The sequence below is a fragment of the Pontibacter chitinilyticus genome (assembly GCF_039748935.1).
In the GTDB taxonomy this organism is placed as follows: Bacteria; Bacteroidota; Bacteroidia; order Cytophagales; family Hymenobacteraceae; genus Pontibacter; species Pontibacter chitinilyticus.
The window spans coordinates 458,111-573,453 of the sequence record NZ_JBDIZJ010000002.1 but is presented as its reverse complement, the minus strand read 5'-3'; the positions used below and the strand labels follow the sequence as shown (position 1 = coordinate 573,453).

Genomic DNA, 115,343 nt, shown 5'->3' with positions numbered 1-115,343 from the left:
GCTCCTTCAGGTCGGCCTCGGTAGCCTTTTCCGTGATGAATTTAAAGTCGTCCAGGGCCACGATGTAAGCATCGATCCACGACTGCAGGTGCCGCTGGATATCCTCAAAGAGCTCTTTGCTGCCCAGCTTTGTCACGTCGGTCTGGCGGCCGTACAGGTACTGTAACAAGGGCCGTACAATCACTCTTCTGATCGTCAGCCATTCCTTGATCAGCTTTTTCTCGTGCCTTTTCAGCCTTCGGTCCTGCAGTTTATTCCTTTCGGGATGCCGGACGTAGAAGTAGGCATCCGTCAGAAAGTTCTCTCGCTTTTCATGAGACAGGATCAGCCCAATGAACTGAGCAGAAAACGGGACAATTGTTTTTTTGAAAAATGCAGTAGCCTTGCCCGCAAACGACAACTCCTGATCTGGCTGTGTCGTTTCCGAAGCATTCAAGGCGGTAGTTTCTCTCAGTAGCAGCTCTCTTTCCATACCGACATACGTTTACAAATTGCCTGATGCGTTACAGCCTGTCAATGGGCGATTGCGCCCACTGGTTCCTCCACCGATTTGTAGGCATTGTTGTAGCCTTCCACCAGCCCCTCCACGTCGTTCAGCCACACGTCCAGCACAGAGCCCACGGCCACGGGTTGTATGAGCGTGGTGTTCAGCAGCTGGATGTCCGTCAGCAGCCGGTAGCCGTAAGACGCGCAGTTGTCGTAAATAGTAAAGCGGTTGGCGTTGGTAGAAGTAACTGATTTTTTCAGCACAAGAATGTCGTAGGCCGCAGGAATAAACTCTTCTGGTTTCTCGTATTGGGTGGGAATGCCGATCTCGTTCCGGATTAGCTGGATGAGGCAGATCGTAATATATACCGTCGCGATGCCGGTGTAAGTATTGATCATGTTGCGGCCATACTCCATCGCTTCAAAGTGCTGGTTCATTTCGATGATGGTATCGCGGATAGATGTTTGCGTGGCCACCGACGAGCGGCCGTTGTTGCCGGCGCTCTGGATGGCCACCGCCAGCTGCTTGGCCTTGTAAAACTCCAGCATATAGCCAATCAGCTTATTAAAAGACTTCATAAAGCCCTCGTTCTTCTCCGTCACAATGTTCATGTTGTTCTCGATCGTGACGCCCAACACCCGCTGGTAGGAGCAGATCCGGTCGCGCAGGTTGGAGGACAGGCCCTGCCGGTACAGGAGACAGACGCCTTCCATCAGGCTGCTGTATTTGTTCACAAAAACATCGTTGGTGCCATTCCAGCCTATCTTCGACGAAATGGGGTACTTGCCGGTATAGTTGTAGTCGTCCATGAGCGCGCCCAGTATCTTAAAGATGCCCATCCGCTCATAATAGTATAGCCAGATGAGCGTGCCGACGGTGAGGGATTTGAGGTCGAGCTTAAAGAAGTCGGCCGGCAGGTTGCTGCTTGCCTGGTCCGGCGGGTTCTGCAGCCGGATGTAGTGGAACATGGGCCGCTGCAGATAACCGGCCCCCTCAAAACCGAGGTTCACCTGACAGGCGTTTAGGGTGGGCTGTCCGCCATTTTCGCCGTCAGAGGCACGTTCGATCACGGCCGGCACGCACTCCCTGCTAAGGGCCAGGCAAAAGTTTTTGTTATAGTAGTTTGGTATCGCTACGCCATGGTCCCCGTTGATGTAGTCGCTGTCTAAGCTGACGACGCTGGCCAACAGGTTGTTGTACTGAAGCTCCAGCGGCAGCGGCAGGTGGTACCATTTAAAGTGGTTGATGTCGGCCTTTTTTTCAAAGTCCGGGTCTCCTGCCGCAATGGTCGCATCGCCATTCACGAAAATTTGGTTTGATGCCATGGTAATGGGGTTTAACGGTTGGGTCTTTCTTTTCTTAGCCACTTTTATACTTTGTATTGTTTCAGGCCTGTCAGCCACCTATCCATCAGCTCATCAATTTCAGCCTGCCGGATTGTTCTCTCTTCACGCATCAGCCGAAACACCGCCAACTGAAATCCGATAGACTGTTTTTTGAACGCGGGGGAGTTCACGGCTTCTACAGAAGCCATCTTCTTCAGGAGGGCGGGTGCTAGCGTATCCAGTTCAAAGAGCGCCGTTAAGGGTTTATGGTTGAGCTTTTTGAACGTTGTCTGCAGCAGCGCATTGGCAATGACCGGGATAAGCGCCCGTGCCTCTTGTATCACTTTCCGGGTGGTGTCGTCCAGCTTGTCGAGCGGGTAAAGGGCGATCCATTCTTTTTCCCAATCGCTCCAATCGCCATTGCCCCACAGCCTGCGGCAGCACGCGATCGAGATCAGGAAGCGCAGGTATGACGGCGGGTGCGGCTGTATGGTGGAGATACTGAACATCTGGGGGTAAGGCAGAATGAGCACATCGCGGATGCTGCAGGTTTGAGCCATACCCGCCAGGCAAAAGGCCCAAAAGTCGGGCACCACCTCCTTCGACCAGTTGGCGTACAGTTTGCAGAGCAGGGGCGAGCCGCCCGCTTTTTTGGCAGACAGGTAAAACACCTGCTGCCACAGCGCCACCATGTTCAGCTTTACCAGCGCCTGATGGCCTACCTCATGGAAGATAGAGATCAGGTTATACTTCTCGCTGATGCGGCTGTAAGGAATGGCGATGAACGGGATCGGGTTGGGGGTGTGCCGGATGATGGGTACGCTTTCCCGAAGGGTGGAAGCGCCAAAGCCACGCTCGCAGTATACCAGCGGGTTGGCGGTAATGTCTGCCACATCTCCGCGGTGCAGGGCATAGGCCGCAATCATATCGCAGCCTTGCAGTTTCGGACCTATCTCGTTGCTCAGGCGCTGAGTCAGTATATCCATGTACGTGTCATAAAACTCGTAGGCGGTAGTGAGCTCCACCTCCAGCTCTCCCAGGTAATTGATCAGGAGTTGGCGAACCTGAATGTTGTTTCTTTCTGAATAGTACTTGTCAGCGTAGATCCGCAGCTTTTGCCTGATCCTGTTCGAAACCGAACTCAGCTGCGACTCCAGTACTTCCCACTGCGCAGCAGAAATGTCCTGCCGGGGCTGTAGCGACAGCATTTTTCGTAAGTTGGTGAGTAGGCGGGCGCGCGTCCGTAGCGAATCGATCTTTAATAAGATGGAAGAATTCTGCTTGTCTGCCGCTGTAAGAATGGCTTCCACGTTCGTGTTGTTAACAAAGCTGAAAAGGCTCCTGTTTATACTCGTTTATAAGTGATGGTGACGATTTTATACATGCCGTTCTTCATGTCCTCCACCTTTCTGTTCACTTTTCGATACCGGTGCCTGCTGGAGCCAAGCCGCACGGTGCGTTGGGCTTTCTTAAAGGAGTTTCTGGCAATATCGTTCAGCTGGGCCTTGGCGCCCGCTATGTTTGTGGGGAAGTTTGTTCGGCTGATCTCATCGGCAAAGTTCGTGTAGGCTTCTCTGGCAAGGGCCACTGTGTCGCGGGCCGCCTGTCTTGCCGCATCGTCGGTCTCTCTGTTCGACATTAGGGCGCCCAGGGCCACGCCGGCCCCCGGTATTACCGCGTTCAGCGCCTGCGGGCCAAACTTCATCACCAGCGTTTTCAGCAGCCCCCGCGGGTCCCGGGTTATCTGCCGGATGGCGTTTGTCAGCGTGCCACCACCGGGTATGGCCCTAAGGGCCAACTTGGCTACAGGCGCCAGCTTTCGTCCCCAGCGCTTCAGGCTATTCCAGAAATAGTCCCGCTGCACCTCGTGCATCACCTGGTTGAAGTCGTTTTCAAACTCATACTCGTTTTCGTAGCTGTGCGAAAAGATCTCGTACAGGCGGCGCTCAAAGTTTCCTTCCGTGGTGTTTTCAAACTCCTGCTCCGACCCAAAGGCGGGCTCGCCATCAGCCTCAAACTCCGACAGGTAGTCTGCCTCGGTCTCCGGCCCAAAGCCGTCTCCATACTCCTCGTCGTTTCCCAGTGCGTCCTCCAGTTCATAGCTGTCGCCATTCTCTCCTAACTCCTCGTCGCCTAACTCAAATTCATCGGAGGCTGTTATTGCCTCGTCCTCAAATTCAAACTCCCGTTCAAACTCGCTCGTGTCGCTGTTTAGGAAATCCTGCATAGTTTTATAGGTTAAAAGCTTAAGAATAGTGCTGTAACAGCAGTTCTCCGCCTTACTGTTGATCAAAATGTATACATGAAGTGTCTTCGCCAGGAGCGGTAGCAAGGGTGCTGCTAAGGATGGATCAACGGGGAAGTGTTGGTCCAAAGCTGGAATGAAAGGTAAAGAGAAAGGTATAAGCGGTAAAGAAGCGGTATAGGCAGTAAATCAACGGTATACTTTGGCTTAGATAAAAAGAGAAACGTATGACGTAACGATGAAGTAAGCCTGGCACGCATTCGGGCCAAGGCAAAGCTGCAACAGGGAAGGAGGAAATTAAATGGGCTCAGGTGCTAGCCCTTGTCTTGTTTGGTTGGAACAGCAGTATTGATATGGTATTATACTTCTTTTGAATTGTTTTGTTTTATAATTAATGTATAAAATACCTTACCCTCAACAGTTAGAATAAAGCGGCAGTACAGGAAGATAAATTTAACATCCTGCGGGAGTTCCTGAACATAAATTCGTCTGCAAGTATAAACCTTGCCTTTCAACGGCAAAGTTTATGTCTTCACAAGAAAATTGAAGTCGTTTCAGGTCATCTCTGCTTTCACAGAAACCCTCCAGGTACTCTGGTTTAAAAAGTAGATTCTATCCATACCTTGCGGGCAACGCCCACGCCCACGAAGTTGCCTTGGCCCCCACCTCTCATCAGAATGGCTACGTTTTGGCCCTGTTGTAACTCGCTTAAACTCATAGACTGCCCGTCAGCGCCAACGATCTGAGTGGTAGGTTCCACAAGCACATACGCCCGCTCATAGCGGGATTCTGATGAAGGGAAGCCATTAACCTCCAGCATGACCTGGCCTTTGTCATACCGGCTCGTGACAATACTGCCTCTTATGTCTACCCGCTGGGGCGCCAGGCGTCTGTTGTCTTCTATGTTCGTACCAACTGGTGCATTGCTGGTTTGGCAGCCGGAAATCCCCAGAATTATTAAGAGGCAAAAGGCTGTCAGGAAATGCTGTATATGCTTCGTTATCATCTGCCTGTACTTTAAGGTGTCTTTTTATAACGAAGACAGATCAATGTGAGATGTGCGTATTGGCTTAATTTTAAAACGCCTGAATCATAAAGCATAGCGGCGCCTGCTGCGCTATTTACTTGTTTTAGACGCAGTTACTGGCTAATTGATAGATTTTTATTTGCAGGAAGCTTTATAGATAAAACTATTTATTAAATATATACAAGAAAATCAAAATGGCTGATGTACATTTGCGCGGCTAAAAGTTGAGAAGTTTCCTTTAGAAACTAATCGGACCAGGAAAGGCCCCTCTGACCAGGGGTCTTTTTTGCGTTTATACCTTTTCTATTAGCCTGATAGAGAGCGGCAGAAGTGCTGCAGGATGGCTCGCGCCTACGGGTACAGAAGTATAGGGCATCGGCAACTCCCCTATTGCGGCTCATGCGTAGTGGCGGGCAGGGCAAAAGCAACATACGTATCGCCGGACGGGCTACCGAGTTTGCCGCCGCCACAGGCAATGACCACATACTGGCGGCCGGCAAAGGTATAAGTAGCCGGCGTAGCATAGCCGGGTACGGGTAAACTGGCTTGCCATACTTCTTTGCCAGTTTTTTTATCGAAAGCCCGGATCTTAGCATCTTTTGTCGCGGCAATAAATACCAGCCCGCCTTTTGTTACCAGCGGACCGCCATAGTTCTCGGTGCCGGTGGGTGGAATGCCTCTTTTCGTTAACTCCAGGTACTCTCCCAGCGGCACTTTCCATAGTAGTTTGCCGCTATTCAGGTCTACTGCGTTAAGAGTGCCCCAAGGCGGTTTTATACCCGGGTAACCGTCTTTGTCTAAGAATTTATTGTAGCCGGTCATCGTATAAGGAACATCATCCTGGAGCTTTCTGACTTTTGGGGTATTGCCAGCAGTAGCCGGTTCCTTTGCATTGCTCGCTTCAGAACCGCCGGGTTTCTTGCTGGCCAGTGTTGTTTTTTCTTCGGGCGTATGCAGCAGAAAGGCCAGCAAAGCATCTTTCTCGTCTGCCGGTATTTGCTTGAACGACGGCATCATGTTGCGGCCATTTGCTATAATGTTACGCACCTGCGCGCTCGTATACTTGTTCCCGATGTTTACCAGCGAAGGGTAAGAAGAGCCATTGCCTTTCAGGTCCGGGCCGTGGCAGGCGATGCAGTAGCTGTTGTACACCACCTTGCCTGCACTCTGCAAGGTAGGCTCAGCTGTATTTTCTTTTGGCACGTCAATCATAGTTAAGGCCCAGGGTACTTCGCTGCTGTTCACATACAGGATGTTCGATTCCAGGTCCACAGCGGCGCCACCCCATTCGCCGCCGCCGTCAAAGCCCGGGAAGATCCAGCCTCCGGCTTTACTTGGCGGCGCAAACATGGTCCGGTACTTTATCTTTTTATACTTTGCCAGCATGTCGCGGTGGGTTTCAGGGGAGATATCCGTTACATCTTCGGGGCCGAACTTCTGGCGTGCAAACGGCTCGGGCAGTGTCGGAATAGGTTGGGTTGGCCAGGTCTTTTCTCCGGCTAAGTCGGAGGTTGGTACCGGCACTTCCTTTATCGGGAAAATAGGCTTGCCGTTGGTGCGGTCCAGCAAAAACACATACCCGTGTTTGGTGATCTGCGCAATAGCATCTATTTTCCTGCCGTCATGCTCTATAGTTAGCAGGTTCGGGTTAGCGGGCAGGTCACGGTCCCACAAGTCATGGTGCACCACCTGGTAATGCCAGATATAGCGCCCGGTGGCAGCATCTAAAGCCACAATGGAGTTGGCAAACAGGTTCTGCCCTTTTCTTACACCGCCATAAAAGTCGGGCGATGCGGAGCCTGTGGGAATGTATACAATGCCCCTTTTTTCATCCAAGGCCATACCTGCCCAGTTGTTGGCAGCGCCAATCCGTTGCCAGGCTTGCGGGTCTTCCCAGGTGTTGTAGCCCCGCTCACCCGGATGCGGAATAGTATGGAAGATCCACCGGCGCTCACCGGTGCGTACATCAAACGCCCGGACATGGCCCGGCAGCGCATCGGGACCTTCGGACAGGCGCATGCCCCAGATAAGCAGGTCTTTGTAAATAATGCCTGGCGTAGTGCCGGCCACGTAAGCATTCTCGGTATTTTCCTGGTCTAAGTTCTGCCGCAGGTCAATAAACCCGTGCTGCCCGAAAGTGGGTATACTTTTCCCGGTTTGAGCATTGATGGCATATAAGCGGTTGCCTACACTATAGAAAATGCGTTTATCAGTGCCAGCCTCATTTTGCCAGTACGTGACGCCCCGGTTCACATTAAAGGCCGCAAACGCATCTTTTTCCTGGCTGGCCTGTGCAAAAGGGTTAAACAGCCACTTCTGCTGCCCGGTGGCTGCATCTAGCGCAAATAGCTTGAGCTGCGGTGACGTACCATACAAGATGCCATCCAGCATAATGGGGTTGCATTGCAGCTGTGAGTGGTTCTCCGGATCTTTATCGTTGGTGCTATACGTCCAGGCCACCTGCAACTGTGGCACATTTTGAGGCGTGATCTGCTCGTTGGAAGAGTAGCGGTTCCCGTCTTTTGCTCCGGCATACGTGCTCCAGTCGCTATACTTCTCCAGGTTTGGTTCCTTCGAAGCGGTATTGCCCGAGCATGCTCCAACCAGCAGGCCAGTAAGCAGCCACAAGATCCATTTTGATTCCTTCATTAATCCCTCGTTTTGCTCCGGCGCAGCAGCTACGGCCGGTCGTATTCTGAATACTAAGGATAAAATATAGCTAAAAGATCACAGGAAACAAACAGGAACCAGCAGTGCCACCGGGTGTCTCCAACAAGAGACTAAGAACGGAGCCATACTTATGCTGCGAGACAAAGGCAATGAATAGAATTGCTGAATTGAAAGGGCCACGCGTGCAGCAGCAAGCATGTGAAGCGGGGTTTGCCGCATGCACTCTTCTAGAAAGTATACTCCTGATAATAAATAGCGCAGGAAAAGCTGCGGTTTTGTATCTTTAAAAGGAAATGCCGGAATACTGCAGTTGGGGTAATATGCTTCTGCAAGTATAAAGTGCCTTGTTTTGCTAAACGCTCATACAGAGGCTGCGCTACAACATACAGAATCGCTTTCCTTGAGAGCGGTTTGCACCAAAGCTTTAGAGCCACCTTTAAGACAACTATAAAACTATACAGCTTTCATACATGATAAAAAGGAAACTCCGTTTTGCATCCCGTCGGCAACCGGTTCGGGAGGTAAAACTCGTACTGCTGGCACTGTTTACCCTGTTGTGCGCCAATGTAGTTGCTCAAACGAAAATCACGATTCCCATAGAATCTAAAAGCAATGCGCTGGTGCTGCAGGTGGGGGAAGACAAGCGGGTAGGCATCATTTATTTCGGCACAAAGCTGAAAAGCGAGGCGGAGTATCAGCTTATTCCGGGCATGTATAAACGGGGAGACGATTATTCCGGGGTGCTGAATGCGGCTTATACTTCGGCCGGTTCCCGCAACCTGGTAGAGCCCGCCATTCAGGTAACGCATGGTGATGGCAACAACTCGCTGGCCCTGCACTATATCAGCCACAAGGTGCAGCAGGAAAGTGATGACGTTTCGATAACCAGCATTTTGCTGAAAGACCCGGTATACAACTTTGAAGTGACGCTATACTATAAAGTATACCGCGATGAGAACGTGGTGGAGCAGTGGTCAGTTATCCGGAATAACGAGAAAGACAATGTTATTTTGCACAAGTATGCGTCGGCCAATCTATACATGTCGGCCGACGATTACTGGCTGGGCCATTACCACGGCGACTGGGCCAGAGAGATGCAGCCCGAAGAAGATCGCCTGACAGCCGGTATCAAAGTGCTTGATTCTAAGCTGGGTACCCGCGCCAACCTGTACCAGCCGCCTACCTTTATGGTTTCGTTTGATAAGCCTGCTACCGAGGAAGAGGGTAAGGTGTTGTATGGCTCGCTGGAGTGGACCGGCAATTTTAAGTTCGACCTGGAAGTGGATCCGCTTCACAACCTGCGGGTAATTGCCGGCATCAACCCATATGCGTCTGACTATACTTTGGCGCCTGCGCAGGAGTTTAAAACGCCCGCCTTCGTGTATACTTTTTCAAATAAAGGAAAGGGCGAAGCCAGCCGCAACATGCACACCTGGGCCCGCAAGTATAAGATACTGAATGGCACCGGCTCGCGCCTGACGCTGCTCAACAACTGGGAAGCCACTTTTTTTGATTTTAACGAGCCCAAACTGACAGCGCTGATCAAAGATGCCAGCAAGCTGGGCGTCGATATGTTTTTGCTGGACGATGGCTGGTTTGCCAACAAATACCCCCGCAACAGCGATAAGGCCGGCCTGGGCGATTGGCAGGAGAACGTGAAAAAGCTGCCGCATGGCATCGGCTACCTGGTAAAACAGGCGGAGAAAAATGGCGTGAAGTTCGGCATCTGGGTAGAGCCCGAAATGGTGAACCCCAAGAGCGAGCTGTATGAGCAACATCCCGGCTGGGTTATCCGGCAGCCCAACCGCCCCGAGCACCTGTACCGCAACCAACTGGTGCTGGACCTGAGCAACCCGGCCGTGCAGGACCATGTGTTTGGCGTGCTGGACAAAATCATGACTGAGAACCCGGGCGTCGCTTTCTTTAAATGGGATTGTAACGCCGTAATCTATAATGCTAATTCTGCTTACCTTTCCAATCAGTCGCACCTGTACGTGGAGTATGTGCGGGGCTTTTACAAAGTGCTGGAGCGGTTCCGGGCCAAGTACCCCAACCTGCCCATGATGCTCTGCTCCGGCGGCGGCGGCCGGGTAGACTATGGCGCCCTGCAATATTTTACCGAGTTCTGGCTGAGCGACAATACCGACCCGCTGGAGCGGATATTCATTCAGTGGGAATATTCTTACTTCTTCCCCGCCATCGCCCACGACAACCACGTGACGGATTGGGGCAAGCAGCCGCTTAAGTTCCGGACAGATGTGGCCATGATGGGTAAAATGGGATTTGATATTGTGGTGAGCAAACTGGGCAAAGAGGATCTGAAGTTCGCACAGGATGCTGTCGCCACGTATGAGTCGTTCCAGGATGTGGTATGGCACGGCGACCTGTACCGGCTCGTAAACCCGCAGCAGAACGATTTTGCATCGCTGATGTATGTGGATGCGGCCAAAAGCAAAGCCATCATGTTCAATTACCTGGTCAGCAACCGCTTTGGTGACGGCAGCCGCTCGCCAGTGAAGCTGAACGGCTTAGACCCTGCGAAGCAGTACCACGTGAAAGAACTGAACCTCTACCCGGGCACTACATCGCCGATAACTGGAACGGCTGCATACTCCGGAAATTACCTGATGACAATTGGCTTTAACCCGCAGGTAAGTGCCTGGCGCACCAGCGTGATCTTAGAGATTACAGAAGCAAAGTAGCGGGAGTATTTTCCCACTCCTTTGCTTCTGTGTAAAGCCAAACTGCCGCAGACCAGCTTGTGCCGGAAAGAACGTGTAAATGCCGTAGTATAGCAGGCGCTTAAAATCTTCTGAAAGCGCTGTTCTTTAAGGTATAAATGTTATCTTAACAGCTCTTGAAGAAGGTTTTCTGCCGATTTAGTAGCGGCTTGCCTGTACTTACCCTGAGCAGGCAAGCCGCTACTAACGAGCAAGGGAAGCCTTTGCCAACCCCTTTACGCTTAGAAATAAAAGTTATACTATGCAACGCTACACGTTTCCTTTCCTTTTGTGCCTGTTCCTTTTTGCTTTCAAGGTCTCAGCACAGAAAAAAGAACTGCCTTATACAAGCATCTCTCTCCAGAACCTGAATGTCTTTAAACCAGCAGGCAGCAACTGGAAAATTGTGGGCGATGTGTTCTACGACCTCAGGAAAGCAGGCGAAGGGAAAACAAAGCCGGGCACAGGAGTACTGGTAAACGAGCCCTCCGCAAAAAGCCAGGAGAACCTCTTTACCACCATGGAACATGGCGACATTGAGCTGGACCTGGATTTTATGCTGGATAAAGGCGCTAACTCGGGTATCTTCCTGCAAGGGCGCTACGAAGTGCAGCTCCTCGACAGCTGGGGTGTGCAGAATCCGACATCAGCAGATGGTGGCGCTATTGCCGCACGCTGGGACGATACCAAACCGGAAGGTCAGAAAAGTTACGAAGGCCATGCCCCGGCACAAAACGTGAGCAAAGCCCCGGGCTTGTGGCAGCACCTGAATATTGTATTCCGGGCTCCACGCTTTAACGCGAAAGGGGAAAAGGTTGCCGATGCCCGGTTCGTAAAAGTAATGCAGAATGGCGTTACGATCCAGGAAAATATAGGCGTAACCGGGCCGACACGCGGGGCAGCCTTTCAGGATGAAAAGCCCTTGGGTCCGCTGATGCTGGAAGGAAGCCACGCGCCCGTTGCTTTCCGCAACATCAGGTATAAAGCCTTTGGAACAGAGCCCGTCACCTTAACTGATATGACGTTGCGCTCCTACGAAGGAAAGTTTAACAAGGTATCCGAATTTGATGCTCTTGCGCCTGCCACCGAAATGAAAGTTGATGTACTGGAGCACCTCGCCCCGGGAGATAAGAACAACTTTGCAGGCAAAATAGCGGGCACGCTGCATGTGCCCCGCACAGGCGACTACCTGTTTAACCTGGCGCTCAAATGGATTCCGCTGGATACGAAGCCTGATAGCCCGAATGGCGGCGGAGAACTTGCGATCGGCGATCAGCAGGTGTTCCGCTTCGATGGGAAAACCGTAGGCAGTGGCGCGGCTATGGTGCACCTGGAAGCAGGCGATCACCCGCTGGTGCTCTCCTACTATAAGACCTACAGCCACTGGTACGCGCCAAGCAATGATATCACCCTGTCAGTGGAGGGGCCGGGCGTGCCTTTCACGCTGCTGAATGCGCCACTTCGTGCAGCCGATCCAGTCGGGGCGATCAAAGTGCTGGCAGAGAATGGCCCCGTCATGCAGCGGAGCTTTATCGAGCACCAGGGCGACAAGAAGACGCATGTTATTTCGGTGGGAGAACCTGGCAATGCCAACTATACCCTCGACCTGCGCACAGGAGACTTTCTGCAAATATGGCGGGGCAACTTTCTGGAAACAACGCCGATGTGGCATGAGCGCGGCGAAAGCCAGCTGGCTGTTCCGCTGGGCAGTGTGATTGAATTTCCCGGAAAGCCTTCGCTCACATTCTTGTCAGATAAAAATGCCGCCTGGCCCGACTCTAATGCCAGCTACAATTATGTGGGCTATGATGTCGATAAAGCCGGCCGGCCTACCTTTAAGTATACCATCGGGGGCGCCAGCGTACGCGAAGCCCTTGCCCCGGAAGAAGGCGGCAAAAAGCTGGTCCATACTTTTATAGTGATGCCGGGGCAGGAAAAAGGCGCAATCTGGTGCCGGGTAGCCGAAGGAGATGAGATCACCGCCTTACCTAACGGCCTGTATGCCATCAACGACAAGCAATACCTGATCGAACTGCCAAAGAAAGCAAAACCTGTCATCCGGCGCACTGCCCGGCATACGCAGGAGTTGCTGCTGCCTGTCAATGCAAAAGGGAAAGACGAAGCGGCAGTGGTAACATATTCTATTGTTTGGTAAGCGCAAAAGAGAGCAGAACATCCTCATGAAAACGAGTAACAGCATATATCCTATAGCGAAGGCCGCACTTCTTGTTGCCGGCCTGTTGATCGGAAGCAGTTCGCCGGTATGGGCGCAGGCTAAAACACCCAGCACAGGGAGCAAGCAGCCTGCCCCTCCGCCAAAAGGGTTGGAGAAGGTGGAAGCAACGCCGGAGAAAGAAGATGATTACTACAAGCTTATTTCGTTGCCCATACCTGAGGGAGTTGTGCTGGAAGTAGGCGGCATGGCTACGTTGCCCGACGGCAGCCTGGCTATCTGCACCCGCCGGGGCGAAGTATGGATCGTTTCTAATCCGAACATTTCCGGCAACGAGCAGCCAACGTATAAGCGCTTTGCTTACGGGCTGCACGAGCCCTTGGGGCTTGCCTACAAAGATGGCGACATCTACGTAACACAGCGTAGCGAAGTAACGCGCCTGCACGATGCAGATGGCGACGGACAAGCTGACACTTACGATAAAATATACTCCTGGCCTTTATCGGGCAATTACCACGAGTACTCATACGGGCCTTTGTTTTTGCCTAACGGCAACATGCTGGTAACCCTGAACCTGGGCTGGAGCAATAGTTTAGGCCATGGCGTAAGCCTGGCACCCTGGCGGGGCTGGATGCTGGAGATTACGCCGGATGGAAAAATGACGCCGGTCGCTGCCGGCATGCGTTCACCTTCGGGCTTTGGTATGAATGCGGCCGGGGATGTTTTCTACACCGAAAACCAGGGCGACTGGGTAGGATCGGGCCGTATTACGCACGTAGAAAAAGGCGATTTTGTAGGAAATGCAGAAGGGCTGCGCTGGTCTGGTTTGCCGGGCTCTCCTGTTGCGTTGAAGCCGCAAGACGTGCCGAATACAGGCGAACCGCTCTACGAGGTAACCAAGCGGGTGTCTGCCTTAAAAGCGCCGGCTGTGTGGCTGCCGCACGGCATACTTGGCATTTCTACCACGGGTATACTGCTGAATGATACAAAGGGGAAGTTTGGCCCGTTTGAAAACCAACTCTTTGTCGGAGACCAGGGGCAAAGCAAGGTAACGCGCGTGGACTTTGAAAAAGTGAAAGGCGAATACCAGGGCGTCGTGTTTCCGTTCCGCGAAGGCTTTTCATCGGGTATTCTGCGCCTGGTGTGGGGCAGCGACGGCTCCATGTTCAGTGGTATGACGAGCCGCGGATGGTCTTCCACTGGGAAAGACCTCTACGGCCTGCAGCGCTTGGTATGGACAGGCAGAATGCCTTTCGAAATGAAAACAGTGCATGCCATGCCTGATGGATTTGAAATAACGTTTACCAAACCCGTCGATCGTAAACTGGCCGCCGATCCTGCCTCGTACAAAATAACAGGCTTCAACTATAAGTATCATGCTACCTATGGCAGCCCCGTTATCAACAGCGAAAGTTGCCCGGTACGCGGCGTGGTGGTATCAGAGGATGGTTTAAAAGCCCGGCTGGTGGTTGATGGCCTGCGACAAGGCTACATCCATGAGATCAATACAGAAGGCGTACGGGGAGAAGACGGAAAGCTGTTGCTGCACGATGTCGCTTACTATACACTCAACAACATTCCGGACGGAGAAAAGCTGGCTATTGCCAAGGCACCACCGGCCCACAACCATGCTGCTATGGCAATGGCTGCGGCCAAGCCTGCCGCTAAACCACCTAAAGCCAAAGCTGTTGTTGCCAAGAAAGCAGCTGCCAACTCAACCGCCAAGCGCGTGACAGAACAACCCGCCTCCTGGACAAAAGGGGCCGATTTCACCATCAACATGAGTACCAAGCCGGGGCTTAAGTTTGAGCCGAACCAGTTTCAGGTAAAGGCCGGCAGCACGGTAAAAGTAGTGTTCCGCAACAACGACGACATGCTGCATAACTTCGTAGTCGTGATGCCGGGAACGGCCATAGAGGTGGGAGAACTGGCGATGAAACTTGGGCTGGAAGGCCAGGAGAAGAACTATATTCCTCAAACAGATAAATTGCTATACCATACCAACCTGCTGCAGCCAAACACCTCGGAAGCGATCTACTTTACTGCTCCCGAAAAGCCCGGTACTTATACCTATGAGTGTTCGGTGCCCGGCCACTTTTATACGATGCAGGGCCTGATGAAAGTAGTTAAGTAAGCAACAGAGAGCGCTAACCGAAGAAACAACTGAAGCGCAGCAGCACCGGGCTCCGCCTCAAAGTTGCTTGTACAAAGACAGCGTGTAGCAAGAGGTGCAGGAGGGCTAAAAATGCGCAGTTTCAGTTCAGAATCGTTTAGAGTGATTCGGATTGGATTGCAGGTTTGCCTCTTCAAATTCGACTAAAAGCTTTGTTAGTAGCTTTAATTCTTTGGCTGCTGCTGAGCCTGGCGCTGCATTTTGTAGCTGCTCTAAGCGGGAAGCGATAAAATCGTAGCGCTCCTGTGTTGTGATAGACGTGTACTCCTCCTTCTTCATCAGACTAAGAACTGGTAACACTTTGTCTACGAAGAAACGGGTATGTTTTTTATACTTAATTTATACTTGGTTTATACTTAATTTAACTTTTCCTAAGCACCAAGTTGCTGCTGTCGGGCTAACAGTTGGGAGAAGCCAGCCACAGTTATACTTTCGGAAGCTCAATATAGAAGGTAGTGCCTACGTTTACCTCGCTTTCAAACCAGATGCTCCCTTTGTGCCATTCTACAATAGTTTTGATAATGGACATGCCAAGCCCCGTAGTTGTTTCCCCGTTTAGGCCCGGCCTGCGGGCATTCGTAAACTTATCGAACAGGGTGGCATAGAACTTCTTCGGTATTCCCACGCCGTTGTCTTCTACCTTTATCAGCACGGTTTCCTTTTTATCTTCCAGGCTTACGGTAATGATGCCGCCTTCGGGAGTAAATTTGATGGCGTTTGAAATAAGGTTATTGACCGCCTGCATCAGCTTCACATCATCAAACTTCATGTAGATCTCTTTCCGGGAAGGAAGGAAATAGAACGTCTTGGCGATCTTTCTTCCCGATAGCTGATACTGCTCCATGATCTCGGCAAACCTGGCGACAATGTTTGCTCTCCGTTTGATCAGGTCCACCCCTGTTGTCTCCAGAAATTCATGGTTGGTAAAATCCTGGATCAGCGAAACACCATGTGCGCTGGTCCTCCCGATCAGTTCAATAAACTCATCAAGTTCGTGGCTGCCGTAAGGCTTTGCTTGCTGGGCCAACGCTCCGGACAGGCTCTGGATCATGGCCAACGGGCCGGCTAAGTCGTGCGCCAGAATGTGCAGCACAGAATCTTTTTTATTTGCAAATTTCTTCAGGTAGTCGTTGTATTCCTTAGAGGCTGTAATATCTTCCGTATACCCTATAATACGCTTTTCGCCGGGTGCTTTGCCCAACAGAAAGTGCGTCAGGCATACCCACCGTTCGCCCTGGTCAGGCAAGGTTATGCGAAACTCTATTTCGTAGCTATCTTCCCCATCCAGTAGCTTCTGATAGGTTTCTATTACGTACTGCCGGTCTTCCGCATGGATCATCTTGAGTAAAGATGAGGCGTTGACAGTGCCTCCTTCAGTCATCTTGAGTGCCTGCTTAAAAGCGGTATTCAGAAAGGTGAACTGATTGGAGCTGACTTCATAAATGAAGATAGCTTGTTTAATATGATTGGCTAAAAACGTGAGGCTGGTAGCCTCGGTGCTGGTGTGGTGCATGGTGCTGGGTATAAAGGAGGGGCTCACCTCAATTGAGGCGCTGCTTTATTAGAAGCGCTGCTATACTAAAGGTAAAGAATTAAAAGCGGATTAAGTTCATCTTTGCTGTTTCTTACGTTCCGGCACATTTCCGGGTGAGCTGGCAGGCCCCGATCTGCGCGCAGCCGGCTCTCTGTTCAGCTGCCTACAGGCAGCTGGTGGCAAGCAACTTCTGACGCAATACAGCGCCGCCGCCTGCTAAAGCGGACAAATATTTACGGGTACAGGCGCCGGGCTATTATACAACCTTCTCTTTACATCCGTACCTTTGGAGGCGGAAGCACGCACGCCAGTAATTGTACCCGCTGCCAAGCTACGAGCATTACGCGCATACTTAAGTATAACTAAATTGCCATGAAGCCGATTTCCTTCTCCTCTAACCTGTTCCTTTCCCTGCTGCTGTTAGGCGCCTGCCAGGCGCAGAAGCCCACAACGGGCACGGCAGCTACACAGTCAGCCATCCAAGCACCGGCGGCTCCGCTCTGGCAGTCAGAAGCCTATGCCGTGTACCCCGACAGCGTGGTGCAGGGGCCATACATTGCGAAAGTGCTGTCGCCCACCGAGATGGTGTCTAACTATAAAAGCCCGGCCAACGAGTTTCTGAGTCCCAAGCTAACCTTCAAGTTCAGCATCAACGGCAAAGACAATGAAATGATCTCCGGCAAAGACCACCAGTTTAGCTGCCTGGCCAACGGCGGCACCTGCGAGGCACCGCTGATCACCTTCGGGCAGCAACATGTAGATACGACCGCTATTCCGGCAAATACCTACCTGGCCCCTAATACCAACCTGAAGCTGCAGCTGGACATGCGCCCGGTGCTGGATGCCTTTAAAAAGCAGGGCTACTATACCGCCTTCAACGGCGACAAGATCTATAAAGAAGATTTTAAAGGCGTGTTTGTTGCCGGCGGCACCGACCCGATGATCTGGGATTTTGATAACCTGGCGAACCACAAAGAGCTGGAACTGAAAGACCCGGACGGCGACGGCATCTACGAAACCACGCTGGTGCTGAATGCGCCTAAGGAAGAGAAACTGACAGCCAACCGCTGGCAGCTAAGCAAAGACATTTCGGCTTTTCCGCAATACACCTCTCCCTATCCTGTGGCGGATGCGCTCTACAACATGTCGCTGGAGGAGATGATCCGGGCCGTGGAGCCCGACAGCACCTTCCGCACCGGCAAAGAGTGGGCGGGGGTATGGACACGCGACATCAGCTACAGCATTATTCTGTCGATGGCCACGTTGCAGCCGCAGGTAGCTAAGTATAGCCTTTTGCGCAAAGTGCAGGACGGCCATATCATACAGGATACCGGCACAGGCGGCGCTTACCCGGTTTCTACAGATCGCATTGTTTGGGCCACGGCTGCCTGGGAGCTCTACAAAGTAACCGGCGACCGGGACTGGCTGCAGCAGGCGTACGAGATCATCAAAAACTCGGAAGAGGCAGACATCAAAAATGCCTATGACAACACAACCGGCCTGGTGCGCGGCGAATCCTCCTTTTTGGACTGGCGCGAGCAAACGTACCCGGAGTGGATGCAGCCGGTAGATATCTATGCCTCCGAAAACCTGGGCACCAATGCTGTGCATTACAACGCCAACAAGATACTGGCGCAAATGGCCGGGCTGCTGCACGATAACCAGGCGGCTGCCAGGTATAACCAGCTGGCAGAAACTATCCGCAAAGGTATAAATGAGCACCTCTGGATGGCCGATAAAGGCTATTACGGGCAGTACCTGTACGGGCGGAACTTCAAAATACTTTCGCCGAAAGCAGAGGCACTGGGCGAGGCATTAAGCGTGCTTTTTGACGTGGCCGATGCAGGCAGGCAAGCTACCATTGTGGCCAATATGCCTGTTACGCCATTCGGCATCCCATCTATTTACCCGCAGATTCCGGGCATACCGCCTTACCACAACAACGCAGTATGGCCCTTTGTGCAGTCGTACTGGACGCTGGCAGCAGCCAAGGCCGGCAACGAAGCAGCCGTGATGCAAAGCATCAGCGCCATTTACCGCCCCTCAGCCCTGTGGTTAACGAATAAAGAGAACTTTGTGGCAGCCAATGGCGACTATGCCGGCACGCAGATCAACTCCAGCAACATGCTGTGGAGCCTTTCGGGCAATCTGGGCTTGGTCTACAAAGTGCTCTTCGGGATGAATTTCGAAGCCAGCGACCTCGTGTTCAAACCCTTTGTGCCGAAAGCACTGGCTGGTCCGCGCAAGCTCACCAACTTTACCTATAGGGGCGCTGTGCTGGACATAGAGATGAATGGCTACGGCAACGAGATCAAAACCATTACGATGGACGGCAACACGCTGGCTAATGCCCAGGTGCCGGCATCATTGAACGGAAAGCATAGCATTAAGATTGGGCTGGCTAATAATGCCATTACCGGAGATCAGGTGAACAGGAAAGAAGTGCTTTTCGCGCCTGCGGCCCCTGCTGTTGCATACGCAGCCGGTACTCTGTCGTGGAAGCCGGTAGAGAATGCCGTAACCTATAGGGTGCTCCGAAACGGGCAGCAACTGCTGACAACGGAAAACACAGACACGCAACTGCCTGCCACCAGTACCTATGCCGCCTACCAGGTGATTGCCGTGGATAACCAGGGGCTGGAATCGTTTGCCAACGAGCCTGTAGTGGTGCCGGGCAAAGTACAACAAGTATACGAGTTGGAGAAAGCGACAGCGACAGCGACAGGCAAAGCAAACCTGCCCTACAAAGGCTACTCCGGCAAAGGGTTTGTGGAGATCAGCAAAGAAAAAAATACCCGCCTGACGATGAAAGTAACGGTGCCTGAAGCCGGCCGCTATGCCATTGATTTCCGCTATGCCAACGGAAACGGCCCGATTAACACCAGTAACAAGTGTGCCATCCGCTCGCTGAAGAGCGGCAACACCTTTCTGGGAGCGATCGTGCTGCCGCAGCGTGGTGATGGCGAATGGTCGGACTGGGGCTTTACGAATGCGGTGCAGGTAAGGCTGGAGAAGGGTACCACGGAGTTCACGCTTTCGCTGGAGCCGGCCAATGCCAACATGAACGGCGAGGTAAACCAGGCTATGCTCGACTACCTCCGGGTAACCAAGCTGGATTAAATAAAATGCTGTAGCAGAGAAGCCAAGTTTCTCTGCCGTTCGAACCAAAAGCCAGGGCCTGAGGCAGTATTCCCTCAGACCCTGGCTTTTGGTTTGAACGGCTAGCCTTAAAAGGAGAGCATACCTTGCTTTCGGTTGCAAAGGGCTTTGCTCCCGCTTTTATTTATATTTTCTTTTAAACATATAGTATAAGTTGTATAATTACAGGTGCTAAAGTTTTCAGATCATCCATTCTCCACTGCGCCTGCATGAAGCAAACCTTACCCGCCTTTATACTTGTATTTCTCTTTCTGATAGTGCCGGCGGCAACGCTTTCGGCGCAAAATTGTACAACGGCACCTGAAGCACCTAATGTTATCAGCGGCGCTTCTGCTCCGTGCTCAGGAGCGGCTGTCACTTACCAGGTAGATGCCGTAAGCGGTGCCACCTCCTACACCTGGCAGACAACAAACGACTGGTCGGTTATAGCAGGGCAGGGAACAACAACTGTTACTATACAGGCCGGCAGCAATGCGGCGGAACTCTCCGTGCTGGCAGAAAACGCCTGCGGCGCGTCCGCAGCGATGCGCCTGCAGGTGCAACCCGCCACCCGGCCGGAAAGCCCGGGCGCTATGGTTGCCAGTACAGAACTGGCCTGCACCGGCAGCACCATCACCCTTACTGTACCGGCAGTGAGCAGTGCCAGTATGTATACATGGCACGTGCCACAAGACTGGATGATCCGGAGCGGACAGGGTACTACTTCCATCACAGCTATTGTGGGCTCAACTGGCGGCGTGGAGGTATATGCCACCAATGCCTGCGGTGCTTACCCCTACAATTACAGATACTTCACAACCGCCTCCTCTGTCTTTACTAACACCATTACTGGGGTCGGGAGCGTTTGTGAAGGAGACCATCCGGGCACATTAACCGGATCGACGCCCACCTGTACGGGCGATTATACTTACCAGTGGGAAAGCAGTACGGATGGGACCAACTTCATAAGTATAGCCAATGCCACCAGCCGGGATTGCGCTCCCGGTAAGTTGTATATAGCCTCATGGTTCAGGAGGCGCGTAACACCAGGGGCTACCGGAACATCAGCGGCATACAGTAATGTGCTAAAAGTTACAATTAACCCCCGTGTGGTGGCTCCCCGCATTGACAATGTTACCATCAGTGCAGGCGCTCAGGCTACTCTTCGTGTCCTGGATCCGATTCCAAACATCACTTATTACTGGTACAATGCGCAGGGTGAGCCGCTGGGTAAAGGAACAACCCTGGTTACAAGCGCTCTCTTGGCTGATACAGACTTATATGTAGCGTATATAGCGGTTGGAGAGCAATGTGAAAGCTACCGCAGCAAAGTAACCGTTACCGTACAGCAGCCGAGTGTACCGCGCGTTGCAGAAGATGTAACTGTTTGTGCCGGCACAGCGGCTACCTTAACGATAACGCAACCCTATGCGGCGCTCACCTACAACTGGTACGCTGCAGCAACGGGCGGTACACCGCTAACCACAGGAACGACCTACACAACGCCACTCCTCACCTCTGGCAAAACATACTATGTGCAAGTAGGTGGCGGCGCAAGTACGGAATCCCGGAGTCCGGTTACAGTAACGGTTATACCCAGCCTTGCCAACAATACTATCTCCGGAAACCAGCAGGTTTGCGCCGGCACAGTCCCGGCAGCACTCACCGGCGTTGCGCCAACAGGCGGTAACGGAACCTATACCTATCAGTGGCAAAGCAGCACAAATGGAACCAGCTTTTCTCCAGCTGCCGGCACTAACAACCTGCAGAACTATACACCAAGCTTATTGGCAGCTACAACTTGGTTCCGGCGGGTAGTGGTATCGGCTGCAGCCTGCAACGAAAGTATAAGCAACACTATCAGCGTGCTGGTAAGTCCTGCTATTATCAACAACACCATTCGTGGCAACCAAACCTTGTGCGCCGATACGGCTCCTGCTCAGCTTACCGGATCGGTGCCTGCCGGAGGAGACGGCAGTTATGTATACCAGTGGGAGTATAGTGCAGATGGTGTACAGTTTGCCCCGGTGCAGGGAGCGAATACCCAAAGCTTTACGCCGGATCATGCAGGGGCAAATGCCTGGTACAGGCGGCAAGTAGTTTCAGGCACTTGTGCCGTAAGTATAAGCGATACCGTGAAAATAACACTTGCCACTCCCGAAGCGCCTCAGGTAGCAGAAGCCGGTTCTGCCTGTGCCGGGGAGACGATCACGCTCCGGGTGCTGCAGCCCGATCCCGCCCTGACGTACAAGTGGTACAGAAGTTTAGGAGAAGCTTCCATTGCCGAAGGCGCCACGGTGGCCGTTACCGTGTTGCAGGCGGACACCCTGTACTCGGTGCAGGCTATCAGGGGTGCCTGTAAAAGTTATTATGGCCACACCTGGATCACGGTTATGCCCCAGCCCAACAAGCCTGTCATTATGCAGCAGGAAGCAGTATTAACAGCTGATGTGGCAGGCGCCAGGTATGAGTGGCTGAAAGACGGGCAGCTGCTTTCCGATACTGCCGTTTCGCAATCAGTTACCATTACCGCTGCAGGGCAATACAAAGTGCGGGTGCAAAGCAAGGCAGGCTGCTACTCTGATTATTCAGAACCTTTGCAGGCAACATTCGCCCCGACCGGTATCACCGAAGAGGCAGCCAAGGCAGGTATCACCATGGTGCCAAATCCTACTTCCGGCCGCATTGTGCTTTATGCCCGGCAGCCGCTGAAGCAGGTAAAGATCTCGGTGCAGAACCTGGTAGGCAAAGACGTATACCGGCACCGGCAGGCGGGGCTTACAACGCAGCAGGAACTGGACCTGTCGCACCTGCCAAACGGGTTATACCTGCTGCGCATTCAGGCAGATGGCGTGCAGGCGGTGCAAAAGCTGTTGCTGGCGCACTAAGCTAATGTATAACTAGCAAGTAAAGGCCCTGTAACCTCTGTTATAGGGCCTTTTTTATCCTATACTAAGCGGCTGAGTTAATGCAATTTATAAGCGTGCGAATCGTTTACTACTTACCCGTTGTTAAAAAAGACAGTTGCTTTGTAACCTTTTAAAGGATTTAGCAATAGAGGTATTGGGTTGTTTTGCGCTAACCGTTAGCCTACACTGCACCTCTAGCCCAAATTTACGCACAGAAGCTGGCTGCTTTTCTGGCTTCAGCAGCGGGTAAACCTTAATAGAACATAGTTGTAGTATACTTAGCCGTTAAGCCTATAGTCCACCCTTAACTCAAACCCAATGCGTCTTTTTTTACCAAGGCATTTATTTCTTTCCCTATTTGCCCTGCTTCTTCTCCTTGTCGGTCCGGTGTGGGCGCAAAACTGCCCTGCCACCATTACGGCGCAGGGGCGTACCGTACTGTGCCAGGGAGAAACCACTACTCTGCAAGCGAATACCGGAGCGAACCTGACGTACCAGTGGCTGCGCGACGGCAATGAGATCAGCGGTGCTACCGGCGAAACACTGCAGGTAAGCGAACCGGGTACCTACCAGGTGCGCGTGTCAGGTTCCGATTGCCAGACAGTTACTTCCGGCGAGCGGGTGATTACGGTAAATGCACAACCGAATCCTTTTGGCTTTATCGTTACGCCAGCAGCCACTGCCACGAACCCGGTCTGCTCCGGCGACCAGCTCACCTTTGCTGTCAATGCCCCTCAGCCCGATATCGTTTATACCTGGCTGTTCGGAGATGGCAGCACGGCCAAAGGTGCCGAAGTAAATCATACTTACACAGCCATCGGTACAGATGCTGCAACATTCAAGCTTAAAGTATTTGCTACCAACACAACAGGCTGCCAGTCAGATACCGTGCGCCGGGATATGGTCATCAACCGCTTACCAGAGGTGGATTTTACGGAGGCGCAAAATTTCCAGGTGTGCTTGTCTGATACGGTGGAAGATAATGAGATCGAGGTTTTCGCAAGTATAACTAACGCCACTGTAGAGCCTTACCTGTCGGATATTCGCACCTATACCGTAGACTGGGGCAATGGCGATGCGCCGCAGCAGTATACTGCCGCCGATTTCCCCATCGCGAACCCCACAGCTTACGACTCTGTCAAAACATACCCGATCACCATCACGGCCACGGCAGGCAATGGCTGTACCATTACCTACAGCCAGTCGTTCAATGTCAACAAAAAGCCCAAAGCCAACTTCTCCGTTGATAGAAAACGGGCCGAGGAAAACCAGATGCCTCCGTGCGTACCTGTTATTGTTACGCCATCCGATAGTTCTTCCGGCGGCGGCTTGTCCTATGCCTGGTCGGTGCAGCCAGACCAGGGCTATACGTTAGACTCGGGCACGCTTACATCGGCTGATCCTGTTTTCAGGTTCACCGAGTCCGGCGTTTATACCCTGCAGTTGGTAGTGGAGAATGGTTGCGGCTCCGATACGACGTCGCAAGGCATTGTAGTAGGCTGGCCGCAGGTGCAGGTGCCCACCGATGTTACCTCCTGTGGCCCCACAACGATCGACTACAGTAGCAGTGCTACAGGTGGGTTAAGTGGCGGCGGCGGTTTGTTTGTAGATAAAAACCTGGGCGAGCAGGTAACGGTCACAATCAAAATAACGGGCCCTACCAGCACAACACGCACTTTCAATTCTGATACCTTCGATTTTAAGTATGATTTCAGCAAGCCGGGTACCTATACGGTTTCGGTTGAGGCGGTAAATGAGTGCGGCAGCTCCAATGCTATTTACCAGGGGCAGCCTGCGCCGGTGCAGCAGGTAGTGGTGCTGCAACAACCCGCTAAGCCAACCATACAGGCGCCGGGCAGAGCGTGCGTGGGCGATACCGTGCGGCTTGCGCCTACCGGGCCGGGCCCGATCTATGCCTGGTTCGATACCGATCTGCCGGCTGCCATTCCTATTTCCACGGGTGCGTCATTCACCACGCCGCCACTTACAGCCGACATTACCTACTATGTGGCTGCCATTGATACGGCAAATGGCGTTACCTGTATCGGCCCTAAAACCGCTGTGCCGCTAACAGTAGTACCGACGGTAACTGACAATGCAATTCAGGGCGAGCAAACCCGCAGCGTGTGCAAAGGAGAAACGCCTCCGGCCCTGACAGGCAGCACGCCATCCGGGGGCGATACCAGCGTGCCTTACAGCTATACCTGGGAGATAAGCACCACTGGTCCTGATGCCGGTTTTGCTGCGGCACCAGGCGTGAACAACACCGTTAACTATACTCCTACGGCACCGGTAACCGGCAATGCGTGGTTCCGAAGGCTCGTATTCTCCGGCAGTTGCACCGCCGACACCAGCAACGTGGTAGCCATCATCGCTGTTGACCCGGTAACGGCCAGTGCCAATACCATTGGCCCGGCTCAGGAGATCTGCGCCGGCGACACGCCAGCGCCGCTGATCGGTTCCCGCCCTACAGGTGGTGGGGGGGCGCCGTACGTGTACCTGTGGGAGGTTAGCACGCAAGGCCCGAACACCGGCTTTGTGAGTGCGCCCGGCACCAACAGCCAGGAAAACTATACCATACCGGCAGGCGCTCTAACACAGCAGGAGAATTGGTTCCGGCGGGCTGTCACCTCAGGTGGCTGTACAGCCTACTCTGAACCGGTAAAGATTACCCTCTTCCCGGCTATCGATAATAATACTGTTGCCGGAGACCAACAGGTTTGCACCGGCACTGCCCCGGCAGCGCTCACCGGCTCTGCACCAACAGGCGGCAACGGCAATTATATATACCAATGGCAAAGCAGCACCGCAGGGCCAGGCAGCGGCTTCGCGCCTGCCGCCGGTACTAACTCCGGGCAGAGCTATACGCCTGGCAATATCACCCAGACTACGTATTACCGGCGGGTGGTAAATGCCGGCGACTGTTCTGGCGACACCAGCGCTGTGGTTACGATCAGGGTTAATGCAGGCGTGCTAAACAACAGCATTACGGCCAGCCAGCCGGCAGCATGCTATAACCAAACCTCTATCGTGTTCAGTGGCAGCACCCCGACAGGCGGCACCGGTACTTATACTTACCTGTGGGAGAGCAGCACCAGCGGACCGGATGTTGGCTTTAACCCGGCCCCGGGCACGAACAACGGGCTGAACTATACAACACCTACCCTGACGCAGAAAACATGGTTCCGGCGCACGGTCAGCTCGCAGGGATGCTCCACCTCCTCCGAAGCGATTGCCATTACCGTTACCCCGCTGCCAGCAGATCCTGTGCTCACCGTAGCGGCCGCCACTGCCTGTCCCAACAGTTCGGCTACCTTGGAAGTAGCTAACCCGGGAAGCAACACCTACGAGTGGTACACTGTTCCGACAGGCGGCTCTCCTGTGTTTGTAGGGCCATCATTTACCACACCGGTTTTGCAGCAGTCCACCACCTATTATGTGCAAGCGGTAAATGATAACGGCTGTACCAGTGCCGCGCGGGTAGAAGTGCCGGTCACCATTGTGGCACCGGAGGCAAATGCAGGCGATGATGTGACTATCATCCAACGCCGAACGGTAGAATTGCGCGCTTCGGGAGGTGTAACTTATCACTGGGAGCCGGCAGTTGGCCTGAGCGACCCGAATGTGGCTAACCCGATCGCTAGTCCCGAGGTGACGACGACCTATACTGTAACCGTTACTTCGGCTGAAGGATGCGAGGCGACGGATGAGGTAACTGTGACTGTGATTCCGGCTATTACGGTGCCGAACGCCTTCTCTCCTAACCACGACGGCGTGAACGAGCTTTGGGAGATTCAGAACATACAGAATTATCCTGATGCGCGGGTAGAGGTGTTTAACCGCTGGGGCAATCTGATCTTTACCTCTAACGGCTATGGCACGCCATGGGATGGCACTTACAAAGGGCAGGACCTGCCTGTAGCCACTTACTATTACATGATATACCTGAACAAGTCTGAGAAGCCGATTTCAGGCAACGTGACCATTATCCGATAATGCACATGAAGAAGCCACTCCTTATACTCTTTGCCCTGATGGCTGTTGCAGTGCAGGCAATGGCGCAGCAGCGCCCGCAGTACAGCCAGTACATGCTCAACAATTACCTGCTGAACCCGGCTGTGACAGGTATAGAAGATTATGCTGATATACGCATCAGCAACCGCCGGCAGTGGGTGGGGTTAGACGGCGCGCCCGTTACGTACTACATTTCAGCACATACGCCGCTTAACAAAGGAGCCTCTGGTACCAAGTACCATGGAGGCATCGCGCATCATGGCGTGGGCATCGCTTTGCATACCGATAAAACAGGGCCCCTGCGCCGCACCGGCCTGACGGGCTCCTACGCTTACCATATGCCGGTTACCCGCAGTATAAACGTGGGTGCGGGCGCAGCGGTAGGCCTGGTGCGTAATTCTATCAATGAGAGCGAGCTGGAATTTACAAATCCCAATGATCCGCTGCTGGGCAGCGGCAACCTGCACAACAACCAACTGGACCTGAACCTGGGGCTCTGGATCTATTCCAGGAACTTCTCGGTAGGGATAGCTGGTGCGCAGCTGCTGGAGGCTGCCGGCACCTTCCGTACGCCTGAGGAGAACAAGGCAGCCTTGGGCCTGCAGCGCCATTACTTTTTAACAGGCAGTTACCGCCTCAAGCCCAGTGCGCAGCTGGATCTTATTCCCTCTGTAATGGTCAAACTCGCCAGCCCCAGCCCCGCTTCCATCGACGTAAGCCTTCGTGCCATTTACGATAACCGTTTTTGGGTAGGCGGCTCTTACCGGAATAAGGATGCGCTGGTAGCGATGGTGGGCGTATACATTAGCCCGCTGCTGGATGTATCTTATTCCTACGATGCGACACTCTCTGATTTAAACCAGGTAAGCTCCGGCACCCACGAAGTGGTGCTTGGCTTTAAGCTGCGTAACAGAAGAGGAGTTCTTTGCCCGCAGTGGGTCTGGTAGACTTAACTGGCCCCTCCTACATAAAAAAGACCGCTGCACCTGGTGCAGCGGTCTTTTTTATGTAGGCTTTTTCACACCTATAACTATATAGTATATCATTGTTTATTAGCATAGTTACAATTTCCTAACCTGCGTTTAAACGGTAATTTATTAGTTAGATGAAACTATATCTGATGATTATATATAATTACTTAAATATATAAGTAGTGTTTACAAATGAAATTATTTAAACTTTTCGGTAAATTTTGCATTGTACTATATTTTAGTAAAATTTAGATACAAAAGCAGCTAACAATCTAAAACAAAGAGATAGATATTTTTTTGTGTGATTATTTAGGCATAATATTGTGTCACAATTGTAAGGCCTGGCAAAGGTCGTGTACAGAACTAATTGATTTTGTACAAAGTAGCAAATGAGAGAGGCGCCACAGCTTTAAGAGGAAAGAGTTTATAGTACATAATTTTACCACTGTTCTTTAATGAGAAGCTTTTTAGGAAAAGTCATACTTATAGTAGTATGCTTTTACACCATATCTCTTATGGCTTCTGCTAAACGGGTTGTCAAACCTGCCGCTGCTGTGGCAGGCTTGACAACCTTATCTGCTTCCGTAAAAACAACGGCGGCTGTACGTTCTTCCCTGGCTGTTAAGGTACCGGATGCCTATGCTGATCTGAAAGTGACGATCAAGAAGAGCCCGGGCAGTATAGATACGGATACTTACCGGCTGGGCGAAGATATCACCTATACTATAACTGTTGAGAATTTAGGCCCCCGGGATGAAACAGGCGTGTACGTGAATGTTTCTGTACCAGGTGCGCTAAAGTCTGCGAGCCAGCCAACGGCCGTGCTGCTGGCCATTCCTGCCCTGGGAGTAAGCACTGGTACCTGGGCAGCAGGCAGCCTGGCAAGCGGAGGTAAAAAAACGCTGACAGTCGTGACAACCGTACAGGAGGCGAGCAATGCTTCTGCCGCTGTAAAAGTAGCGGGTAATGGTACGGATAACAACCAGACCAACAACATGGATAGCATGTTCTTCTGCATTGTGCCGGATGCACCGGGAGAGATCTTTGGGCCTGCTATCGTTTGCCTCCACAAATCATATACTTATAGCATCAACAAAGTACCCGGCGCCTCTTTCTACGACTGGAACTTTCCATCGGACTGGGTAGTAGAGATCGACCCGAACAACCAGGAGGTAGCGGTGGTGAAAGATGCCGGCGCCTCCGGCAAGATTACGGTTGCGGTAGGCAACACCTGCGGCAAAGGGGCTGAAAAGGTATTTGAAGTTACGTCTGTTTTCGGCAAGCCTTCCATCACGTCGCCCATCCAGGGCAAGCAGTATCCCTGCCCGAATATCACCACCACATACCAGATTGATCCGGTTGCCGGAGCTACCAGCTATACCTGGACCGTGCCGGCAGGCTGGAGCATACAGGGAGCTGCCAATGGCACAAGTATAACGGTAGTGGTGGGTACCGGCAGCGGCTCTGTAACTGTAACGGCCGTAAACCCCTGTGGCGAAGGAACATCAACCACGCTGGCGGTAACGCCGCAGGCAACCGCGCCGACAAAACCTGCTATTATCGGAGAAACCAATGTATGCCAGGGCTCCAGTGGCAATATTTATAGTATAGCAGCCATTCCGGGCGTTACCTATACCTGGACTGTGCCGCAAGACTGGAAGATAACAAACGGCGATGGCACCAACCGCATAACGGTTACTTCCGGTACGCTGGAGGGAGAGATCCAGGTGGTAGTCAGCAACGACTGTAACCTGAGCGCTACTGCTGCCATAGCTGTGAAACTGGTTCCTTCGCCGCCGCCTACACCCAAAGACATCTCCGGCCTGGCCGTTGTTTGTGCTAACCAGAAAAACCTTGTTTATTCCATTGCGCCGGTACCGGGGGCCAGCTCCTACCGCTGGACTGCTGCCGGCTGGACTATTGTGGCTGGACAGGGAACTACCAGCATCACGATCAACGCCGGGAGCTCAGGCACTGTTATTTCGGTGGTAGCCATTAACGCCTGCGGTGTAACCAGTGCTGTGCAACTAACCACAGTGGTTACGAATGCCGTGCCAGGCAAGCCGGGCGCAATCACGGGCAGCACGATTCCTTGTATCGGCAAAACGTATATCTTCAGCATCGAGGCGTTAAGCGATGCTGCCAATTATACCTGGAGCGTGCCGGCAGGCTGGACGATCACTGCCGGGCAGGGCACAACCAGCATTACTGTGACAGCAGGTAGCACAGCTGGAAACGTTAGCGTGCTGGCCACCAACGGTTGCGGCGACGGAAGTGCCAATAACTTGCCTGTGAAGCCAACTTCAGAAGGCCCTACAGGGTTAAAGGCCATCGAGGGCGCTGCTGATGTATGTGCAGGCGCTACGGTTACTTACCAGGTAGATGCCACTGCAAATGCCAATGCCTATACGTGGGAGGTGCCGCAGGGCTGGACGATTGTAGCCGGGCAAAATACAACGCAGTTACAGGTAAAAGCAGGCGCTGCGGGTGGCGAGATCAGTATAATTGCTAAAAACGATTGTGGGGCAGTAACATTGAAAAAGGCTGTGACCGTATCTGCTTCGGTGCCTGCCAAACCGGGCAACATTTCCGGCGAAACCAGCGCGTGCAGCGGCACGACCCTTACTTATACCATACCGCCCGTAAGCGGCGCAACAACTTATACCTGGTATGTTCCTGCCGGCTGGAGTATCGTATCGAACCAGGGAACGAGTCTGACAGTAAAAGCCGGCAGCACGGCCGGACAGATACGGGTAGAAGGCGTAAACGGCTGCGGTGCCAGCGGCGCAAAAGCAACGCTGGCGGTCGCCGCCTTACCGGGTCCGCCGGCAGTGCCAGGCAGCATCAGGCAATCGGCCGGTTCTTTCTGCCATGATACACCCGGCATTGTCTTCAGCATCGATCCGGTGCCTGGTGCCAGCACGTATACCTGGGCCGTACCGCAGGGGTGGAGCATCACCGCCGGGCAGGGTACCACCAGCATCACCGTAACAACAGGTACAGTAGCCGGCGAGGTAACAGTGTATGGCAGTAATAGCTGCGGCCAGGGCGAGCGCAAAGCCACTTCAGTGGCACCACAAAAGCTGCCTGTTGCCCCTGAGATAAATATGGGTGCTGCAGATCCTTGCATTGGCGGCAACAGCGTATACAGCGTTACAGCACAACCTGATGTAAACAGCTATACCTGGCAGGTGCCCGCCGGCTGGACGATTGTATCGGGGCAGGGCAGCACAAGTATAACGGTTACAACCACAGCTGCAGCAGGCAGTGTTAAGGTAAGCGCCATATCCGCTTGCGGAGAGGGCATCACAACCGAACTGGCCGTGAAGCCGGTAGCAGGCGTACCGGCAACAACAGGCGTGATCCGGGGCCCGGCAAGTGCCTGTGCCGGGCGATCACTCACCTATACTGTAGATGCTACAGCTCATGCCAGCACCTATACCTGGGCCGTACCGCAAGGCTGGACCATTACGGCCGGCCAAGGCACCACATCAGTGACAGTGACGGCTGGTAACCAGAACGGAGAGATCATGGTAGCGGCCGGCAATGGCTGCGGCACTGGTGTAAGTGCCACCCTACCGGTAACGGTGCAGCCACTGGCGCAACTCGGCCCTATCAGCGACAAGAGTACGGCGTGTGTCGGCCTTGCCTACGAAGTGGCGCCTGTAGCAGGGGCTACACAGTATATCTGGAGCGTACCGGATGGCTGGCACATCACGTCCGGGCAGGGCACCACGCAAGTAACTGTAGCAGCCAGCGACCAGACGAATGGCAGCATCTCGGTAGTAGTGGATAACGGCACCTGCCAGAGCGAGCCGGTTTCGCTAACTCCTGACAAGCAACTGCTCACAAATGAAGTCTTTTTTCCGAATGTATTCTCTCCGAACGGCGATGGCAACAACGATACCTGGGCGATCCGCAACCTGGAGAGCTACCCCGACAATGAGGTGTCCGTGCTCAACCGCTGGGGCAACGAAGTATACAGAAGCAAAGCTTACCGGAACGACTGGGGTGGCGGCAATCTGAGCGAGGGCACTTACTATTATGTAGCCCACATTAAAGGTTGCGACGGGGTGCAAAGAGTTTACAAAGGTTATGTGACGATTGTAAGGTGATGAGAAAGCAGGCGATACTTTTCAGGAACTTACTGCTGCTACTGGGCGCCATGTGGGCCCATGCCGCAGCAGCACAACAGGCACCACAATATTCACAGTACATTTTTAATGAGCTGGTCATCAACCCTGCCTATGCGGGCAGTAAGGAGATCCTTAACATTAACGCAACCTATCGCAGCCAATGGACGGGGTTGGAGGGAGCACCTACCACGCAAAGTATAAGTGTGGATGGGCCAACCAGCAACCGGCGCCTGGGGTGGGGTGCCCACATCAGCAACGATGTGCTGGGTGCGCAACGGCAAACAGGAGTTTATGCCGATGTGTCGGTGCGCCTGTCTACCAGCCGGTACTCCAAGCTGGCGCTGGGCCTGTCGGCAGGGGCAACGCAGGATGTGCTGGATGGCACCAAATTGCAGTCGGGTAGCAACCTGCCTGATGTGGCTGTGCCGGAGGGAGTGGAGATGCGCATTCTGCCCGATGCCCGGATCGGCCTATTCTTTAACACCGAACGCTTTTACACCGGTTTTACTGCTGCCAGCCTGATTCCTTATAAGAGTGACAACCTGCTGGTGGCGGCGCCACGGCGTCATTATTTTGTGTCAGCGGGCTACATGTTTGATTTGAGCCGCACCATGCGCCTGAAGCCCAGCATCCTGCTGAAAGAAGATTTCGCCAGCCCCACCAGCATCGACCTAAATACGTTCCTGCTCCTCAACGAGCATTTCTGGGTGGGAGCCTCTTACCGCACGGCCGCGCCCATGTTCACCAACATCGAGATGAAGCAACTCGACAAACGCAATGCAGTTGCTGCAATGGTACAGGTATATGCTACGCAGCGGCTACGGATAGGCTACTCGTATGATATCAGCCTTTCTCAATTTAACAAGTATGGCAGCCACGAGGTGTCGGTGGGCTATTCTTTCTACAAAAAGCATCACGGCCGCATCCTCACCCCCCGAAACTTATAATGACTTATTACCTGTAACATGAAATTACGGCTTACCCTTGCTTTGTTGCTGCTCCTTGGTGCACTTGGACTGCCTGCCGCCCTTCAGGCACAGGACATGAAGCAAGCGGACAGATACTTTAACAATTTTGAGTTTACCAAAGCCCTGGAGGCTTACAAGAATATATTAGAGAACGGAGAGCCTGACGTAACGGTGGTGCAGCGCATTGCCGACAGCTACCGCATCATGAATAACAGCCAGGAGGCGGAATTCTGGTATGCGCAGGCGTCCAGCTTTCCTGCTTCCGACCCCTCTAACTTATACTTGTATGCGGAGTCGGCAAAGCGGAACGGCAACTATGAGAAAGCCCGGCAGCTGTTTCAGGAGTATGGGCGCAGGGTGCCGGCACAGGCCGCGCTGGCGCTGCGCATGGCCGCTTCCTGCGACACGGCGCTCGTGTGGATGAAAGAGGCCAAACCGTATGCCATCACCAAGATCAGCAGCCTCAGCTCTGACGGAGCAGATTTCAGCCCTTCAAAAGTAAAGGACGGCCTGCTGTTTGCCTCCGACAGGCTGAGCACCGATAAAAAGCAGGAAGCCGAGCGCTACGGCTGGTTTGGCAACGGCTACGTACAGCTATACCTGGCCAAAACGCTGACCGATAGTACCTGGGCGCCGCCCGTTCCCCTGCCGTCTTCCATCAACACCGCATACCACAACGGGCCAGGCGTACTGCTGGAGCAAGATCAAACGCTATACTTTACCCGCACGCAGGTAGTAAAGCGCAACAGCACCAAATCTAACCCCGACCCGACCAGCTGGTTTAAAGGCAGCGAAAACGGTACCCATACTAACCGACTGGGTATTTATACCGCCGAGCGCAAGGGCGACAAGTGGGAAAACGTGAAGCCATTCAAGTATAACAACACGGCAGAGTTTTCTATCGGCCATCCGGCGCTCACGCCCGACGGGCAGGTGTTATACTTTGTATCCGATATGCCGGGCGGCCTGGGCGAAACAGACATTTACTATTGCGAGCGCCAGAAAGACGGCAGTTGGGGCAAGCCCGTAAATGCCGGCAATGTGATCAATACCAGCGGCCGCGAAAGCTTCCCAAGTATAGGCGAGGACAGTGTGTTATACTTTTCCTCAGACGGGCACCTGGGTATGGGCGGGCTCGATATCTTTAAAGCTGTTGGCAAGCACAAAGCCTGGACCAGTGTGGAGAACCTGAAGTATCCGCTTAACACCTCCAACGATGATTTTGGTGTGCAGATGAACAGCAACGGCAAAAGTGGCCTGCTCTCTTCAGGCCGTATGGCGCACAACGGCTTTGATGATATCTTCTCGTTTAAAGAAGTGAAAGTGCCCTGCACCCTCACCGGCCGTACGGTGGAGCGCCTGGCACAGGCAGGTACGGTAAAGCGCAGGGAAGTGCCGGTAGAGCACGTGCTGCTGCAACTGTTTGAAGAGGGCGGAGCAAAGCCTATAGAAGTATACTCGGATAAGAACGGCAGCTTTACTTTTGTGGTGCGGGCCTCTACCAAGTATACCATCAAAGGCACCAAGCCCAAGTACCTGACACAAACGCTGGCTGTGATGCCTGACTGCCGCTTCAACACCGATTCGGTAAAAGTGGAGATGGTCTTTAACCGCGACACGCCTGAAAAGCCCATCGTGCTGGACAACATTTACTACGACGTAGACAAAGCCAACATTAAACCCGCAGCAGCCAAAGAACTGGACAACCTGGTGCAACTGCTGCAGGACAACCCGGGTATTCGCATCGAGCTAAGCTCCCACACCGACAGCCGCATGAGCAACCGCTATAACGAGATGCTGTCGCAGTTGCGGGCGCAGGCAGCCGTGGACTATATCGTGTCAAGGGGAGTGGACAGGGGCAGGCTAACGGCCAAAGGCTACGGCGAAACCAAGCTCCTGAACCGCTGCAAAGATGGGGTGAACTGCTCGGAAGAAGAGCATCAGGAAAATCGCCGCACAGAATTCAAAATCCTGCGCTAGCTGGTATACTATGTATTTGGGGGGCCGATGTAAGCACCAGCCAAAGTAGCAGGGTATAGTACATTAAGTATGGGGGAGAAATCTTTTAAAGGAAGTTGTCCTCTTGGAAGGATCTTGTGGGCAAGCCGCAACAGCTTGATCTCCTTTCAACCAAGTTTCTTTCAGAATGACAAGGCCTTTTTATACTTCAGTTTAAATGTGTTCTATACTTAACAGGCACTCTTGGGCAATAATCCTTTGCGCTGTACGATAACAAACCTTGAGCTATACTTTATACTTCAAACAGGCCCAAACAAAAAGCGCAGCACCTGCTATGGTGCTGCGCTTTTTGTTTGGCTTTTGATAACTTTTAGGCCTCTTTTACAAGACCGGATAAACCTTCTTCTTTGAGCAGGTCGTTGAATGCCTCAGCTTGCTGGCGGTTTTCGAAACGGCCGGCGCGGATGCGCATCACTTTTCTGCCGTTTACCTGCTCTTCTTTCAGTTCTACGGGCAGGTCTTTGTCGAACATTTTCAGGCGCTGGCTCAGTTGTTGGGCGTTGCGGGAGTTGGTATAGGTGCCCGTCTGGATGGTATAGAAGCCTGCATTGGCTGGGTTATAATCGCCGGGCAGTTCCAGCACTTCTACTTTCACATTACCAACGCCCTGGCTCCGCATTTCAATTTTACGGGCCGCTGCCTCCGATACGTCAATGATCCGATCGCCTACAAAAGGGCCGCGGTCGTTGATGCGCACGATAACAGATTCGTTGTTGGCGAGGTTGGTTACTTTTACCTTTGTGCCAAAAGGTAAAGTCTTATGAGCGGCTGTCATTTTATTCTTGTTATAGCGTTCGCCGCTGCTGGTTTTTTTGCCGTGGTATTGGCTGCCATACCAGGAGGCATGCCCCTGCTGGACATCTGGTGTTTGTGCGAAAGTTGGTTGATTAAAACCAAAAAATAGGAAAGTGGTTACTAAAAAAAGGTAGCACGTTCTATTAATTAACATACGGTTAATAGTTGGTGAAGCCGCAAAGTTAAATAATTTTTTTGAAACGAGGCCTTATACGCGCAAATCGTGCAAAGGGTGTAGGGGGATATGGGGCAGAAGCGTGCCGCTGCTATAAGTCAGCATTTCAAAAATAGCTCATTTGCAAAGTGTAGGAGCCTGTTTTAAGCGGCTGCCAAGTATAAGATATAGGGTATAAAAGATGTTGAAAAAATTACAGCCGGTGCCTGGCAAGGCGGGCAATTTTAAACGGATCGGCGCTAAATATTATGAAAAAGTGTGTGGGCCTTTGCTCTTGTAAACACCCACACGTATAAGCAGAGGCTAAGGCAAAAACCATGGATTTTGGAAAGCTCTCAGATATCAGTCGCGTAGACTTTACGCTGCCCCCTGATCACCCCGATACGCTGCCGCTACTGCGCCAAGCCGGGCGCTACTTAAAGCCGCGGGTGTATGTCGGGTTGCCCGTGTGGGTGAACAAAGCCTGGGTTGGCGACTACTACCCGGCTAAAATGCCGGAAAAGGATGCGTTGTTGTGGTATAGCAAACAGTTTAATACCATTGAGCTCAACAGCACGCACTATCATATTCCCAGCCCTGTTACCATCGACCGCTGGCGACAGGCGGTGCCCGTAGGCTTTCGCTTCTGCCCTAAATTCCCGCAACTCATCAGCCACGAGGCCGCCCTGCGCAGCACGCAAGGTATAACAGCGGCTTTCTGTGAAGCTATTGCCGGGCTGGAGGAAAAGCTGGGAGATTCCTTTTTGCAGTTGCCGCCCTACTTCGCCCCACAACAGCTGCCCGATCTGGAGCACTTCCTAAAGTTCATCCCTGAAAGTATACCGCTCACCATAGAACTGCGCCACCCGGACTGGTACGAGAACAGGATGGCTGGTTTAAAGCTGTATGAGGTGCTGGAGAAGTATAAGGCAGGAACGGTGCTGACTGATGTAGCCGGTCGCCGCGACGTGTTGCACATGCGGCTCACCACGCCCTCGGCCATGGTCCGTTTTGTGGGCAATGGCCTGCACCCCACTGACTATACCCGCATTGATGCATGGGTAGAGCGCCTGCAGGGATGGTTCGAAAACGGCCTGCAGCAGTTATACTTCTTTGTGCACGAGCCCGATAATACCAAAGCCCCGGAGCTGGCCACCTACTTCATTAACCAACTCAACAAAGTATGCGGCTTCGATCTGAAGCCTCCGAAGAAGTTTATACACCCGGTGCAGGGAGAGCTGTTTTAGACTGGTGCGGCACTACTCATGCAGCAGCGTGACATACATGCCGATGCTCATATTCCGGCGCTTTTCCAGGAGGCAGCAGCAGACGCTCTGTAGAAAGTGATCTGACTTTTCGGCATGCGGGCAAAGGTCATCAGCGAGTTGTTGTTCAGTTTGTTTGCCTCGTTGACCCAATCCAGCACCACGGCAAAGTCTTGGTTCAGCAGAATGTTATACTTCTCCAAAGGCACCTTTATCCAACCTGTATAGTGCGGCGGAATATTTACTACAATCTCCTTCTGAAGCAGCTTTTTATGCGGCAACTTGCCTTTAAGAGAATAGATGTGCAGCCGCACGGTTACTGACAAGTTGCCGGAGCCGTGTAGCCCAAAGTTAAAGTCCTGCAGGCGAACCGGATATTTCCGGAAGTGGAAGTTGTTGCCAATCTCCTGCCCCGACACGCTTGATAGCAGTGTGTCTGTTGGGGCAAACTCTTGTACAAAGGGGCTGCCCTTGCCAATGTTATAGCCAACCTGCGAAGCTTTCCACCTACTGTGTTTTGCCTTTACCTCCACGGTATGCAGCAGGAGTGGCTTTGGTTTCAGATAAACCACGAGCTCATTGGTGCCTGGTTGCCTGCCAAAGCATCCGTTGCCATCTTTTCCCGACAGTATCTCCTGTACTGTTGCCGAGAGCGGCTGATAGCCGACGGCCGAGAAAACAAGCGTATCGTTAGAGGAGTAGCTTTTGAGAGAGAGCGTAAAGTGCCCTTTCGCGTCGGCTGTGGTGCCCGTGCCCCGGCTCCTGCTACCTACTGCCGCAAAAGGAACAGCTTCCTTGTCGGCATAGCTTTTAACGACGCACCGCAGCATAGTGGGTTGCGCCTGGCAAGATAAAGAGAGCAGTAAGAATACACAGGCAAGCAAGCTGGCTGCGAATCTGAATAGATACATCAAATAGCTTAAGTTTCTATACTACTTCTTCGTTATAGCAAAACTTCTCACCCCGGCAAGTATGTTTGGGCCGCTGTTATACTTATAAAATGCGGATGACGCTCGGAACCAGATACCTGCTTTGTGCCTGCTGTGTTTGCTGCTGTTGAAAGTACCTGGCGTTTCCTTTGGCATCCATCTGCGGGCCGTACAAGATCGAATTATAGCTCGGGGAGCCAATGTTGGTGTCTACTTTGGGAGCCTCTGGTAGCTTTACCCCCAGCACCGCCTGCTTTAGGGCCTGCTCGGTGGCCCAAGGCATCACCTCCACTGTCGGCAGTGTTTTTGGGCTCTCCCGGAGGCGTACATTTATAGTATAATGCGGTGCCTTGCTGGCTGCGGTAATCACCAGCACCTGCTTTTGGTAGCCCAGGGCGCTGAAAACCACCGTGTCGCCGGCGAGCACCGTAATGGAGAAGAAGCCGTTTTTTGCCGTTTGTGTGCCTTGGCTTTTGCTAAGGGCATACACCGCCACCCCTGCCAGGCCGGTGTTACTGCCCTCCCTTGTAACGTAGCCCGAAAGCTGCACGCGCTGCTGCTCGGCCACTGCGGGCGGCGCGACGAGTAGGGCAAGTATGACCAGGAGCAGACAGCCTATGCCGCTGGCGTAAAAGAAGAGGCGCCGCCGTTTCTGGCGCAACCGCATAGGGTGAGAAAGAAGCATCATACAGAGTAAGTATAAGCGACGGCCGCGCTGCGCCCCATTACTGCCGCACCGTGACATAGGCCGACATGCGGCCGCCGGCCGTTTCCCGCCATGCACCCAAACTAACGTTGCGGGCGAAGAGGCGACCGCCCAGCACCGCACCATAAAAGAACAGGAAGTTGTCGGTGCGGCGGCTGTCGGGCAGGTACTCAAATCCCACAAAAAAATCATCCTCCACCATCAGGTGGTAGGGCTGCAGGTTAACCGTTACCCAGCCTTTGGTGAGCGGGAGCCGGCGCACGATGCTTTTCTCTAGCAAGCGCGCGCCGGGTTTCCCGTCCATACTTTCGTAAAAGTTAATCCGGAAGTTGGCGGAGTCGGCCTTGGTGCTTTTGAGGTAAACGGAGGTGGAGACCAACGCGGCATGCTTGCCGTGCACGGGTATGAAGGCGGCCAGTTCGGAGATGTCGTGGGAGTTGCGGGTTTCTGCGCTGCCGAACAGGAAAGGCAGTTTATACGTGACGCCAAGCCTTCGGAGTTTAGGGGCTTTGCCGAGCACCACCACTTCCTGCAGCGGCATCGGCTTCTCGGCAAGTATAAACTGGCGCTGCTGGCTCTCCACAACGGACTGGATCGGGAGCGACAGTTCACGGTAGCCGATGGCGGAAAAGGTGAGGGTGTCGTGCAGGGTTTCGCTTGAGAGCGCGAGTGTAAAAGTGCCGTCGGCGTTTGCGGCGGTGCCCATGCCTTTTTTCCGGATGCCAATGTTGACGTACGGGATGCCTTCGGCAGTGGCGCCGGCCAGCACAGTGCCCCGGATTACAGTAGTTTGCGCAGGCGTGCGTGTGGCAGTAAGCAGCAGGAACAGGAGGAGCGTAGCTGTGGTAAGCAGGTTGTTTTGCATAGGATGAGGGTAAGGGTGAAGGCAGCGGCACGCGCTGCCGTTTTTAAGAGCACTTTACAAGGAGGATACTTTTCAGGGCGAAAGGGTTGCAACTGCCACTTCTTTTCCTGATTCGCCTGCCCCGGTATAATCTTAAAGGCCGCTTGTTTGCAGTGGTCCGCGAAAGCCACGCCTAAACATATCGCTCACAAAAGAGTTTTTCTTCTGACAAACATATTTTTAAACACTAAACCTGTTCTAATGCTATGAAAACGCTTTTATCTCTGATACTTCTTTTAGCCTGCCTACTCGGGGCAGCGCAGGCCCGGCAGTTGCATGACGGTGCCTATACCTCTGGCACCAAGCTGCAGCCCGGCGTGCAGCACCAGCTGTTCCTGTTCCCGGATTTCGTGTCGCAGCCCGATGGCATGGACATGGACAAGCAAGGTAACATCTATGTATCGAGCCCCAACTTTAACAACCAGAAATACCCCGGCACTCTGCTCCGGATTACGCCCGACTACAAGTGGAGCGTGTTCTACAACCTGCCGGTGAGCGACAAAACCAAAAAGGCAGGACCGATGGGATTGGCCTTTGGGCCGGACGGCAATCTCTACATCGCCGATAACCAGTACTACTATAACAAAGACTTTAGCTCGCGTATCCTGCGGCTGAATATGAAGAATGGGCAGCCTACGGGCGTGGACGTAGTGGTGAAAGGGCTGAAACACCCGAATGCTGTGCGCTGGCATGGCGACCACCTCTACATCACCGACACCAAGTGGAGCACCGCCGACACCGCTAAAACTAGCGGCATCTTTAAAATTGCGCTCAATGAAATGCAGCACGACTCGGTGATGATCCAGCCGACCATGCAGGAGCAGCACCTGCTCGCTACATTTCGTGCCATCGAGCAGCCCAACGGCAAGGCTTTTGGCACCGATGGCATGGATTTCGACAGCAAAGGCAACCTGTTTGTAGGCATGTTCAGCGACGGCCGCGTGTTCAAACTCACCTTTAACCCAGATGGCTCCGTGAAATCGAAGGACGTGTTCCTTTCATACGGCACCATTCCCTGCTGCGACGGCCTTTTCATCGACAAGAAAACAGATAACCTCTACATTGCCGACTCCCAGCAGAACGCCATTCATATTGTAACACCTGATGCCAAAGTGCACACGCTGGCCCAGAACGGCAACACCACCGGCGCCGACGGCAAAATGGATCAGCCCTGTGAGCCGCTGCTAGTAGGTGACAAACTCATCGTAGCTAACTACGACCAGCCTAATGATAACTTCGTGAACGAACGCACAGACGAGGTGCATAACATGACCATCATCCAAGTGCCGCAGCAGTACCTGGCCAAGCAAGCGGGCAAGTAAAGTATACGACCACAGTTAAACACAAAAGGGGCTAACCACATCGGTTAGCCCCTTTTGTATCAACCAAAGTATAGACCTTTGACGTTCTTGCTACAGCTACAGCTTAAATGCATCGTCGGGGATGCCTTTGTTTACGACCACTGTCTGTACTTCCGTTTTGATCTGCTGTGGGCCCATCGAGATCTCTACCAGGTACGGGAATTTCACGCCGTTTACCTCTTTGTAGTTGCTGTAGCTCTTAGTTTGCGTAATCACGCCCTGCGGCGACTGCAGGTTGTTTACCTCCTTCAGCAGCAGGCCAGAGTCTTTGGCGTAGTATTGTGACGTTTTCTGGCCGTTTGGCATTTCAACTTCCACTACATAAGCCTCTTTGCCATCTACATTGTCCATGCCGGTCAGCTTTGACTTGATGCCCAGCTTGTCATACTGCAATACGGAGAACGTGTTAGCTTCCAGCTTCTGTGCTTCAAGCTCTTCTTTTGTCAGTTCCTTGTTCAATCCTTGCGTTGGTGCTTCCATTTTGCCTTTGTCACCATTGATGATCACGCGCTGCATGGGATTGTTGTTCATCAGCACCTGCACGGCAAACTTATCGTTGCCTTTCTGCTGCTTGGTAAACACCAGTGGCATACCCTGAATCGTGGCATTGCTGGTAATAGCGATGTCCTTCACTTTTTCAATGTTGGCTTTGCCGCCGAGTGCTTTAATGTAGTTGTCTAGTACCTGGGCAGCGGTTACACCAGCCGGAACGCCCATTGCTGCACGGTCTACTTTCTCACCGGTAGGGCTGTAGTAGGCAATAGAGTTGTCGTCTTTGTCGAATGGTTTCAGCTTATCGGCGACTTCGTTAGCATTACCTACGGCCACTACATACATGGCGTCCGGGTGCACATATTGCTGCGCCACACGCTGTACATCCGCAGTGCTTACGGCATCCACGCGCTTCAGGTAGTTGGCATAGTAATCTTCAGGCAGATGGTAGCGGGCCGTGTTAATGGCGTACACCGCGACTGTAGCCGGGTTCTCCAGGCCGCGGGCGAAGCTGCCCGATAAGTAAGCCTTGGCATTCTTCAGCTCTTTATCGCTTACCTTTTCATCGCGGATCTTAGTCAGCTCATCTATAAACTGCATGGCGGCACTATCTGTTACGGCGTTGCGCACGTTGGCATAGGCGTTGAAGCGGCCCAGTATCTCATCCGAAGATAGCGAAGAATAAGCACCGTAAGTATAGCCATGCGTCTCGCGCAGGTTCTTGAACAGGCGTGCATCGCTGCTGCCTCCCAGGATGTTGTTCATCAGCTGAGCAGCTACGGCATCGTCAGCACCCGGCTTCAGGTCGGCGGCGTTGGTGAACGACAGCACCGTTTGCACTGCGCTTGGGCGGTCTACCACCACCACCTGCGTTTGCTTTGGCTGCTGCGGCAGGTTATACTTCATTTCTTTCACCTCGCCTTTCTGCCAGTTCTTAAACGTCTTTTTCAGGAGCTTTTTCATCTCCTTCGGCGTTACGTCGCCTACTACGGCCAGGTAACCGATGTTGGGTTTGAAGTAGGTGTTATAGTAGTTCTGGATGTCCTCCAGTTTAATATTGTCTACCGTTTGCTCCGTCATCAGCTCCCCGTAAGGGTGATCTTTGCCGTAGAGCAGCAGGTTACGGGTGCGGCTGGCGATCGATTCGGGGTTGTCCTTTGATTGTGCCAGGCCAGACTGCATCTGCTTCTTCACCTTATCGAGTTCTTCCTGCTTAAAGGCTGGGTGCAGCAGGGCATCGGCTGTCAGGTCAAGTAGCACGGGCAGGTGTTTCTTCAGCGCCGAAGCACTGAAGCCAGTAGAGGAGAAGCCGAGGTCAGCGCCAATAAAGTCCACCTGCTCGTCAAACTGATCTTTGGTGCGGCTGGCTGTGCCGGTGCGCATCATCTGGCCAGCAGCCTGCACGTAGCCGGCTTTGTCCCCTTCCAAGATCGGATCGCGGTCCAGCACCAGTTGCATTGATACTACCGGAAGTTTATGGTTTTCGACCACGTATACTTTCAGCCCGTTTTTCAGCGTGAAGCTCTCATACTTGCCCAGCTCAATTTTTGGAGCTGGCCCTGCCGGTGGCGGCGTGTTCAGCGATTGTGCCGGTGCCACATACACCAGTGCTACCGCCAGAAATAAGGTACTATATATCTTCTTAATCATGATTCAGAGAATGGCTTAGTTGTTTTGTTTCTGTTGCGCCGACTTGGGCAGGTAATGCAGCACCACACGGTTGTCTTTGGTCAGGTACTGGTTTGCTACACGCTTGATGTCATCTTTTGTCACTTTCATGTAGCGTTGCAGCTCTGTGTTGATCAGGTCCGTGTCGCCATAGTATACATGGTAGTCGGCCAGGCTCTCGGCACGACCGGCCACAGTGCTGTTTTGCTGCACAAAGCTGCTCTCTACCTGGTTGCGCAGCTTCTGAAACTCTTTGTCGTTCAGTGGCTCCGTTTTGACGCGGTTGATCTCAGTATCCATGGCATTCTCCAGCGTATCCACATTCACGCCCTGGTTGGCGATGGCGTAAGTCAGGAATAGGCCCGGGTCCTCTGTAGGGTACGGAAGGGTGAAGGCGGCCACGGCTTTCTGCTGCTTGTCTACCAGCGCCTTGGGCAGGCGGGCACTCTCGCCACCAGACAGCAGCGTGGTCAGCATCGATAAAGCATAATAATCTTCTGTGCCCTGCGCCGGAATATGGTACGCCTCGATTACAGCTGGCAGCTGAATGTTGTCATACACCACTTTGCGACGCTCCTCCGTCTGTTTCGGCTCTACCACCGTGGGGCGGGGTATCGCCTTGGTGCCTTTCGGGATGGTCGCAAAATACTTCTCGATCATCTGCTTGGTCGAGTCTACATTGATATCGCCGGCAATGGAAAGCGTAGCATTATTGGGCACGTAGAAGGTGTGGTAGAAATCGCGGAACTCGTCGATCTTGGCGTTGTTCAGGTCCTCAAAGGTGCCAATAGGCGTGGTGTGGTACGGGTGCTTGGTAAAAGCCAGCCCAAATGTGTTTTGCAGAATAGAGCCGTATGGCTGGTTGTCGATGCGCTGGCGTTTTTCTTCCTGCACCACTTTGCGCTGTGTTTCCACGCCGGTCTGGTCGATCTTGGCATGGCGCATGCGCTCAGCTTCCATCCAGAGGCCCAGGCCTACCTGGTTGCTCGGCAGCAGTTCATAATAGTAGGTGCGGTCGAAGGAGGTGTTGGCATTCAGGGCGCCGCCGGCGTTCTCCACCATCGCCATATACTGGCCGCGGTCAATGTTCTCGCTGCCCTCAAACATGAGGTGCTCAAAGAAGTGGGCAAAGCCGGTACGGCCTTTCTCCTCATTTTTAGAGCCTACATGGTACAGCACCGACACCGCCACGTTGGGTGTGGAGTGGTCCGGGCTCAGGATAACATGTAGCCCGTTTGGGAGGTCGTACTCTGTAAACTCAATTTTGTTGCCCGTCGTCTGCGCCATCGCTGTAAAGCCGGCGGCGCACATCAGGAGGCCCGTTAAAAACTTGCGTTTCATGTGTTAGGGTTTGTTAAATCACATTTAGCGATTGGCAGCAGCTGCCAACCAGTTATAGAAGGTATAAAATTAGTTCAAATGCAGCGACTATGCCAATGTACACAGCAGATGCCCAGGGTTAATCGGCTAACGCGCGATGCAGGCTGACGAATACGTTGTTTTTGTAGATGAATAGCTGCAACAAAAATAAAGATGCTGTACCATCTGGCAACAGGCAACAATACTCCGCTCCTGATGCCTTCATTGTACAGCCGCTGTTAATACATCCGGGGGAGTTCTATCCCTTTAATCTTGCGGTACAGGTTAATAGCCGCCTGATCGGTGAGGCTGGTCACAAAATCGGCGATGTGCACGATACGCTCATAGTTAGTTGCGGTGGCCGGCAAATCCATAAAATGCGGTGGAATAAGTGCAGCCAGCTTGCGGTAGTGCCTTGATTCCGGTTTGAACACGGCTTTCAGACCGGCATCGAGCAGGCCACCCAACACTTCAAAGCCAGCGGCTTCGATCTCCAGTACGGGCCGGTTCTGGTAAATCAGGCTCACAGATAGCTCCTTTATCTCGTCCAGCACCGGCTTGCACTCCAACTCGTTAATGAGGGGCTTGTCGTAGGTGCCTGCCAGTATCTCCGGCTCATGCTGCAGGAAAATGGCTGACGTTTCTTCTATTAATTTGCCAATGATGCGGGCCCGCAGGTAGCCGATCTCCTCCCGCCAGTCATAAAACGTAAGGCTGGATTTGCGGTTTGGATTATCATTGAGGATGCGGCGAAGCAATTCCAAGCCTTTTTTCTGTGGCACCAGGCCCAGGCGCAGCCCATCTTCAAAATCGATGATGCGGTAGCAGATATCGTCGGCGGCTTCTACCAGAAAAGCGAGCGGGTGACGGTGGTAAAATACCTCATCGGTTGAGCTTTTCTTCAGCAGCCCCAATTCACTGGCAATGGTGTTGAACCAGGCTTTTTCTGTTTGAAAGAAGCCATACTTCTTTTCGCTGGTATTTTTGGTACCCGAAATAACCGGCAGCGACTCTTTGGGATACTTGGTAAAGGTGGCCAGCGTCGTATAGGTTAGACTGAGGCCGCTGTGAGTAACGCCGTCGGGCAATTTGCAGTGGGCAGGGTACGTATACGTGAGCACCCGAAAGCCTGCGGCATTGCCTTCAAACCGGAACAGATCGGCTTTCTCAGCCTCCGACAAGGAAGCAATGTAGGGCTGTGCCGCTTCGCTCATGAAGTAGGCGGAGATAGCATCTTCGCCGGAATGGCCGAAAGGCGGGTTGCCAATGTCGTGGGCCAGGCAGGCGGCTGCCACCACATCACCAAAGTCGGCTTCCTGAATGTGCTTTTCCGCAGCGAGCTCGGGGTGGCGTTCCAGGATGCTTTTGCCCACAATGCGGCCCAGGGAACGGCCTACTACTGATGCCTCCAAACTGTGGGTGAGGCGGGTGTGCACGAAATCACTCTCCGGCATGGGCATTACCTGCGTCTTGTTCTGCAGCCGCCGGAAAGCGGAGGAAAACACAATGCGGTCGTAATCGCGCTGAAACTCGCCCCGCACCGATTCGTCTGTGTTATACTTAGGGTCTGTTGTTTCGAACCGTTTTTTGGAAATCAGTTTGTCCCAGGTGGTGGTATGTGGCATATGGAGAATTGGTTTATACTTGTGTTGTCGCCGAAAGATACTGAACTTACGCCATCATGGCACTTACAATAACAGCACCGATTAGGAACAGAATCAGCGTAAAGCTATAGATCAGGCTCGGGGGTATTAGTTTCAGCAGCGTGCGTTAAATTTCTCGGTTAAGTAGCCGGGCTTTACAACAAGGTCCTTAAGCATGCGGAACATCTTGGCATCGAAATGAACTGTGCCTTCCAGGAACTCCAACAGCAGGTGCTTTACCGGTACATTCAAGTCATGGTTTTCCTGGCTGCCGTTGGGGCGATAGTTATTTACCTCTTCAAAGCTATACCCGCAGTTAGGGCATTGGTAAATTTGCAGCGTTTCTTTTACATAGCACCTTTGCTGTTACAAAACACGTCTTAAACTTTTCCCAAATATAGCTTTATGCCAATAACAGTGCTAAAATTATCGTGGGGAGCTGCAAGACAGGCAGAGGGTATCTAAAGTTTAAACATATAGATTTCTAAAAGCGATGTTACAAATCGCTTATTTTTAGCAAAAAGTAAAACCGGCAAAACCTTCGTGTTCTGATGGTATGAAGCACTCTAAGTATAAAAGTAGCTTAGAGCAGGATGTTACAACAAAGGTATAGAATACCTTGTGTTACGGAAGATGTTATCAGATTTTTGCCCCTACATTGCAGCTCTTCCAACTATAAAAACAAACTGCTCTCTCCTACTGTAAGCCTGTAGCATACGTATCGGCTTGCACCAACTCCCTTTTAGTTTAGCTGTTAGAAAACAGGCAAACCAGCATAGATGCTCCATTTTGCCTGTTTTCTAACAGCTTTATACTTCTTAGTCACCTTGTAAACGGCCTTAATTACCTGCAGCAAAGTATAGCTGCCAATGCAAGTCAGATGCTGTTAGGCTGTTTATAGTTTGATTATTTTTACTTCGCCCTTGCTATTTTTACTCTGCCATTGCAGGATGTATAAGCCGGAAGCAAGACCGGAGACATCCAGTTGTACCGGCAGGTTGGTATCCGTAAACGTTACGTCAAAGCTGCGGACCTTTTTGCCTGCGGTGTCATACAGCTGCATATGCACCAATACGTTAGACTGCACAATATACTCCAGAAACAGCGTGCTATTATCGGGTGGAACCGGGTTCGGGTAAACCGTTAGCTTTTGCAGGTCGTTGGGGTTGATGATCCTGTACCGGGGCGAGTAGCTCACATCGCCATTGTTATACACTACACGGATACGGTAATAGCTGATGCGCGGGAGCGGATCTGTATCAGTTGTGGAATAATCCAGGAAACCGGTGCTGGGGCCTTCTGCGCTAATCTGCGTGCTCACATCCTCCCACGTAATACCGTCAGCGCTGCGCTCCACAACAAAATAGTCGATGTTTTTCTCTTTGTTCGTGGTCCAGGTAGCTAGCACCTGCCCGTTCTGGAAAGCAGCGTCAAAACTGTAGATCTCCAGCGCAATGTTGCAATCGCCATCCAGCTTCGGCTCCATGGCCTGCACGCCACAAGGGTTAAACGGAAGGCTTTGGGCTATGATCAGGTTGGCGCCTCCAATGTCGGCGGAGCTCAAGTCGCGGACCAGGGCCTCATCCTCAATCGCATAGTGCATCACAGCACGTGGCAGAATTACATGGCCCAGTTGATGGGCGTGGCCCAGTTCGTGTAGCATCACTGTCTGGAAGTCAAACTGCCCGTTAACAGGTGCGCCAGGGCCATACTGCCACTTTATATCTTTGTTGATTTCCATGTCAAAACCATCTACCCACCACACCGTGTCGTTGTCTACGAGGCAGCCTTTGTACCGGCTTAGGGTGCTGGCCAGTACGCCCGCCTCCAAATCCGAAGTAAACAGGATGACATTCAGGTCGTCTTCAGCCACTTTATCTACATTGGTAGGTGCGCCAATCTTCCAGTTTACCGTGGTGATGCAAACCCAGGTGTTCATGGCCCGCCGAAAGCCTTCCTGGGCGGCATTGTTGCTCTGCATGCTGGGGGCAAAATGAATCGTATAGCCGCCGTCGCCATCTACATCGGCCAGCGACGGCTTGAAGGCGCGCTTGCTCTCATTGATGTTGAGATAGGCAAACTGCAGGGTTATTTTTTGCGTGCTGGTGATGGGATTGCCACCGGAAGGTGTTACTCGGATCTCGCCGGAGCCGGCGGTACCCCCATCAGCGCCGGCTGAGGGAATGCGCAAGCGTATCTGGTTGTCTGACCAGGAAATGTAGTCGGATGCCAGCGGAGTTACCCAAGTCTGCCCCCCGTCGTCGGCGTTGCGGAACTCTACAAAGCCACTGCGGCGACTATTACCGAAACCTGATCCGTTGATGACCAGCACAGTGTTGGTGCCGGCACTCGTTACGGTGGGCGAAAAGCTGGTAATTGCTGCTGCCACCGCCTGCTGTTCTGTTGCTTGCTGCTGGTTTTGTGTTGCCTGGTGCAGTAGTTCATTTATAGCTATTGTACGGTAGCTGGTGCCGGTTTTAGTTGTAACGGCTTTGTAAAGCTCCTGCACGGTTGCATAAGTATTAAATACATCAGAGGCTGTATGCCGGGCCACATCATACTTGATAAAACCCTGCTGGGCGCCGTAGACCTGGGCCGACAGCCCTGTGCCGGCAGCAGGTGTGCGCTGCAGTTGTTGTCCCTTTTTCAGGAAAAAGATGCCTTGCTGTCCTTCGTGCAATTTCAGTGCAGTAGAGGATACGTGTACCTGCAGCCCTATGGCCCCTCCGAGCGTAATTACTTCTGCCTGCCCGGTGCTAACCTGCCCTTTAAATACTTTGTATACTTTCAGGATGTTGGAAGTATAAATGTTTTCGTGGCGGGCATCCCAGAAAGCCTGTTTAGCTATTACTTCTCCTTCTACAACGACATCAGCTTGCTGTATGCGCTTTTCCAGAGAGAGCGGAATCAGCTCAGATCCTTCGTTGGCAAAGGCACGGGAGGTAAACAGCAGGAGGAAAAATGCCAGCAACACACGCCATCTGGAGGAAGCCGGGCTGCTCAGTTCTGCATAGAAAATGGCCATAGAAACAGGTGCAGGTTTAAAAAACAACATGAATTAAAGCAGCTGCTGGTGTTACCCCTCAGCTGCGCCACTTTACTTACGTTAAAATGCATAGCCGGGGATATATAGTTTTTTAACAGCCTAACGAAGGTACTTCAAAAAGCGAAACCCCGCCAGCCAAATCAGGCTTGCGGGGTTTCGTGGCAGGTGGTTTTGTTTACTGCTCTCTGTACTGCATGTTGTAAGTGCCCTTGTCGTCCGGGTTGGGCTGCATCAGCTTTTTATACTTCTCATATACCGCATCCGGCTGCTTTTTGCCGTTGATGTATAAACCCTTCTCATTCAACTGTATGCTCAGCTCACTGGTTTTCTCCGGAATCAAACCATCTTTCACCATCTCCTTCTTAATTTTTTCCATATCAGCAGCATGTCTTCGCGCCATCATAGCATGTTCTGCCGCAAGGGCGGCGTGTTCACGGGCTATCTGCGCGTGTTGGAGGCTTATAGCTGCCTGTTGCCGGGTTAATTCTCTTTGTTGCTGTACTTGTCTTCTATACCGGTTGCTTACAGCACCTGCTCTTTCCTGATCGCGCAAGGCGGAATCATACTGCCGCATCTGCTCTTCGTAAGACTTCAGGGCCTTTTCATAAGCTTTCTGATCTTTCTTGGAGACACCCTTCCCGTCAAGTGGAGGCATAGGGGGAGCAGGAGGCATAGGTGGTAATGCTGGCAAAGGAATTGTGTCAGGCAGCGGCGGAGCAGGTGGTGGTGGAGGCGGAACCAGCAGCGAATCGCCGTTATACTCAAAGCTATACTCCCTTTGATAGTTGATATTTACCGGAACCCTGCGGTACGTCGCTGCCACGGCTGCACGGGCCGCTTCCATGTTGCGCCTTACTTCGGCGGCATCAGCGCTTGGCGCTTGTTTCACTGCCTCCAGCCGCTGGTTTATCAGGTCGTTGTACGAAGCCATGTCCTTTTTGGGAATACGTTTGCCGTTCACGTATAGCTCCGTCACTTTTCCCTTTTTATTTTTGATGATGACCACATCCTGTGCTTGCCCGGAGCCCTGCTGCACTTTGTAAACAAATGCGCTGGTAGCTTCCTCTTCGACATTGGCCTTATTGGCGGGGGCAGTAAGGGTTGTATCCGGTTTTGGAAGCACGTTTGCTGCCGGCGCTTTTTCAGGCAAGGCAGTTACGTGGTCAGACTGCTGTAGCAGCAACTCTTTCATGTCTTCCTTAGGAAGCTTGGTAGAAGTATGTAGCCCTGCCACAGCGCCAAAAGAAAGCCCCGTCAGCCCGATTAAGAGTACAATAGCGGCCATAAAGCCTTCAGAGAACGTAGGGCGCAGCGACGGCTGGCCTACCAGGCGCTTGATACGGCTTACCAAAGAGCCTCTCCCCGAGAAAGCTACAGACATAGCCGGCGCGGCCGGCAAACGCATTGCTGCAAGTTCAGCCAGAGCACGCGCATAGGTCTGAGTGTCGCCACAAACAGCAACCGCCATGTCATCGCAGCAGTTTTCGCGCTCCGCCCGCACAATGCCGGATATCCACCACATGGCCGGATGGTAAAAAAAGAGCATATCTACAACTGACTGCAGCAGGTTTAGCAGGTAGTCTTTGCGCAGGATGTGGGCCAGTTCATGGGCAAGTATGGCCTCTACCTGTTTTTGCGACAGGCCCGTAACGGCTCCCAGCGGCAGCAGGATAATGGGCTTGGCAAAACCAATGGTCATAGGCACTTTTACCAGGCCAGACTCAACCAGGCGCACGGTGCGGTGCAGCGCCATACGCTGACTAAGCAAGTGTAATTTGTTTTGCCATGCTTGTGCCAGTGGAGCTACTTTATAGTGGCGCAGGCGCTGGGTATACGCAATGCCGCCTATAAAACGCAGCAGCATGAGCAGCACTCCCAACAGCCAGACGGTAACCAACAGCGGCAGGTGCTGGTCGAAGTATGCTTGCGCCACCCCGAACGGGGCTTGCCAGAAGCTGGCAGCTTGCCCAGTAGCGGGAGTATGTAGCGTGATGTCTGCTACTGCTGCTGTGTTGAGCACCGCATTGCTGCGGGTGTAGTAATAAATAAACGTGCCGACAGAAAGCAACACCTGTACGAGCAGCGAAGCTCCGGCGACAGCATAGCGGGTTTTAGCCGAGTGGCGGTGCAGGAGCACCAGCAACAGGCCGAGCAGCAGCGCTACCACGGCACCCTGCCACAGCGAGTGCAGCAGCGACCAGCCCAGGGCGCGGACCAGCGCCTCGGGTACCAGATTGGGGATCAGGTTCATGAGTTACCTCCTTCTAGTTTATCTAATAAATTACGTATTTCGTCTAATTCTTCGCGCGATGTTTTGCTGTTGCCCAGTGCCTGCATCACCAGTTTGGAGGCAGAGCCTCGGAAAGTGGCATCCAGGAAGCGGTCGAGCAGGTGGCGCTGCGTTTTTTCCTCTTCCAGCAGCGGGCGGTAAATGTGTGAGCGGCTGGTTTTGTCAGCTGCCAGCATCTCTTTTTCTGCCATCAGCTGCATAAATTTCAGCGTAGTGGTATAACCCACTTCTTTGGTTTGGCTGAGTTGCTCATGCACAAAGCGGACAGTGCTGGGGCCGTGCTGCCAGAGCACCTGCAGGATCTCCAACTCCGACTCGGTAGGTTTGGTGTTTTTCTCCAGACTCATAGTTTATAGTATAAAGGATAAATGAATTTCGGACTAAGGACGCGGGAAGTATAAAGGCTCGGTTTTACTAGTTTAAGTTTCGTTCAAGTATAGATTCAGGAAAGAAACCTACTCCTAATCCCTCTAGGGAGGGAATCTCGCAAAGAAGTAATTTATTCCCCTTCTCGGAGGAGGTAGTAAACCGCATCTAATTGTTTTATAAAGAACGATTTAGGAATCCTGCTATACTTCCGCAGGCCATATTTTGTCCTGCCTTACAAGTATATACGAATGATTTCGTAAAAAGAAATTTAATTACGATTATTTTCGTATGTCTTAGTGAAATGGAGTTTTCGGTAGGGAAAAGCCGCTGATTTTGAAGTATAAATGGAGGCCGCATCAGGCGCAACCGCAGATGCTTGGCACGTCAACAGAAAAGCTTTTTGTCTTTTGCCGTACTTTTGTGTGGCGGCTTGCGGCTGTGCGCCGCCGTTATACTTGTTTTTATACTTGCATGAACCTACAGGATAGAGATTTTTCGAAGGAGTTGCTATTTCAAACCTCGCGTAGCGGCGGCGCAGGCGGGCAGAACGTGAATAAGGTAGAGACAAAGGTAGAGCTGAAGTTTGACGTGGCCGCCTCCGAACTGCTCACCGACGCGGAGAAAGCGCTGGTACAGGAAAAGCTCGGCAGCCGCATCAACAACGAAGGCTACCTACAGGTGGTGTGCCAGACGGAGCGCACGCAGCTGCGCAACAAGGAGCTGTGCGTGGCGCGCTTTTACGAGCTGCTGCGGCAGGCGCTCACCCGCCAGAAGAAGCGCAAAGCCACCCGCCCCACCAAAGGCAGCGTGCGGCGGCGGCTGGAGAGCAAAAAGCGGCAGTCGGAGAAAAAGGCCAACCGCGGGTTTAAGGGCGGTTCGTAAGCACCGGCCCATCAGCACAGCGCATAGAGGGCCTACTTCTATTGCTTTAAACAAGTACTAAGTATAGTAAATAGCCGTTTCAGATGAGAGCTTCGATCAAGAGGTCTTACGTATAAGCGGCAAGTGTAAATAATGTGCCTGGTGCCTACGATCTCCAAAAGAGGTAAGGAATTTGCTGCTGGCGCAGAAGACTATGATTCTACCATGTTGAAGAGAATACTATTTTTAGCTTTCCTGCTCGGCGGGATGAGTAGCGTAAGTAAAGCACAGGTATACCGTACGGCAGGGGGCGTGCGCCTCGACGGCGACGTGTTTGGCCTGACCATACAGCAGAAGCTGCATACGCAGGGCACGCTGGAGGGCATCCTTGCCCTGAGCGCCCGCGAGTATAGTGGCACGGCGCTTTACGAGTGGCACCGGCCTATACTTGGCAAACGCTTTAACTACTACGTAGGTGCCGGCGGCCATATAGGCAACCTGAAAGACTATGGCGTATTTACAGGTGTGGACGGCATTATTGGGGTAGAGTATAAGGTAAACGGGCTTCCCTTTCTCCTTTCTGCGGATGTAAAACCCGCCGTGCACTTTCACCACGAAGATTGGACCGATTTTTCTACCGGTATTTCCATCCGTTATGTTTTCCTCAAAGAGAAAAAGGAGAAGAAGCGCATCTGGCCTTTTGGTAAACAGCAGGACGATGACAAGCACAGGAAAACCAAAGAAAAGCAGAAAAGCAGCATCTTCGACATTTTCAAGAAAAACGAAGAGGACTAATGTTGCCGCATCGGCACTGCCAGAAAATAAGAAAGCCCGGTTGGGGCCGGGTTTCCTTAAAAAAGTGAGTTGTCTGCTAGCGGCAGAATTTCCGGGCCTGTTTTCAGTTGTCAGGGTTTAAAGCATGTCTGATGCAGTGGGGAGACTGCCTTCAGACAAGGCGCGGCAGATAAAAAACTAACGCCAGCACTACATGTAGCTGGTAACCTATAGGTATTGTAACTCGCTTTTTCTTGTTTAGAACTGCCGATGACAGAAGCTGCTCTAAACAGCAACCTGCCGCAGCCAGCGTGTGCGGTTAGCTGAAACTTACAGCCTGTTTGTAACATCCTGCAAGCGTTTATGCCTTGTTATCACGCGCTTTGTGGTGTTCGGAATGTACTTACTTACTTGCAAAGCCCTGTAACAGAAGCGATGCGGTATAAGTGAGTTACATTTAAAACTAAAAGTAAGCGGTTATAGGTACGAATAAAAGGAATTTTTCGGCTGATTTGTAACATGGGCCTTTGCCTGCTGACTAGCAGGTATGGGAAGAAAGGCATAATGGAGGCGCCGTTTACACGCTACTGTAGTGCGTAAAAAGGGGCTGTTTGTAACATAAAATTCACAGGTAAACTTCTACTTCTAAAGTATAAACAGCTGTTGTTGCTAAAGCTGGCCCCAACTCTCCGTAGCGGAAAGCTGGGGCTGCAGTACGGGTAAGTAGCCAGGCTAATGTGCCAGACGGGGCTTACCAACGGATACTGCGCGTCGGAGCAAGGCAGCGTTTACTATTACAGTAGTACATAACACGCGTTGGCCCTGCGTTACTTTAGACAAACAGGAGAAGCAGAAGTAGTGCCTCCCTACTTGCGGGATGCTACAATCTCTACTTCGGGCAGCAGGTTAGGGTAATGCTTGAACTGGCTAAGTTCATGTCTGTTGCTGATAACTTTCAGATCATCGGCAGATCTTTTAACGGTGGCTCCAAAGCCAAGCAGCATTGCGAAAAGAAGAATAATGAGTTTCATAGTTTTAAATGTTAAACGGTACGGTCTGGTAAGTATGAATTACAAGTGCGGAGCTACAATATTTACCTCCGGTAAAAGGTTAGGGTAGTTTTTGTACACATTCAGCTCATGTTTGAAGCTGATAACTTTCATGTCGTCTGCAGAGCGTTTTACAGTGGCTCCGAAACCGAGTACAATGGCGAAAAGAAGGATAATGAGTTTCATAGTTTTATTTTGTTAAAGTTTAAAATCTGTTACTGTTGTTGTCTTTATAGATGGTACCCCGAATAGAAAGGTTGCTTCATCTTTTATAAATTTTTTTATTTCTGATTGACCTATTACTATTAACGTGCCAAAGTGAATAAATAATTGATAATCAATGGTTTATAAGTAAATGTAATGTAGAATGCAGTAAAGGAAGTGTTCGTAACCGGACATAGAATTGTTCGGTAGCGTACATTGCTGTAATATTTTCCGGCATCTTGCTTAAACCATGTTTAACCATTGGGTGTTTAAAGCAGGCTGCTGTCAGGGCCGCAACAATTTTCAGGCTTGCTTGTAGCTACTATACATGAAGTTCCTGTTCCCAAAGTTTGATAAAGCAGGTATGCCCCTGCTGGCAGTCGCAGCCACTGTGCTATTCGTGCTGGAAGCAAAGCACAGGCTTCGGCGGCGCACGCAGCCACAAGCAGAACGCCTCTTGCAGAATGGCGGTATAGCGGCGGCGGCCTTGCCCTTGCTGCGCCTGCTGCTGTTACCCGGCATGTATGCGGCAGCACAGTGGGCTGATAAAAGGCAGCTGGGGCTATTGCCTTGGTTAAAAATGCCGCGCCTGGGCCGCTACATCGCTGGCTTTCTGCTGCTTGACTACAGCAACTATGGCTGGCACGTGTTGCTGCACCGGGTGCCGCTGCTCTGGCGTTTCCATCACGTCCACCACCTCGACCTCGACATGGATGTTTCCACGGCCTGGCGCTTTCATGCCGGTGAGAACCTGGCTTCCCTGCCTTACCGTGGGGCAGCGGTGGCGCTGCTGGGAGTGCCGGCGCCACTGGTGCTTTTCTACGAAGTAGTATTCGAGGGCTGTACTGCTTTCCATCATGCTAACCTGCGGCTGCCGTACCAGGTAGAGCGCAGGCTTTGCCAGCTACTGGTAACCCCGCGGATGCACGGTATCCACCATTCTATTGTGGCGCAGGAAACCAACAGTAATTTTTCCGTTATCTTCTCGTGGTGGGACCGGCTGCACCGTACTTTGCGCCTGAATGTGCCCCAGCAGGAGCTAACGATTGGCGTACCGGCCTACCGCAGCCTGGCAGAGCAGTCGCTGCTGTTCCTGTTCCTGCTGCCCTTTGGTAAACTACGACCCTGGCGGCTGCCCGACGGCGTGGTGCCGGAGCGAAAAGAACGGCCTGACAAAGCTCGGCTGCTTCCCTGAACGAATATTTTAGTTGTTGAGTACCTTGCCAATACTGCCAATGTGCGAACCTGTAACTGGGTGTGGAAGTATAAGAACCATTAAAAAGACAGAGCGGAAGCATATATGAGCAAAGTAAAAGGCAAGCTGATCGCTTTAGGCGGCGGAGATGATGATGGGCTGATCAAACTAATACGTTCGGAAGTATGTAACCCGCATGCACGCATCGAGGTGATCACCACGGCTACCCGGGAACCTGAAGAATCTGGTAATGCCTACAAAGAGGCTTTTGAGGAAATGGGGTATAGCCGGCCGCGCTTTATGCACATTGATGAAGTGCATGAAGCAGATACAGCTAGCAACCTGGAACGGGTCAGTAATGCCGATGTGATCTTTTTTACCGGTGGAAACCAGTTGCGCCTGGCAGAGTTTTTAGGAGGCACCCAGCTGCTGGAAATTATGCAAAGGCGCTTTCAGGAAGAGGAAATTCTTATTGCCGGCACCAGTGCCGGTGCTGCCGTCATGTCTGATCGGATGATTTATGATGGCTATGGCCATTACTCGCTGATGAAGGGGGAGATGAAGACTACCCACGGCTTTGGCTTTATCCAAAAGGTATACATTGATACGCATTTTGCAGAGCGCGGCCGCTTTGGCCGGCTAGCGCATGCCATCGCACACGATTCGGAGTATGTAGGTATTGGCCTAAGTGAAGAAACAGGCATTGTCATCAGCCAGGGAGATAAGGTAGAAGTATTCGGCACCGGTGTGGTCACTATTATAGACGGGAGCAACATCCGGCATTCCAACACCCGGCAGGTGGATGAGAAGGAGCCTATTGCTGTGCAGGGCCTGGTGATGCACTTGCTGGTAGAGGGGTATCGCTACTGCCTGGAGGAGCACCTGTTTCAGCCCATACAGCAGGGGCAGGAGAGCGACCCGGCCGCATTGCTGCCAGAAGGAAACTAAGCAGGCTTACCCGCCGCCATACTTCGCTACCGGAAACAGGCTGGCTAAGTATGGCGGCGGGTAAGTATAAAGTATAACAGCTGCCCGGCTATTTCCTGTCTTCCTGCTGCAGCTCCATGTTGATGGCTACACCAGCTTTAGCTCCCTCAGCGGCAGCCACAATCACCAGTTGCATGTCGCGGGCGGCATCGCCGGCTACAAACAAGCCCGGAATATTGGATTGCTGCAGGCGCTTGGTCTTGATAACGCCTTTGCTGGTAAACTCACACCCCAGCTGCTCCCCCAGAACAGACTGTTGCTTTGTTCCCATCGAGAAAAACATGGCCTGTTGCGCGCGCTTTTCGCCATTGCTCAGTACAACGTGCTGCAGCTTTCCGTCCTCCCCTTCCAGCCGCAGAATACGGCCGGTACATACTTGTATGCCGTTCTGGTGCAGCAATTCCAAGTCGTTGCGCTGCAGCTTGGTGGTGCCATCGGTATAAAGGGTAACATCATCGCTCCAGGTTGTCATGGCCAGCGACTGCCCGATGCCCTCGCGGTTGATGCCATACACGGCAATAGCCTTGTCGCGACTCTCCCACCCGTCGCAGTATGGGCAGTGGTGAATGCTTTTGCCGTAGAGTGGTTCCAGGCCTTCCAGCGGCGGCAGGTTATCCTTCAGGCCGGTAGCCAGCAGCAGCTTGCGCGAGCGGTATACATTTCCTTCCGCGTCGTTTACCACAAACTCTCCTTTGCTGTAAGTGGCCGAATCTACTTCTACGGGCAGCAGTTTTATGTCATACTTGGTCAGTTCCTGCCGCCCCCTTTCTAAAAATTCAGCCGGGTTAACGCCGTCGTTTGTCAGGAAGCCATTCATACTCTCTGACCAGCGGTTGCGGGGCTTTCCACCATCAAACACAAGTACCTTTCTGCGGGAGCGCCCCAGGAGCATGGCCGCGTTCAGCCCGGCAGGCCCGCCCCCTATTACAATCACATCATACATACTTTCTATTGCTTTTGCGATTAATGCTAACGTAAGGCGCCCGGTTAGGGTAGGGAAGAAAATAACAAAATATTGCGTTTTGCCTGAAACAGTACAGCGACTGGTGTTCGGGCCGGGCAACGAGAGGCGCTGCTCCGGGTACCTGTGCATCAGAACAACTGGTTGAACAGTGCCCAGCCTGAAATAACAGGCTATAGCCCGGGCAAAATACCTCTCTCGGCCATTGCGGTGCCTTTTTGATCTTTTCGACTCATATTAAAAAATATTTGAAAAAAGTAGGAGCTACTTACGGCAGCATCCTTAATCTTTCTATATTTGTTCAGACGAAATACACCCTACATTTAATTTTAGTCGCGTTTATGAAAAGCAAAATTTTAGCGTTATTAGGTGGTACCCTGATCTCCGGTGTGGCAATGGCCGGAGGTTATCAAGTAAACCTGGCAAGCCAGCGGCAAATCGGGATGGGCCATACAGGTACCGGTATTGAAACCGGCACGTCCAGCATCTTCTTTAACCCGGGAGCTATGAGTTATGTGCGCCAGAATGGCGTAACGATTGGTGCTAGTGGCATCGTTTCCAGAATCGCTTACCTTGCGCCGGAGCCAAGTGCCACTACAGCCCTAACGGACAACCCGCTGGGCACGCCCTTTCAGGTGTATGGCGTATACAAGGCAGATGACCTGCTTACGATAGGTTTGGGTGTATACACGCCTTATGGCAGCACTGTAAACTGGGGCGATGAGTGGAATGGCCGCTTTGGCTTGAACCAGTTGGAGTTGCAGGCCATTTACATTCAGCCAACTGTGAGCTATAAGTTATCAGACAAACTGGGCATTGGCCTGGGCTTTATTTATGCAGTGGGTGGTGTAAACCTGCAGCGCAGCATTCCGGTGCAGAACCAGACAGGTGCTTATGGCAAAGCTGAGCTGGACGGCAGCGCCAGCGGCATGGGCATAAACGTAGGGGTGTTCTATAAACCAACCGATAAATTATCGCTGGGCCTTGATTACCGCTCTAAAGTAGATATGGAAGTAAAAGGCGGCGATGTGAGCTTTACCAATATACCCGGTACCCTGAGCACCCGCTTCCCTGCCGGAACAGAGTTCGACGCCAGACTGCCTTTGCCTTCTACCTTGTCGCTGGGCATCGGATATACGCCTACAGAAGCCCTGACGCTGGCCGTAGACATCAGCCGGGTAGGCTGGGGAGCGTACAAGAGCCTGCGCTTTGACTATACTAAAAACGTGAACGGCTCCGGCCTTTCTGAGAATGCCCGTAACTACGAAGATGCGTACATCTACCGCATCGGAGCCGAGTATAAAGTAGGAGAAGCCCTGGCGCTGCGTGCCGGAGCATACTACGACCAGACGCCGGTGCAGGAAGGTTATCTGACGCCTGAAACCCCGGATGCCGATTCCCGTGGCCTTTCCGCAGGTATCGGATATAAAGTTAGCGATAACTTTAGCATAGATGCGTCTTTCCTCTATGTAAACAAAAAGCAACGCACCGACGCGGCTAACTTGTCTGGTGGCATTGCCGGTACGTACAAATCAGTAGCGTACATCCCTGGCATTGGTTTAAACTTCTCATTCTAATTTCTCACCTTGTATATGAAGAATTTTTTCTATAAAACCGGTATGTTGGCTTTTTTTGCCAGCGTGCTGCTTACCAGTTGCGACCCCGAGATTGATGCGCCAGTCGCCAGTGCCGGTACCGCTGATTTTGCCAAGTATGTGGCTGTCGGTAATTCCCTGACAGCAGGCTATGCCAGCGGCGGCCTGTACCGCGAAGGGCAGCTGAACTCTTACCCGTCTATACTAGCTCAGCAATTTAAGCTAGCTGGCGGCGGCGAGTTTACGCAGCCACTGTTCACCCAAGAGCAAAGCAATGGCTCCGGTTATCTTAAATTCACCGGCTTTGATGCTGCCGGATCTCCTGTACTGGAGCCGGTAAAAGACAAGCTGGCGATACGTGGCTTGGGGGCCGACCAGAAAACGTATCTTTATACCAAGTATACCGATGAGGTGAATAACCTGGGTGTGCCGGGCATCAAGATGACGGATGTGTTGATGCCAGGCTATGGCTTTAACAACCCGGCAGGCTTTAACCCTTACTATGAGCGGCTGCTGTCAGACGATCCTACCATTACGGGGGGCCTGATGCCATACGTAAGCAAGGTAGCTACCACCAACCCGACCTTCTTTACCATGTGGCTGGGCAATAACGATGTGCTGGGCTTTGCTACGTCGGGCGGACAGGCGCCGATCTCCGATGCAGATAAATTCCAGACCAGCCTAAATGCAATGGTTGCCACGCTGACGGCAAATGCCAATACCAAAGGGGCGATCATTAACATTCCGGATGTAACAGGAATACCGTTCTTTATTACCAAAGCAACCGATGCCATCATTGCAAAGGCTACAGCAGCTAAAACAAAGCTGTACATCACAACAGGCGATGGACAAGTGCGCGAAGCTACAACAGCTGATTTCGTACTGCTGACGTCTACGGTTGGTACTCCGGAGCCGGTAGGCCCTATGACCATACCGCACGGCTTTAGCCCTTACAACCCGCTGACAAACGGCGAGGTGCTGGACGAAACAGAGGTAGCAGCAGTGAAAGCGGCAACAGCTACCTTCAACGGAATGCTTTCTGCGGCTGCACAGGCAAAAGGATTGGCATACGTGGATATGAATGCTTTCTTTAACTCCATACAGATGAAAGAAGGCAAGCCCACGCTGGTACTAAATGCGGTAAATTATTCTCCTGCGTTTATTTCCGGTAATCTCTTTTCGCTTGACGGCGTGCACCTGACACCTCGTGGGTATGCCATTGTAGCCAATGAGATCATCCGCAACATCAACAGCAAGTATGGCGCGCATGTACCAACGGTAGATGAAACAAAGTACCAGGCTGTCCTTTTTCCGTAAGAAGTATAAAGTTTAAAGTAATAGAAAAAGCACCTCAGTTTGAGGTGCTTTTTTTTGTTTCATGGCATCCGGGATTCAAGGTTGCAGCAGATCCCGTAACGTGCTCAAGAGACGCCGCAACGTATTTTGAGAAATTTAATGCGCTTCCAACCAGTTTTCGCCTACGCCCAAGCCAACTTCCATCGGCACACTCAGCGGCAGTGCATTGGTCATCAACTCAACTATTTTCGGTGTCACCAATTCAACTTCCTCTTTTGGAGCGTCGAACAGGAGTTCATCGTGCACCTGCAGAATCATGCGGGTTTGCAGCTTCTCCTGTTCTAGATAATCGTGAATGTTGATCATCGCTATTTTGATGATGTCGGCAGCAGTGCCTTGTATTGGCGCATTGATGGCGTTACGCTCGGCAAAGGCCCGGACCGTCTGGTTGCGGGAGTTGATGTCGCGGAGAAAGCGGCGGCGGCCCAGCACCGTTTCGGCATACTCCAGGTCGCGTGCCTTCTCGATAGTGACATCCATGTACTCCTTCACAGCCGGGAACTCGGCAAAATAGGCCTCTATAATATCAGCAGCTTCGCGGCGAGGGATGCTCAGGCGCTCGGCCAGGCCAAAAGCCGAAATGCCATAGATGATACCAAAGTTGATGGTTTTGGCTTTACGGCGCATTTCGCTGTCCACTTGCTCGATCGGCACATGAAATACCTTGCTGGCGGTAGAGCTGTGAATGTCCAGCCCGTTCCGGAAAGCCTCTTTCATAGTAGGATCATCGCTGAAATCAGCCATAATGCGCAGCTCGATCTGTGAGTAGTCGGCCGAGATGATGAGGTGCTGGCTGTTGCGTGGCACAAAAGCCTTGCGTATCTCGCGCCCCCGCTCCGTACGCACCGGAATGTTCTGCAGGTTCGGGTTGGTGGAGCTGAGGCGGCCGGTAGCTGTTACGGCCTGGTTAAAGGAAGTATGCACGCGGTTATCCAGGGAGCATACTAGTTGTGGCAGGGCGTCGACGTAAGTCGATTTCAGCTTTGTGAGTTCGCGGTGCTCCAGTATCAGGCGCACGATCTCATGTTCGCCCGCCAACTTCGATAGGATCTCTTCGCCGGTGGCATACTGGCCGGTTTTGGTCTTTTTGATCTTGGCCTTGCCATGCAGCTCCAGCTTATCAAACAGAATTTCGCCGAGTTGCTTGGGCGAGCCGATGTTGAACTGCTCGTCGGCAAGTTCGAAGATGCGCCGCTCTATGTTGATGACCTCGCTTTCCAGCTGCGCCGAAATATCAGCCAGTGCATTAGAGTCGATGCTGATGCCTTCTTTCTCGATGCCGGCCAGTACTTGCACCAGCGGCGTTTCCACATCGCGGAACAGCTTCATCTGGCCCTGCTCCAGCAGCAGTGGTTCAAAATACTGCTTTAGCTGCAGCGTAATGTCGGCGTCCTCACAGGCATAATCCTTTACCTCTTCCGGTGTCAGGTCAGCCATTGTTTTCTGGTTTTTACCTTTTGGCCCAATCAGGTCTGTGATAGGCACCGGGCTATAGTTCAGGTATGTCTCGGCCAGCACATCCATGTTGTGGCGCATCTCCGGCTCCAGCAGGTAGTGAGCCAGCATGGTGTCGAAAATGGGGCCCTGCACCTCCACATCATAGTTTTTCATCACCAGCATATCATACTTGATGTTCTGCCCGATCATGGCAATGGTCGGGCTCTCCAGCACCGGCTTAAACTCTGCCACAATACGCATGGCTTCTGCGTGGTCGTCGGGTGGCACCGGTACGTAGTATGCCTCGCCGGGACGGTAGCAAAACGACATACCCACGAGCCGTGCGGTGATGGCGTCGATGCTGGTAGTTTCGGTATCAAAAGAGACCTCATCCTGCAGGAGCAGGTGCTTTACCAGGCTCTGCCGCAGCTCGGGCGCGTTGATGAGGTAATAGCTGTGGATGGTGGTGGTGAGCGTCTGCATGGTGGCCGGGGCCTCGTCAGCGGGGAGTGTCTCTGCGGGAGCGGCAACCATATCAAACAGCGATCCCTGGTTTTGAGCCGCTGCTTTGCTCTGGCGGGCCGGCGCTGCCTTGGCAGCAGGCGCAGTCGAGAAAGTTTGCCCTAGCACACGCTGCGCCAGCTGCCGGAACTCCAGTTCCGTAAACAGCTCCGCCAGTTGCTCGGTATTTGGCCCATCGTAGTGCAGTCCTTCCTCGCTGAAAGCAAGCGGCACCGTGCAATGGATCGTAGCCAGCTCTTTGGACAGCATGCCCTGCTCGGCAAAGTTGATGACATTTTCCCGCTGCTTGCCTTTTAACTGGTCGGCGTTGGCGATCAGGTTTTCTACAGAGCCGAAGCGCTTGATCAGGGCCTTGGCCGTTTTCTCGCCAATGCCCGGTATACCGGGAATATTGTCCACTGCGTCGCCCTGCAGGCCCAGGATATCGATCACCTGTTCCACGCGCTCAATCTCCCACTTGTCCAGCACCTTCTGCACATCCAGTATATCGACTGCATTGCCCATAAAAGCCGGTTTATACACAAACACATGCTCCGTTACCAACTGGCAATAATCTTTGTCGGGCGTCATCATGTACACATCGAAACCGGCTTTCTCCGCCTGGCATGCCATCGTGCCGATGATGTCGTCGGCCTCATACCCATCTAAGATCAGTACAGGAATGTTGAAAGCCTCCACAATCTTTTTGCAGTAAGGAATGGCGATGGAAATATCCTCTGGCTGCGACTGCCGGTTGGCTTTATACTCAGCAAAGTTATCGTGGCGGAAGGTTTTAGCTGCCGAGTCGAAGGCAACGCCAATGTGGGTTGGCTGCTCCTTCTGCAGCACCTCTACCAGGGTGTTGGTAAAGCCCAGGGCAGCGCCGGTGCTCATGCCTTTGGAGTTGATGCGCGGGTTCTTGCTGAAGGCAAAGTGAGCGCGGTATATCAGTGCCAGAGCGTCTAGCAGAAACAGTTTTTTTCGTGGTTCACTCATGTGCTAAAGGTAGTTAATTTTGCTTAAATCCCGGGCAGTGCCGGGTGCTATACTATAAACACAAAAGCCTGTGTTTTGTATCCGTCAGTAGTATAAAGCAGCACCTCAATGCGGTAAACCTGGCGGTATACTTGGGATGATGTGCCCCAAGCTGTAACTTTGCCATGTAAACTGGTGGAGCGATACAGACAAAATAAGATTCTCCGGCAAAAGGATCATGCAAGGCGCAGCAGCAGGCTTTGTATAACAGAGCAAGTATGTTGTCAAAACAAAGCTAAACTTTCAGCGCGGCAGCCGGTTGTTCTACAAACCATCAGAATTTATAAACATACAACAGCTTATGCCATAAGGCAGCTTTTTGCGCTAAGCCATACTTGAAGTAGAAGTTCTGCGTTAAGAGCGTAACAGAAGCGGTAGAATACACCTAACTAAACTATATAGGGGTATTAACCGTTACAAGGGTGCTTTATGGAAAAGCCAGAAAAGCGCCAAGAAAGTGAATTATGCCAAAAATCCTGCTGATTGACGACGACCCTGCTTTCTGCCTGATGCTAAAATCCTTTCTGAGGAGGCAGCAATACGAAGTAGAAACCGCTTATTCCGCAAACGACGGATTACGTCAGTTAAAGAATACTACGTTTGACCTTATACTTACAGATTTCCGGCTGCCCGACAAAGACGGCCTGGAACTCCTGTCACAAGTGCGTGTCCTTTCGGACATACCTGTTATCCTCATGACGCACTACGGCGATATCCGCACGGCTGTAAAAGCCATCAAGATGGGTGCGTTTGAATACATCACCAAGCCGATCAACCCTGACGAAACACTGCTGGTGATCCAGAATGCACTGCGGCGTAAAGCGCCTGTTGCTGAAGAGGTGAATGCCCAGTTAGAGGAGAGCAGAACGCAGTTTGTGCAGGGGCAGAGCCCACAGGCGTACCACATTGAGGAAGTGATTACGCTAGTAGCCCCTACCAATATGTCTGTTATTATTGAAGGGGAAAGCGGTACCGGGAAAGAGTATGTGGCCCGCATGATTCACCAGCGCAGCAAGCGGCAGCAGAAGCCCTTTGTAGCCATTGACTGTGGCGCCTTGTCGAAAGAGCTGGCTGGCAGTGAGTTATTTGGCTATGTAAAAGGTGCTTTTACGGGAGCCATGCAAGACAAAACAGGCCAGTTTGAGGCTGCAGAAGGCGGCACGCTGTTTCTGGATGAAGTGGGCAACCTGCCTTACGAAGTGCAGGTAAAGCTCCTGCGGGCCCTGCAGGAGCGCAAAGTAAAAAAGCTGGGCAGCACAGTGGATGTGGATGTGGATGTGCGGGTGCTGGCTGCTACCAACGAAGAGTTGGTGCAGGCGGTAGCGCGCGGCGATTTCCGGGAAGACCTATACCACCGCCTGAACGAATTTAAGATACAGGTGCCACCACTGCGGGAGCGGGGCAGCGACGTACTGCTGTTCGGCCATCATTTCCTGAAGCAGGCCAACTACGAACTGGAGCGCAATATACAAGGCTTTGATGCTGCTGCCGAACAGACGCTGCAGCTGTATAGCTGGCCGGGCAACCTCCGCGAACTGAAAAATGTGGTGCGCCGCGCAGTACTGATGGCCAAAACGCCGGAGGTAACACTGCAGGAGCTCCCGTCTGATATCTCTTTCCCGTCAGCCGGGACACAGCAGGCCACTGCTCCAGCGTTTGCACAGGCAGCGGGAACTACCGTAGCAGCACCGGCACCTCTAATGGACCTGAAAAGTATGACGGAGCAGAATGAGAAAGAGCTCATTCAGCAGATGCTGGAGAAAGTACGGTACAACAAATCAAAAGCGGCACGCCTGCTGAATATTGACCGTAAAACGCTCTATAACAAGCTCCGGCAGTACAATATCGAAGTATAAGCAGCGCGTTACACTTATAAAGCTGTAGTAACCGCGCCAGCCGCCGCACGAAGGGCATCCATCTCCCGGGCCAAGGCCCGCAAGACCTCTGTTGCTTTCTGATGCGCCTGTTCGGCTGTTTCCTGTTGCTGGCCTCCTGTCATATCCTGGCGTAGCCCTTGTTCCAGTATTTCCAGGCAGGGGATTACGGTATGAGCCTGTAAGTGCTTAAAGGCTGTCAGCATTTTATGGGCGATACTGGCTGCCGCTTCCCAATCCTCCTGTTGCCGGGCTTCCTGCAATTGCTGCAGATTTTGCTCCTGGTCTTCCAGCATCACCTCCAGCACCGAAACCAGAATCTCTGTATCTGTACCAGTAAACTGCTGGATTTCCGCTAAACTATACAAGGTCGGAGCTGCTGTGGCAGCAGCAGACGCTTGCACTGGCGCTTCCGGAGCAGCAAGCAGGGGAGCAGGTTCAAATGCCGGGATATTAGCCGGCAGCAATTCCACCAATCGTGCATAGAGCTCCTGTTCCGTGTATGGTTTCAGCAGAAAAGCTGTGACAGGCGTATGTTGGAAGAAGTCTTTTTCATTGCTCATGATATTGGCTGTCAGGGCCATGATCGGCACCTGCGCATCCAGCTTCCGGATGGCGCGGGCCACCTCTTTGCCGCTCATGCCTGGCAATTGCATGTCTGTCAGCACCACATCAAAGGCTACGAGCGCCGCCTGTTGCAAAGCTTCCTGCCCGTCGTTGGCCAGGTATACTTCCATACCCCAGCGGTTCAGAATCAGCTCACATAGCGTACGGCTGTAAGCATCATCGTCTATCACCAGTGCCCGGCGCCCGCTAAAGGCCTGTGCACTTGGCAGCGATACCGGTGTGGCTTCCACAGCAGGCCCAAAGTCTCCTTTCTGCAGCGGCAGCACCATGGTAAACGAGGTGCCCTCGCCTGGTTTGCTTTGTACCGATAGCGTACCGCCCTGCATTTCAACCAGTTTTTTGCTGATAGACAAGCCTAGCCCTGTGCCGCCATACTTGCGCATGATAGAATCATCGGCTTGGTTAAACTCGCCAAACACATGCTCCATCTGCTCTGGCATAATGCCGATGCCCGTATCGGTAACGCTGATGCTGGCAACCACACGGGAGCGACGCAGCGCCTTTAAGTGGAAGTATACTTCGATATGGCCCTGGTTGGTGAACTTAATCGCATTATCCACCAGATTGAACAGCACCTGCTTCAGGCGCATCTGGTCGCCTATAAGTTCATCCGGAAAATCATCGTCTTTGGTGCAGATAAACTTGATCCCTTTGCTGGAGGCCTTCAGGCTAAAACTCTGCTCCAACTCCGTTAACATTTGCTGCAGCCGGAAAGGCACATGGCTGATGTTCAGCTTGCCAGCCTCGATCTTGGAAAGGTCCAGCACATCGTTCACAATGTGCAGCAGGTGCTGGCCAGCGCCATGCACCGCCTGCAGGTGGTCTGATTGCTGCGGCTGCAGCTCCGTATGCCACAGCTGTTGCGTAAAGCCTAGGATTACGTTAAGCGGTGTGCGCATCTCGTGGCTCATGTTAGCCACAAAAGCCTCTTTGGCACGGGCCAGTTGCACAGCATCTTTTCTGGCCTGTATCAGCCGCGACTTGTAGTGGTTGCTGCGGGTAATATCGCGCAGAATGAGCAAAATAAAGCAGACCCCGCTGATAAGTCCGGCAATACCAATGGCCAGCAACACCATAGACGTTTGCTTGGCCTCGGTGCGGGCCAGCTGCGAGCGCTGCCGGGCCCGCAGCATTTCGTAATGTTCCAGGTTATACATCATGCTCCGGATCTGGTCCATGATCTTTTTATCTTCCTGCAGCAGGGCCAGTGCTTTGGCCATCAGCTCTTTTTCGTCCTGGTTGGCTTCCTGCTGCACTTTGTTCAGAATGCGCCGCACTTTAGACAGGTCGGCCACTTTGCCGGCGCTGGCAGGGCTGGTGTCAATCTCGATCTCTTTGGTTACATTAAGCTGCGGCACAAGAACTTTAGGCGCTTTAGGTGGCTCCTGCTCCCGCTTATCCTCTTTTTTAGAGAATAGCTTTCCAAAGAGGCCCCTTTTGGGTGCTTCCCGCTCCTCCTGCTGCTCCTCTTCTGTGTCAGGCGGCACATCCGTAATCACTGTGGTGGTGGTAGTATGCTGCCGTATAGTGGTAGACGTTGCTTTGGGCATAGCAGCAGAGGCAATCTGCCGGAGGGCTTTATCAGAGTAGTCGTTGCGCTTCTGCTCTTTTTTGAGGGCCACATACTGTTTCAGGCTTTGCTTTTTAGCCTGCAGCAAATCAGCTATAGAGTCTACCTGTACCAGCTCCGACGGGCTGGCTGCCATCAACATCCGGAGCGAATCTATCTGGCTGTGTATGGTATCGAGGTTGCTAAGGTAAGTAGTAAAGTATTTCTCCTGGGTAGTAAGGGTATAGGCGCGGATAGAACTTTCAGCAGAAGCCATACTTGCCAGCGTATGCTGCAGCTTTACCAGCTTTACGTTTGGCTGTGCCAGCACCTCTACCGAGTTTAAAAGCCGGGTAAAGCTGGTATACGTCAGGTAGATGGCCAGCACAACGATGGCAAAACCGGTGCTGAAACCTAATATAACTTTTGCTTTGGTGCTGTCTCTGGTGCTCATGTTTGCAAACTGCCCTTTGGCCAGGCTGACCTTCACGTTAGGTAGTATAACGCCGGAGCAGCACAAATGATTCTGTTCGGTATACAGGTTATTTAATCAGGATAAAATAAAAACAGCAGGAATGTCATCAAACTGTTAAATTACTATATCTATATACAACCGTTTCCGTTTAAGGAATTGTTCAATTTATACATTATTGACGATTTTTTATAATAAAGGGAATATGGATAAGGTTTACAAGCTTCTACTCTCCATGTGTCTGTATTTGTCGGCAGCCTGTATGGCAACACAGGCACAGGATATTATCATGAAGAAGAATGGTGTGCAGTTGGTTGCAAAGATCACAAAAATAGAGTCTGATTCAATCTATTACCGCTATTTCAGCGATGTAGACGGCCCGGCATTTGCTCTTTCGCGGCAGGACGTGGCGCAGGTGCAGTTTATAGAAGCAACGACCACACTACAGCCGGAAGGCTTAACGTATACCGATGAACAGACAAGTATAAGCGATATTGGCGAAATGCGGCTGCAAGCCCAGCGCGATGCAAAAGCCTACTTCAGACCCCGAGGTGTATTCTGGACAACAATGGGCGCAACAGTACTGAACCCTGCAGCCGGGCTGGTTACAGGAACTGTAGTGTCGGTTGTGCCGCCCAACATCGAATCAGATTACAACCCGAACCACCAGCTCCTGAAAAATGAAGTATACCGCGAAGCCTACCAGAAGCAGGCCCGCAAGCGCAAAATAGGCACCGCCGCTGCCGGGTTTGGCGCGGGAGCCGCTGTGCTCAGTATGGTCTACATGGTGGTAACTATGAGCTTGTTGGGAGGAGGGTAAAAGCTGCTGCAAAGGGCAGTGCGCCTTACAGCCATACTTAACATTTATACTTAGAGATTACCGCATACAACAGCGGCAGCAAGCATCATAAAGCTTGCTGCCGCTGTTGTATGCTAGAAATTACCAGCTGCTGCTGGCGCCGCCACCACCAAAGCCACCGCCGCCAAAGCCGCCGAAACCACCACCTCCGCCGCCACCGAAGCCGCCCCCACCTCCTCCAAAGCCACCGCCACCTCTGCCGCCCAGCAAACTTCCTAAAATGAATGGCCCGCCAAAAGTACGGGAATAGCCTCTTCTGCCACCTCCACGGCCCCCACGACCGCCGCCGCCCATTCTGGAAAGTATAAACACCACAATCAGCACGATGATAATAATCGGAAATATGGAGCCGCCGCCTTCGCCGTCGTTGTTCGCGCGGGCATCAGCCTCGTACTCGCCGCTGGCCCGTTGAATAATTTCGCTGGTGGCAGCGTTCAGCCCCTGATAGTACTGGCCCTGCTTAAAGGCGGGTCTGATCGTATACTCAGTAATGCGTTTGGCAATGGCATCCGGAATAACACCTTCCATGCCGTAACCTGTCTGCAGCGATACTTTCCGCTCGTTTTTAGCAACAAGGATCAGGATGCCGTTGCTGTTTTTTTTGCCGCCTATTCCCCACTGCTGGCCCAGTTCCGCCGCGTATTGGTCTACATCATAGCCGCCGATAGAGGTGATGGTAACAATGGCGATCTGCGTGGAGGTGGTGTCGTTGTAGTTTACCAATTTCTGCTCCAAAGCCTGCTCCTCTTCCGGGCTCAGCATGTCGGCTAAGTCATTTACAAGGCGTGGCGGGTTCGGTCGTGGTGGAAAGTCGCTGCTTTGCCCGAAGGCAAGTATGCTCAGCAGGCAGAAGTATAAAAGAAAGAGGGAGTGCTTCATAAAGTTTTAGTCTCCGAACGAGATATCGTCGCTCAGTTCGTTAATATCCCCCTGCTCGTTGTAGGGGAAGTGCGCTTTGAGCTGTTCGCCAGCCATGCGTAATCCTTTGGCCAGGCCTTCGGCGTATTCATTCTGCTTAAAATGGCGGGTGGCCTCGGCCGTAATCGCTTCCCAGAAATTATCCGGTACAATGGCATTGATCCCTGCATCGCCCAGCACAGCAAACTTACGGTCGTCGAGGGCCAGGTAAAACAGCACCCCATTGCGCAGTTTGGTCTGGTGCATGTTCAGCTCGGCAAACATTTCGGTCGCGCGGTCCATCACATCCTTGTCGCAGGTGCTTTCGATGTGCACGCGTATTTCGCCCGACGTGTTGGTTTCGGCCTCTTTGATAGCCGCAATGATCTGCTCCTCGTCGGCTGGTGATAAAATAGTGGATTTGGCCATAGTATAGGGAGGTTAAATGGCTGGATGGTTAAACTGTTGCTGCGCATCTATCGAACAACAATCTAACCATCCAACCAGCTGGCAATTTGCTAAAACTGTACACTAGGTGCCTTTTGGGAAGCAGCATCGGCCTCAAAGTAACCTTTCTTTTCAAAGCCTGTCCAGCCGGCTATAAAGTTGCGCGGAAAGGAGCGGATGTAAGAATTATAGTCCTGCACGGTCTCATTAAACTTACGCCGCTCTACGGCAATGCGGTTTTCGGTACCCTCCAGCTGGGCCTGCAGCTCCAGGAAGTTCTGGTTGGCTTTCAGGTCCGGGTATTTCTCCACCGACACCAGCAGCCTGCTCAAAGCACCGCTTAGCTCTCCCTGCGCCGCCTGAAATTTCTGGATGTTCTCCGGCGAGAGATTATCGGGGCTGATGTTGACGCTTGTAGCCTTGGCGCGCGCATTAATCACGTCAGTGAGCGTGCTTTTCTCAAAGTCGGCGGCCCCTTTTACGGTGTTTACAAGGTTGGGCACCAAATCAGCGCGGCGTTGATAGGAGTTCTGCACATTGGCCCACTGGCTGTCCACGGTCTCCTCCTTCTGCACCATGGTGTTATAGCCGCACGATGACTGCGACACAAGGATGACAAATCCGATCAGGTAAAAGAACAATCTTTTCATAGAAGTTATGGGTGTTGGTTGGTATACATCTTAAACGCCCGTAAGGGCTATATCAGTACGAATTTAAGAAAGCATCGTTATTTATCGTTTATAAATACCGGAAATTAACCTTTTGCTATTTAGCAGCTGCGGGCGGTGCAGGTAGTAAAACCACTTGCTGCTGCTGAAAACGCTGCTTTAGGTTATGGTTTAAATTTAATATATTGCCTGAAAAGTATTGTGTATGAAAGCAATTATACCTGTTGCCGGCGTTGGTTCCAAGCTTCGGCCGCACACGCACACGCAGCCCAAGTCGCTGGTGCCGGTGGCCGATAACACGATTCTAGGGCATATCATTGATAAGCTGCTGGAGGCGGGTATTCAGGACTTTGTTTTCATTATCGGCTACCTGGGCGAAAAGATAGAGCAGTATGTGCGGCAGAAGTATCCGCAGCTACAGGCAGAGTTTGTAGTACAGGAGCCACGGGAGGGGCTTGGCCACGCCCTCTGGATTGCCCGCCATACTTATGAAAATGAGGAGAACGTGCTGATCATGCTCGGCGATGCCATTGTGGATGTGGACCTGAAAGCTATTATGGCCGCGCCATACTCGGTACTGGGCGTGAAGAAGGTGGCAAAGCCTTCGCTGTTTGGCGTAACCGAAGTAGGCAACGACGAGTTTGTTGTGAAAGTGGTGGAGAAGCCGAAGATTCCTAAATCCAACTATGCGCTGGTCGGCTTATATAAGATCGTCCATCCACAAAAGTTGGTAGCGTCGCTCAACTATATCATTACAGAAGATATCCGCACCCAGAACGAATACCACCTGACCGATGCGCTGATGCACATGATCCGGAACGGCGAGAAGATGTCGATGTGGAGCGTGGACCACTGGTTTGACTGCGGCCGCAAAGAAACCCTGCTGGAGGCAAACGCCACTTTGCTGGCCCGGCCCAAATTCCGCGACAGAGATTACAGCCAGCTGTGCCCCGGCTGCATTATCATTCCGCCGGTAAGCATTGGTGAAGGCTGTACCATCTCCCACTCCATCATCGGCCCCAATGTAGCCATTGGCGATAACACCACCATGACGCACTCCATTCTGAGCAACTCCATTATCGGTTCTTATTCTGAATTGCGCTTTGTGGTGATGCAGGATTCCATCATCGGCAGCGATGCCTCCTTTAAAGGCTTCAGCCACAGCCTCAACATCGGCGACAGCACCGAAATTAACTTCGGGCAGTAGGGCCGGGAGTTAAAGGGTTGGAAAGTTTACTTCTTAGCTGCGCGCTAGAATGCCGAGCCGCTCGTGGGAGCTGCGCACGCCGTGAGGGCTTTCGGGGTTTCTACAAAAACGTCAGTTCGTTCAGTTGGTCCAGCATCCAGCCGGTGAGGCTGTAGCGTGGGCGGGTAGCAACCAGCACTTCATGCGGAATCAGGTTGCTGCGAAAGCAGGCGAGGCGGCCGGCAATGGGCAGCACATCGATCGTTTCTTCTGCCCCATCTTGCTGCGGCAAGTATAAACGCAGGTTCCCACCATTCTCCGGCAGCCAGTCCTCGTTCAGATAGCAGATAAAAGACAGCTGGCGGTGGTCGTTGGTCTTAAACTGGTCGAGGTGGCGCTTGTATACTGTGCCCACCGGGTACTCTGTGAAGTGAAACTCATAGTCTTTGAGGCCTAGAAAGCAGGTGCGGTTGATGTAGCGCATCACCTCATTCATGCGTTCCAGAAACACCTTGGTGGGCGGCAGCGCCTCGCGGGGCTCAATCCAGCGGATGTAGTCGCCGCGCACCTCCTTGTCTACTGTAAACTGATCGGCAGCGCCGATGCCAGCTTTCTTGAAAGTACCCTGCTCCCGGTGGTGCGCCAGCACATCGAGGATGTCGCGCACCTCCTGCGGTGTCAGGAAATTATCGATGATGGCATAGCCTTTGTCGGAGAGCCGGTCGGCAATCTGTTCAAACTTCTGCAGTGTTTTCTCGTCTAACTCCTCTGTCATGGTCTGCTGTGGCTGTGGTTCTACCCTGCTTTATACTTGTATTTGGTGCGACTGGTGCAATGCCAGGCAAAAAGCTGGTAAATGTAAACAGGAAACCTGTTGCTTGTGCCGCCAGTGGGCCGGATATTTTTCAGGCCGTTTTTACCTTTAGTCCTGATTGTCAGGCAGCAAGGCATAGGGCAGTAGCGTAGCATAGCGGCACATCAGAAAAATGTGTAATTTAGGAGGCTTACGAATACATTAAACTCTAAAAACAGGCGTAGCCATATGAAAAAATCGACCATGTTATTGCTTGCCGGCGGCTTTACGGCTGTGTCGGCTTGCAAATCAACCCAATCAGACACAACCGCTCAAGGTATGACCAATGAAACAACCACAGCCAGCGCGGCTTCCGCACCGGCTGCTCCCACTTTAAACTATCCCCAGGCAAAAAAAGGAGACCAGGTAGATAACTATTTCGGTACCAAGGTGGCCGACCCGTACCGCTGGCAGGAAACCCACGACGAAGCGCTCGACGCCTGGATCGCACAGGAAAACCAGGTAACGCAGGAGTACATGCGCAGCATTCCGTTCCGCGATCAGATCAAAGAGCGCCTCACCAAAATATGGAATTACCCGAAGTATGGCGCGCCATTTAAAGAAGGCGGCAAGTATTACTTCTTTAAAAACGATGGCCTGCAGAACCAGAGCGTGCTGTATGTGCAGGATAACCTGGAGGCAGAGCCAAAGGTATTCCTGGACCCAAATAAGTTTTCTGACGACGGCACTGTGGCGTTGTCCTCGCTGGAGTTTTCGAAAGACGGCAAGTATTTGGCCTACGGCACAGCCAGCGGCGGCTCCGACTGGAATACTTACCATGTAATGGAGGCCGCTACCGGCAAAAAGCTGGACGACGAAGTGGAGTGGGTGAAGTTCTCCGGCCCGAGCTGGTACAAAAACGGCTTCTTTTACAGCCGCTACGATGCACCTACCGAAGGCAACAAGCTGGCTAACAAGAACGAGTACCACAAAGTATACTACCACCAGGTAGGCACGCCGCAAAGCCAGGACAAACTCGTGTATGAAGACAAAGCACACGCCCTGCGCAACTACTACGGGCAGACCACGGAGGACGAGCGCTTCCTGGTTTTATATGTATCGGAGGGAGCCAGTGGCACCAACGCTTTATACTATAAAGACCTGACAAACCCGAAAGCAAGTATAAAGCCCGTTATCGATAACTTTGAGTCGGAGTACAATGTGGTGGATAACATGGGCGACAAACTGCTGGTACGCACGAACAAAAATGCGCCGCACTACCGCCTGGTGCTCATCGACCCGAAAAAGCCGCAGGAGCAAAACTGGAAAGAAGTGGTGCCGGAGTCGGAGAACGTGATGACAGGCGTATCACTGGTAGGTGGCCGCCTGATTGCCAGCTACATGAAAGATGCCGCCAGCCAGGTCACGGTATTTGATACCAACGGTAAGCAACTGAACACCGTGGAACTGCCGACCATCGGCACCGTGGGCGGCTTTGGTGGGAAGAAAGAAGATAACGAAACCTTCTTTACCTTCACCTCCTTTACCTACCCAACGACCATTTACCGCTATGATGTGCCCAACAACAAGGTCACGCTGTTCCGCAAGTCTGACGTAGACATCAACACGGAGAACTATGAGACTAAGCAGGTGTTTTATACTTCTAAAGACGGCACCAAAGTACCAATGTTTATCGTGCACAAAAAAGGCCTGGTGCTGAACGGCAACAACCCAACCATGCTGTATGCCTATGGTGGTTTCAACATCTCGATGACACCGGGCTTTAGTATATCCAACATGCTGTGGCTTGAGAACGGCGGCGTGTATGCGCTGCCTAACCTGCGTGGGGGTGGCGAGTATGGCGAGGAGTGGCACAAGGCCGGCATGACGCCCAACAAGCAAAACGTGTTCGACGATTTTATTGCGGCAGCCGAGTACCTGATCAGCCAGAAGTATACTTCGTCGGAGAAACTGGCGGTGAGCGGCGGCTCCAATGGCGGCCTGCTGGTGGGTGCCTTTATGACGCAGCGGCCGGAACTGGCCAAAGTAGCCTTGCCTGCTGTGGGAGTGATGGACATGCTCCGCTTCCATAAATTCACCATCGGCTGGGCATGGGTGCCGGAGTATGGCTCCTCCGACGACTCGGCGCAGTTTAAGAACCTCTATGCTTTCTCGCCGCTGCACAACATCAAACAAGGTGTAAAATACCCGGCTACACTGGTGAAAACTGCCGACCACGACGACCGGGTAGTGCCGGCACATTCTTTCAAGTTTATCTCCACGCTGCAGGAGAAAGGAGCCCCGGTGAACCCATACCTGATCAGGATTGATGTGCGGGCAGGCCACGGGGCCGGAAAGCCTACCTCGCTACAGATTCAGGAGGCTGCCGATACCTGGGCTTTTGTGTACCAGAACATGGGCATCAATCCTTATCAATCTCAAAACCAGTAACTGTATAAAGTAATTTTATACTTGCAGCCGCATTGCCCGATCGGGTAATGCGGCTTTTTTTGCGCCAACATAGTGGCAGGTATAGTATTTAAGTATAAAGATTTATATATATTTAGGAACACAAACACTTAACAATCAATTATTCATGTTTATTTATGGAGGAGGACTTTTACGAGGAGATGCCGGAAGGCTTTATTATTAGTCCGCACACGGCCGGCTTTTTACGGAAAGCAGCCAAGTGGGGCAAGTTTTTAGCCATTGTAGGCTTTGTAATTGTTGGCCTGATGGTGCTTTTCGCGCTGTTTGGCGGCACTTTTATGGGCTCCGCGCTAGCATCGGTGCTGCACAACGGCATGTCTGGTTTTATGGGTACCTTTTTTACGGTGTTTTACCTGCTGATGGCGCTGTTATACTTTTTTCCGGTGCTCTACCTGTACCGGTTTTCGGCCAACATGTTAGAAGGTTTACGCCTCCAGAATCAGGAACTGGTAGATGCCTCTTTCAAAAACCTGAAGTCGCTCTTTAAATTTCTGGGCCTGCTCACAGCAATCGTCCTCGGGATTTACGCTGTTTTGCTGCTCTTCGGGCTGGGCGTAGCGGGCATTTCGGCTATGTACGGTTAAGAAGCACCAGAGCCAGGTTTTCAGAATACAAAGCAATTTAGTTATAGTAGCGCTAACGATTATACTTCATCTGTTTTACTCAACATCCTGGCAATTTGGCTTCAGACACTTGCGGGAATTGTACACGTGAGGTTTACGCCCGCTGAAAGCATGGCCCTAGTAAGGCATGCTTTCGCTTTTTAGTGGCAGGTGCCGGTAAACTTTGTTAACTTAGCATTTCACCAAGAAGGAAGCTATGGCAGAGGCAACCGGAGGCGCCAGCCAGTTTACCGTACGCTCTAACGAAATAGATTACCACGGACGAGCCACCATGCCGGCGTTGGTAAGCTACCTGCAGGAAGCCGCGTGGAACAATACCGCCGACCTGGGCATCTCGATGTATGAACTGCTGGAGCGGGGCCTGACATGGGTGCTGCAGCGCCTGCGTGTAGAAATGTTCCGCTACCCCCGCCACACCGATCAAATAACTGTAGAAACCTGGGCTTCTGGCCGGGAGAAAGTATTCCTTTACCGGGATTTCAGGATCTATAGTGCTGAGCGGGAACTGCTCGGCCAGGCAACCAGTGTATGGCTGGTGATGGATGTAGTGAAGCGGCAACTGACCCCCGTGCCGGATTTCATCATGGCGCAGGAGATCGCGCCGGACAACGAGCCGCTGCCTTTTGCAAAAGGCAAACTGCCGCCGCTGCAGGAGGCGCAGCATACCTGCCAGATACCCGTTCGTTGGCACGACATCGACCTGAACCGCCATGTGACCAACACCCGCTACCTGCAGTGGGCCCTGGACACGCTTCCAGTTGCAGTGCTGGAGCACCACCTGCGCGAAGTAGACATCATTTTCCGCTCTGAAAGCATGCTAGGCGACCTGGTAGATTCTGTAGCCGGCACAAGCGGAGAAGCGGCAGACGTACACCTCCACAAGCTTACCAGCCAAGAAAGCGGCAAAGAACTGGTACAGGCCAGAACGGTTTGGGAGGTAGAGAGTTGAGGAGTTTGAGAGTTAGAAAGTGTGTGCTGATTTAACGATGAAGCTGGCAATAGAAAGGTGAACTAAATTTCTCTCCTGTATTGGGGTAGAGCTCTTAGTGAAAAGGGTAGCGGAGGTAAAGCAAACAATATTCAAAATGATAAACATACGAAGAGGAGCGAAAGACGATTTGCCGCACGTATATGCGCTGATACAGGAACTGGCAGAATTTGAGCGGGCACCGCAGGAGGTTACCAACACACTGGAAGACATGCAGCGCGATGGCTTCGGCGAAGATCCCATCTATAAATTTTTTGTGGCTGAGAACGAGGACGCCATCGTGGGGATTGCCTTATATTATACCGCTTACTCTACCTGGAAAGGCAAAACCCTGTGGCTGGAAGATCTGGTGGTAACGGAGCGGTTGCGCCGCAGTGGCGTAGGCCGCCAGTTGTTTAACGCTGTAGCACAAGAGGCCAAAGAAACAGGTGCCAAACGCTTCAGGTGGCAGGTATTGGACTGGAACGAACCAGCTATTACGTTCTACAACAAAGTAGGCGCCGAGCTGGATAACCAATGGATTACCTGTACCATGACCGAAGCACAGGTGCAGCAGTATAGCGCCTGAACCCACCATTAACTACAACTGAAAAGCCGCTGGCAACGACCTGTAAAGGCATGCCCGCGGCTTTTGTCGTTTCATGATCTATTTCGGTTGGGTACGCTCTACGTCCACACCTACCACTTCCAACATAGAGCTAAATACCACATACTTGCCTTCGTAGCGCTTCATGTGCCGCTCCTGCAGGTCGGGGGCATGCTCGCGCTGGTATTCCTCCAGGTCTTGCAGGCTGCGGCAGGTGTATTGCACGGCATAGGTGGTGCCGCCATTGTCCACTTCATCTATCAGCCGGCAGATCTGGTTGCGCAGAAAATATCCGGTTCCCATCACGTCGGGTATGTGCACCTCTTTCATCCACTGCAGCCACTCGTCAGCTACCGTGTTATCGATGTTTACAGTTTCATTGTATAAAATCATACCCGAAAATACGAAATTAACCCTGTAAAACCGTTTGGATGCTATCAAAATAAAAAGACTGCTGCTGAGGCGCAGGAAGATGGGCTCTAAAAGGGAGCAACCTTATACTACCTAAAGCTGGGTTTTGATAGGATAGGGCAGCACAGGGGCGCAGCAGCGATGTAAATTATGCTGAAGGGTATCAATAAAAACGCGAATTGCTGTCAGGGTTATGTGGAGCGAACAGGCGCGGCGCTGACAAGCACTTCCTCCTGCTCGCCTGCAGTATCGCGTGTTTGCTGCCCGGCCTGCGGGTTGTAGGCAGAATAAAGAAGTAGAAGCATAAACAGAAGGGCCAGCAAAGCTAAATCGGATGCATCAGATGAGGCTTGTCGTTTCATAGGCCAGTATATATGTCTATAATTTCATATGAAGGTATACTTGCCTAAGCTTGATTTGGTTTCCTTACTAATGTCTTTTATACAGTAAATAAGTGTGTTTTAAGTGTGTGGCTGATACGAAAGACTAATCGTGGGTTTCCATTGGCGGTCAAAGCTACCGCGGCTCAGTGTAATCCAGGTCTTTGCCATAGGTTTCCTCCAGCGTCAGGATAGAAACAACGGCAATGGCCAGGCTCAAAGCGCCGAGCAGGGCAGCTGTAGGCACCAGACCAAAGCTGTCTTTCAAGGCCTGAAACGACAGCGTAAGCGGTACGACTGCCCCGCGTACAAAGTTGGGTACTGTGGTGGTAACCGTAGCCCGTATGTTGGTGCCGAACTGCTCGGCAGCAATAGTAACAAATACAGCCCAGTAGCCACTGGCAAAGCCCAGCGCTACGCATAAAGTATAAAACATGTCCAGCGAAAAGTGGCTCCCCAGCAGGTAAACGGCTACAAAAACAGTAAGCAGGGTCAGCGACGCCAGCACCAACTGCCGCCTGCTCCGGAAACGCTGGCTGAGATAACCACTCACAAAGTCGCCGAATACCAGCCCCAGGTAACTGAACGACACCGCTTTGGCGGCCGACACCGGCTCTGCCATACCCAAGGCACGGCCAAACTCCGGCGAAAAGGTGATCAGGATGCCGACCACATACCAGATCGGTACACCTATTAAAATGCATTTCAGGTACTTTCCAAAGCGACGCAGGTTGGTAAACAAACTCAGGAAGTTTCCACGGGAAACATCCTCGGCGTGCTTCAGGTTGCGGAACATCCCCGATTCATATACGCCAATGCGCAGGAACAGCAGCAGTATGCCCAATCCGCCGCCAATAAAATAAGCCGTGCGCCAGCCAAAGTATTCGCCCACTACGCCAGCCAGTATCGCCCCGGAGATGCCAATGGTCGCGACCAGCATCGTTCCATAGCCGCGTTTTTCCTTGGGCAGCACTTCGCTCACGAGCGTAATACCCGCACCCAATTCGCCAGCCAGCCCCAAGCCTGCTACAAAGCGCAGGAAAGCGTACATTTCCAGCGTATGCACAAAGCCGTTCATGATGTTGGCAACCGAGTAAATAAAAATAGAGCCGAACAGCACCGACAGCCTGCCGCGCTTATCGCCCAGTATACCCCAGGCGATGCCGCCCAGCAGCATTCCCAGCATCTGCATGTTCAGTAGCAGCACGCCCTTCTCCAGCAATGCCTCTCCGGTAACGCCTACATCTTTTAAGCTGGGGATGCGCACAATGCTGAACAGTACCAGGTCGTAGATATCAACAAAGTAGCCCAGGGCGGCCACAATAACCGCGGTGTTAAGCAAATAACTGGTGCGGGAAGAAAAGGGGAGTTTAGCCATATAGAGCACAAGGTATAGGTATTAAATATAGTGTTGTCCGCTTATATCTCAAAAGCATTTTTGATTTATAGGAAGGAGCAGGAGATTTTTAGTAGTTTAGGAGCTAATATGACGATGATGCCGGATTTAGGAAAGAAACTACAGTTAAAGCCTGCTTATAGCCTGCTGTTGCTGCAAGCCCCGCCAGCCATAGCCGAAACGCTCCTGACCGAAGGGTATACAATAACGGTGGCTACAGGCGCAGCCACCGAAGGCATGTATGATGCCGTGCTGCTTTTTGTAAGCAACAAACAGCAACTGCAGCAGCTGGCGCCGCAAGCCGTTACACTTATAAAGCCGGAAGGGATGTTGTGGGTGGCTTATCCAAAGAAAGCATCGGGTATCACAACTGATCTGACGCGCGACGAAGGCTGGAAGCTGCTGGCAGAACTGGGTTATGGCCCCGTACGGCAGGTCTCTGTAGATGAAATGTGGTCGGGTTTGCGATTCAAACACCAGTCGGAGCAGAAGGCAGCCTCGCAGTTTGGGGTAGACCAGCCTGGTATCGACCGGAAAACAAAGACGGTTATACTTCCCGAAGACTTGCAACTGGCGCTGGAAGAAGCGCACCTGCTGGATACATTTCAACAACTGGCCTTTACACACCGGAAGGAGTTTGTGGTAGCCGTGCTGGATGCCAAACGGCCGGAAACCCGCCGCAACCGCATCAGCAAAACTGTAGAGCAGCTACAGGCGCTGGCAGAGAAAAGCGGGAAAGTATAAGTTTCAATGTATAAAAGCTATAAAACAGCAGGCGGCGCAACTTCATAGTTGCGCCGCCTGCTGTTTTATAGTATAACCTGTTCGTACTACTGGATCACCACAGGGAAATCAGCCTGTGCATCCGTTTCGCCAACAGAACTGGTGCTGGTGCTGCTCTTTAAGCCTGGCTGGTGCTTCAACGTAATGCGCAGCGTGCCACTGCTGCTTGCCTGTGTGGTAATGGTAGCCTGCAGGCCAAGCGGCAAGCCTTTAGTATCGAGGTCTCTGTCTGTTACAATCAGGTTTTCTCCCAATTTAGGGCCGGTAGGGGTGTTTAGGGTCTCATAGAAGAACTCGTGTTCTGTTGACTTGTTCTTTACTTCGCTGGTCACATCGGTGTTGCCGTCTTTCAGGGTGATGGTAGCTGTGTAAGTTGTATTAGGTGCCAGATTCAGAGCACTAACTGTAGGAGCTGCACCGCCTGCGCCGTCCGGGTCGCTGAAGGTAGCAGACACGTTCTGGCCTTTGCCTTCCGGCACCAAAGTAATAGTAAAGTCGGTGATCAGCTCCTGGTCGTCTACCGGTGCCGGATCATCGCCGCCGCCGTTGCTGCCGCAGGAAGTGGTGCCTATAAGTATTGTGCCCAATAACAAGGCAGAGAAGTAGGTTCTAAATGAAGTTTTCATCAATTATGCGTTTGGATAAGTTATCAAATATAAATAAAATGCTTTAAAGCCGATTAGCTTTTTGTGAACTCCAGTGGCACTTTTACCCGGAACATAAACATACGCCCCATTTCCTCGGTAAAATACCGGAAGCGATTCAGGTAATCCCGGTACGAAGTGTCGAGCAGGTTGTTGCCGGTAATACCCACGTCAATAGTCTGCCTGCCCAGGTGCAGCGTAGTGCCGGCCTCGGCATGCAACAGAAAATAACCCGCCGGCGCAGGGGCAATATCTGTGTCGTATTTAACAGGCATTCGCGTCTGCTGTGCCACGTACTGGCCACCTACCGAAAGATAGGTCCCTGTCAGCTTTTTACTACTTCCCACGCTCCCAAAGTCATACTGCAGGCTGTTGTCGAAGCGGTCTGCCGGTATACCGATCAGGTAATCGTCGGCTGCTATGTTGCGGGCGCGTACAATGGCTGTTTTGGAATCGAGGGTCAGGTTGCCGAGCAGCTTATACTGCAGGCTCAGATCCATACCCCGCAGCACGGCATTCGCCTGCTTATACCTGTAGGTCAGGTTAAAGCCGTTAATGGTTTGCGTAGGCTCGTCCGGCACCTGATATACATAGTTGTTGATCAGGTTATTATACACGCTCAGCTTGCCATTAAAGCGTGGGCTGCCGTAGTACTCTGCCGATGCCTCCAGGTTATACGCCTGCTCCGATTCCAGGTCAGGGTTGCCAATGGTATAAATGCCTTCGTGCAGTCCGTCTGAGAATAGCTCGTTAACACCAGGGGCACGCCAGGCAGAAGTGGCGCTCAGGCCCAGGGTAAGATGATATCCCACATCATACAGCGCGCCCAGGGTGCCGGACAGGTTGTTAAAAGTATAAGCAGGATAGTCCAAAATCTCGCCGTTCTGCCAGCGTTTGATGTTGCTCAGGTGCTTGTAGTCGTAGCGCAGGCCTGCCTCGAGCTGCAACTTGTCTTTCTGCCACTTCTCCAGCGCAAAGGCACCCAGGTCAAGGTTAGTATAGTCAGGTATAAAAAACCTGCCGCCGGCGTAGGCGTTGTTCTGGAACATGGTGCTGACGCCTACCGAGCCTGTAAAGTTGCCCAGTGGCTTCGGCGTCCAGACAGTTTCGGTGGAATTGGTGGTAAGGTCCAGGTCTAGTGACGGCCGGCCGCTCGTAAGGCCTACAAAGTCGAATTCCTGTCGGCGGTTCTGCTGCCAGCCATACGTAAATTCCAGTTTGCCTGCATTGCCGGTGTTCAGGTAAGCCCTGGCCTTCAGCAACTGGTGCAGTACATTCTGGTAAGGGCGGTTGATGTCGTAGGAGAAGCCGGCTGAGTCTGCGCCGGCAGGCCTGCCCCGCTCAATGGCCGACTGCCAATCGTCGAGGTTGCCCACGTGCGAGGCCGACAAAATACCCAACTGCGCATCGAACTGGCTGTAGAAAACAGTAACGCCATAGTCCTTCTGCTGGTAGCCTACTGCCGCCGAAAAGTCCTTTTCTTTTAGCGCCGTGTTATCGAGGTAGTAATCCGGGGTGCGGGTGTTGCCGGCCCGCTTAAAGGTACCCTGCAGGCGCCAGCTTAGTGGCGGCACTTTGGCAAAGTTGCCTTCTATAGTAGCTGAGGCGGTGGCTTGCCGGTTGTTGGTGCTGCCGACAAGGTTCAGTTCGCCGCCCACACCAGCGGAGTCGCGCAGTGGCTTTGGCTCCACGATCACAACCCCGCCAATAGCATCTGCGCCGTAGCGCACACCGGCTGCCCCTTTGATCACTTTCATTTCTGAAGCCACGAAGGGATCTATTTCCGGCGCATGTTCCGCCCCCCACTGCTGGCCTTCCTGGCGTACGCCGTTGTTGAGGATCAGCACGCGATTGCTGTGCAGCCCGTGGATAACAGGTTTAGAGATGGAGGGGCCGGTTTGCAGCGTCGTAACACCAGCTATACTTTTCAGCGACTCGCCCAAGGACAAGCCGCGTGTTTGCTCCAGTTCACGGCCCTGCAGCGTTTGTGTCGCCTGTGCCTGTGCCTGAATGCGGGTACCGGTCACCTCCACAGTGCTCAGGGTTCTAGTGTCGGGGTGCAGCGGCAGGTCGCGTACCATAGAGCTGTTGATGCGCACGGCAGCTGTTATCGGCTCATACCCTACGTACGTCACCTTCAAAGTATAACTGCCTTGGCAGATCGCCTGAAAATGGTAATGCCCATCCTGGTCTGCCACGGTGGCCTTGTCGAGCTGCGGAATGTAAACGGTGGCACCTACAAGCGGTTCCCGGCTATCGTGGTCCAGCACTGTTCCGGAAATAGTAAGCTCGCAGGCCGCTGGCTCCGGTGTAGCCGGCTGCTCGGCTGTGCCTGGCAGGCTTTGCGCAAGCAGGGGCTGTATGCTGGTTGCTAACAATAGCAGGGGCAGCACTTTTCTTATAATTTGGCTTATAAACACGTCTAGAAAATATAAATGAGGCGCAGCAGGTAATGCTGCTAAACAGATTGCTACTGGTATACCTGCTTCCCGTTCGGGTTAGCAAATCAGCAGTGAAATTGGTGTAAGCGTGCGTTTATACTTGCTGCAAGTATGGCAGAAGCTATCTTACGCGGTTAGGTACGCGGCAGGAGGCCCGCGCAGAAATGGACAGGAGACAAGCAGGTGATGCCAGCTGCGCTTGTACTGTATACTATAAAGTAGGGAGGTATGCGTGAGCTGTTGATAAGCCACCGTAACACAGCTGCCCTGGTATGGCGCGCCAAACAGTTCCTCAACCGGGCAGTGCGTATGCTTGGCGCTTACCTGCGCCTGCTTGGTGTCGGAGGGAACTTTGTCGATGGTATGGCTGTGGCGGTGCAGTTGTAGTATAAGCGCATCAGGCACCATCACTCTAACAAAGAGCAGGAGCAGAAACAACGCTATGTACTTTTGAACCTGGTGCACCTCAGTGGCTTAGCTTTCGCAATAGCTGCAAATATAGGTATAAAATCAACAATGTTGCATTTATGATGGCTATTTGTTGTTTATACAATTGTAGCGGCAGGCAGGAAACTATGCCATACTGCACGCTAACGCATCCCGCGCTGCCGTAGTTTTGCCGCTTACTTCTGACAACCTGTCACAAAGTTCGTGCTAGTCTCGCTCTGGAACAGGTTTTGCGTATCGGGTATCGAACGAAGTTGTGAAAACATAATTTTTTAAAATATAAAGTATAAAATATGGAAGAAAGAGGCAGTATCTCCATCCACACCGAGAATATTTTCCCGATTATCAAAAAGTTTTTATACTCTGACCACGAGATCTTTTTGCGCGAGCTGGTAAGTAACGCTGTAGACGCCACACAGAAGATCAGGCGGCTGGCAGCCATTGGCGAGTTTACCGGCGACCTGGGCGACCTGACCGTGAAAGTATCCGTGGATAAAGAGGCCCGCACCATTACCATAGCCGACCATGGCATTGGTATGACAGCCGAGGAAATCAAGAAGTACATCAACCAGATCGCTTTTTCGGGTGCTACCGAGTTTGTGGAGCGCTACAAAGACAACGCCGACAAGAGCCAGATCATCGGCCAGTTTGGTCTGGGCTTCTACTCCGCCTTTATGGTAGCGGATCGTGTGGAGATCGTCACCAAATCCTACAAAGAAGGCGCAGAGCCTGCTCATTGGACCTGCGACGGCAGCACTGAGTTCGCTATCATTGATGCGCACAAAGAAGACCGCGGCACGAACGTGATCCTGAATGTAACCCAGGATTCTGAGGAGTTCCTGGAGCCTGCCCGCATCAAAAATATTCTGGAGAAGTACTGCAAGTTCCTGCCAGTGCCGGTAGAGTTCGAAGGCGAAGTGATCAACAACCCGAACCCGATCTGGACCAAGCAGCCATCGGAGCTGACGGATGAGGATTACAAGAACTTCTACAAAGAGCTTTACCCGTTCTCGGAAGCGCCGCTGTTCTGGATTCACCTTAACGTAGATTATCCGTTTAACCTGACTGGTATTTTATACTTCCCTAAGCTCAAAAACGAGTTTGAGCTGCAGCGCAATAAAATTCAGTTATACTCGCGCCAGGTGTTTATTACCGATGAGGTAAAAGATGTGGTACCGGAATTCCTGATGCTGCTGCACGGCGTAATCGACTCGCCGGACATTCCGCTGAACGTAAGCCGCTCCTTCCTGCAGGCCGATTCCAGCGTGAAGAAGATCAACACCTACATCACCAAAAAGGTAGCTGATAAGCTGAACGAGCTCTTCAAGAAAGACCGCGCCGCTTTTGAGGCCAGCTGGAGCGATATCAACGTGTTTGTGAAGTATGGCATGCTGTCGGACGACAAGTTTTATGAGAAAGCCAAAGACTTTGTGCTGCTGCAGAACACTGATGGCAAGTACTATACTATAGAGGAGTATAAAGCACTGACCGAGGCAAACCAGAAAGATAAGAACGACCAGCTGACCCTGCTGTATACCACCGATGCGGACAAGCAGCATGCGTTTGTGGAAGCGGCCAAAAGCCGTGGCTACGACGTGCTGAAGCTGGATACGCTCATCGACAGCCACTTTATTGGGCTATTGGAGCAGAAGCTGGAGAAAACAACCCTCAAGCGTGTAGACTCTGAAACAACCGACAAACTGATCGAGAAGAACGAGACGAAAGAAAGTGTTCTGAACGACCAGCAAAAGGAAGACCTGAAAGCAGCGTACGAGCAGGCCATCGACAATAAAAATATGATGGTGGAAGTGGCTCCTTTGGCACCAGATGATGCGCCGGTAGTGATTACGCTGCCCGAGTTTATGCGCCGCATGAAGGACATGAGCAAAGCTGGCGGTGGCGGTATGATGTTTATGGGCGATATGCCGGATACTTACAACGTGACCGTTAATGCCAACCATCCGCTGAACCAGCGCGTGCTGAATGCGACCGAAGACAAGACGCGCATTGCCCGTCAGGCTTTCGATCTGGCGCTGCTGTCGCAGAACATGCTGTCGGGTGCCGCGCTTACTGCCTTCGTAAAGCGCAGCTTTGATCTGATGGCCAACGAATAATACCTAACATGTATACTTATGCAAAAAGGCAGTGCCGCTACGGTGCTGCCTTTTTGCTTTTGCCGCCATGCTGCATGAAACTTAGCAGCGGCAAGTATAGTTATAGGGGCGAAACAGACGCAGCAGCTAGGCGCTTATACAGTTTCTGCGCATCTTTGCGTTCTGTTAAAGGTTATATTGTTCCATAGGGAAATGGCATAATTGTTAAATTGTTGCGTCGTTATACTTACAGCTTAACCAGTTATTTAACAATTTAATCCTTTACTTATTCAGTCATTCAAAATTCAGTTATTCAAAATTAAAATGCGGCAGTCTCTTCGGTCTTTAGTAGTTGTAGCAGGTATAAGTATGCTGGCCTTGGGCGGCTGCAGCCAGCGCCAGTGGAACAGCGACTACAACCTGAACCAAGCCCGGCTTAAAGAGAACGCCAAAAATCCGGATGCCTTGGCTTCCGCTGATACGGCAAAACCTCTTATCGACCTGCCCAAAGAGGAAGAAGAGAAAGCCCAGAAGAAGAAAAAGAAGCGCAACAAACGCTACTTTATGGACCACAAGGTAAAGCGCGGTTTTGTAAAATCGGGCGGCCACGGCGACCGCGAAGTGCTGGAGACATTCAGCTACCTGCCCGAGTTTGAGGCTCCCAACCCTTATGCGCCCGACAAGTACCTGTACGATAGCAAAAAACGAAAGCTGTACCGCACGCATGGCACCATCGAAAATGATGGCCGCTATTATGTGCTGCATGGGCCTTATACTAAAAAAGTAGGCGGCGAAGTGGTGGAGGAAGGCTACTTTTATGTGGGCACCAAGCACCTGCGCTGGGAGAAATACCGCCGGGGCGAGGACAATATTTTAGTAGATAAGGAGCACTATGACAAAGGCTTTCCGCGCGATGCAGTTGTGACGTATTATGATGGCGATGCCAAAAAGATAAAGGAAGTGATTCCGTATGAGTATGGCGAAGTGCAGGGCACCTATTACCGCTTCTATGAAAACGGGCAGATGGAGTGGTCGGGGCAGTATGATAAGGGCCGCAAAGTTGGCGTTTGGGTAAAATATTACGATTTCCGGAACCGCCGCCACTACGAATACCAGTATCCTAAAACGGCGTATGATGCGCCTGCCGAGCCATACTTATTTAAAGAGTATGACCGCCACAGCACCCTGATCTACGAAAAAGATAAATTTGACAAACGCTCGCAGGCGCAACGCTAGTGGAAAGCATCCTCAATGTGGTGCAACACAGGTGGCGTGCCTAAGGTAACGGCTATCACATCAAAGCGAACATCGAACTGCCAGCTTTGCTGTTCGATGTAAGCGGAGGCAGCCGTTAATAAAAGAGCTTCTTTCCGGGCATTTACCGCCTCCTCCGGATAACCGAACGTGTCTGTTGCTCTTGTTTTCACTTCCACAAACACCAGTAGCGATCCTTTTTGCGCGATAATGTCTACTTCGGCCCGCTTGTACCTGTAATTCCGCGCTTGTATCGCATAGCCCTGCTGCTGCAGGTGGCGGGCAGCTAAGTCTTCCCCCAAAAAGCCTGTCCGGATGTGGTTTGTTTGAGAAGCCATCTAAATCTCGTAAATTGCACCAAAATAAGGCGTCTGTACGCGGTATGCATTAAAAAGGTGCCAAACGCTGAAGTAGGAACAATTTCCGGCGGTTACATCGTTGTGGCCTTGAGACGCATTTCAAAAAGAAAGCTTTGAACCAAATCCAGAATAAAGACATACAGTTTGAACACCTGGGCCTGATGGACTACCAGGAAGCCTGGGATTATCAGGAGAAACTGTTTACAGGCGTTGTGGACTTGAAGGTGCAGAACCGCAAAGCCGCACCGGAGGCACAACAACTAACGCCTAACTACCTGCTGTTCTGCTCGCACCCGCATGTGTATACCTTAGGTAAAAGCGGCCACGAAGAAAACCTGCTCATCGATGAGGCAGGCTTAAAAGCTAAGGGCGCAACGTTTTACAAGATCAACCGTGGCGGAGATATTACTTACCACGGTCCTGGCCAGTTGGTAGGATACCCGATTCTGGACCTCGAGAACTTCTTTACCGACATCCATCAGTACCTGCGTTATCTGGAGGAGGCTGTTATTCGCACGTTAGCCGAGTATAACCTGGTGGCCGGGCGCATTGCAGGACTCACAGGCGTGTGGCTGGACCATGAGGAGCAGCGCAACCCACGGAAGATTTGTGCAATGGGCGTAAAATGCAGCCGTTGGGTTACCATGCATGGTTTTGCCTTTAACATTAACCCAGATTTAGATTATTTTAATAACATTGTGCCCTGCGGCATTACAGATAAGCAGGTAACTTCGCTCGCGAAAGAACTGGGACGGGAGGTGCCGTTAGCAGAGGTAGCAGAGAAGCTCCTGCACCATCTTGCTGCCTTGTTCGGGGCTACTATTACAACAGTTGCGCATGAAGAAGGACATTGATTTCGGGACGGTTGAAGGCGTGTCGGTAGCAGTTGCTACCACAGGCGAGGCAACAGGAGAAACCTCCTGGAATGTGTACCTCCTCAACAACAACCCCTTTCCGTTGCAAAATGTGCTGGTTGCTTCCAAAGGGTACGGCATCATTGAAGACAACGAAGTAAAAACATCTGTGCTGCGGCACATGTTTGAGCGGGTAGAGGCAAAGAGCTTTGTGCAGGTAGAACCTATAGATCCGGCTATCTTCCATATCAACAACGAGTATTGGGTGAGCTATTATATAGATAACCAGATATTTGATAAGAAATACATCTTTGTGCCGGATTCTATCACGGAGGAAAATCTGATTGACATAAGTATGCTCGGGATGCGAGGTGTTTTGCACTCTTAGCAGCTGCTTTGTTTGCATGCCAGCTATCTGGTTGGTTGCAAACAAAGTATACTTACAGCATACGTATACTTTAGAAGTAGAGAAAAATGTGGTTCTTTACTTCCGCATTCAAAATTTATGGACCCAAGAATTTTACCCCTTATTCTTTCCTCCAGCTGGGCTTTCCTGATAGCTATCTTTGCTGTTCCATCCATTATACGGGTAGCGCACCTGAAAAACATACTTGACCAGCCTAACAGCCGTACCGTGCACGAGTCGCTGACACCAAGGCTGGGCGGCTTGGCCATGTTTGCGGGCTTTATGTCGGCGCTCACCATTTTTGGCAACCTGAACAATGGTGTGCAGCAATTGCTGGCGGGCTGCATTATCCTGTTCTTTATTGGCCTGAAAGACGACCTGATCAGTATCTCGGCGCTGAAAAAGTTTGCTGTACAGCTGCTGGCTACCGGCATTGTTATGTTTATGGCTGATATCCGCATTACCAGTTTTCAGGGCATCTTTGGGATAGGTGAGCTGCAGGTGGGCATCAGCTATGGCTTCACGTTCCTGGTGATCATCGGGATAACTAATGCCATTAACCTGATAGATGGACTGGATGGGCTGGCCGGTACAATTGTCCTGATCATTGCCTGCACCTTTGGAGTTTACTTTTACCTGTATGGAGGCGCTGCATACGGCAACTATGCCGCTGTGGCTTTCTGCCTCATCGGAGGAGTGCTCGGCTTCCTGCGTTATAATTTTCATAGAGCAACAATCTTCATGGGCGATACCGGCTCACTGCTCTGCGGGTTTATCATCTCCATACTTGCCATTCAGTTTATTGAAATGCGTGTTACGCCGGCTTCTCCCTCGGTGGCGTTGGGCATATTGTTTGTGCCGCTTTTTGATACGGTTCGCGTATCTGTTATCCGGATGATGAAAGGGAAATCTCCTTTTATTCCCGACCGTAACCATATTCACCACCGCCTGCTAGCCATGGGGTTCAGCCAGATCAGCACTGTGCTTCTGCTTGGTGCCCTCAATATAGTGGTTGTGCTGGTGGTTGTCAGCTTTGCAGACTGGGGAAACCTGAACCTGTTGCTGTTGCTGCTGACCTTCTCTGTTGTATTAAGTGTGGTACTGGGCGTCTATAAATCACGAAGTGCAAAGCAGGTTTCAAACGTTTAAGGCCTGGTGGTGTCCTTTGCTGCTGCTGTGGAGCATGCTCGTTGGCATGCCGCCGCTATGTGCACAGGTGCTGCCGCTGGAGCAGAAGAATACGATCACAGCTGACTGGCTGGTGTATGAGCCACAATCCAAGCAGTTGGTGCCTTACGTGGCCGGTGTGCACACTGACTACCATGCCATTCACCAGTGGCTTTCTGTGCGTCAGCATCAGCCTTTCGTTATCGGCTTTACCGCACAACAGGACCTTTGCCTTTTCCTCAACAACCAACTCATCTTTCGGGCCGATTCCACCTCGCGGTATACGCTGGATTTAACACAGCATATCAGCAACTTAAAGCCGGTAAAAGGAAAATACCTGTTAACTGTATGGCACCCCGCACTGCAGCCGAATGTAGCCACCTTCCGGAACCAAATGCGGGAGCAGGACCGTGTAAGCCGCCCGAACCAGCGGCCCTTTTCTATCCGGGTGCGGGAGTATGTAAACCAGAATGCCTTTATCCTGTTTATGCTCCTGATTGGGTTGATATACGGCTGGCTGAAGACCAACTATGCCGCAGACTTTGGCAGCATCTTCCGCCTGGGCTCGCTGCGCCGGAGCAGCGCGCAGGAAGAAGGCCTGCTGACCAAGCCCATTGGCTCCTGGTCAAGCGTGCTGTTTGTGCTGGCCTTTTCGCTGACGATGGCCCTGCTGATTGCTGCCATTCACACCAATGTGCAGCATGTGCGGCTCTTTAACAGGCTCTTTCCTGTTTCAGAGGCTGACATCACGACCAAGATCATCTTTTATACATTCTTCGTATTTGCGTTTATCCTGCTAAAGTACCTTTTCCTGAAGGTGATGGGCTTTGTATTCGGTCTGGAGCAGGTTGTACCGCTGCAGTACCGCGAGTTTATCAGGACCCTACTTTTTCTGGGTATGTTTCTACCAGCTGTCATGTTGCTGTACCTGGCGCTAAATGCCTCACGCCCGGAAGCGGTGCTGCTGGTCTCGAACCTGGCGGTTTCCTTACTGCTGATAGTCACGATACTTCGGGTATTTGCCACCGTAAATAAAAAGTTGCCTGTACTTAATTTGCATTTATTTTCATACCTTTGCGCCACAGAAGTGATTCCGCTGGCAATAATGCTGAAGCTGATAGTTTTCAACTTTTAAAAACACAATTAAGCGGTAACAGCGGGGCATTGCAGGCGATCTTTTAACAACCGCATTATTTTCATATGGCTGAAAACAAAGCAAAGGGTAACGTAAACCCTGACAGAGACAAACTACCTATCAAAAGCATTCTGGTGACGCAACCCCAGCCTACTACAGACAATTCGCCATACTTGTCTATAGCGGAGAAGTATGATATTAAGGTAGATTTCAGGGCTTTTATCGAAGTGGAGCCGGTGCCTTTCAAAGAGTTCAGGAAGGATAAAGTGGATATTCTGGCCCATACGGCCATTATCTTTACAAGCCGGAATGCGGTGGATCACTTTTTCCGCATCTGCCAGGAAAGCAAAATAGAGATGCCCGCTGATATGAAGTACTTCTGTATCTCAGACCAAACGGCATATTATCTTCAGAAATATATTGTACTGCGTAAGCGCAAGCTGTTTGTGGGCGAGAAAACAGCCAAAGACCTCTTCGAAGTGATCAAAAAGCACAAGAATGAGAAGTTTCTGTTCCCCTGCTCTAACATCCGCAAAGATGACATTCCGGAGTTTCTGGCAGCAAACAAGATCAAGCATACCGAAGCGATTATCTATAAAACAGTGGCCGCCGACCTATCGGACCTGGATGATGTAACGTACGATTGCCTGGCGTTCTTCAGTCCATCGGGTATTACGTCGCTGTTTGCCAACTTTCCTGATTTTAAACAGAACAACACCCGCATTGCTGCCTTTGGGCCTACTACAGCCAAAGCCGTTCGGGATGCCGGACTGGAGCTGGATATCGAAGCTCCGATGCCGAATGCGCCCTCTATGACCGGTGCGATAGAAGTATACATTCAGAACCAAAAGCAGGAAGCAAAAAAATAAGGAGCCGGTGTAACTTTTATCCCGGATTTCCATAGTAACTAAAACGCAAAAGCAAGATGAGGCACTAAGTCTCCTTGCATTTGCGTTTTAGTGTTTAATAGCTATATTTGAGTGACAATATTTCTTTGCTCTGTCACATACGTCAATGCCTGCTTACGGCCTATGAGAAAGCTTCTATTTGTTGTAGTGTTGTACCTGTTGAGCCATACGTTTGTGCAGGCGCAGCAACAGCCTCAGTTTACCCACTATGGCTTTAATGGCATGCAGATAAGTCCTGCTTATGCAGGTATTACCAACCGTCCTGAAATCTTATCTATTTACCGTTACCAGTGGCTGGGCTATGATGCGACCTTTGACGATGGCGGCGCTCCGCAAACACTGCTGCTTACTGCCAACACGCCTGTCAGGGCGTTGCACGGTGGTATAGGCGTAAACCTGATGCGCGACCAGATCGGCAATACAACTTACATGGAGGCGGCTGTTTCGTATGCCTATCATGTTCGGATCGGCGAAACAGGTAAGTTGGGGATAGGCATACAGGGCAACGTTAACAATATCAAGCATGGAGCATACAGGGCAAATGATCCAAATGATTCGCATGTGCCCTACAACAGCTCTGACTCAAAGTATGACCTGGGTGCAGGCCTGTGGTACCAGTCAGATCAATTTTATATTGGCGGAAGTATAACAAATTTATTGCATTCTGAGTACTTATTTCAGGATTCTTCAAGCACTGGAGCAGGCCGTTACCTAAGTGAGAATCATTTTTACCTGACTGGTGGCGTTAACCTGCCGGTTAATACAGATCTGGTAGTTACGCCTACCGCCCTGATCAAGCACGATGCCGAAACATTTTCGTATGATGCCGGAGCACGGATCACGTACAGCGAAAAATATTGGCTAGGAGTGAATTATAGACACCGCGAAGCTGTTAGTGCGCTTGTGGGATTGTCTCTTTTTCAGGATAATGCGTTACGGGTAGGCTATGCATTTGACTTCACTACATTCAATAAAGCTGCTAAAGCACCTACCTCGCACGAGGTGATGGTGAGTTACAGATTACCCGAGCCGGTTGTACGGATTCGGCCAGCCATCAGAACCCCTCGTTATTTCTTCTCAAAGTAAAATTTGTGAGACAGAAGAGATTGCACTAAAAGGTCTTAGGACTTGTGGAAGGTGCATAAAAATTTTAGGTTTTAGTGATATAATAATCAATTTGTTACACCGTTACAAAATAATAAAATGGGTGTTGTGGCGAATTGTTTTTATTTATTTTTAAATCTTATATATTTGCTACACCCGTAGAAGTGTGCTAAAAAATAGAACTTTAAAATTTACCTTTTTGAAAGTCATCATGAACAAATTACTTAAGCTGTCTACCTTCGCTCTGGCGGTGGTGGCGCTTGCAGGCTGTGGATTGAGAAAAGGACCACAAGGAGACCTTGTCGGTGCTGAAGATCGCCCAGAGTATAACCCGCAGGAAGTGCCATACGGAATGGTATCCTGCCCGGGAGGCACTTTTCATATGGGCCAGGCCGACCAGGACATTGCAGCAACTATGGCTAACCTGAACAAGCAGGTAACAATAGGTGGCTTCTACATGGATGAGACCGAGATCACCAACAATGAATACCGCCAGTTCATCGATGTGATGAAGCAAGACTCCTTGGATGTGTTGGGAGAGGAATTTGTCATGACGCAACTGTACCCGGATACTACTGTTTGGGTAAAGGATTATACTTACCACATGGGCGACCCCCTGATGGAGTACTATTTCTCACATCCGGCGTTTGATGACTACCCGGTGGTAGGGGTGGACTGGTTTGCGGCCCGCTATTTCAGCGACTGGCGTACCAAGCTTAAGAACCAAGCAAATGCAGACAACGGCAAAGCGCCGCTCCCAAAATTCCGCTTGCCAACAGAGGCTGAATGGGAGTATGCTGCCCGCGGTGGCCGCGATATGGCGGTGTATCCTTGGGGTGGCCCCTACCTGCGCAATGCCAAAGGTTGTTTGCTGGCTAACTTCAAACCAGGCCGTGGCGATTACTACAGCGACGGCTTTACCTACACTGCCCCGGTAGCGCAGTTTTTCCCGAACGACTTCGGCCTGTATGATATGTCGGGCAACGTGGCTGAGTGGTGCGAAGATGCCTTTTCTGAAGCTACTGTGCCGATTGTATGGGACTTAAACCCGGTATACCGCGACGACAACGAACCACGCAAAGTAGTAAGAGGCGGATCCTGGAAAGACATTGCATACTTCCTCGAGACAGGTACCCGCAACTTTGAATTTCAGGATTCAGCCCGTTCTTATATCGGCTTCCGTAATGCCATGATCTACCTCGGAAGATCTTCTGGAAAAGAATTTTAATCGCATCAAGTAAAAACTAGAATCAATCACAACGTTCACAACTCTTATCGTTCACAACTCTAATTTATTATTAAAATGAGCAAAGCTAAAGGTCGCAATTTTCTAAACGATGTCTTGATGCCAAAGATTTATGGTATCGGTGCCGCCATCGTTATTGTGGGTGCGCTATTTAAAATCCAGCACTGGCACGGTGCTAGCGAAATGCTTATCGTTGGTCTTAGCACAGAAGCTTTGATCTTTTTCTTCAGTGCTTTCCAACCTCCACATGCTGAGCCGGATTGGGCAAGAGTATACCCACAGCTGGCCGATGACTTTGCCGGTGAAGGACTGGTGCCAGCTTCGGCTGTTGCAAACAACGGACCTTCTGTAGCAGGAAAGCTGGATGAGATGATGCGCAACGCAGATATTACTCCTGAAACAATCAACTCGCTTGGGTTTGGCCTGAACAGGCTGAGCGAAACAGCTGCACAAATGGCTGATATGGGCCAGGCAACAGTTGCAACCCAGGATTATACTGTTCGTGTGCGAGCAGCAGCAGACCAGTTGGATAGCATGAACAAAGCCTACGCTACTACTGCGGAAGCCTTGTCGCACATGGCCGCTTCTACAGTAGATGCCCAGGAATACCACGGTCAAATTCAGAACATGACAAGAAACTTAGGCGCGCTGAACGCTGTTTACGAAATGGAGCTTCAGGATGCAAACAGCCACCTGAAAGCCATGAACAAGTTCTATGGCAACTTAAGTATGGCCATGGAGAACCTAACCGATGCCAGCAAAGATACCGAGCAGTTCAAGAATGAGGTTTCGCGCTTAACCGGCAACCTGCACTCGCTGAATACAGTGTATGGCAACATGCTGGCAGCCATGAAAGGTTAATTGCCTGTACTCCGAAGCAAGTTCTAAATCAACAAGAAACAGTAATTATATTATAGTATAAAATGGCTGGAGGAAAAGAGACACCACGGCAGAAGATGATCGGTATGATGTACCTCGTACTGACTGCACTTCTTGCTCTAAACGTGAGCTCGGCAATCCTGTTGAAGTTTCAGTTCCTGGACGAAAGTTTACAGGAAGCGAACCGGAAAACAGTAACAAGCAATACCGGAGTAGTATCCAGTATTCAGTCTGCCGTAGCAAAAAATAAAGTACAATCAGCGAACGACAGGCGTGTGATGCAAAATGCGCAAAAAGTGCGGTCGGAAACATCCGAGTTGATTGCGTATATCAAAGGCTTGCGGGAGGACCTGATTAAGAAATCAGGAGGTAAAGATCCGGAGACAGGACAATATGTGCAGCCGGAAGGCAACGACATTGTAGCTGTAAACATGATCGGCGCATCTGACAAGCGAAATGGTAAGGCGTATGAGCTGAAGTACAAGCTGAATAATTATGCCAAGTTCCTGAAGCAGTATAACCCGGATATGCCAGATAAGCTGGCCCTGACTGGTGCAGAAGATCCGGTAGCTAAGAATGATCCGAACCAGAAGCGAAAGGATTTTGCTGAACTGAACTTTGAAGATACCCCGATGGTAGCAGCACTTGCAGTGCTTTCTCAGAAAGAATCTGAAGTACTGAAGTATGAGTCGGATGCTTTGCAAAAGCTTGCTGCTTCAGTAGGTGCGGATATCATCAAATTTGAGAAGATCTTCGCGATGGCACGAGCTGAGTCGAAGACGGTAGCTGCGGGTACCAAGTATAAAGCCGATATGTTCATCGCGGCTTCTTCTGATAACATCACCCCGGTGATGAGCTTCCAGGGCAAGCCGATCAAAGTAGTAGACGGCAAAGGCCAGGTAGAATTTGTGGCATCTGCTTCGAACTACGACGCCGATGGCAACTCTAAGCAGACCTGGAAAGGGCAGATCACCATCAACCAGAATGGGGAAGAGAAGACGTTTCCTGTAACAGAAGATTACGTAGTAGCCAAGCCGGTTATTCAGGTGCAATCTGCTGCGGTACAAGCGTTATACTTCCAGTGTGCGAACGAACTGAACATCCAGGTGCCAGCTTTAGGAGCGGTATATGATCCTAGCTTTAGTGCAGCAGGTGGTTCTGCCATCAAAGGCGCTAAAAAAGGTGAGGTAACCATTATCCCGAGTGCGACAGAGGTGACGATAAACGTGAGCAGCGGCGGCAATGCCATCGGCAAAGAAACCTTCCAGGTGCGTCCGGTACCTAAACCGGAACTGGTACCGCTCGTAAATGGTCGCCCGATTGATGTGAAGCGCGGTGTACCGGCACAATCTGTGAGAGCAGTAGAAATTCAGGCGGTAGCAGACGAAGGCTTCAAACAATTATTACCGAACGAAGCACGTTATAGAGTAACACGCTGGAAAGCTTACCTGGTGCGCAACAACCAGCCAATAGATCAGGGCGAATTTAATGGCCCATCAGCGAACCTGACCAGCTTTGCTGCCAAGGCAAACAAAGGCGACCGGGTGGTACTGGAGGTGCTCGACGTAAAGCGACTGAACTATAAAGGGCAGGCTGTGGATGCAAAGGTAGGTGGTGATAATAACTGGAACATCCCGTTAAATTAAAATTAGAAGCTTACAAGGAGTATGAAAATAGTTAAAGCAATAGGTGTAGCAGCAGGTTTGATGTTATCTGTAGGTGCCATGGCACAGCAGGTTTCCAATACAACCGCCAGCAATCCTTCCGCACGCCCTATTCCGGAGTCTGATATCCTGTTTAAGAAAACAGTATGGCGTAAAATTGATTTGCGTGAAAAGCAAAACAAGCCGATGTTTTCTGAAAACAGAGAGATCACCAAAATCATCATCAACGCCGTAAAAAGTGGTGAACTGACTGCCTACCGCAGTGACTCTGTGAATACGCCCCTGACGCGTGAGGAGTTCCTTGCCAACATGACTCCCAAAGAGTCTGGCAGCCAACTGAGCGAAGAGGAAATTGCGGCAGGCTTTGGCAAAAAGGAAGAGCAGGATGATGCCTGGGGAACTGCGCTAGGTAAAACTGAAACGCAGGCTACAGCTGCTCCTGTAAGCAATGAGTATTTTCCGAAGCAGCTGTATCTGCTGGAGATGAAGGAGAACGCTGTTTTTGATAAGAAGCGCTCCCGCATGTACCACGATATCCAATCGATCAGTATAAAAGTTCCTGCTACACTGAACCCGCTCGGGTTTGAGCAAAATGTAGGCTCTTTTAAAATGAGCGATCTGGTACGCGTTTTCCGTGCAAACCCGGAGATGGCGATCTGGTACAATGCCCAGAACGATGCCCAGCATAAGAACCTGGCCGACGCTTTTGACCTATGGCTGTTTAGCTCCTACATCACGAAGATATCGAACCCTGGCGACAGAGCTTTGGCAGATATTTACGGTGGCGGAAAAAAAGGCTTGTTAGCGGCGCAGGACGCGGCCGAAGCCCTGATCGAATACGAGTATAGCTTGTGGAGCTATTAAGCATTAATCAAGTATAAACAAAAAGGGGAGCTCATTCGGGCTCCCCTTTTTGTTTATACACTCTCGTAAGTATAGATCGTGAACAGTCCGCACAATGGCTCTTCGCTGCACAAGTAAGTAAAACGTACCGTACAGCTTCTTTCTCTACAATTACGATATCCTGTCCATCCTTAAATCCTGTAAATACAGATTCAGATAAAGGAGCAGGTCACGACTTGTGCCTGTAAATGCAATGCAGGAAAGGAAGGAAAGCCAACACGTAGCTATACTAGCTTTTATACTTGCTGCAGGAGGGAGATGTCAAGCTGCTTTTTCTTTATGGAAGTAATTGTAAAGTATGGCCGCTTTCGAAACGCCTACTTCTGCCGTTAATTCCTGCTCTGTCAGGCCTTTGAGTTTTTTAACGGATTTATACTTTGCCAGCAGTGCTTCTGCTGTCGTGGGGCCAATTCCCTTTATCTCTGTCAATTCAGTCTTTAAGGTGCCGGCGTCGCGTTTGCTGCGGTGGAAGGTGATGGCGAAGCGGTGTGCCTCATTGCGCAGGCGTTGTATCAGCTTCAGCGACTCTGATTTCTTGTCGATGTAGAGCGGTAGCTTGTCTCCGGGATAGAAGATCTCCTCCAGGCGTTTGGCAATGCCCACCACGGCTACTTTGCCATACACGTCTAAGTCTTTCAGCGCTTTTACAGCCATACTGAGCTGGCCCTTGCCACCGTCGATGATGATAAGCTGCGGCAGTGGCTGGCTCTCGTTCAACAGCCGTTTGTAACGGCGCGTCACGATCTCATACATCGACTCAAAGTCGTTGGCGCCCACCACCGTTTTGATGTTGAAATGGCGGTAATCTTTCTTGCTGGGCTTGCCGTTCTTAAAACAGACCATCGAAGCCACCGGGTTATCGCCTTGAAAGTTGGAGTTGTCAAAGCACTCGATCTGGCGGGGCAGCTCCGTCAGGCGCAGGTCTTTTTTCAGCGTTTCCAATACCCTAAGTTCCCGTTGCTCACTAAGGTCTTTGTTCTTTTCCTGGCGGCCCTCCCGCTCCTTCCGCAAGTATAAAGCGTTCTTCAGCGACAGGTTTACCAACTTCCGTTTATCGCCGATCTGCGGTTGCGTCACGGTAATATTATCCAGCGGCAGCGTTAGTTCAATGTTGGTGATCACCTCGCGCGAGGTGCTTTCAAAGTCCTGTCGCAACTGCACCACGATAGAAGCCAAAATCTCCGCGTCCTCCTCATCCAGTTTCTTCTGAATCTCCAGCGACTGTGTCTGTATTATGGAGCCGTTCATCACCTTTAAGTAGTTGATAAAGGCACACTGCTCGTTCGAGGTGATGGTGAACACATCGATGTTGGTCAGGGTGTTGCTCACCACTGTAGACTTGGTCTGGAAATCCTCCAGCATGTCCAGCTTCTGCTTAAACTGATGCGCCAGTTCGTATTGGTAATCAGCAGCGGCAGCGGCCATACGCTCTTTAAAGTAATTCTTGGCTATTGACAGGTTACCGGAAAGTATGTTTTTGATTTGGGCAATGTTGGCGTTGTACTCCGTTTCATCTACCAGCGCCTCACAGGGGCCTTTGCAGTTGCCAATGTGATACTCCAGGCATACTTTAAATTTGCCTGCCGCCACATTCTCCGGCGACAGGTTGTATGTGCAGGTGCGCAGCGGGTATAAGGTGCGGATAAGGTCCAGCACCAGGTTCATGGTGGTTACGCTGGCGTAAGGGCCAAAGTAGCGGGAGCCGTCGTTTAGTTTATTGCGGGTGCTGATCACGCGCGGAAAGCGCTCGTTGATGATGCAGATATACGGATACGTTTTTCCGTCTTTCAGCAGGATATTATACTTGGGCTGATACTGCTTGATGAGGTTGTTTTCCAGCAGAAACGCATCGGCTTCTGTGTCTACAATGGTAAACTCAATGTCTTTTATCTGCGAGACCAGCTTCAGCGTTTTCTTGTTATGCTGGGCCGAGCGGTTAAAGTAGGAGCTGACACGTTTCCGGATATCAATCGCCTTGCCTACGTAAATTATCCCACCATCATCAAAGAACTTGTAAATGCCGGGCTTGTGCGGCAGGTGCGAGATCTTCTCCTTTAATTTTTCGTTTGCAGGCATGCGCGTAACTCCTGATTAGATAGCAGGGTCCAGGTCAATTTCTGGAGGCAGATTCAGGAACTCGTCCTGCTGCGACGAATCGATTGGCACAGCACCCTGGTTATACTTAGAACAGTCTAATTCTACCGAAATAGGCATAGAAGGTTTAGGGAAAGCTGCTTTCGATACATCCAGCGATTTATCAGCATATACTTTATTCATGAATGCGCCATAGATCGGCATGGCCAGTTTGGCGCCCTGCCCCAGGGTAATGCTGCGGAAGTGAATGGAACGGTCATCGCCCCCAACCCAGGTGCCACACACCAAGTTCGGCGTAATGCCCATGAACCAAGCATCGGACTGGTTCTGCGTGGTACCAGTCTTGGCTCCAATATCGTTGGTCAGGTGATTGCGGAAGCGCAGGCCATAGGCTGTTCCACCCGGTTCGGTAGGAGCCCGTAGCATGTGGATCATCAGGTAAGCCGTTTCAGGGCTGAGGGCCTCTACTTTCTTGGGCTCAAACTCAGCTATAACGTTCCCATGTTTGTCTTCGATGCGGGTGATAAAGTTTGGCTCTACCCAGGTGCCGCCATTCACAAAAGTGCCATAAGCGCCCACCATGTCAAAAAGGGTAACGTCGCTGGTGCCAAGCGCCAGTGAAGGTGTAGGATCCAGTGGCGTAGTAATGCCCATCCGCTTGGCTGTGTTGGCCAGCGTTTCAGCTCCCAACTTGTTCACCAGAAAAGCAGAGATGGAGTTAACAGACTCTGCCAAAGCTTGCCGCAAAGTATACTTCTTACCGGAGTACTTGTTATCAGAGTTGCTCGGGCACCACATGTTGCCATCTGGCAGCGGTACGCAGGTTTTGGTGTCGATTACTTCGTAGCATGGATAGTAGCCGTTCTCCATGGCGGCCGTGTACAGGAAGGGCTTAAAGGTAGAGCCCGGCTGCCGTGACGCCTGTTTCACGTGGTCATACTTAAAATGCTCGTAGTTGATGCCGCCCACCCAGGCTCTGATATGACCGGTTTCAGGTTCCATGGCCATAAAGCCTGCCTGCAGGAAGTGTTTGTAATACTTCAGCGAGTCCATAGGGCTCATGTTCATCTCTTTCTCCCCGTTCCAGGTGAACACAGTCATCGGTATCTTTTTATTGAGATAATAGTTAACCGAATCTTTGTTGCCATCGAACCGCTCCATTAACCGGCGGTAGCGCTGGGTCCGTTTAATAGCCTGCTCCGGAAAGTCTTTGATTTCATGCCCGCTGTTGTCTATCCAGGGGTTGCGCCCTTTCCAGTGTTCGTAAAAAACTTTCTGGCGGTCAGCCATGTGCGCAGCCAAAGCTTGCTCGGCATAGTTCTGCATTCTGGAGTCGATGGTGGTATACACTTTCAGGCCATCGGCATAGAGGTCGTAGCCATTCTCGCGGCACCACTTCTGCAGAAACTTGCTGGCCTCTGTCCGGAAGTAAGGCGCCATACCTATGTTCTGGCTCTCTACCCGGTAATCCAGCTTGATGTCTTTATCTTTTAATTTGTTGAATGTTTCAGCAGGCAGCAAATCATACTTCACCATTTGCGCCAGCACCGTGTTGCGGCGGCGCTTCGAATTCTGTGGATTGAACTTAGGGCTGTAATAAGAAGGCGCTTTTAGCAGGCCCACCAGCACAGCCGACTCCTCTACATCCAGCTCCTGGGGTTTTTTATTGAAAAATGTTTTTGCCGCCACTTTTATACCATAAGCATTGCTGCCGAAATCGACGGTGTTAAGATACATCGTCATGATCTCCTTTTTAGTATAAGAGCGCTCCAACTTCACGGACATGATCCACTCCTTCGTTTTGTGGATCAGGGTGCGCAGCAGCGGCACATCGTTCAGCAGGCCGTCATTCATTTCTTCGGAGCGGGTGTTGAACAGGTTTTTAGCCACCTGTTGCGTCAGAGTACTACCGCCGCCTCTAGAGTGGCCAAGTATAATAGCAGTGGCTACCCGGCCCATGGCCTGCGGGTCTATACCCGAGTGCTCTTCAAAACGGATATCTTCTGTCGCGCGCAAGGCGTTTATCAGGTTATCAGGCAGGTCTTCGTAATCAACTGGCGAGCGGTTCTCGCGGAAATACTTTCCCAGCAGCACATTGTCGGCCGAATACAACTCGGAAGCCAGTTCGCTCTTCGGGTTTTCCAGCGAACGGGTGCTGGGCAGCTCTCCAAAGAGGTTCAGGAAGTTGATGCTTACCGCGTAAATATAAAGGATCAGCGCTGCAAGGCCACCCAGGAAAAGGATCCAAATGGTTGCAACAACTTTGGGGTAAAAGCGCTTGGTCGGCTTGGCGGTCTTTTGACTGGTCGTCATGTACTTAATAGTTGTTTTTGAAGAACGTCAGGTACGTTTCCAGATCGTGCTTCTGCAGAAATTTCTGGAAGTTGGCAGACGTGATGACAAAGGTAGCAAATTCTACGCCTCGTATTCTACCAACCGGTGCTTGCGGCGCTTTTTGTTTAACGTTGTAGGACAGCGCCAACCTGGGATCTTTGAACGAACGCAGCACGAGCACCGCTTTACCATCCGGCAGGGCAAGCGAGTCGGCCTGCAGGTTTTGGTTACGGTAGTAGGTGCTGTTATACTTGGCATACTTGGCGTCGATGCCTTTAAAAGCGACCGCATCTTTTGGGTAGACCAGCACAAAATAATACGCCGAATCTTCCGCTGCCTCATATGCCAGCGGGTCTTTTGCTGCCGCTGCCGGATTTGCAACTGTAGCAGCGGAATCTGTGGTGCTTACGGTAGTGGCTGCTGGAGGAGGTGTTGTAGAGGCAGGCTGCTGCTGTTCTGTTTTCTCCGGAGTAGTTTTGCCGGCAGGCTCCGGTGTGGATACTGTTGGTGCCGGCGCTGCGGGGGGCGTTTGCCCGGAGGTAGCAGGAGGTGTTACAGGTTGCTTTGGCGGGGCGCTGCTGGAAACAGGTGCTGCCGAAGCCATGGCTGAGTTCACTTGCTGCTCCGGCGTCAGGCGGGTAGTAGTTTTGCCGGGTATAGGTTTGGGCGCAGCGGCGGGTGCTTCCTTGCGGAGCTGGTTCTTTTGCTCCAACTCTGAATACGTGGCCAGCAGGGCAGCGGCTTGCGGCTGCAGCGGACTGGCAGGATAACTGGCTTTAAAGCGCTGCAGTTGGTCGCGGAGTGCCTGTGGTGCTTTGGTGCGGGCTGTAATCAACGCCTCCAGAAATGCGATCTTATCCTGAATATCGTTCAGCGGATACTGGCTTACGGCTTTGTCCAGCACCTTGGCCGATAACTTATACTCCTGCGCCTCATAGTAGGAATAGGCAGAGTCATACAATGTATGCGCTTTCAGGTTATCGGCAGCGTTCTTGCTCATAAAGTCGGCATCATCCACCAGGTGCGCATACGTTGTATTCGGGAACTCCTGCTTGATGCGATTGTAGTAGGCCTGCTGCTGGGCTTTATCGCCTGCCTTTTCATAAAGCAAGTATAAACTATAGTAGGCTTCCGGCGCATGCTCTGTATGCGGAAAACGCTGCAATAGCTCCAGGTATGTTTTGGTGGCACTGGCTGGGTCCTGTAGCTTTTGTGCGTAGATGTTGGCGAGGTTAAACAGTGCCTCTTCTACCTCTTTCTCTGAGCGCTGCAGGGCTGCTGTCGTAAGCGGAATCTGTTGCAGGTATTCCTGTACCTGGCTGCTGGCCCGCTCTTCGGCCGATTGCTGGGGTCCTGCCAATGCTGCAGTGTCGGTAGGTGCCGCTGCTATGGGCTGCTGTGGCTGCTCACCCGCTTCGCCACGGCTGCGGATACGCCAGAAATCCTGCAAGGGCCGGTTGCCCCAGCGGCGCGTAAACTCCGAGCGTGCCGAGGCAAGGGCAGCAGGGTTATCAAAGTACCAGACGCCATTAGCACTCGTGTTCTCTGTTGGGAAAGCGCTGCCATTCTTGTTGCTGCGGCTGCTGTTGCGTGTAGGCTGGGTGGCGGCAATTTTCTGTTGCTCCTGCTGCAGTTCCAGTTTCCGCTGTTGCTCCTCCTGCTGGCGTTGCACAAGCTGCTGCAGAAAGGCCATCCGGTCGCCCTCGCTCATGTGCGCCAGGTGCTGCAGACTGTCCTGCAGCTGTATCGTATTATACTGCTTTACAAAATCGGCCAGCACATCACGGCGCTCGGCCACGGCCTCACGGTTCAGGGCATTAGCCGGGTATACCTGCACGGCGCTATCGTAATACGCTTCGGCCAGGTTATACTTGTTCAGGTTCTCAAAATAGATCTCGCCTGCTGCCACATAGCTATAGGCTTTCTGGTTTGGCAGCGCGCCGGGTGTTTTCAGCGACAGCTCCAGGTCTTCCAGTGCTTTGTCGTAATGCTGTTGCCGCAGTTCAAACTGCGCCATCTCGTAGTAGATTTTATCGCGGTATTCCTTGTTCTTATCGTCCTTTAGCAGCTTTTTATAATAGCCTGCAATGCGCTCCAGGTCCTGGGTGTCGCTCAGTTCCGTTACCTGCCCCAGGTTCAGTCGGCTGAAAAACCCCAGATCGTATGGCGGATTTTTGCGCAACACTTTGCTGTATTGCTTAAAGGCTTCCTTGTTCTGGCCGGTAAGCTGATACAGCTGCGCCAGTGTAAAACGGGTACGTGCCAGGGCGTCTTTCTCCTCAAAGTTGGGCAGCGAAAGTGCCAGGTTCTCTATGACGGCAGCAGTATCGCCCTGCAAGCGGTTGTATTGGGCACGTGCCAGGTATAGCTCCCGCGCATTGCTCCTGTTCAGGCGTTCCTTGCGCAGATACTCCGACACCGCCTGTGCGTCATCCATCATTTCCATCTGCATCAAAGAGCGCATCAGCCATACCAATGCCGCATGTTTGGCCGCCTTGTCGTTGCTGTTGGAGTTCGCGTACTTGAATGTTTTGGCTGCTTCGGCAAAGTTGAGTTGATAATACTGCGCCTGGCCTATCAGAATGTAGCAGTCGTCTATCCACTTGCTGTTCTGGTGCCACTGAATCGGGAATGAGGCTTTCTTTATCACATCTTCCAGGTCGGCAGCCATTGCTTTTGCGGTCGTGGAGTCGATGGGGGGATAGATAGGCAGTACCTGGCTGTAGTCGTACTGCGTTTGCTGCTGCAGGCCTTCCTGCACAGCCCGCATTTTCTCCTTCGCCAGAAAATAGCCATTGTAGCGGGCAGTGGTGTTGTGGTAAGCCTTGCTCAAAGGGTTGTGGCGCTCTGTAGAGCAGGACACCAGCAGCAGGGCTGTGAGCACCAGAAGTATATGCAGCGGTCGCTTGTTCAAAGTAGTCAGTACAGGGAATGGTAGCACTATAATATAAAGGTATAAACGCTTGTGCAATGTATAAAAGTATGGCTTACAGCTTTGGAGAGGCCACAGTGCCAGTATCGCCGAAAATGCGGGTCTCCTCTTCTACAAAAATACAATAATATGCCGATACGCAAGCCGCCGCCTGCCGGGCAGCTAATGAACTATCTAAATCGCAATTTGGTTTCAGCCGCAGCCCGGGCAACAGGATAAGCTGAAATGTTGTGGCAGCTTGCGGAGAAGCGCGTAAAAAGGCGTAATTTTGCAAATAGCTGAGAAACATGGAGAACACACCAGACAAAAAGCCGAAGCCTTCGCGGCAGGATGATGTAAAGCCTTACCTGCGGTACTCGGGCTTGGCCTTTCAAATGATTGGGGCCATGGTGCTGGCGGCATTCGGCGGCATGAAGCTGGATGCATACTTCCACACTCAGCACCCGTGGTGTACAATTGTGCTGCTGGTGCTGGCGGTCGTGGCATCCATGGTTTTGGTTATTGTCTCACTTAATAAAAAGTAGCAACTGTGAATTTCTTTCGGAACCTGTTAATTTTTTCCGGCATCGTAGGACTTGTGATCGGTGCCCTGGCTTATTTTACGGGCGATGCGCTGGTGCATCCGTATGTATGGTATGTGCTGGCGTTCTTCATTTTTATCACTGCCGGCACCTTCTATATTACACGCCTCGGCATCAGCTACGACAACGATAATTTTCAGCTATATTATTTCGGCTCTATGGGCTTTCGGATGATGCTGAGCATTGGCGTAGTGTTCATCTATGTGTACTTGTTCTCGGAGAATGAATTACAGTTTGTCCTGAACTTCTTTGTCTTATATTTTCTGTTTACTGGGTTTGAAATTTACAGCATTTTGGCTAACTTGCGGCCCAATTTGAAAAAGCAGAATTAAGTGTAAGCACAGCTTTTGTGGCTATGTTTCTAAATCTCTCTTAATGAAGAAGTTATTCGTTTTACTGTTTTCCCTCCTGACGTTATCGGCGTATGCAGCCGAATCACCGGCAGAAGAGGGCGGTGCGTTTAAGCCAGGCGATATGATCACGCATCACATCGCAGACGAGCACAAATGGGAATTTGCCCATGGTGCGAATCTGTACCTGCCGGTTATTTTACTGGACCACGGGCAGTTGCATACGTTCTCTTCCCGTAACTTTTTTAACGAGCATGGCGAAGAAGTGCCGTACCAGGGGTATGTACTGGAGCATGGCCATGTATACCGGGCAAATGCGGCAGGTGAGCCGACAGAAGATCACGCCGGCTTGTATGACTTCTCCATCACCAAAAACGTGGCGTCTATGTTTATAAGCGTGGCGCTGCTGCTGCTTGTTTTCTTCGTGATTGCCGGCCGTTATAAGAAAAATCCAGGCAGAGCGCCAAGTGGCATCCAGTCTTTCTTTGAGCCGATCATTGTGTTTGTGCGCGACGATATTGCCAAAGCGAACATCGGCCCCAAGTATGAGCGCTATATGCCATACCTGCTCACGATCTTTTTCTTTATCTGGTTTAATAACTTGCTCGGGCTGATGCCGGGTGGTGCTAACTTAACCGGTAATATTGCAGTGACACTGGTGCTGGCGCTGATGACCTTGCTGATTACGGTGTTCAGCGGTAATAAAACCTACTGGGGACACATTTTTGCGACACCGGGCGTGCCGAAGTGGTTGGCACCAATCATGATTCCGGTAGAACTGATTGGTATTTTTACCAAGCCATTCTCCCTGATGATCCGATTGTTTGCCAACATTACGGCAGGTCACATTATTATCCTGTCGCTGTTCAGCCTGATCTTTATTTTCGAGAGCCTGGCTGTGGGTCCGCTGAGCGTGGCGTTTGCGACATTCATGAACTTCTTGGAATTGTTTGTAGCCCTGCTGCAGGCATATATCTTTACGCTGCTGTCGGCAATGTACTTTGGCGGTGCAGTAGAAGAGCATGACCATGTGGATGACATGGGATATGGCGACGGAGGCCATTAATACTTTTAGAATTCCTATTTTTTAACTATATATATAACTATTATGTTGTTAGCAATTTTGCTTCAAGCTCTATCAGATGGTGCGGGTTTCGCGATTATGGGTGCCGGTATCGGTGCTGGTCTAGTGGCCCTTGGCGCTGGTTTGGGTATTGGTAGAATCGGTGGCTCTGCCATGGAATCTATCGCTCGTCAGCCTGAGGCTGGTGGTAAGATCCAGACTGCCATGATTATCGCATCTGCCCTTATCGAAGGTGTTGCACTTTTCGGTGTGGTAGTTTGCTTGCTAATTTCTTTCAAAGGCTAACCAGGCTTTTGCTGATCTCACGTCCAGGCGAATGGCCTGGACGATGAGATCAACGCCGTAGTTACCAAGGTAGTTAAAAGGAAATCAACCCTCATTTTCAAATTCATACACAATGGAATTAGTAACCCCTGGCATAGGTTTATTGTTCTGGCAAACGATCACCTTCCTGGTCGTTTTGTTCCTGCTCACAAAGTTTGCATGGAAGCCGATCATGAGCGCGCTGCATGCACGTGAAGCCTTCATCGAAGATGCACTAAGTGCTGCTGAGAAAGCCAAACTGGAGATTCAGGGCCTGAAGGCCGAAAACGAGAAGCTGCTGGCAGATGCCCGTTTAGAGCGTGACAAAATCCTGAAAGAGGCGACTGAAGCCGGCAACCACATGGTGGAGATGGCAAAAGTAAAGGCTGGCGAAGAAGGAGACCGCATGATTGCGAATGCGCGTGAGGCGATAGAGAATGAGAAGCGTGCTGCCATTACAGAAGTAAAGAATATGGCTGCCAACCTGTCGGTAGAGATTGCAGAGCGCATCCTGCGGAAAGAATTGAGCAACCCGGCAGCACAGCAGGCGCTGGCGCAGGGATATATCAACGAAGTAACACTTAACTAAAGCTTACACCCGCCGGCGCTGCTTAACAGGTGGTGCCGCAAAATAAAAGCACTATGTCAGATATAAGAGTTGCTTCCCGGTATGCGAAGTCGCTGATTGAGCTGGCGCAGGAGAAAGGTGTACTGGAGCAGGTAAATGAGGACATGAAGTTGTTCTCAAAAACGGCAGGCCAGAACAGAGCCTTTCATTTGCTGCTGCAGAACCCCATTGTAAAGTCAGATAAAAAGCTGGCGGTGATCAATGCGGTGTTTAAAGGCAAGGTAAATGAGATGACGCTGGCCTTCTTCAACATTGTGGCCCGCAAAAACCGCGAGTCGCTGCTGGAGTTTGTGGCAGACGAATTTGAGAAACAGTATAACGAGTACAAAGGCATCCAGAAAGCCAAAGTTACCTCCGCTGTTCCGCTGACACCAGCCTTGCGCGAAGAACTGGGCTTACGTCTGGTAGCGCAGACCGGCAAAACCATTGAACTGGAGGAGCAGGTAGACCCTTCGCTGATCGGAGGATTTGTACTGCGTGTTGGCGACCAGCAAATTGATAGCTCTGTGAAGTATAACTTGCGCAAGCTGAAAAATAATTTTAAAGACAACCCATACATCACTAAAATATAATCATGGCAGAAGTAAGACCTGACGAAGTATCAGCCATACTAAGAGAGCAGCTATCGAACTTCCGTTCTGAAGCAGAACTGGAAGAGGTAGGTACTGTACTGCAAGTGGGTGACGGTGTCGCTCGTATCTATGGACTTTCTAAAGCACAGTCCGGTGAGCTTATCGAGTTTGAGAATGGCCTGCAAGGCCTTGTTCTGAACCTGGAAGAAGACAACGTGGGTGCGGTAATGCTGGGCGACTACAGCGAGATCAAAGAAGGCGCTACCGTAAGAAGAACCAACCGCATCGCCTCTGTAAGAGTAGGCGAGGGAATCATAGGCCGTGTGGTAAACACCCTGGGCCAGCCGATAGATGGCAAAGGACCAATAGCCGGTGAACTGTACGAGATGCCCCTGGAGCGTAAAGCCCCAGGTGTGATCTTCCGTCAGCCGGTAAACGAGCCGATGCAAACCGGTATCAAAGCGATCGACTCCATGATTCCGATTGGCCGTGGCCAACGGGAACTGATCATCGGCGACCGCCAGACAGGTAAATCAGCTGTGGCGATTGACACGATCCTGAACCAGCGCGAATTCTTTGAAAAAGGAAAGCCGGTGTTCTGTATCTATGTGGCCGTAGGCCAGAAAGCATCTACTGTGGCGCAGGTGGTAAAAGCCCTGACCGAAGGTGGTGCCATGGACTATACGGTTGTCGTAGCCGCTTCGGCTTCTGATCCGGCTCCAATTCAGTTTTACGCGCCATTTACAGGTGCTGCTATAGGCGAGTTCTTCCGCGATACCGGTCGCCCGGCGCTGGTCGTATACGATGACCTGTCGAAGCAAGCCGTGGCTTACCGCGAAGTATCGCTGCTGCTGCGTCGCCCACCAGGCCGCGAGGCGTACCCAGGAGACGTATTCTATCTGCACTCCCGCTTGTTGGAGCGCGCTGCAAAAGTAAATGCTTCGGACGAAATCGCCCGTAACATGAACGACCTGCCAGCCTCTATCAAGCACTTGGTAAAAGGTGGCGGCTCTTTAACGGCTCTTCCAATCATTGAAACACAGGCGGGTGACGTTTCTGCTTATATCCCAACCAACGTGATCTCGATCACGGACGGGCAGATATTCCTGGAGACAAACCTGTTCAACGCGGGTATCCGTCCGGCCATTAACGTAGGTATCTCGGTATCGCGCGTAGGTGGTAACGCACAGATCAAGTCGATGAAGAAGGTAGCAGGTACGCTGAAGCTAGACCAAGCACAGTTCCGCGAACTCGAAGCTTTTGCCAAGTTCGGATCGGACCTGGATGCTGCTACTAAACTGACCATCGACCGTGGCCGTCGTAACCTCGAGATATTGAAGCAGCCGCAGTTCTCACCAGTGCCCGTAGCAGAGCAGGTAGCCATTATCTACTGCGCTACAAACGGTCTGCTGGATGATGTGCCGGTAAATGAAGTACGAACATTTGAGAAAGACTTCCAGCGCACCATGCATGCGCAGCACCAGGATACCCTGAATGCGCTGCTGGCCGGCAAACTGGATGACGAGACCACAGGCGTTCTGAAGCGTGTGGCCCGCGAACTTTCTGCCAAGTATAAAAGATAATAACAGTAGGAGTAAAGGGCTAGGGCTACAAAACCCCTTAGCCCTTTAACCACAAGCGCATAGCAGAGGATATATGGCAAGTTTAAAAGAGGTTAGAAGCCGCATTACATCCGTATCATCGACACAGCAGATCACCAAAGCCATGAAAATGGTGTCGGCTGCCAAATTGCGTCGGGCACAGGACAGCATCCTGCGCATGCGTCCTTATGCACAACGCCTGGGGGGCATCCTGACGAATCTGTCTACGCTGACAGAAGGCGCTGTAACGAACGCTTTTTCGCAGGAGCGGGAAATCAACAGGGTGTTACTGATTGTGGTGACCTCTGATCGTGGTCTGGCAGGCGCTTTTAACTCCAACATCATCAAAGCTGTGACTACCCTGATCACAGGCAAGTATAGCCGGCAGTTCGCCGCAGGTAATGTCACCTTCCTGACCATTGGTAAGAAAGGCTACGACACCCTGCGTAAGCGTGGCGGTTACAACATCATCAACGACTATACCAACACATTTGCAAGCCTCTCGTTTGATGCGGTGCGTGCAGCGGCAGAGCATGCCATGGACGCGTTCCTCAACAATGAGTTCGACCGGGTAGACATCGTGTATAATGAGTTCAAGAACGTAGCTACGCAGATCATCCGGACGGAGCAGTTCCTGCCAATAGAAGAGAAAGCGCCGGCGGAGCGCAATGGCTCTGCTGCCCTGATAGCCGATTATACCTTTGAACCATCTAAAGAAGAGATCATCCGGGAGTTGATCCCGAAGTCGCTGAAGATACAGGTATACAAGGCTGTGCTGGAGTCCAAAGCTTCTGAAGAAGGAGCCCGCATGACGGCGATGGATAAAGCCACCGATAACGCCGGGGAGCTTCTGAAGCAACTCAAGCTGACGTACAACAGAACACGTCAGGCAGCGATCACCAAAGAAATCCTCGAGATTGTGGGTGGTGCCGAGGCTCTGGCTTCTCAGTAAAAGAAAATAACGAACGGAAGCAGCGCTCATCAGCACGGTGGGCGCTGCTTCCGTTTTTAGGCTTATACTACATTACTAAATTGCAAAATCTGCAGCTTTGGAAGGATCTAGTGCGCATGCAAGGAGGGTGCTTGTTATATTTACAGCAAGTATACGATAGACAAATGAAGAAACTTACTTTGAGGACACAAGGTATTTTTGCCAAAATGGCAGCCGGTTGTTTGCTTACGCTGGGTGCCTGTGTGAGTGCCGGAACTCCCGCTGTTACCAACAGCAATGCGGCGGTGCAGCCGCAGCAGGAGATGGCCGCCGCTTTGCCACGCCCCAAACTGGTGGTAGGTATCGTGGTAGATCAGATGCGCTACGATTACCTGTTCCGCTACTGGGACAAGTATGGCGCTGATGGTTTTAAGAAGCTGGTAACTCAAGGCTTTAACTTCAAGAACAATCACTACAACTATGTGCCCACCTATACCGGGCCGGGCCATGCCTCTATTTATACCGGCAGTGTGCCTGCATTGAATGGTATTATTGCCAACGACTGGTATGACCGCACAACAGGTAAAACCATTTACTGCGTAGAAGATAACAGCGTGAAAACTGTAGGCAGTAATTCTACGGCAGGCCAAATGTCACCTGCTAACCTGCTGACCACCACTATAACGGACGAACTGCGACTGGCAACCAACAAGGGTGCTAAAGTAATTGGCGTTGCCCTGAAAGACCGAGGCTCCATTCTTCCGGCCGGCCACCTGGCCAATGCTGCTTATTGGTTTGATTCGCCCTCTGGTAACTGGATCACCAGCACTTTTTATGCGCAGGACCTGCCTACCTGGGCCAAAGCGTTTAACAGTCGCAAACTGCCTGACCAATACCTGAGCCAGTCCTGGAATACCTTGCTGCCGATCGGCCAATATACCGAGAGCACACCGGATGACGAACCATGGGAAGGAGTACTCCCGGGCGAGCAAAAGCCGGTATTCCCGCACAACCTGCCGGGCATTCGGGAGAAAGATTATGAGCTGCTGCGCTCAGTGCCGGCAGGCAACACCATCACCAAAGATTTTGCCCTGGCTGCTTTAGAAGGCGAGAACCTGGGCAAAGGCCAGTTTACTGATTTCCTGGCCGTCAGCTTTTCCTCGACAGACTATGTAGGGCACCGGTTCGGGCCGAACTCAGTAGAAGCCGAAGATGTTTTTCTGCGCCTGGATAAAGAGATAGCCGAACTAATTACAGCAGCGGAGAAACAAGTTGGCAAAGGAAACGTTCTTTTCTTCCTGACTGCCGACCATGGTGCTGCGCATGTACCTGCTTTTCTGCAGGAGAACAAAATACCAGCCGGCGTGGCAAGCTCCAAGCTGGTGCAGGATTCAGTAGCAGCATACCTGACGAAAGTATACGGCAGCGGGAACTGGGTAGAGCGCTACATTAACCAGCAGCTATACCTGAACAGAAGCTTAATCGATAGCAAGCGGCTCGACAGGGCAGGAGTACAGGAGCGTGTCGCCCGCTATGTAATGCGTTTCCCAGCCGTAGAAAGAGCTATTACCGCTACTGCCTTGCAGCAAAACAACTGGCATGAAGGCATAATGGGCCGCGTGGACAACGGGTATAATGCCCAGCGCTCCGGTGATGTGGTGGTGGTGCTACAGCCCGGCTGGTTTGAAGGGTATGGAAGTGCCCACCCGACCGGAACCACTCACGGCACCTATGCCAATTACGACACGCATGTGCCCCTGGTGTGGTACGGCTGGCAGGTGCCGGCGGGCGAAAGCTCTGTAGAAACAGAAACAGTGGACATTGCGCCTACAGTGGCATCCTGGTTATACATTCAGGAGCCAAGTGGCAGCATAGGCAAACCTTTGCAACAATACATAAAATAAAAATTGTGCCTGAAGAAGAAACAGTGACGGCGCAGTATAACTAAAGATGAAAATGGAGAATACGGAGAACAACAATCCATGGCATAGTGTGAGCTTCGGCGCAGGAGCCCCGGAGGTGGTAACAGCCATCATAGAAATCCCGAAAGGATCGAAGGCAAAGTATGAGTTGGATAAAGATAGCGGGATGCTGAAGCTGGACCGGGTACTTTTTTCCTCCATCCACTACCCGGCCAACTATGGCTTTATCCCCCAGACTTATTGCGATGATAAAGACCCGCTGGATATTCTGGTGATCTGCTCGATTGACGTGCAGCCCATGTGCCTGATTGAGGCGAAAGTGATCGGAGTAATGCAGATGATCGACAACAACGAAGAAGACGACAAGATCATTGCTGTAGCTTATAACGACATGTCGGTGCGCCACATCAACGATATTTCGGAGCTGCCGCCGCATACCTTACTCGAAATGCGCCGCTTTTTTGAAGATTACAAGAAGCTGGAGCAAAAAGAGGTAATTGTAGAGCAGTTCCTGGGCCGTGAGCATGCTTACAAAATTATCGGCGATAGCATCGAACTCTACAATTCGACTTTCGGAGAGCCCGTTAAAAAGAGCAAAGCAATATAAGGTAAAAGCCTCTTATTGTAAGCCTGGTATGGGGAAACCTGTGCCAGGCTTTTTGATTTTATGCAGATAGTATGATAACAGTTGAATGAAGGCGAATTTGTTGCGTACTTGCAAGTAGAAGATGAGTCAGAACAGAAGTATCGGGATAGAGAAGCATCGTGCCGTGCCGCCCCTGCACACGTTGCCGGAGCAGGTGCTCAATAGCCTGTTGTACAGCAGCGTGTTCATTTCATGCTGTGGCTTCTGCTTAACCGTAGAAACGTACAAGCTCGCCAAGCTGCCCGTATCGCTGCCAATGGCTCTGTTTGTGTTTCTGGCGACGCTCTTTACCTACAACCTTAGTAGCGTACAAAGTCTGCTAAGGCGGCCACAGCAGCGAAAAAGCAAGCAGAGCGATGCCTGGGCGCAACGCCACAAAAAGAGCATGGCCCTGCTGGGGCTGGTAAGTATAAGCGCCGCCGCAGGCCTGTACTTCTACTTCGACCTGCACATAAACCGCTGGCTCATGTTGCACCTGGCGCTCATCTCGATTGGCTACACCGTGCCCGTGGGGTACAAGTCCCGGAAAGTGCGGCCATTGCGGAGCGTTCCTTTGTTAAAGGTATTTCTGATTGCTTATGTATGGGCCGTGGTCACAGCGCTGTTTCCGCTCATGGATACGGGCCTGCAAGTATGGGCGCACCAGGCCCTGCTCCTGTTTGCCCGCCGTTTCCTGTTTATACTTGCCTTGGCGCTTCTTTTCGATATCCGCGATTATACCTACGACCGCAGCACCAACACGCTTACGTTTCCGGGCCTCATGGGCGTGCGGAATACCAAGTTGCTTTCGCTGGTGCTGTTGCTGCTCTACGTGATCATCTCTGTGAGTACAGAAACGGGGCCGGTGCAAATAGCGCTGGTAGCCAGCGGCCTGAGTTCAGCTTTGGTGGTGTTCTTTTCATCAGAACATAAGCCGCGCATTTACTACGCCTTGCTGGCAGATGGCGCTATGCTGCTGCACGCAGGCCTCATCTACCTGACGCTTCGCTGAGGTGCTGTAGCTGTAGGAAAGCCTGCGGCAGGTGGTCTACTACGTCAGAGGCCGTCATAGATATGTCGCCAACCGTCTTCAGCGCCAGGTCGCCGGCCAGTCCGTGCACATACACGCCCAGGCGGCAGGCATCTTCCAGGCGATACTGCTGGGCTACGAGGGCCGTTATCACCCCTGTTAGCACATCGCCGGTGCCGCCGGTCGCCATACCGGCATTGCCTGTTGTGTTAAAGTAAATGTTTCCTGTCGGCGTGCCAATTGCGGTGTTGCTGCCTTTCAGCACAACATAACAGCCATACTCGCGGCAGAACTCCAGCATATCTTTGAGACGGTCGTAATCGTTGTTGCTTTTGCCTACCAATCGCTCAAACTCTTTGGGGTGTGGAGTAAAGATCA

The 115,343-nt window shown here is 51.8% G+C and carries 87 protein-coding genes (2 of these 87 running past the window's edge); 49 read left to right on the top strand and 38 right to left on the bottom strand.

Annotated features, from left to right (window positions below; all coding sequences use genetic code 11):
- The 6 genes from ABDW72_RS05955 to ABDW72_RS05930 form a co-directional block, all read right to left on the bottom strand.
- On the bottom strand, positions 1-472 hold the beginning of the coding sequence (locus ABDW72_RS05955) for a hypothetical protein (RefSeq protein ID WP_347157547.1). The gene continues 767 nt to the left of window position 1, outside the view; 472 of the gene's 1,239 nt are visible here — the first part of the coding sequence; it begins with the start codon at positions 470-472; its stop codon lies beyond the left edge, outside the window.
- A 41-nt stretch (positions 473-513) separates the two neighbouring features.
- Complete coding sequence (locus ABDW72_RS05950) at positions 514-1,812, bottom strand: hypothetical protein (RefSeq protein ID WP_347157546.1); 1,299 nt, start codon at positions 1,810-1,812, stop codon at positions 514-516.
- Between the two features lie 44 nt (positions 1,813-1,856).
- Positions 1,857-3,122 (bottom strand): hypothetical protein, encoded by a 1,266-nt coding sequence (locus ABDW72_RS05945; protein WP_347157545.1) that lies wholly within the window; start codon positions 3,120-3,122, stop codon positions 1,857-1,859.
- Between the two features lie 35 nt (positions 3,123-3,157).
- On the bottom strand, positions 3,158-4,039 hold the full coding sequence (locus tag ABDW72_RS05940; protein ID WP_347157544.1) for a hypothetical protein: 882 nt from the start codon (positions 4,037-4,039) through the stop codon (positions 3,158-3,160).
- Positions 4,040-4,655: 616 nt separating this feature from the next.
- Positions 4,656-5,063 carry a hypothetical protein gene (locus tag ABDW72_RS05935; RefSeq protein WP_347157543.1) on the bottom strand — a complete coding sequence of 136 codons (408 nt, stop codon included), beginning with the start codon at positions 5,061-5,063 and terminating at the stop codon, positions 4,656-4,658.
- Positions 5,064-5,471: 408 nt separating this feature from the next.
- On the bottom strand, positions 5,472-7,733 hold the full coding sequence (locus ABDW72_RS05930) for an outer membrane protein assembly factor BamB family protein (RefSeq protein ID WP_347157542.1): 2,262 nt from the start codon (positions 7,731-7,733) through the stop codon (positions 5,472-5,474).
- Between the two features lie 491 nt (positions 7,734-8,224).
- Between ABDW72_RS05930 and ABDW72_RS05925 the strand changes: the two genes are divergently transcribed.
- The 3 genes from ABDW72_RS05925 to ABDW72_RS05915 all read left to right on the top strand — a co-directional run bounded on the left by ABDW72_RS05925 (position 8,225) and on the right by ABDW72_RS05915 (position 14,781).
- Complete coding sequence (locus tag ABDW72_RS05925; RefSeq protein WP_347157541.1) at positions 8,225-10,456, top strand: alpha-galactosidase; 2,232 nt, start codon at positions 8,225-8,227, stop codon at positions 10,454-10,456.
- A gap of 280 nt (positions 10,457-10,736) precedes the next feature.
- Positions 10,737-12,629 (top strand): 3-keto-disaccharide hydrolase, encoded by a 1,893-nt coding sequence (locus ABDW72_RS05920; RefSeq protein ID WP_347157540.1) that lies wholly within the window; start codon positions 10,737-10,739, stop codon positions 12,627-12,629.
- Positions 12,630-12,654: 25 nt separating this feature from the next.
- Entirely contained in the window at positions 12,655-14,781 is a 2,127-nt protein-coding gene (locus ABDW72_RS05915) for a plastocyanin/azurin family copper-binding protein (RefSeq protein ID WP_347157539.1), read from the top strand.
- A gap of 126 nt (positions 14,782-14,907) precedes the next feature.
- Here the strand turns inward: ABDW72_RS05915 and ABDW72_RS05910 are convergent, their stop codons facing one another.
- Both ABDW72_RS05910 and ABDW72_RS05905 read right to left on the bottom strand, forming a co-directional pair.
- On the bottom strand, positions 14,908-15,099 hold the full coding sequence (locus ABDW72_RS05910) for a hypothetical protein (protein ID WP_347157538.1): 192 nt from the start codon (positions 15,097-15,099) through the stop codon (positions 14,908-14,910).
- A 145-nt stretch (positions 15,100-15,244) separates the two neighbouring features.
- On the bottom strand, positions 15,245-16,333 hold the full coding sequence (locus ABDW72_RS05905; protein WP_347157537.1) for an ATP-binding protein: 1,089 nt from the start codon (positions 16,331-16,333) through the stop codon (positions 15,245-15,247).
- A 393-nt stretch (positions 16,334-16,726) separates the two neighbouring features.
- On the opposite strand from ABDW72_RS05905, the gene ABDW72_RS05900 reads away from it, so the two are divergent.
- The 7 genes from ABDW72_RS05900 (at position 16,727) to ABDW72_RS05870 (ending at position 34,470) form a co-directional block, all read left to right on the top strand.
- Positions 16,727-19,474 carry an alpha-L-rhamnosidase-related protein gene (locus ABDW72_RS05900; RefSeq protein WP_347157536.1) on the top strand — a complete coding sequence of 916 codons (2,748 nt, stop codon included), beginning with the start codon at positions 16,727-16,729 and terminating at the stop codon, positions 19,472-19,474.
- 248 nt (positions 19,475-19,722) lie between these two features.
- Positions 19,723-22,380 carry an Ig-like domain-containing protein gene (locus ABDW72_RS05895; RefSeq protein ID WP_347157535.1) on the top strand — a complete coding sequence of 886 codons (2,658 nt, stop codon included), beginning with the start codon at positions 19,723-19,725 and terminating at the stop codon, positions 22,378-22,380.
- A 339-nt stretch (positions 22,381-22,719) separates the two neighbouring features.
- Entirely contained in the window at positions 22,720-26,397 is a 3,678-nt protein-coding gene (locus tag ABDW72_RS05890; RefSeq protein WP_347157534.1) for an Ig-like domain-containing protein, read from the top strand.
- A gap of 5 nt (positions 26,398-26,402) precedes the next feature.
- Complete coding sequence (locus ABDW72_RS05885) at positions 26,403-27,362, top strand: PorP/SprF family type IX secretion system membrane protein (RefSeq protein WP_347157533.1); 960 nt, start codon at positions 26,403-26,405, stop codon at positions 27,360-27,362.
- A 539-nt stretch (positions 27,363-27,901) separates the two neighbouring features.
- A complete protein-coding gene (locus ABDW72_RS05880; RefSeq protein ID WP_347157532.1) occupies positions 27,902-31,501 on the top strand; it encodes a T9SS type B sorting domain-containing protein in 3,600 nt (1,199 codons plus the stop codon).
- The gene (locus tag ABDW72_RS05875; protein ID WP_347157531.1) at positions 31,501-32,469 is read left to right on the top strand and encodes a PorP/SprF family type IX secretion system membrane protein; all 969 of its coding nucleotides are present in this window, start codon (positions 31,501-31,503) and stop codon (positions 32,467-32,469) included. Before ABDW72_RS05880 ends, ABDW72_RS05875 begins: the two co-directional genes overlap by 1 nt.
- A gap of 18 nt (positions 32,470-32,487) precedes the next feature.
- Positions 32,488-34,470 (top strand): OmpA family protein, encoded by a 1,983-nt coding sequence (locus tag ABDW72_RS05870; RefSeq protein WP_347157530.1) that lies wholly within the window; start codon positions 32,488-32,490, stop codon positions 34,468-34,470.
- 349 nt (positions 34,471-34,819) lie between these two features.
- On the opposite strand, the gene ABDW72_RS05865 is transcribed toward ABDW72_RS05870, so the two are convergent.
- A complete protein-coding gene (locus tag ABDW72_RS05865; RefSeq protein WP_347157529.1) occupies positions 34,820-35,458 on the bottom strand; it encodes a septal ring lytic transglycosylase RlpA family protein in 639 nt (212 codons plus the stop codon).
- 338 nt (positions 35,459-35,796) lie between these two features.
- Here ABDW72_RS05865 and ABDW72_RS05860 point away from each other — a divergent pair, with 338 nt between their 5' ends.
- Positions 35,797-36,705 (top strand): DUF72 domain-containing protein, encoded by a 909-nt coding sequence (locus ABDW72_RS05860; protein ID WP_347157528.1) that lies wholly within the window; start codon positions 35,797-35,799, stop codon positions 36,703-36,705.
- A gap of 47 nt (positions 36,706-36,752) precedes the next feature.
- Here ABDW72_RS05860 and ABDW72_RS05855 read toward each other — a convergent pair whose 3' ends face one another.
- The 3 genes from ABDW72_RS05855 to ABDW72_RS05845 form a co-directional block, all read right to left on the bottom strand.
- A complete protein-coding gene (locus ABDW72_RS05855) occupies positions 36,753-37,553 on the bottom strand; it encodes a carboxypeptidase-like regulatory domain-containing protein (RefSeq protein WP_347157527.1) in 801 nt (266 codons plus the stop codon).
- Between the two features lie 163 nt (positions 37,554-37,716).
- A complete protein-coding gene (locus tag ABDW72_RS05850) occupies positions 37,717-38,340 on the bottom strand; it encodes a carboxypeptidase-like regulatory domain-containing protein (RefSeq protein WP_347157526.1) in 624 nt (207 codons plus the stop codon).
- A gap of 37 nt (positions 38,341-38,377) precedes the next feature.
- Complete coding sequence (locus ABDW72_RS05845; protein WP_347157525.1) at positions 38,378-39,223, bottom strand: carboxypeptidase-like regulatory domain-containing protein; 846 nt, start codon at positions 39,221-39,223, stop codon at positions 38,378-38,380.
- Between the two features lie 245 nt (positions 39,224-39,468).
- Here ABDW72_RS05845 and ABDW72_RS05840 point away from each other — a divergent pair, with 245 nt between their 5' ends.
- On the top strand, positions 39,469-40,584 hold the full coding sequence (locus ABDW72_RS05840; RefSeq protein ID WP_347157524.1) for an SMP-30/gluconolactonase/LRE family protein: 1,116 nt from the start codon (positions 39,469-39,471) through the stop codon (positions 40,582-40,584).
- Between the two features lie 96 nt (positions 40,585-40,680).
- Here ABDW72_RS05840 and ABDW72_RS05835 read toward each other — a convergent pair whose 3' ends face one another.
- From ABDW72_RS05835 to ABDW72_RS05810, 6 genes are all read right to left on the bottom strand, one after another.
- Positions 40,681-42,765 (bottom strand): insulinase family protein, encoded by a 2,085-nt coding sequence (locus tag ABDW72_RS05835; RefSeq protein WP_347157523.1) that lies wholly within the window; start codon positions 42,763-42,765, stop codon positions 40,681-40,683.
- A 15-nt stretch (positions 42,766-42,780) separates the two neighbouring features.
- The gene (locus ABDW72_RS05830) at positions 42,781-44,124 is read right to left on the bottom strand and encodes a M16 family metallopeptidase (protein WP_347157522.1); all 1,344 of its coding nucleotides are present in this window, start codon (positions 44,122-44,124) and stop codon (positions 42,781-42,783) included.
- A gap of 257 nt (positions 44,125-44,381) precedes the next feature.
- A complete protein-coding gene (gene dgt / locus ABDW72_RS05825; RefSeq protein WP_347157521.1) occupies positions 44,382-45,767 on the bottom strand; it encodes a dGTP triphosphohydrolase in 1,386 nt (461 codons plus the stop codon).
- A 913-nt stretch (positions 45,768-46,680) separates the two neighbouring features.
- A complete protein-coding gene (locus ABDW72_RS05820) occupies positions 46,681-48,810 on the bottom strand; it encodes a T9SS type A sorting domain-containing protein (RefSeq protein ID WP_347157520.1) in 2,130 nt (709 codons plus the stop codon).
- Positions 48,811-49,006: 196 nt separating this feature from the next.
- Positions 49,007-51,082, bottom strand: a complete 2,076-nt coding sequence (locus tag ABDW72_RS05815; protein WP_347157519.1) for a M56 family metallopeptidase — start codon at positions 51,080-51,082, stop codon at positions 49,007-49,009.
- Positions 51,079-51,468 (bottom strand): BlaI/MecI/CopY family transcriptional regulator, encoded by a 390-nt coding sequence (locus ABDW72_RS05810; RefSeq protein ID WP_347157518.1) that lies wholly within the window; start codon positions 51,466-51,468, stop codon positions 51,079-51,081. Before ABDW72_RS05810 ends, ABDW72_RS05815 begins: the two co-directional genes overlap by 4 nt.
- Positions 51,469-51,961: 493 nt before the next feature.
- Between ABDW72_RS05810 and arfB the strand changes: the two genes are divergently transcribed.
- Positions 51,962-52,372, top strand: coding sequence for an alternative ribosome rescue aminoacyl-tRNA hydrolase ArfB (arfB, locus tag ABDW72_RS05805; RefSeq protein ID WP_347157517.1), 411 nt, complete (start codon positions 51,962-51,964; stop codon positions 52,370-52,372).
- A gap of 204 nt (positions 52,373-52,576) precedes the next feature.
- On the top strand, positions 52,577-53,146 hold the full coding sequence (locus ABDW72_RS05800; protein ID WP_347157516.1) for a hypothetical protein: 570 nt from the start codon (positions 52,577-52,579) through the stop codon (positions 53,144-53,146).
- Positions 53,147-53,991: 845 nt separating this feature from the next.
- On the opposite strand, the gene ABDW72_RS05795 is transcribed toward ABDW72_RS05800, so the two are convergent.
- Both ABDW72_RS05795 and ABDW72_RS05790 read right to left on the bottom strand, forming a co-directional pair.
- Positions 53,992-54,156, bottom strand: coding sequence for a hypothetical protein (locus tag ABDW72_RS05795; protein ID WP_347157515.1), 165 nt, complete (start codon positions 54,154-54,156; stop codon positions 53,992-53,994).
- Between the two features lie 39 nt (positions 54,157-54,195).
- Positions 54,196-54,360, bottom strand: coding sequence for a hypothetical protein (locus ABDW72_RS05790; RefSeq protein WP_347157514.1), 165 nt, complete (start codon positions 54,358-54,360; stop codon positions 54,196-54,198).
- 346 nt (positions 54,361-54,706) lie between these two features.
- On the opposite strand from ABDW72_RS05790, the gene ABDW72_RS05785 reads away from it, so the two are divergent.
- Entirely contained in the window at positions 54,707-55,573 is an 867-nt protein-coding gene (locus ABDW72_RS05785; RefSeq protein ID WP_347157513.1) for a sterol desaturase family protein, read from the top strand.
- A gap of 105 nt (positions 55,574-55,678) precedes the next feature.
- The gene (locus ABDW72_RS05780; protein ID WP_347157512.1) at positions 55,679-56,521 is read left to right on the top strand and encodes a cyanophycinase; all 843 of its coding nucleotides are present in this window, start codon (positions 55,679-55,681) and stop codon (positions 56,519-56,521) included.
- A gap of 88 nt (positions 56,522-56,609) precedes the next feature.
- Here ABDW72_RS05780 and ABDW72_RS05775 read toward each other — a convergent pair whose 3' ends face one another.
- Positions 56,610-57,653: an NAD(P)/FAD-dependent oxidoreductase gene (locus tag ABDW72_RS05775; RefSeq protein ID WP_347157511.1), complete on the bottom strand. Its 1,044-nt coding sequence runs from the start codon at positions 57,651-57,653 to the stop codon at positions 56,610-56,612.
- Positions 57,654-57,862: 209 nt separating this feature from the next.
- Here ABDW72_RS05775 and ABDW72_RS05770 point away from each other — a divergent pair, with 209 nt between their 5' ends.
- Positions 57,863-59,098, top strand: coding sequence for an OmpP1/FadL family transporter (locus ABDW72_RS05770; protein WP_347157510.1), 1,236 nt, complete (start codon positions 57,863-57,865; stop codon positions 59,096-59,098).
- A 15-nt stretch (positions 59,099-59,113) separates the two neighbouring features.
- Entirely contained in the window at positions 59,114-60,433 is a 1,320-nt protein-coding gene (locus ABDW72_RS05765) for an SGNH/GDSL hydrolase family protein (protein WP_347157509.1), read from the top strand.
- A gap of 135 nt (positions 60,434-60,568) precedes the next feature.
- Here ABDW72_RS05765 and polA read toward each other — a convergent pair whose 3' ends face one another.
- Positions 60,569-63,406 (bottom strand): DNA polymerase I, encoded by a 2,838-nt coding sequence (gene polA, locus ABDW72_RS05760; RefSeq protein ID WP_347157508.1) that lies wholly within the window; start codon positions 63,404-63,406, stop codon positions 60,569-60,571.
- 503 nt (positions 63,407-63,909) lie between these two features.
- Between polA and ABDW72_RS05755 the strand changes: the two genes are divergently transcribed.
- Positions 63,910-65,301 carry a sigma-54-dependent transcriptional regulator gene (locus ABDW72_RS05755; RefSeq protein ID WP_347157507.1) on the top strand — a complete coding sequence of 464 codons (1,392 nt, stop codon included), beginning with the start codon at positions 63,910-63,912 and terminating at the stop codon, positions 65,299-65,301.
- A gap of 14 nt (positions 65,302-65,315) precedes the next feature.
- Here the strand turns inward: ABDW72_RS05755 and ABDW72_RS05750 are convergent, their stop codons facing one another.
- Complete coding sequence (locus ABDW72_RS05750) at positions 65,316-67,985, bottom strand: ATP-binding protein (protein ID WP_347157506.1); 2,670 nt, start codon at positions 67,983-67,985, stop codon at positions 65,316-65,318.
- Between the two features lie 244 nt (positions 67,986-68,229).
- On the opposite strand from ABDW72_RS05750, the gene ABDW72_RS05745 reads away from it, so the two are divergent.
- The gene (locus tag ABDW72_RS05745) at positions 68,230-68,787 is read left to right on the top strand and encodes a hypothetical protein (RefSeq protein WP_347157505.1); all 558 of its coding nucleotides are present in this window, start codon (positions 68,230-68,232) and stop codon (positions 68,785-68,787) included.
- Between the two features lie 120 nt (positions 68,788-68,907).
- Here the strand turns inward: ABDW72_RS05745 and ABDW72_RS05740 are convergent, their stop codons facing one another.
- The 3 genes from ABDW72_RS05740 to ABDW72_RS05730 all read right to left on the bottom strand — a co-directional run bounded on the left by ABDW72_RS05740 (position 68,908) and on the right by ABDW72_RS05730 (position 70,820).
- Positions 68,908-69,705 (bottom strand): TPM domain-containing protein, encoded by a 798-nt coding sequence (locus ABDW72_RS05740; protein WP_347157504.1) that lies wholly within the window; start codon positions 69,703-69,705, stop codon positions 68,908-68,910.
- Between the two features lie 6 nt (positions 69,706-69,711).
- Positions 69,712-70,152 (bottom strand): TPM domain-containing protein, encoded by a 441-nt coding sequence (locus tag ABDW72_RS05735; protein ID WP_347157503.1) that lies wholly within the window; start codon positions 70,150-70,152, stop codon positions 69,712-69,714.
- An 89-nt stretch (positions 70,153-70,241) separates the two neighbouring features.
- A complete protein-coding gene (locus ABDW72_RS05730) occupies positions 70,242-70,820 on the bottom strand; it encodes a LemA family protein (RefSeq protein WP_347157502.1) in 579 nt (192 codons plus the stop codon).
- Positions 70,821-71,043: 223 nt separating this feature from the next.
- Here ABDW72_RS05730 and ABDW72_RS05725 point away from each other — a divergent pair, with 223 nt between their 5' ends.
- Positions 71,044-72,045 carry a sugar phosphate nucleotidyltransferase gene (locus ABDW72_RS05725; protein ID WP_347157501.1) on the top strand — a complete coding sequence of 334 codons (1,002 nt, stop codon included), beginning with the start codon at positions 71,044-71,046 and terminating at the stop codon, positions 72,043-72,045.
- Positions 72,046-72,145: 100 nt separating this feature from the next.
- On the opposite strand, the gene ABDW72_RS05720 is transcribed toward ABDW72_RS05725, so the two are convergent.
- The gene (locus tag ABDW72_RS05720) at positions 72,146-72,799 is read right to left on the bottom strand and encodes a 2OG-Fe(II) oxygenase (protein WP_347157500.1); all 654 of its coding nucleotides are present in this window, start codon (positions 72,797-72,799) and stop codon (positions 72,146-72,148) included.
- A 267-nt stretch (positions 72,800-73,066) separates the two neighbouring features.
- Between ABDW72_RS05720 and ABDW72_RS05715 the strand changes: the two genes are divergently transcribed.
- From ABDW72_RS05715 to ABDW72_RS05700, 4 genes are all read left to right on the top strand, one after another.
- Entirely contained in the window at positions 73,067-75,268 is a 2,202-nt protein-coding gene (locus ABDW72_RS05715) for a prolyl oligopeptidase family serine peptidase (protein ID WP_347157499.1), read from the top strand.
- 155 nt (positions 75,269-75,423) lie between these two features.
- The gene (locus ABDW72_RS05710) at positions 75,424-75,891 is read left to right on the top strand and encodes a hypothetical protein (RefSeq protein WP_347157498.1); all 468 of its coding nucleotides are present in this window, start codon (positions 75,424-75,426) and stop codon (positions 75,889-75,891) included.
- A gap of 235 nt (positions 75,892-76,126) precedes the next feature.
- Positions 76,127-76,879, top strand: a complete 753-nt coding sequence (locus ABDW72_RS05705; RefSeq protein WP_347157497.1) for an acyl-[acyl-carrier-protein] thioesterase — start codon at positions 76,127-76,129, stop codon at positions 76,877-76,879.
- A 136-nt stretch (positions 76,880-77,015) separates the two neighbouring features.
- Positions 77,016-77,486 carry a GNAT family N-acetyltransferase gene (locus ABDW72_RS05700; RefSeq protein ID WP_347157496.1) on the top strand — a complete coding sequence of 157 codons (471 nt, stop codon included), beginning with the start codon at positions 77,016-77,018 and terminating at the stop codon, positions 77,484-77,486.
- Positions 77,487-77,564: 78 nt separating this feature from the next.
- Here the strand turns inward: ABDW72_RS05700 and ABDW72_RS05695 are convergent, their stop codons facing one another.
- The 3 genes from ABDW72_RS05695 to ABDW72_RS05685 all read right to left on the bottom strand — a co-directional run bounded on the left by ABDW72_RS05695 (position 77,565) and on the right by ABDW72_RS05685 (position 79,673).
- The gene (locus tag ABDW72_RS05695; protein WP_347157495.1) at positions 77,565-77,897 is read right to left on the bottom strand and encodes a DUF4286 family protein; all 333 of its coding nucleotides are present in this window, start codon (positions 77,895-77,897) and stop codon (positions 77,565-77,567) included.
- A 209-nt stretch (positions 77,898-78,106) separates the two neighbouring features.
- On the bottom strand, positions 78,107-78,277 hold the full coding sequence (locus tag ABDW72_RS05690) for a hypothetical protein (protein ID WP_347157494.1): 171 nt from the start codon (positions 78,275-78,277) through the stop codon (positions 78,107-78,109).
- A 154-nt stretch (positions 78,278-78,431) separates the two neighbouring features.
- Positions 78,432-79,673, bottom strand: coding sequence for an MFS transporter (locus tag ABDW72_RS05685; protein ID WP_347157493.1), 1,242 nt, complete (start codon positions 79,671-79,673; stop codon positions 78,432-78,434).
- 114 nt (positions 79,674-79,787) lie between these two features.
- On the opposite strand from ABDW72_RS05685, the gene ABDW72_RS05680 reads away from it, so the two are divergent.
- Positions 79,788-80,435 carry a YdeI/OmpD-associated family protein gene (locus tag ABDW72_RS05680; protein ID WP_347157492.1) on the top strand — a complete coding sequence of 216 codons (648 nt, stop codon included), beginning with the start codon at positions 79,788-79,790 and terminating at the stop codon, positions 80,433-80,435.
- An 86-nt stretch (positions 80,436-80,521) separates the two neighbouring features.
- On the opposite strand, the gene ABDW72_RS05675 is transcribed toward ABDW72_RS05680, so the two are convergent.
- The 3 genes from ABDW72_RS05675 to ABDW72_RS05665 form a co-directional block, all read right to left on the bottom strand.
- The gene (locus tag ABDW72_RS05675; RefSeq protein WP_347157491.1) at positions 80,522-81,100 is read right to left on the bottom strand and encodes a hypothetical protein; all 579 of its coding nucleotides are present in this window, start codon (positions 81,098-81,100) and stop codon (positions 80,522-80,524) included.
- Positions 81,101-81,153: 53 nt separating this feature from the next.
- A complete protein-coding gene (locus ABDW72_RS05670) occupies positions 81,154-83,511 on the bottom strand; it encodes a TonB-dependent receptor (RefSeq protein WP_347157490.1) in 2,358 nt (785 codons plus the stop codon).
- 174 nt (positions 83,512-83,685) lie between these two features.
- The gene (locus tag ABDW72_RS05665) at positions 83,686-84,024 is read right to left on the bottom strand and encodes a hypothetical protein (protein ID WP_347157489.1); all 339 of its coding nucleotides are present in this window, start codon (positions 84,022-84,024) and stop codon (positions 83,686-83,688) included.
- A gap of 275 nt (positions 84,025-84,299) precedes the next feature.
- On the opposite strand from ABDW72_RS05665, the gene htpG reads away from it, so the two are divergent.
- Together htpG and ABDW72_RS05655 are read left to right on the top strand one after the other, a co-directional pair.
- The gene (gene htpG / locus ABDW72_RS05660; protein ID WP_347157488.1) at positions 84,300-86,120 is read left to right on the top strand and encodes a molecular chaperone HtpG; all 1,821 of its coding nucleotides are present in this window, start codon (positions 84,300-84,302) and stop codon (positions 86,118-86,120) included.
- Between the two features lie 303 nt (positions 86,121-86,423).
- Positions 86,424-87,335 carry a toxin-antitoxin system YwqK family antitoxin gene (locus ABDW72_RS05655; RefSeq protein ID WP_347157487.1) on the top strand — a complete coding sequence of 304 codons (912 nt, stop codon included), beginning with the start codon at positions 86,424-86,426 and terminating at the stop codon, positions 87,333-87,335.
- Here ABDW72_RS05655 and ABDW72_RS05650 read toward each other — a convergent pair.
- The gene (locus ABDW72_RS05650; protein WP_347157486.1) at positions 87,332-87,691 is read right to left on the bottom strand and encodes a YraN family protein; all 360 of its coding nucleotides are present in this window, start codon (positions 87,689-87,691) and stop codon (positions 87,332-87,334) included. The genes ABDW72_RS05655 and ABDW72_RS05650 overlap by 4 nt on opposite strands.
- A gap of 134 nt (positions 87,692-87,825) precedes the next feature.
- On the opposite strand from ABDW72_RS05650, the gene lipB reads away from it, so the two are divergent.
- The 10 genes from lipB to porN all read left to right on the top strand — a co-directional run bounded on the left by lipB (position 87,826) and on the right by porN (position 97,939).
- Positions 87,826-88,566 carry a lipoyl(octanoyl) transferase LipB gene (gene lipB / locus ABDW72_RS05645; protein ID WP_347157485.1) on the top strand — a complete coding sequence of 247 codons (741 nt, stop codon included), beginning with the start codon at positions 87,826-87,828 and terminating at the stop codon, positions 88,564-88,566.
- On the top strand, positions 88,550-88,954 hold the full coding sequence (locus ABDW72_RS05640; RefSeq protein ID WP_347157484.1) for a hypothetical protein: 405 nt from the start codon (positions 88,550-88,552) through the stop codon (positions 88,952-88,954). Before lipB ends, ABDW72_RS05640 begins: the two co-directional genes overlap by 17 nt.
- Positions 88,955-89,071: 117 nt before the next feature.
- Positions 89,072-90,121: an MraY family glycosyltransferase gene (locus ABDW72_RS05635; RefSeq protein ID WP_347157483.1), complete on the top strand. Its 1,050-nt coding sequence runs from the start codon at positions 89,072-89,074 to the stop codon at positions 90,119-90,121.
- Positions 90,096-91,274, top strand: a complete 1,179-nt coding sequence (locus ABDW72_RS05630; RefSeq protein WP_347157482.1) for a DUF4271 domain-containing protein — start codon at positions 90,096-90,098, stop codon at positions 91,272-91,274. Before ABDW72_RS05635 ends, ABDW72_RS05630 begins: the two co-directional genes overlap by 26 nt.
- A 65-nt stretch (positions 91,275-91,339) precedes the next feature.
- Entirely contained in the window at positions 91,340-92,143 is an 804-nt protein-coding gene (locus ABDW72_RS05625; protein WP_347157481.1) for a uroporphyrinogen-III synthase, read from the top strand.
- 162 nt (positions 92,144-92,305) lie between these two features.
- Positions 92,306-93,268 carry a PorP/SprF family type IX secretion system membrane protein gene (locus ABDW72_RS05620; RefSeq protein WP_347157480.1) on the top strand — a complete coding sequence of 321 codons (963 nt, stop codon included), beginning with the start codon at positions 92,306-92,308 and terminating at the stop codon, positions 93,266-93,268.
- Positions 93,269-93,497: 229 nt separating this feature from the next.
- Positions 93,498-94,514 carry a T9SS ring complex lipoprotein PorK/GldK gene (gene porK, locus ABDW72_RS05615; protein ID WP_347157479.1) on the top strand — a complete coding sequence of 339 codons (1,017 nt, stop codon included), beginning with the start codon at positions 93,498-93,500 and terminating at the stop codon, positions 94,512-94,514.
- 75 nt (positions 94,515-94,589) lie between these two features.
- Positions 94,590-95,393 carry a type IX secretion system motor protein PorL/GldL gene (gene porL, locus ABDW72_RS05610; RefSeq protein ID WP_347157478.1) on the top strand — a complete coding sequence of 268 codons (804 nt, stop codon included), beginning with the start codon at positions 94,590-94,592 and terminating at the stop codon, positions 95,391-95,393.
- A 62-nt stretch (positions 95,394-95,455) separates the two neighbouring features.
- The gene (gene porM, locus ABDW72_RS05605; protein WP_347157477.1) at positions 95,456-97,057 is read left to right on the top strand and encodes a type IX secretion system motor protein PorM/GldM; all 1,602 of its coding nucleotides are present in this window, start codon (positions 95,456-95,458) and stop codon (positions 97,055-97,057) included.
- A 21-nt stretch (positions 97,058-97,078) separates the two neighbouring features.
- Positions 97,079-97,939: a type IX secretion system ring subunit PorN/GldN gene (gene porN / locus ABDW72_RS05600; protein ID WP_347157476.1), complete on the top strand. Its 861-nt coding sequence runs from the start codon at positions 97,079-97,081 to the stop codon at positions 97,937-97,939.
- A 300-nt stretch (positions 97,940-98,239) separates the two neighbouring features.
- On the opposite strand, the gene uvrC is transcribed toward porN, so the two are convergent.
- The 3 genes from uvrC to porW are packed head-to-tail and all read right to left on the bottom strand — an operon-like array spanning position 98,240 to position 105,320.
- Positions 98,240-100,054 (bottom strand): excinuclease ABC subunit UvrC, encoded by a 1,815-nt coding sequence (uvrC, locus tag ABDW72_RS05595; protein ID WP_347157475.1) that lies wholly within the window; start codon positions 100,052-100,054, stop codon positions 98,240-98,242.
- Between the two features lie 15 nt (positions 100,055-100,069).
- A complete protein-coding gene (locus ABDW72_RS05590; protein ID WP_347157474.1) occupies positions 100,070-102,385 on the bottom strand; it encodes a penicillin-binding protein 1A in 2,316 nt (771 codons plus the stop codon).
- A 4-nt stretch (positions 102,386-102,389) separates the two neighbouring features.
- A complete protein-coding gene (porW, locus tag ABDW72_RS05585) occupies positions 102,390-105,320 on the bottom strand; it encodes a type IX secretion system periplasmic lipoprotein PorW/SprE (RefSeq protein WP_347157473.1) in 2,931 nt (976 codons plus the stop codon).
- A 305-nt stretch (positions 105,321-105,625) separates the two neighbouring features.
- Between porW and ABDW72_RS05580 the strand changes: the two genes are divergently transcribed.
- From ABDW72_RS05580 to ABDW72_RS05530, 11 genes are all read left to right on the top strand, one after another.
- Complete coding sequence (locus ABDW72_RS05580; protein WP_347157472.1) at positions 105,626-105,862, top strand: AtpZ/AtpI family protein; 237 nt, start codon at positions 105,626-105,628, stop codon at positions 105,860-105,862.
- Positions 105,863-105,867: 5 nt separating this feature from the next.
- On the top strand, positions 105,868-106,251 hold the full coding sequence (locus tag ABDW72_RS05575) for a hypothetical protein (RefSeq protein ID WP_347157471.1): 384 nt from the start codon (positions 105,868-105,870) through the stop codon (positions 106,249-106,251).
- Between the two features lie 43 nt (positions 106,252-106,294).
- Positions 106,295-107,335, top strand: a complete 1,041-nt coding sequence (gene atpB, locus ABDW72_RS05570) for a F0F1 ATP synthase subunit A (protein WP_347157470.1) — start codon at positions 106,295-106,297, stop codon at positions 107,333-107,335.
- Positions 107,336-107,377: 42 nt separating this feature from the next.
- Complete coding sequence (gene atpE, locus ABDW72_RS05565) at positions 107,378-107,638, top strand: ATP synthase F0 subunit C (RefSeq protein ID WP_196266854.1); 261 nt, start codon at positions 107,378-107,380, stop codon at positions 107,636-107,638.
- Positions 107,639-107,750: 112 nt separating this feature from the next.
- Positions 107,751-108,245 carry a F0F1 ATP synthase subunit B gene (locus ABDW72_RS05560; protein ID WP_347157469.1) on the top strand — a complete coding sequence of 165 codons (495 nt, stop codon included), beginning with the start codon at positions 107,751-107,753 and terminating at the stop codon, positions 108,243-108,245.
- Positions 108,246-108,298: 53 nt separating this feature from the next.
- Positions 108,299-108,856, top strand: a complete 558-nt coding sequence (atpH, locus tag ABDW72_RS05555; RefSeq protein WP_347157468.1) for an ATP synthase F1 subunit delta — start codon at positions 108,299-108,301, stop codon at positions 108,854-108,856.
- Between the two features lie 2 nt (positions 108,857-108,858).
- On the top strand, positions 108,859-110,439 hold the full coding sequence (gene atpA, locus ABDW72_RS05550; RefSeq protein ID WP_347157467.1) for a F0F1 ATP synthase subunit alpha: 1,581 nt from the start codon (positions 108,859-108,861) through the stop codon (positions 110,437-110,439).
- Between the two features lie 73 nt (positions 110,440-110,512).
- Positions 110,513-111,409 carry an ATP synthase F1 subunit gamma gene (gene atpG / locus ABDW72_RS05545; protein WP_347157466.1) on the top strand — a complete coding sequence of 299 codons (897 nt, stop codon included), beginning with the start codon at positions 110,513-110,515 and terminating at the stop codon, positions 111,407-111,409.
- 164 nt (positions 111,410-111,573) lie between these two features.
- Complete coding sequence (pafA, locus tag ABDW72_RS05540; RefSeq protein ID WP_347157465.1) at positions 111,574-113,292, top strand: alkaline phosphatase PafA; 1,719 nt, start codon at positions 111,574-111,576, stop codon at positions 113,290-113,292.
- Between the two features lie 46 nt (positions 113,293-113,338).
- Positions 113,339-113,917 carry an inorganic diphosphatase gene (locus ABDW72_RS05535; protein WP_347157464.1) on the top strand — a complete coding sequence of 193 codons (579 nt, stop codon included), beginning with the start codon at positions 113,339-113,341 and terminating at the stop codon, positions 113,915-113,917.
- A 121-nt stretch (positions 113,918-114,038) separates the two neighbouring features.
- Positions 114,039-114,947, top strand: a complete 909-nt coding sequence (locus ABDW72_RS05530; RefSeq protein ID WP_347157463.1) for a UbiA prenyltransferase family protein — start codon at positions 114,039-114,041, stop codon at positions 114,945-114,947.
- Here ABDW72_RS05530 and ABDW72_RS05525 read toward each other — a convergent pair.
- Positions 114,925-115,343, bottom strand: partial view of an NAD(P)H-hydrate dehydratase gene (locus tag ABDW72_RS05525; protein WP_347157462.1) — the final stretch only. The gene runs 1,108 nt beyond the window's last position; only the last 419 of its 1,527 coding nucleotides appear in the window; the start codon falls outside the window, past its right edge; it ends in the stop codon at positions 114,925-114,927. The genes ABDW72_RS05530 and ABDW72_RS05525 overlap by 23 nt on opposite strands.

Bases quoted from the DNA above. Each gene is read 5' to 3' on its own strand.
- ABDW72_RS05950 (WP_347157546.1), bottom strand. From the start codon at position 1,812: ATGGCATCAAACCAAATTTTCGTGAATGGCGATGCGACCATTGCGGCA.
- ABDW72_RS05940 (WP_347157544.1), bottom strand. From the start codon at position 4,039: ATGCAGGATTTCCTAAACAGCGACACGAGCGAGTTTGAACGGGAGTTT.
- ABDW72_RS05935 (WP_347157543.1), bottom strand. From the start codon at position 5,063: ATGATAACGAAGCATATACAGCATTTCCTGACAGCCTTTTGCCTCTTA.
- ABDW72_RS05930 (WP_347157542.1), bottom strand. From the start codon at position 7,733: ATGAAGGAATCAAAATGGATCTTGTGGCTGCTTACTGGCCTGCTGGTT.
- ABDW72_RS05925 (WP_347157541.1), top strand. From the start codon at position 8,225: ATGATAAAAAGGAAACTCCGTTTTGCATCCCGTCGGCAACCGGTTCGG.
- ABDW72_RS05920 (WP_347157540.1), top strand. From the start codon at position 10,737: ATGCAACGCTACACGTTTCCTTTCCTTTTGTGCCTGTTCCTTTTTGCT.
- ABDW72_RS05915 (WP_347157539.1), top strand. From the start codon at position 12,655: ATGAAAACGAGTAACAGCATATATCCTATAGCGAAGGCCGCACTTCTT.
- ABDW72_RS05910 (WP_347157538.1), bottom strand. From the start codon at position 15,099: ATGAAGAAGGAGGAGTACACGTCTATCACAACACAGGAGCGCTACGAT.
- ABDW72_RS05905 (WP_347157537.1), bottom strand. From the start codon at position 16,333: ATGCACCACACCAGCACCGAGGCTACCAGCCTCACGTTTTTAGCCAAT.
- ABDW72_RS05900 (WP_347157536.1), top strand. From the start codon at position 16,727: ATGAAGCCGATTTCCTTCTCCTCTAACCTGTTCCTTTCCCTGCTGCTG.
- ABDW72_RS05895 (WP_347157535.1), top strand. From the start codon at position 19,723: ATGAAGCAAACCTTACCCGCCTTTATACTTGTATTTCTCTTTCTGATA.
- ABDW72_RS05890 (WP_347157534.1), top strand. From the start codon at position 22,720: ATGCGTCTTTTTTTACCAAGGCATTTATTTCTTTCCCTATTTGCCCTG.
- ABDW72_RS05885 (WP_347157533.1), top strand. From the start codon at position 26,403: ATGAAGAAGCCACTCCTTATACTCTTTGCCCTGATGGCTGTTGCAGTG.
- ABDW72_RS05880 (WP_347157532.1), top strand. From the start codon at position 27,902: ATGGCTTCTGCTAAACGGGTTGTCAAACCTGCCGCTGCTGTGGCAGGC.
- ABDW72_RS05875 (WP_347157531.1), top strand. From the start codon at position 31,501: ATGAGAAAGCAGGCGATACTTTTCAGGAACTTACTGCTGCTACTGGGC.
- ABDW72_RS05870 (WP_347157530.1), top strand. From the start codon at position 32,488: ATGAAATTACGGCTTACCCTTGCTTTGTTGCTGCTCCTTGGTGCACTT.
- ABDW72_RS05865 (WP_347157529.1), bottom strand. From the start codon at position 35,458: ATGTTAATTAATAGAACGTGCTACCTTTTTTTAGTAACCACTTTCCTA.
- ABDW72_RS05860 (WP_347157528.1), top strand. From the start codon at position 35,797: ATGGATTTTGGAAAGCTCTCAGATATCAGTCGCGTAGACTTTACGCTG.
- ABDW72_RS05855 (WP_347157527.1), bottom strand. From the start codon at position 37,553: ATGCTGCGGTGCGTCGTTAAAAGCTATGCCGACAAGGAAGCTGTTCCT.
- ABDW72_RS05850 (WP_347157526.1), bottom strand. From the start codon at position 38,340: ATGATGCTTCTTTCTCACCCTATGCGGTTGCGCCAGAAACGGCGGCGC.
- ABDW72_RS05845 (WP_347157525.1), bottom strand. From the start codon at position 39,223: ATGCAAAACAACCTGCTTACCACAGCTACGCTCCTCCTGTTCCTGCTG.
- ABDW72_RS05840 (WP_347157524.1), top strand. From the start codon at position 39,469: ATGAAAACGCTTTTATCTCTGATACTTCTTTTAGCCTGCCTACTCGGG.
- ABDW72_RS05835 (WP_347157523.1), bottom strand. From the start codon at position 42,765: ATGATTAAGAAGATATATAGTACCTTATTTCTGGCGGTAGCACTGGTG.
- ABDW72_RS05830 (WP_347157522.1), bottom strand. From the start codon at position 44,124: ATGAAACGCAAGTTTTTAACGGGCCTCCTGATGTGCGCCGCCGGCTTT.
- dgt (WP_347157521.1), bottom strand. From the start codon at position 45,767: ATGCCACATACCACCACCTGGGACAAACTGATTTCCAAAAAACGGTTC.
- ABDW72_RS05820 (WP_347157520.1), bottom strand. From the start codon at position 48,810: ATGGCCATTTTCTATGCAGAACTGAGCAGCCCGGCTTCCTCCAGATGG.
- ABDW72_RS05815 (WP_347157519.1), bottom strand. From the start codon at position 51,082: ATGAACCTGATCCCCAATCTGGTACCCGAGGCGCTGGTCCGCGCCCTG.
- ABDW72_RS05810 (WP_347157518.1), bottom strand. From the start codon at position 51,468: ATGAGTCTGGAGAAAAACACCAAACCTACCGAGTCGGAGTTGGAGATC.
- arfB (WP_347157517.1), top strand. From the start codon at position 51,962: ATGAACCTACAGGATAGAGATTTTTCGAAGGAGTTGCTATTTCAAACC.
- ABDW72_RS05800 (WP_347157516.1), top strand. From the start codon at position 52,577: ATGTTGAAGAGAATACTATTTTTAGCTTTCCTGCTCGGCGGGATGAGT.
- ABDW72_RS05795 (WP_347157515.1), bottom strand. From the start codon at position 54,156: ATGAAACTCATTATTCTTCTTTTCGCAATGCTGCTTGGCTTTGGAGCC.
- ABDW72_RS05790 (WP_347157514.1), bottom strand. From the start codon at position 54,360: ATGAAACTCATTATCCTTCTTTTCGCCATTGTACTCGGTTTCGGAGCC.
- ABDW72_RS05785 (WP_347157513.1), top strand. From the start codon at position 54,707: ATGAAGTTCCTGTTCCCAAAGTTTGATAAAGCAGGTATGCCCCTGCTG.
- ABDW72_RS05780 (WP_347157512.1), top strand. From the start codon at position 55,679: ATGAGCAAAGTAAAAGGCAAGCTGATCGCTTTAGGCGGCGGAGATGAT.
- ABDW72_RS05775 (WP_347157511.1), bottom strand. From the start codon at position 57,653: ATGCACAGGTACCCGGAGCAGCGCCTCTCGTTGCCCGGCCCGAACACC.
- ABDW72_RS05770 (WP_347157510.1), top strand. From the start codon at position 57,863: ATGAAAAGCAAAATTTTAGCGTTATTAGGTGGTACCCTGATCTCCGGT.
- ABDW72_RS05765 (WP_347157509.1), top strand. From the start codon at position 59,114: ATGAAGAATTTTTTCTATAAAACCGGTATGTTGGCTTTTTTTGCCAGC.
- polA (WP_347157508.1), bottom strand. From the start codon at position 63,406: ATGAGTGAACCACGAAAAAAACTGTTTCTGCTAGACGCTCTGGCACTG.
- ABDW72_RS05755 (WP_347157507.1), top strand. From the start codon at position 63,910: ATGCCAAAAATCCTGCTGATTGACGACGACCCTGCTTTCTGCCTGATG.
- ABDW72_RS05745 (WP_347157505.1), top strand. From the start codon at position 68,230: ATGGCAACACAGGCACAGGATATTATCATGAAGAAGAATGGTGTGCAG.
- ABDW72_RS05740 (WP_347157504.1), bottom strand. From the start codon at position 69,705: ATGAAGCACTCCCTCTTTCTTTTATACTTCTGCCTGCTGAGCATACTT.
- ABDW72_RS05735 (WP_347157503.1), bottom strand. From the start codon at position 70,152: ATGGCCAAATCCACTATTTTATCACCAGCCGACGAGGAGCAGATCATT.
- ABDW72_RS05730 (WP_347157502.1), bottom strand. From the start codon at position 70,820: ATGAAAAGATTGTTCTTTTACCTGATCGGATTTGTCATCCTTGTGTCG.
- ABDW72_RS05725 (WP_347157501.1), top strand. From the start codon at position 71,044: ATGAAAGCAATTATACCTGTTGCCGGCGTTGGTTCCAAGCTTCGGCCG.
- ABDW72_RS05720 (WP_347157500.1), bottom strand. From the start codon at position 72,799: ATGACAGAGGAGTTAGACGAGAAAACACTGCAGAAGTTTGAACAGATT.
- ABDW72_RS05715 (WP_347157499.1), top strand. From the start codon at position 73,067: ATGAAAAAATCGACCATGTTATTGCTTGCCGGCGGCTTTACGGCTGTG.
- ABDW72_RS05710 (WP_347157498.1), top strand. From the start codon at position 75,424: ATGGAGGAGGACTTTTACGAGGAGATGCCGGAAGGCTTTATTATTAGT.
- ABDW72_RS05705 (WP_347157497.1), top strand. From the start codon at position 76,127: ATGGCAGAGGCAACCGGAGGCGCCAGCCAGTTTACCGTACGCTCTAAC.
- ABDW72_RS05700 (WP_347157496.1), top strand. From the start codon at position 77,016: ATGATAAACATACGAAGAGGAGCGAAAGACGATTTGCCGCACGTATAT.
- ABDW72_RS05695 (WP_347157495.1), bottom strand. From the start codon at position 77,897: ATGATTTTATACAATGAAACTGTAAACATCGATAACACGGTAGCTGAC.
- ABDW72_RS05690 (WP_347157494.1), bottom strand. From the start codon at position 78,277: ATGAAACGACAAGCCTCATCTGATGCATCCGATTTAGCTTTGCTGGCC.
- ABDW72_RS05685 (WP_347157493.1), bottom strand. From the start codon at position 79,673: ATGGCTAAACTCCCCTTTTCTTCCCGCACCAGTTATTTGCTTAACACC.
- ABDW72_RS05680 (WP_347157492.1), top strand. From the start codon at position 79,788: ATGATGCCGGATTTAGGAAAGAAACTACAGTTAAAGCCTGCTTATAGC.
- ABDW72_RS05675 (WP_347157491.1), bottom strand. From the start codon at position 81,100: ATGAAAACTTCATTTAGAACCTACTTCTCTGCCTTGTTATTGGGCACA.
- htpG (WP_347157488.1), top strand. From the start codon at position 84,300: ATGGAAGAAAGAGGCAGTATCTCCATCCACACCGAGAATATTTTCCCG.
- ABDW72_RS05655 (WP_347157487.1), top strand. From the start codon at position 86,424: ATGCGGCAGTCTCTTCGGTCTTTAGTAGTTGTAGCAGGTATAAGTATG.
- ABDW72_RS05650 (WP_347157486.1), bottom strand. From the start codon at position 87,691: ATGGCTTCTCAAACAAACCACATCCGGACAGGCTTTTTGGGGGAAGAC.
- ABDW72_RS05640 (WP_347157484.1), top strand. From the start codon at position 88,550: ATGAAGAAGGACATTGATTTCGGGACGGTTGAAGGCGTGTCGGTAGCA.
- ABDW72_RS05635 (WP_347157483.1), top strand. From the start codon at position 89,072: ATGGACCCAAGAATTTTACCCCTTATTCTTTCCTCCAGCTGGGCTTTC.
- ABDW72_RS05625 (WP_347157481.1), top strand. From the start codon at position 91,340: ATGGCTGAAAACAAAGCAAAGGGTAACGTAAACCCTGACAGAGACAAA.
- ABDW72_RS05620 (WP_347157480.1), top strand. From the start codon at position 92,306: ATGAGAAAGCTTCTATTTGTTGTAGTGTTGTACCTGTTGAGCCATACG.
- porK (WP_347157479.1), top strand. From the start codon at position 93,498: ATGAACAAATTACTTAAGCTGTCTACCTTCGCTCTGGCGGTGGTGGCG.
- porL (WP_347157478.1), top strand. From the start codon at position 94,590: ATGAGCAAAGCTAAAGGTCGCAATTTTCTAAACGATGTCTTGATGCCA.
- porM (WP_347157477.1), top strand. From the start codon at position 95,456: ATGGCTGGAGGAAAAGAGACACCACGGCAGAAGATGATCGGTATGATG.
- porN (WP_347157476.1), top strand. From the start codon at position 97,079: ATGAAAATAGTTAAAGCAATAGGTGTAGCAGCAGGTTTGATGTTATCT.
- uvrC (WP_347157475.1), bottom strand. From the start codon at position 100,054: ATGCCTGCAAACGAAAAATTAAAGGAGAAGATCTCGCACCTGCCGCAC.
- ABDW72_RS05590 (WP_347157474.1), bottom strand. From the start codon at position 102,385: ATGACGACCAGTCAAAAGACCGCCAAGCCGACCAAGCGCTTTTACCCC.
- ABDW72_RS05580 (WP_347157472.1), top strand. From the start codon at position 105,626: ATGGAGAACACACCAGACAAAAAGCCGAAGCCTTCGCGGCAGGATGAT.
- atpB (WP_347157470.1), top strand. From the start codon at position 106,295: ATGAAGAAGTTATTCGTTTTACTGTTTTCCCTCCTGACGTTATCGGCG.
- atpE (WP_196266854.1), top strand. From the start codon at position 107,378: ATGTTGTTAGCAATTTTGCTTCAAGCTCTATCAGATGGTGCGGGTTTC.
- ABDW72_RS05560 (WP_347157469.1), top strand. From the start codon at position 107,751: ATGGAATTAGTAACCCCTGGCATAGGTTTATTGTTCTGGCAAACGATC.
- atpH (WP_347157468.1), top strand. From the start codon at position 108,299: ATGTCAGATATAAGAGTTGCTTCCCGGTATGCGAAGTCGCTGATTGAG.
- atpA (WP_347157467.1), top strand. From the start codon at position 108,859: ATGGCAGAAGTAAGACCTGACGAAGTATCAGCCATACTAAGAGAGCAG.
- atpG (WP_347157466.1), top strand. From the start codon at position 110,513: ATGGCAAGTTTAAAAGAGGTTAGAAGCCGCATTACATCCGTATCATCG.
- pafA (WP_347157465.1), top strand. From the start codon at position 111,574: ATGAAGAAACTTACTTTGAGGACACAAGGTATTTTTGCCAAAATGGCA.
- ABDW72_RS05535 (WP_347157464.1), top strand. From the start codon at position 113,339: ATGAAAATGGAGAATACGGAGAACAACAATCCATGGCATAGTGTGAGC.
- ABDW72_RS05530 (WP_347157463.1), top strand. From the start codon at position 114,039: ATGAGTCAGAACAGAAGTATCGGGATAGAGAAGCATCGTGCCGTGCCG.